Here is a 115,343-nt window from a genome sequence, read left to right as displayed (position 1 = left end):
GGTCATCTTCCCTATGGCTGCTTTTATCTCTTCTTTTGAGGGTACTCTCGGTGAATGTATGTCATATACTCCAGGTCCTGCTTCCGTGCGGAAATCGTTCGCTTTCAGTACATCCAGTATCGTCAGATCCGAACGCGATGCTTCAAATGTGATGACGTCCGCATCCATGTCGTCTATCTCCTTGATGATGTCCGCAAACTCGCTGTAACACATATGTGTATGTATCTGCGTCTCGGGCTTCACTCCGCTGTGTACATACCTGAACGCAGGTATCGCCCAGTTCAGATAGTCCTCTCTCCAGTCCGCACGCCTCAGCGGCAGCTTCTCCCTTAACGCTGCTTCGTCGACCTGTATGATGCTGATGCCGTTCGCTTCAAGATCAAGTACTTCTTCTCTGATAGCAAGCGCTATCTGGAACGCACTCTCTTTCAGCGTGATGTCCTCCCTCGGGAATGACCAGTTCAGTATGGTGACAGGTCCCGTCAGCATTCCCTTCATCGGCTTGTCCGTCAGACTCTGTGCATACTTTGACCACCTTACCGTCATCGGCTTCGCACGGGAAATGTCTCCCCAGATCACAGGCGGCTTTACACAGCGCGTGCCGTAAGACTGTACCCATGCTTTCTCCGTGAAGATGTAGCCGTCAAGACACTCGCCGAAATACTCCACCATGTCGTTGCGCTCGAACTCGCCGTGTACAAGTACGTCGAGCCCTATCTCTTCCTGTAACGCCACACACTCCGCGATCTTCTTCTCGATGAAAGCCTCGTAATCCTTCTCGCTCAGCTCCCTCTTGCGGAACGCCGAACGGTTCGCCTTTACGTCGGCAGTCTGCGGGAACGAGCCTATCGTCGTGGTCGGGAAAAGCGGCAGCCCGAAACGCGCCTTCTGTATCTTCTCACGCTCCGCAAACTCGGGCAGACGAACGAAATCGCTCTCGGTCAGCGCCGCTACCTTGTCCCTTACAGCACTGTTCGCGGCTATCCTCTGACCGCTGTGGAGCGCGGCGTTGCGGCTGTAGGCTTCCGTCGAGGTGGGGTCGTCGGACGCGAGTATCTTTTTAAGCTCGGCAAGCTCGGTCAGCTTCTCCTTCGCGTAGGCGAAATGCTCCTTCACACTGTCGGGCAGCTTCTTCTCGTTTTCGAGGGTGCAGGGAACGTGCAGCAGCGAGCAGGAAGTGTTCAGCACGATGTCCGCCGCATACTTTTTCAGTTCGAGAACGGTGTTTACGGTGACGGCGTAGTTGTTCCTCCAGATGTTCTTGCCGTTGACCACTCCCGCGAACAGTACCTTGTCCTTCGGGAAACCGTGGGCGCGGACGAGTTCGAGCGACTTCTTGCCCTCGACGAAGTCAAGACCGATGCCGTCAAGGTCCAGTCCGCACAGCTCGGTGTAGCAGTCGCGCACGTCGCCGAAATAGGTCTGTACCAGTACCTTTACGCCGCCCTTCGCCGCGAGTATCTTCTTGTAGAGGGAGACAAAGAGCGCGGTATCCTCGGCGGTCATATCGGTGACGAGAGAGGGCTCGTCTATCTGCACCCACTCCGCGCCCAGCTCCCCGAACCTGCGGAGCAGTGCAGCGTAGGCTTCGGCAGCCGCATCTGCCACATCGGCGGCAGTCTTTCTGCCCGTGAATCTCGCCAGCTTGAGGAAGGTGTACACGCCGATGACCACGGGACGGGTCCTGACGCCGTTGTCAAGAGCCTCGCTGAAAAGGTCAAAGGGTCTTGTGCCGCTGAGGCGTATCTCGGTGCTGTCCTCTATCTCGGGGACGATGTAGTGATAGTTGGTATTGAACCATTTTTTCATGGCGAGAGCCTTAACGTCGCCGTTTTCGTCCTGATGACCTCTCGCGGCGGCGAAGTATGTGTCAAGCTCCGAAAGTCCGAGGGCGGTGTACCTTTCGGGAACAGCGTTCAGCAGGAAAGCCGTGTCCAGCACCCCGTCGTAGAACGAGAAATCCCCCGACGGGATAAAGTCGAGACCGCTGTTTTTCTGCAATCCAAGGTTGTAGTTACGTATCATTTTAGCGGTCGTCTGCAAGTCTGCGGCAGAGAGCGCATTCTTGAAATAACGCTCGCTGGCAAATTTGAGCTCACGAAGCTCGCCTATTCTCGGATAACCGATGATCGATGTTTTCATTTCCTATTCCTCCAGTATGTTTAGTTGGTATTATCATTATAACATACTTCTCGGAAATGTGTTAATACTAATTTTTCATGCGCCGTCATAGCTAAAAGCTATGTCAGGATCGCGGAACAGGTCGGAAATGTACTGCCGTTTGCCCGTAAAGTGCTGATCCTGCTTTACTTTTGCTGATTTTTGTGGTATAATGGGGTCGAAAAGTGTTTCTGTTTCTATATATCCATCAATATAAAGGAGAACATATGATACAAGATATTTCACCAAGCAGACTTGATAACAGTTTCAGACCCGTCACACCCGAACCCGACGACTTCATCCTGCACTTCGACCCCGAAGGCAGACTTCTCACCTGCGGAACAGGTCAGGAACTCACTTTCCCAAGCTGTGCCGCCGACCCTTCCGCCATCTACCTCTTCTCGGTCGATGAACAGCGCTACTTCCTCTCGCGCATGACCGCCCCCGAAGCCCCCGAAGGCGCATCCTACCGCACCGTCCGCGAACTCCGCGATAATTTCAGCGGCAAGGAGCTCTACGCCGCCTTCACCGCCTTCCACCTGTGGAAATGGTACTCCGACAACCGCTTCTGCGGAAAATGCGGCGCGGAACTTGTCCCCGACAGCTCCGAGCGTGCCCTCGCCTGTCCTCTCTGCGGCGGAAAGATATATCCGCGCATCAACCCTGCCGTCATCGTCGGGGTCACCAACGGCGACAGGATACTCATCACCCGCTACCGACGCGGCTACGCCCACAACGCCCTCGTGGCAGGCTTCACCGAGATAGGCGAGACCCTCGAACAGACCGTCGAGCGCGAGGTCATGGAAGAAACGGGCGTGAGGGTGAAAAACATCCGCTACTATAAGTCTCAGCCCTGGGGCATGGCTCAGGATATCCTGGTGGGATTTTTCTGCGACGCTGACGGCGGCGAGATACACATGGACGAAAACGAGCTGAAATACGCCGAATGGGTCTGCCGCCCCGACATCGTCCTACAGCCCTACGACCTCAGTCTCACCAACGAAATGATGAAAGTCTTTCGCGACGGGCTGATCTGATAACCACACTTTACCATTATCTGCACAGACAGCGGAAGTCCTTACGGGGGACTTCCGCTTTTTTGCGTGCGTGAAATTTTAATCTTCGGTTAATGTTCGGCGATTGTACGGTTAAGGATGCGCCGCTGGGGAACTTTCGACGAAGTTGACGCTATGACAGTCCCCGAGGTGTTCGGGCTGATAAGAGATACCGCCGCTTCCGACGAGGAGTACGAAGCCGGAAGTGCGCAGTACCTCATCAGAAACGTCTACGATCAGGCGATGGAGTTTGACGGTAATGCGCAGGTCTTTTCCGAGATACTCGCTCGGTGCGGCGATATAGACCGCGCGGAAAACATCCGCGAACTCATGGCGCTCTGGAAGGAGCTCTACCGTTCCTACGGCGCGGAGATGCCCTTCGTGCCCCTCGTGAGACAGGACTATTTCAAGGCAGGTAAGTACGCGCTGATGATAGAACAGAGCCGCGGGATGTGCGGCAGCGCGTACGAGGACATCGCCGACAGCGACGACGCCTGCATCAGCATGAAAAACTACATCAGGGATATGCTCATGGCGATGGGCGACGGCAAGGACATCGCCGACAGCAGGGCTTCCGACGCGGTGCGGCTCGCACTGGAGACAGCCCACGCCACCGATTTTTCGGCAGGCAAGGCGGCGAACCCCCTTCGCGGCCTTCGACTTCGTCAGCGAGGATGAGCTGAACGGCATCTTCTCAAACCTCGGCGAGAACGTGATAAAGCTGTTCTTCGGGCTGGACGGGAACCCATACGGCGGCTGGTACGTCAAAGACAGGGGACAGCTCGAAAAGATAAACGAACTGCTCACCGATGACAACCTCGCACAGTGGAAGACCATCCTCACCGCCGAGCTGGTGACTTCACAGATAGATTTTCTCAGCACCGAGTCGGACAGCCTTTCGGCTTACGGCAGCAGCGACGAAAAGGAATACGCCGTCTGCATGAAGATAGCCTCGAAGCTGTTCTATGACGAGCTCAGCGACCTCTACACCGAGAAGTACTACACCCCCGAGACCGACAGCGCCGTCAGGGAAATGTGCGATACTCTCAGGGACAGCTACCGTGAGCTCATCGGTTCGGCTGACTGGCTGACCGAGGACGGACGCGCGGCGCTGCTCAGAAAGCTCGAAAATATGCAGTTCATCCTTCCTCATACCACCGCCGTGAACGACCCTTCCCGTGCGGCTCTCATCAGGGAAAGCTACCCGAAAACGCTCCGCGCCATCCGCGAACGCGCCTACGACGACAACGCGAAGAACATCGGCGCGGCGTTCGATATGACCCGACCGGGTCTGGCAGCCTATGAAGTCAACGCCCGCTAAAACCCCAACAATACCGTGATGGTCACGGCGGCGATAATGCACGCCCCCTTCTTCGACCCGAACGCCGATATTGGAACGAACCTCGGCGGTCTGGGCAGCGTGATAGGCCACGAGATGGGTCACGGCTTCGACACGACCTGCATGGACTACAACGAAAACGGCGAGTACGACCCCGACTGGCTCTGCGAAGCCGACCGAAAGGCGTTTGCAGAGCGTGCCGAAAAGACTCAGAAGTATTATTCAGGCTACACCGTCCTCGACATCTACCACGTTGACGGCGTAAAGACGAGCGGCGAGAATTTCGCGGACCTGGGTTCGCTGGAGTGCCTTGTGAACATCCTGAAGGACGACAGCGTTCAGCTGAAAAAAAGCTTTGAGAATTACGCGCTGGTCATGTCCGAGATGATGACAGACAGCTCCGCGATAGAAGCTATCAGCACCGATGAACACAGCCCCGATAAGGTCAGGGTCAACGCCCTGATGTCGAGCTGCGACAAGTTCTATGAGCTGTACGGCGTGAAAGAGGGGGACGGTATGTACCGCGCCCCCGAGGAAAGGGTAAGCAGGTGGTAAAATGAGCCTTATAATAAAACACACACTCGAAAGTATGCGCGCCCACAAGATGCGGACATTCCTGCTGCTGTTCTGTGTCAGCGTATGCAGTCTGGCGGCGATGCTCTGCTTCGATATGTCGGGTTCGCTGGAGAACTCGATAAAGGCGCAGACTGCGGGTTCTGTGGGCAGTGCGGACATCATCGTCAGCGCCGCCTACGACCTTGACGACGGCTTCGCAGAGGGCATCCCCGAAAGCACCGTACTGAAGATAGGCACGGGCTCCACCGTTTTCACGCGGCACATCGAGGGCACCTATGATATGCTCACTCAGAAAACGTGCAGCATCAGCGGCGTGGACATCGAAAGCGCAAAGCAGATGGGCGTCCTGCCGAAGGAGACGGAGATAGGCGCAAGACAGGCGGCGGTCAGCAGGGACTTCGCTGAGGAGTTCGGCTACAGCGTCGGCGACACGATAACATTGTACAGCGACAAGAAACAGCCGATGGACTTCACTGTGTGTGCGCTCTGCGGCGACTCGTCGGGGCTGTTCAGCTCGGGCGACACGATAGTCATCAGCCGCGAGTCCATGTCGGAGCTTTACGGCGGCAGAGCAGTCGGCACAAGGCTCGCCTACATCGACCTTGCGGACGACAGCAAGACCGACAGCGCGGTCAGCACACTCGAAGCTAATTCCCCCGCTGTGAACGTCCGCGCGGTGTTCGATAACGAACAGACCAGGTCGATGATAGAGAACATCACCCGCATATTCACCCTGCTGTTCGCGGTGTGCCTGCTGCTGGTTGTGTTCGTGACGGTATCGGCTTCCCAGAGGATGATAACCGAGAAGATGCCCGTCATCGGCACCTTCCGCAGTCTCGGCATCCCGTCAAGGCTGACCTACACCGCCCTGCTGGGTGAGAACATCGCCTACGGACTGCTGGGCTCGGTGATAGGCATCGGGATATACGCGGCAGTGAGACCCGCTATCTACCGCTCACAGACAGGCTCTGCGGAAAACGCAGGCAGCATGAGCATCGGCGCGGTGGCAGGAGTGGTCATCTTCTGCGTGCTGCTCGAATGCCTCTGCCCGATAAAGGAGATACTCGCGGCGGTAAAGACTTCCATCCGCGACATCATCTTCTCCAACAAGGACACAAGCTACAGGCACGGCAGGGTATCCACGGCAGCAGGCATCATCCTTGCGCTGACCGCCGCCGTGACCGCCTTCTTTTCAAAGAACTTCTTCGCAGGTCTGATATGCTTTGTCAGCACGGCAGTGGGAGCGGCGCTTCTGTTCCCCTACTTCCTGCGATTCGTGTCGGGACTGCTCATGAAGGCATTTGACAGGAGCGGCAGACCCGTCGCAAGGCTCGCGGCTGTGGAGGTACGCGAGAAGAAAAGCACGGTGGGCAGCTCGGTGCTCTGCTTCACGGCGGCTGCGGTCTGCATCGTCGTGTACAGCTTCGCTTCGTCCTTCAGCAGCTTCTACTCTCACGAGAAAAACTCCGCCGACCTGAACGTTACCCTCAGCGGCAGCGCCGAAAAAGAATACTTCTCCTACATCGGCGACATCGAGGGCGTGAGCAAGGTGGAATACTCCTACTTCTGCAACGACACCCTCGAAATAAACGGAAAAACGGCAGACTTCGTACCGATATACGGCTGGAAAGAGGGCGGCTACGAGCTTTTCGGCGGCGTTGCGAACATCCCCGACGACCTCTCTGACGGCGAGCTGATGCTCGGAAGCGGACTTGCCCGCAAGCTCGGTCTGAGCGCAGGCGATACCGCCGAGATGACCTTCAGGACAGAGGGCTTCATGCCCGTGACAAAGACCCTGACGGTCAGAGGTACAGACCTCAGCGACTACGAGAACACCGTCGGCACCACCGTCGTCATCTCGGAGGGGCTCTACAAAGAGATTTACGGCGACACCCCCATGAACATCTTCATCAGCTGCTCCGACCCCGAAGAGGTCAGAACGGTGATAAAGACTCACTCGGCTGACATGGTCACCGATGTGCAGACCCGTGACGAATACAGCGAATCGGTACGTCAGGACAGCGCGTCCATCATGGTCATCATCGACGCGATAATCGCGCTGGCACTCGGCGTGACATTCATCGGCGTGGTCAGCAACTGCCTTATCGGCTTCGAGGGAAGAAAGCGCGAGTGCGCGGTGCTGATGTCAACATCCCTCACCCGCGAAAAGCTGTCGGCAATGTTCTTCATCGAGAGCGCGATAGCTTCGGGAGCGGCACTGTTAGCCGCCGTACCGCTCCATGTCTTTATGTACCGTATCTTCACGAACGTCCTTGACGGACTCATGATCTCGACACCCGTACACATCAGCGCCATTGGCTGTGCGGTACTTACGATACTCATGTGGGCGGTGTTCACCCTTTCGGCAGCGTTCCCTGTGAAGGCGCTGAAAAAGATGAACATAGCGGCTCAGCTCAAATACGAATAACGGAGGAATTATCCATGAACAGTCTGATAGAAGTAACGAACGTAAGCAAGACATTCGGCAAGGGCGGCGCCGCCGCGAAAGTCCTTGACAACGTATCCCTCGAAGTAAAGCAGGGCGAATTCGTATCGCTGATGGGCGCTTCGGGCAGCGGCAAGTCAACTCTTCTGTACCTCATCGGCGGACTCGACAGAGATTTCGAGGGCAGCATAAAAGTTTGCAGCAAGGACATCACCAAGCTGAAAGAGCGCGAGCTTTCAAAGCTGCGGCTTGAGACCATAGGCTTCATCTTTCAGTTCTACAATCTTGTGCAGAATCTGAGCGTCGAGGACAACATCCTTCTGCCCGAGCTGTCGAAGGGCAGGAGCCGTGCCGAGCTGAAAAAAGACCTTGACGAGATACTTGAGATAACGGGGCTTTCGGACAAGCGCAAGTCGATGCCGAACGAGCTTTCGGGCGGTCAGCAGCAGAGGACGGCGATAGCGAGGGCGGTGATAGCGTCGCCGCAGCTGATACTTGCGGACGAAGCCACGGGAAATCTCGATTCGGTGTCGGGTTCGGAGATAATGGATCTGTTTTCGAGGATAAATAAAGAGAAGAACATCACGATCCTGCAAGTTACGCATTCGGAGGAGTGTGCCGCATACGGTACGCGCACGATAAGACTGGCAAACGGACAGATAAAATAACACACAAACGCGGATAGCCATAAAGAAGTTCTGCCCCCGAGCGTTGAAAGTCGCTCAGGGGCAGAACGTTTATTCGCTGCCAAGATAACAGAATTTGTCCTCGGGCGGACGGCTCAATGCCCTCGCATTCTCATTTGACAAAAACTAAAGTTTGTGTAGCTCGGGGGCATCAAAAGTGCAGATAGACGCTATTTTATCTCATGACAGCCCCGAGCCGCACAAACTTTAGTCTCTTACAAACTTATGTGCGAGGGCATTGGTGCAGGGGTCACTGCCCCTGCAAGTTACGATTTATCTTAATAATGATCCTATCCCAAAAACCTGACTCTGTCAGATCAAACGTTAAGAGCCTTCTATACCGCGCTCCGCAGCTGTATCTGTTCCCTCAAAATCTCTTGACGAACAGCCTGAATTCATCATCCATAAACGCCGCAAGCGGCCCTCTTGACGTGTACCTCCACGGCGAGATCTCTTCGCCTGCAAAGTCGAGCCGAATGTCTTCGGGCTCCGAAAGACTTCCGCCGATAATCCGCTCTCTCGCAAACAGCCCGTGCATCCGATAGCCTTTGTCAAAAATAACGCTCTGCCCGTCGGACGGCAGGATGAACATACACGAACCGTCTATATCGGGCTGATATACCTTCTCACTTTTCAGGTCGGTGCAGATAAGCTCGAAATCCGTGTAGTAGTAATACCAGAGCTTCTCCGCATCGTCGATGTTCACGGCATAGCAGTCGCAGATGTTGCTGTCCGCTTCCCATTCGACGCTGCCGTCCCTGCCCCACACGACAAGTCCGCTCGCACCGAGCGGCTCGACCCAGCCGTAGTTGCCGAAAACGCCTTCGTCAAAATAGCTTGTGATGATCCTGCCGTCCGAAAGCACGATGACGTCGCTTATGCCGTCGCCCAGACAATACTGCCTGATGATGTTCCCGCGCTCACCGAACACTGCCGCATTGTTCTCGCCTGCGCCGTTCCTGAAATAACACCTCGAAGCAACGAGCAGCAGTCCGTCGCCTGCGGGCTGGACAAAGTGATAGTTCATCTCCTGCGTGCCGAGATCGCAGAAATGCTCCCCGACAACGGTCTCACTGTCCCAGTCGATGTCCAGCGTGATGACGCAGAACCTGCTGTCCGACTTTGTCGGCACGAACATACCGTTTATCCGCTGAGGTATCTTTTCGTTGAACAGAAAATACAGCCGCCTGTCAGCTCCTATCTGCATATTCACATACGCATCCCGTCCGCAGCCGTACCTGTTAAATATTTCTCCTAAGTCTATGGATTTTGAAAACAAACTCATATGATCTGTCCTTTCCGATACGACGAGTTTGGGCTGTGGTTACACTATGACAGCACCGCGCCGCAGATATGATATCATTATAACACATTATGAACTTCGGGTCAATGTTTTACAAGTGTGTGAGCAGAAAAATTCGTTCCTGCAATAGGCTGCTGTTTGTGAGAACAAAGTGAGCAGACCGTTCAAAGTGCTTGACTTCTATACAAAAAAATGATATAATTAATACGTGTGATATTTTTCATTTTTTGTTTAAAAAGCGCTGTTTTTGGGAGAGTTATTATGAAAGAACTAAAAAACAAACTTCTGCCGATCGGAGTATTTGCAGCATCGTTCTTGCTGATATGGATCTTTTCAGCCTTCGACGCGGAAGCTTTCCTGATAGATGATAACCGAACACAATGGATCTATGTGATCGACAGAGCCTACGGCGATCTCTTCAGGACAGGTAAGATGCCTGTCTATGATTTTTTTCAATTGAAGGGATTCAAAGTGGCTGACCCCGGCTACTACAGCATCATGAATCCGCTCATGCTTGTTTCGTATGCAGTCACGCATTTTACACCGCTCAGTCTGTCTACGCTTACGTTCTATAGCTTTATTATGTACAGCTTCGGAAATATGGTCTTTTTCAAGCTGTGTCAGCTGCTGGGACGCAATGTCGGCGAATGTACCATGTTTACCGCCGCATATTCGGTAATGACGGTGTGCTTCGGTGTGAGCTACTGGTATTACAGCTTCAATAATTACCTGTTCATTCCGCTTCTGATATATGTACTTTTGAAAACGAAAGGGAAACGAACGGAATATTTCGGCTGCGGGATAGTGCTGGCTTTTGAACTGCTCTGCGGAAATGTGCAGTTTACCTGCTACCACTATATGCTCTATGGCATCATCAGCTTGCTGATGATCGTATTTAAAAACCGTCGGCAGATCGGCGTCTTTTTTTCAAATATCATTGTTGCGGGAGTTCTCTCGGCACCGTTTCTGATTATGATGCTGAGAGTATCAGGCTCCTTTTACAATGATGAATTTCTTAGCGGAGCGTCACCTGTATTAGAAATGGTCATAGGTTCTTTTCTTCCTACAGGTATCCTGAGCTATTTTGGAATCAATCTGCCGTTTGAAGGCGATATTCACGGCAGAGAAGATCAGACCTGGCTGTTTAACGGCGGCTTTTCAGCCTTCTGGCTTTCCGTGCTGATAAGTGCGGTAATTTGGTACGATAAAAACAGACCCTCGGATCAGGGCAAGGACAAAAGCCGCGGCTCGGTGAAAAAATCGAATGCCGAGTTCATTTCGAGAGTGAAGAAAGCATATCACAGTATCTGCGCCGATCCGAAAAAACAGCTGGTCGCTGAACTGGCAGTCAGTCTGTTGTTCTTCACCTCTTTTGCAAACGGCGATATCGTTGCGCATATTTTGTCCGTTATGCCTGTGATAAAGGGCTTTAGATTTCTCTTTAAGGTGATCCTGATCGTGGGTCCTGTCTTCGCAATACTGACCGTTGCGTCCGTACCGCTTATAAATGAAAAATTCCTTCGCCGTGCCAGACTCGTGTGCTGTGTATTTATTGCTATCGGTGCGGTAAATGTGTTTTTTGCAAACATTGTGGTCAAGGATTATTTTACCAGTGAAGGAAGTATTGCTTACACCGAGGAAAAAGAATATGGACAGCAGTTCATTGACAAAATAAACTGGGATACAGGTCTTTACCGCTACGCTACTTATATGCAGTACAGTTCGATTACACCCGAGACATACCTTTCTCACAGCGGCTTTATCAGAAATTTTGCGACTTCCATCGGAGCGTATTCGTTGTCTGCCTATGAGATCGCAGCCGATCCCGAACATCTTGAACAGATCGATATGCTGTATAATAAGGATGCTTATGCTACCAGAATGATAAATGCCGGAGATATGGCTTATCTGCTCAGCGGAACAAGACATAATCAGGAAGAGTTTGCAGAGTCGCTGAAAAACAACGCTGTAAAATATCTGATTATCCAGAAGGCTTTCGAGGTCACTGAAGATCTAACGGATTATGCCACTTCCGATGTCGTCGAGGCGCTCGGAGGGGTCGATGGGATAAGCGTTGCCGAAGTGATATCCGTTAACGATTATTTCGATGCGATCGTGCTTGACGGAGTTGACAGTCTCTGTACAGACGGAGAAAATGCAGCAGAGCTGTCCTGCATCAGAATGGACACCCTGAGCTTTGCAGCAGAGGAGGGCAGGGATTATACGCTTTCTTTTGCGTATAATAAAGGTCTCACTGCTTATCTTGATGACGAGAGCCAGCCTCTTGAGGTCACGGGAAATGATTTCGGAAACACCGTTATCAGCATCCCGCAGGGAAAAAGCGGAACTGTATATTTGACGTATAAGGATAGCTTATGCATGATAGGCTTTGTATTTGAGGGCGTTATTACAGTATTATTTGTTGCCCTTTGCATAATGCTTGTTCCCGAAAGGAACAAGAAAAATTAATCCCGTTTTGTCAGGCAGAAAAATAATAAGAACGATGATTTTGAAAGGACGTGAGTGAAGTGCAGATAATTATTCCAATGACAGGATACGGCTCACGATTTGTTGCAGCAGGCTATCCCGACCTGAAGCCTCTTATTCCTGTTCATGGCATACCGATAATCGAATGGATAGTTAGAGGTATGTATAAGGGAGAGGACGATTTTCTGTTTGTATGCAGAAAAGAACATCTTGAAACGATCAGCAAGCTCGGACCGACACTCCGCAGGATAGCTCCGAAGGGCAGGATATTCGCCATAGATGACTGGATAAAAAAAGGCCCTGTGTATGATGTTTTGCGGGCGGCAGACGAAATAAAGGATGACGAACCGTGCATCGTTAATTACTGCGATTTTTATCAGGAGTGGGATCACTCGGATTTTGTCAGAAAGGCTCTGGAGCGCGGCTGTGAGGGAGCTGTTCCCTGCTACAGCGGCTTTCACCCGAATCTGCTTCCGCAGAAGAATCTGTACGCTTCCTGCCGTGTGGATGATGAAGAAAACCTGATCGAGATACGCGAAAAATATTCCTTTGAGAAGGATAAGACCAGGGCGAGACATTCCCCCGGTGTTTACTATTTCAAGAATGGCGCACTGTTAAAGACTTATTTTGAAAGACAGGTCAGAGAAGGCACAGAGATCAACGGTGAGCATTATGCAAGCCTGCCGTATAATTTCATGGTAGAGGACGGACTTAAAGTCTGGTGCCCGATAAATGTCAGGTATTTTTGTCAATGGGGCACACCTGAGGATATGCAGGAATATTTATTTTGGTCTGAGCTGACAAGGAGATATGATAAATGAACATTTTGATGCCAATGGCAGGCGCGGGCAAGCGTTTCGCCGATGCGGGTTATCCGCAGCTTAAACCGCTGATACCTACGACAGAACGCCGCGATGGGAAAAAATATCCGATGGTAGTCTGTGCGATGCACGATGTTGAAGAATGCGGTACAGGTGATGACAGACAGATATTTGTTATCCGTACAGATTATAAAAAGGATATCCAGCCTATTATCCGGCAGTATTACCCGAGATCGCAGATCATCGGCGTGGATCATCTTACAGAGGGTCAGGCGTGTACCTGCCTGCTTGCCAGGGATCTTATCGACAACGATCAGCCGCTTTTTATCGCAGGCTGTGATAACGGCATGATGATCGACCGCGAAAAGTTCATCGCTGCTTCATCACAGGCCGAGGTGCTTGTGTTCACCTATCGTCATAATGAAGCTGTTCTTGAGAATCCTAAGGCATACGGCTGGGTCCGCACTGACGGCGATTCGGATATTGCCGTGGGAGTATCGGTAAAGCAGCCCATTTCTGACGATCCTGTAAACGATCATGCGATAGCCGCGTCGTTCTGGTTTAAGCGCGGAAGTGATTTCGTCAGATTTGCCGAAAAGATGATCGCCGCAAATGACCGCATAAACAATGAGTTTTACGTTGACAAGGTCATTGGCTGGTGTATCGAAGGTGGGCTCGACACAAGAGTATTTGAACTTGACCGCTATATTGGATGGGGGACTCCTGCTGATTATGAAGGCTACGAAAGGACACTCGCTTACTGGCGGGGATTCACGCACAGCAGCGCATTTTTGCCTGAAGCTGAGTGACATACTTCAATATGAAAAAAAGATCATATACATAGCTGCCGCTGCCGCACTGCTGCTGAAGCTGATAGTTATGGGTATTTTTTCATCGGATTACCAGAATCAGATGTTTGAACCGTTTGTACGGACATTTCTGGAAAATCATTTTAAAAATCCATATGATCTTTATTATTCACAGGGTAAGGAGATAAATTTCCCATATCCTCCCGTGATGCTCGTAATAATGTCTGTCAGCGAGGGACTATGCCTGCTTCTGCCCGATCTGCCGCTTTTTTTGCATAATATAATTTTCAAGCTTCCTTTGTTTGTTATGGACTGCATAGTTTTTGCATATTTTTGCAAAAGCTTTCCGGACAGCAAGCTGAAAGTAACGGTGCTCTATTTTTTGTCTCCGCTGATATTATATGCAACATATATACACAGTCAGCTGGATATAGTTCCGATGACCTTTCTGTTCCTTTCGCTGATATATATGACAAACAGCAATTCGAGTAGGAATTTTTATCTGTCTGCACTGTTTCTGTCGCTTTCGCTGTTATGTAAGTTCCATATTGCGGCTATCCTGCCGCTGATAGTTCTTTATCTCAGCAAGCACCGCGGAAAGTACACGGCTCTGTTCTTTACTTTGCTTGTTATCGCGATGACCGCACTGGGTATCCTGCCGTTTTACTGCGACGGATTTGTAAACGGAGTCGTGTTCAATGCCGCTCAATCAACAGTTTTTTCACTGTATCTGTCATATGGCGAGCTGAAATTCTATGCATCGATAGCTGCTGTCCTGCTGATATACCTTTATGCGATGAATATGAACTTCATCAACAGCGACCTGCTTCTGGGACTCGGCGGACTGACCTTTTCTATCTTTCTTGTATTATGTATTCCGATGCCGGGATGGTATATGTGGGTGATACTGTTTATTGCGGATTTTGTGATACGTTCCAACGGATATCAGCACTCCTACCTTTGCTACTTCATGCTCCAGGCACTTTATCTGGTATATTTCATCTTTTTCCACCATACCGCCAACGGCGCAGTAGATTTCTATTTCTTTACAACAGACTGCTCGTTTATCAAATCAGAAAGCTCCCAGCTCATAAATATATCTTTTACGATGCTGAGCGCAACTGTGCTGTACATGGGCTTCCTGATGCACAAATTCTGCGTTGCGGGAAACAGTTTTTATCATTTCCATGATGCTTCCTTTGTGATAGGCATCTGCGGCGACAGCGGAACGGGAAAAAGCACGCTTCTGAAGCATATAAGCAGTATGTTCAGCAGTAACAGCCTTCTTCAGATAGAGGGCGACGGCGACCACAAATGGGAGCGCGGTGACAGCAACTGGCAGAACTATACACACCTTGATCCGCAGGCAAACTACTTGTACCGTCAGGCAATGGATATAAAACGCCTGAAAAACGGAGAGGCGGTCAAGCGGGTTGACTACGACCACGATACGGGACATTTCACCAGACTGAAAACTTTCCGCCCCTGCCGCTTTATCTCGATATGCGGACTGCATATCTTCTATTTGTCGCAGCTGAGAAATATAGTGGATCTGAAGATATATACCGAGGCTGACGAGGAACTGCGCATCTTCTGGAAAATGAACAGGGATACCGACTCACGCGGCTATACCCGTGAGGATATATTGTCGCAGATACAATCGCGCTATAAGGATGCTGAAAGATATATCTATCCGCAGAAAGAATTTGCCGATATTATCTTTCATTATTTTCTCGATGATGAAGAAACCGGTTCCGTCGGTATGAGGATGATAATAAACACTCAGATAGATCTTGACAGGTTTATCGAGGTCCTTAACGGTGCGGGTGCGGCTTTTTCCTATGATTATTCAAAGGATTTCCGCTACCGTATAATCGAATACCGCCCGTCATTGAACAAAGGACTTCGGTCCGCTGATTTCGGAAAGCTTTTTAGTCAGATCTTTGAGCGCGGTTATGATATTATCAGTGAGGAGTTCTTTGCCGAAAGCCCCTCTGACGGTATCCAGAAGCTTATACTTATACAGGCGATCTATTCAAAGTTGAGGGAAGGATCATGATAAAAGCAGCTTTTTTTGATATTGACGATACACTTTATGCGTATCATCCCTGTGACAATGCGGCTGTGCTGCAAATGCATCGGGTATTTATGAATCTTACGGGACGGAAATGTACGAAAGATCAGTTTGATAAGATGCTTTCCGACGCAAAAAAATATGTCAAGGAAAACACTGCGAATACAGCTGCCTGCCACAACAGGATGCTGTATGCCCAGCGGCTGTGCGAGATCGGAGGCTGCTTCAGTGCCGAGAACGTTCTGGCTCTTTACAATGCGTACTGGGATACATTTTTAGGTGAAATGCAGCTTTATGAAAATGTGGCTGAGGTCTTTTCAATGTTGAAAAGCGCAGGTATCCGCATTGGTTTTTGTACAGATCTGACAGCACATATTCAGATGCGCAAACTTGTCAGGCTCGGAATTTCGGATATTGCCGATGCGGTCGTCACCAGTGAGGAAAGCGGCATAGAAAAGCCTGCACCCCGCTCCTTTCAGCTGCTGCTCGGCAAGCTCGGAGTGGAGCCCGAACAGGTGGTCATGATAGGCGACGATCATAAAAAGGACATCGTCGGCGCAGCTGCTTTAGGCATGAAAACGATCATGTTCGGGGGCAGCGGCGGCGACACGCTGCACGCAGCAGATTTTTATGAGCTTGAAGCGATCTTCAGGGAGATGATAGAGTGAAAAACAAGATCAGGCTAAAGGAACTGCTTCGGTTCCTGGTCGGCGGTGGCTCGGCAGTCTTAGTTGATTTTCTGAGCTATCATCTTCTGATGTATCTGGGGCTGTCCGCTGATATATCTAAGGCGGTGTCATATGTTCTGGGTGCAGCGGTGGGCTTTGTGATAAACAAGCTCTGGACTTTTGAAAGCAAGCACTTTCATTCGCTTGAGATCGTGAAATACATACTGCTGTATGCAGTGTCTGCTTTTATTAATACCATGATAAATCATCTCGTTCTGTGGCTGACAGATATAAGCATCCTTGCATTTCTGGCAGCTACAGGTACAAGCACGGTCATAAATTTTATCGGACAGAAATTCTTTGTGTTTACTAAGAAGGGAGATACTGAATAATGCTTTTTTCTATCGTTGTTCCCTGTTATAATGAAAAGGAAAATATACCACTGCTGCTCGAACGTTTTTCAGACTGTATCGGGACCCGCAGAAATATCGAGCTGGTTATAGTGGATAACGGCTCGACCGACGGAAGCGGCAAGCTGATCGACGAACTTCTGGTCGGATACCCGTTTGCGGTCAAGGTCACCGTTCCTGTCAATAAGGGTTACGGCTACGGGATACTGAGCGGACTTAATGCGGCAAAAGGCGATTTTCTTGGCTGGACTCACGCCGATCTGCAAACAGACCCCGCAGATGTTATCAGGGCAGCAGCTATTATCGCCAAAAACGGGTATGACAAGAATATCTACGTTAAAGGCAACCGTAAGGGAAGACCTGCTGCTGATGTATTTTTCACTTTCGGTATGAGCGTTCTTGAAATGCTCCTCACCAACGAATGGCTTGAGGATATAAATGCACAGCCAAATATGTTCAGCAGGAGCTTCTTTGAACAGTGGGCGGAGCCGCCTTATGATTTTTCGCTGGATCTTTACGCCTATTACATGGCAAGGAAGAAGCGGCTTCGGATGATAAAATTCCCCGTTCGTTTCCCCGAACGCATTCACGGTGAGTCGAAGTGGAACATAAATGCTTCGGCAAAGATCAAATTCATCAAGAGAACGATCGATTACAGTATCAGGCTGACAAAGAAAGGCGTGAAATAAAATGAGATATATTTGTCATCGGATAAATGAGTCCTCCGCTCTGAAGGATATATCAGAGGAACTCGGAGCGGAAATAGATCTCAGAGACGATCTGAACGGGCGTATCTATCTGGAGCATGACCCGTTCAAAGGCGGAGAGGATCTTGAAGAATATCTTCGTTCCTATCATCATGGTCTGCTTATCCTGAATATCAAAAGCGAGCGCATCGAGTGGAAGGCGCTCGAACTGGTGAAAAAAGCAGGCGTCAAGGATTATTTTTTCCTTGACAGCACCTTCCCGATGATAGCTCTGCTGGCGCAGAACGGCATATCGGATATCGCTTTGCGCTTTTCGGAATATGAGGGTATCGACACTATACGGAACATGGCGGGAAAAGTCAGGTGGATCTGGGCTGACTGCTTTACAAAATGTGCTCTTACCGCTGAGAACTTTGCCGAGTTTAAAAAGCTCGGGTATAATGTCTGCATCGTTTCGCCCGAGCTTCAGGGAAGACCCGAGGATATTGAGTCGGATGCAAAATATTTGCAGGAACAAAACATTATCCCCGATGCGATCTGTACTAAGAGCTATAATATACCCATCTGGCAAAAATACTTCGGATAAAGGAGAACGGTTATGGAAAATTACCGCGGCAAAGCCGCAGAACTGTCATATATCTCAAAGCTGGTCGGACAGGATGAGCTTTATGTTCAGGCAGGGGGAGGAAACACGTCCGTAAAGCTTGACGACAAGCTGATGCTTGTTAAAGCCTCGGGATTTCAGCTCACAGAAGTCACGGAAACGAGCGGATATTCTGTTGCGGACTACAGCATTATTGCAGAACATATGGCTTCGGGGACCCTTGATGACAGAAGGGAACAGGAGATACTTGCCGCGTCTCTTGCTGACGGGCTTCGCCCTTCGATCGAGACTTTCCTGCACTCGATAACACGTACCTATACCATCCATACGCACCCTCTCGGCGTAACGATATATGCGTCGAAGAAAAACGGCATGGAAGAATTGAAACAGATGTTCCCGCAAAGCCTGACGGTCGGATATGCCACCCCTGGCGTGCGTCTGGCGCGGCTGTGCTATGACGCTGTCAGCAGTTCGCCCGATGCGCAGGTGATCTTTCTTGCCAATCACGGGCTGATCGTCAGTGCTGACACTGCCGAGGAAGCGCTCAGCCTTCACCGCGAGATAACAAAGAAAATAGACAGCTCGTTAGGTCTTGACACAATGGCAGCTGATACGGGAGAAGCCGTTTTCCGTGCGCTGCAGGGTCTTCAGAGGGGCTGTATCGCATACAGGGTCGAAACCAAAGCGGTATGCGAGATCTTGAAAAAACGATCCGCGGCATGGCGTTACGCTTTTTCACCCGATTGCGTGGTCTACTGCGGCAACGGTCTTGCAGAACTGGAGACCGACTATGCGAACGAATTCCGCATCCACCGCGAAAAATACGGTGAGATCAAGGCGGTTATTGCAAACGGCTATTGTTTCGCTGTTGCGGAAAATGTTAAAAAGGCGCGTGACATCGCCTGTATGCTTGATTTCACGGCAAGGCTTGCCCTGTCGGGAGCGGAACTTACAGAGCTGACACAGCAGGAAAAAAACTTTCTGTTAAACTGGGATTCCGAAAAATACCGTGCTTCAATGAAATGATAAGCCTCGGAAAACCGAATCGAGCCGCCCTCTTTTCGTAAGAGAGCGGCTCGATGTCATTCCGAAAAATCACGGTCGATGTTAATGTAGAAAGTATACTCGGGAAAACGCTCTGAAAGAGCGCCGCGGATGCTTTCGGCGAGCTGTGTCTTGTTCGGCTCGGAGTAGTCGAACATCAGGTCGAAGGAACAGTGCTTCGAGGTGCTGTCGGCGTAGAAGCCGTGCAGCTGGGTTATCTGCGGATACTTGGCGGTCTCTTCGCGGACGGCGTTGTTTATCTCGATGGACTCCTCGTCGGAGTTGTTGGCGGCGTAAACGCCTATCGTCAGCAGCACGCCCGTTTCGGCGTAGATGTCGGGAACGATGCGGCGGGTCAGCGCGTCCAGCTCACGGACGGTCATGTTGTCGCAGAGTTCGAGGTGTACCGAACCGAAGGATTCGGCAGGGCCGTAGCTGTGCAGGATGAGGTCATAGGCTCCGCGCACTTCCTCGTAGGAGCAGAGCCTCTGCTTTATGAGGTCGGTGAGTTCGGCGTCGGCACGGACGCCGATGATGCTGTCGAAAGTCTCGCGTATCATCTCGTAGCCTGCCTTCAGGATGAACAGCGAGATGATGACGCCGAGCCATCCCTCAAGGTTCAGTCCGCACGCCATATTTATCAGGGCGGAGATGAGGGTCGCGCCCGTGATGACCGCGTCGCCGAGAGCGTCCGCGCCCGATGCTTTGAGGGTGGTCGAGCTGAGTTTGCGGCTTTTTGAAATGTAGAACCTTCCGAGGAATATCTTTGTGATAACGGCGGCGGCGATGACGGCTGCCGAGACCGCCGTGAATTTCGGCTCGACAGGCCTGATTATCTTCACGACCGATTCCTTTAAAGAAACGAGACCTGCGGTGATGACCACGATGGACACTATCGCCGAGGTGATGTACTCGACCCTGCCGTGTCCGTAGGGGTGTTCACGGTCTGCGCCGCGGCCTGCGAGCTTTGTGCCGACTATCGTGATGACCGAGGACAGCACATCGCTGAGGTTGTTGACGGCGTCGAGAAGAACGGCTGTCGAACGCGCCGCAAGACCTACTGCGGTTTTGAATGACGCGAGTGCGACGTTCACGCACACGCCGATGATGCTGACCTTCACTATTTCTTTTGTGCGGTCCATATGTTCACGTCCTCTTTCGGTCAGTTTTGCCAAATTAGATTGAGTAAAATACATTATATCACTCTTTTAAAATTTTGTCAAGTTATTTGTTTCGATACAGCGGAAAAATACCATATTTTGTGGTCGGGAGCGCAAAAAACGGCAGATGTCGTCAGATTGCAAGAAAACTGCACAAAAAACTTGGAGAAAAATTGTGCAGTATTACAAGCTGAAAATTTCATGAAAACTATGGAAATTTGGAAACTAATATGTTATAATTTATATGTGACAGTGTGCCCGAAAATGTTCGGGCAGGTGGCGTGCGGCTTGTGCGCTCATCTTTAAGTATGTCAAAAATTTATATTGGAGGAATTACCAATGGCAAAGAAGTATTGTTATCTGTTCAAAGAGGGTAACGCTACCATGAGAGAGCTTCTCGGCGGTAAGGGTGCTAACCTCGCTGAGATGACCAACATCGGTCTCCCTGTTCCTCAGGGCTTCACCATCACTACCGAGGCTTGCACTCAGTACTATGAGGACGGCGGCATCAGCGACGAGATCCTTGCAGAGATCAACGAGTACATCGTAAAGATGGAGGAGATCACCGGCAAGAAGTTCGGCGATAAGGAGAATCCGCTTCTCGTTTCCGTTCGTTCGGGTGCCCGCGCTTCCATGCCCGGCATGATGGACACCATTCTTAACCTCGGTCTGAACGAGACTGTTGTTGAGACCATCGCTGCTAAGTCCGGCAACGCAAGATGGGCTTATGACTGCTACAGAAGATTTATCCAGATGTACTCCGACGTTGTTATGGAAGTCGGCAAGAAGTACTTTGAAGAGCTTATCGACAAGATGAAGGCTGACAGAGGCGTTAAGCAGGACGTTGAGCTGAACGCTGACGACCTCAAGGAGCTCGCTAACCAGTTCAAGGCTGAGTACAAGGCTAAGATCGGCGCAGACTTCCCCGAGGATCCTAAGGAGCAGCTCGTTGGCGCTATCAAGGCTGTATTCAGAAGCTGGGACAACCCGAGAGCTAACGTTTACAGACGTGACAACGACATCCCGTTCAGCTGGGGCACCGCTGTAAACGTACAGGCTATGGCATTCGGCAACATGGGTGACGACTGCGGTACCGGCGTTGCATTCACCAGAGACCCTGCTACCGGCGAGAAGAAGCTCATGGGCGAGTTCCTCAAGAACGCTCAGGGCGAGGACGTTGTTGCAGGCGTTCGTACTCCTATGCCTATCACTCAGATGGAGCAGGAGTTCCCCGAGGCTTACGCAGAGTTCGTAAAGGTTTGCGACATCCTCGAGAGCCACTATCACGATATGCAGGATATGGAGTTCACTGTTGAGAACAAGAAGCTGTTCATGCTCCAGTGCAGAAACGGTAAGAGAACCGCTCAGGCTGCTCTCAAGATCGCTTGCGACCTCGTTGACGAGGGTATGAAGAGCGAGGAAGAGGCAGTTGCAATGATCGATCCTCGTAACCTCGACACTCTGCTCCACCCGCAGTTCGACGCTAAGGCACTCAAGGCTGCTACCCCTGTTGGTAAGGGTCTGGGCGCTTCCCCCGGAGCTGCTTGCGGTAAGATCGTATTCACCGCTGACGACGCTGAGGCTTGGAACGCTAAGGGCGAGAAGGTAGTTCTCGTTCGTCTTGAGACCTCTCCTGAGGACATCACCGGTATGAAGGCTGCTCAGGGTATCCTGACTGTCCGCGGCGGTATGACCTCTCACGCTGCTGTTGTTGCCCGTGGTATGGGTACCTGCTGCGTATCCGGCTGCTCCGACATCAACATGGACGAAGCTAACAAGAAGTTCACTCTCTCCGGCAAGGAGTATCACGAGGGCGACTACCTCTCGATCGATGGTTCCACCGGTAACATCTATGACGGCATCATCCCGACCGTTGACGCTCAGATCGCAGGCGAGTTCGGCAGGATCATGGCTTGGGCTGACAAGTACAGAAAGCTCAAGGTAAGAACCAACGCTGATACTCCTGCTGACGCTAAGAAGGCAAGAGAGCTCGGCGCTGAGGGTATCGGTCTTTGCAGAACCGAGCATATGTTCTTCGAGCCCTCCAGAATCGCAGCATTCAGAGAGATGATCTGCGCTGATACCGTTGAAGAGAGAGAAGCTGCACTCGCTAAGATCGAGCCGATGCAGCAGGGCGACTTCGAGGCTCTGTACGAGGCTCTCGAGGGCAATCCTGTAACCATCAGATTCCTCGATCCGCCTCTCCACGAGTTCGTTCCGACCGAAGAGGACGACATCAAGGCACTGGCTGACGCACAGGGCAAGAGCGTTGCTGACATCAAGGCTATCATCGCTTCCCTCCACGAGTTCAACCCGATGATGGGTCACCGTGGCTGCCGTCTGACTGTAACCTATCCTGAGATCGCTAAGATGCAGACTAAGGCTGTTATCAAGGCTGCTATCAACGTTAAGAAGGCTCACCCCGACTGGAACGTTAAGCCCGAGATCATGATCCCGCTGGTAGGCGAGGTCAAGGAGTTCAAGTTCGTTAAGAAGATCGTTGTTGAGACCGCTGACGCTGTTATCGCTGAGGCCGGTTCCGATCTGACTTACGAAGTTGGTACCATGATCGAGATCCCGAGAGCTGCTCTGACTGCTGACGAGATCGCTAAGGAAGCTGACTTCTTCTGCTTCGGTACTAACGACCTGACTCAGATGACCTTCGGCTTCTCGAGAGACGACGCCGGCAAGTTCCTTGGAGCTTACTACGACAGCAAGATCTACGAGAACGATCCGTTCGCTAAGCTTGACACCACCGGTGTTGGCAAGCTGATGAAGATGGCTATCGACCTCGGCAAGCCTGTAAACAACGCTCTCCACTGCGGTATCTGCGGTGAGCACGGCGGCGACCCGACATCCGTTGAGTTCTGCCACAAGATCGGTCTGGATTATGTATCCTGCTCGCCGTTCAGAGTGCCGATCGCAAGACTGGCTGCTGCTCAGGCTGCAATCAACGAAGGAAAGTAATTCACGACTATCTCAAAATCGGCGATTTTACGCTGTTTCAGGGCGATGCAGAGAAGTACTTCAAAGCTAAGTCCGAGAAGCGTGAATTCCATAATTGGCGTGACATCCGTGTAAACGTGTATGTCTGAGCTGATAGAATAGTTAATAATAAGGCTCTCACAGTTCATCGGCTGTGAGAGCCTTTTTTGTTTACGAAAAAAATACAAGACAGCCTTAGGCTGCCTTGAGTATTTCTAAGCGTGAAAGATGTTATTATTGAAATGACAACAAAATATAAATAATATTAGCTATCACTCTTAGAATCTAATAAGGATTCCTTTTTCTTTTCAATTTTATCCGCTATTGTATCTGCTACATCGGAAATAAAATCAAGATAACATTTATTATTCCATTCTTCGTTTTCTTTGTCAGTTTGATATTCTTGAATTAATAAAGGAATAATTTCTAAAAATACCAATAGATTTAATTTTGCTTTCATCTCATCAGGTTCGTCGTTATCAAAATCGCCTATATACGATAAAAGATCCACGTCTAAAACATCACGCCTAATACTAACATCGATTTTAGTGTGACTTCCATAGCTTAATTCTATTGAGACTTTATTTAATTGCCTGCTTTCCAAGAAAAAAGACAATGCACTTATAACGTTAATTACTGATTCGCCAGAAGCGGATAACTTGGTTTGACTATCTTCTGTATCACCTTGAAAAGCTTTTATTGCATTAATGCATAATTCATCTTCGTTAACATCAATGGCGTTATTCGTATAATATATTCTATTTACTAACCACAAAAAGAAATCACTGTTAAGATTAAATGTAGTATTATCTAATTCATTTTTTCCGCTATATGAAAGCATTTTTCGCAAAACTATTTTCGCATCAGATTTCTTGTTGATGATATAATTTACACCTATACCTGTTGTATATACTACAATAAATCCAGATTGAGGTACATTATTCTCTTCTGAACCAGTATTGGATACTTTGTCATATGAGAAACTTATAAGATTATATTCTACATCTGTTTTTAGAAATGAAGCCGTCAAATTTTCTTGAAAACATTTTTCTATTCTCCAATTTCTTCTTGATATACCATTACCGTTATCATCATCAGAAATCTCGTCAGTTAGTAAAGAAATTGCTTCGTTAATGTTAGATGTTTTATTATCTTTCCATTTTGTGGTTGACACATATTTCACCTTATTTCTATTATTGCTTTATTAGAGGTAAACTCAGTAAAAACTTTGTTTTTATTCAATTCACAACATAATTCGGATTTGACTTGAACGTCTTGATTTTTGATAAGCATTATGTCCAAACTGATTTTTGTATTAATTGCAGCTTGAGCATTAAACATTTTGTCTATGTAAGCAACAAAATTTCCATTGGAATCAATTCCTGCGACATTACTTGGGTTGGATAATTGCATAGTGTAAAACGGTGATGCAGAACTTATAATCCTCAGTTCTTTGCATTTGCTCTGATAAGCTGATACACTAATATCAACTTTAATTCTTTCTGGATTTGTACCATTAATCCTTAAAGTTGGAGTATTCATAATACTGGGATTTTCTTTTCCCCGGTAAAAAACAACTTCTATTCTTTGTTTTTTTATTTTTGTTTCAAAAAAGTTTGCTATACAATTTAGCACTATCTCTGATGAAGCAAAATAAACAGAAATACCAACATCATTTGCTATGTCCGGATCAGAAATAAGCTTTTCAAAGATATTATAAGTATAAAAAAGCTTTATTCCGACAAATGCACTCAAAAACGGCATTAAAATCTTTAATAGTTTAGATAAGAATCTCAGAGTATTTGAAATCATCCGAATACCCCTCGCTCTACCATTGGCTTAATTATACTATCAACAATATTATGAGCTTCTTCATTAACTATAACAATACCATTTGATTGTATTTTTATATCAACATGTATTGTTTCTATTTTACCTTTAAAAGAAATCCTACTGATATCGATAGAAGAATCATCTGATAGAAACTCAAGTCGCTCACACAATAAGCAGATGTAAGCTGGATTCTTTTGAATTGATTGAATAAATTGACTCATTTCCTCGGCGAGTTCTTCATCATCTTCATTGAATTCTATTTTGTACACCTGCATTCCATAGCGAGTTGATAGTTCTTTTAACAAAGATATGATCAAAGATGTAGAAATAATTACTTGCCGATACCCTTGATCAAATTGATTTTTCAAAAAAGAATAGTACTCAGAGGTCTCGTCATAAAAAATGGTTTCAATCTTATTGCTTTTACTAAAAAACTTAAACTTTTTGTTCTTCATGCTTACACCTCCTCATCTTTAATTATAGCATAGAAAACAATAAAAATCAATATAGATTGTCTATTTTGAGCACAAATACAAACTATATTTTCATCTAATTTACTATTACTGAATCTATTGTATACGTTTTATGAATCTGTGAGCGTAGTAAGATATGCCGCTTGATAGCATGAATGAAATACTGTGCTATACCAATAAAGAACTCACTGCAATCGCCCATATTGATAAGATTGATTTTTATTGTTCTGTTGTTGATATCATTAAAGATATATCTGAAATGAGATATAAACTCGGTAACTTTTTCTTCAATCAGCCTCGGAACAAAGCGCCAGTTACCACGATACTTCTTATTTTCCACAGAAGCATAGTATTTCCACTCCAGAGAATTCTGTTGATCAGATACTTTAAATATAGCTTTTTTCTTTTTGATGTACGGAAGTAAATTTAAGGAGTTTAAGACCAGGTGGTACGAATCCAACATCAGCAAGATACTAAAGAACCCGTTCTACGCTGGCATACTGGAGTATCACAAGCAGTTCACACCCGACTTTCTTGAGCAGAAGAAGATCAACAATTTCGGTGAGATAGATCGTCTGCGAGTTGATGGCAGACACGAACCTATCGTTACGCTGGAGGAATTCAACAGGGTGCAAGAGATCATGGAAAGCAAGATACTGAAAAATCCTGCCAACAAGACAGGACGCAAGGAAAATGGCAAGAAGCCCGTTTCGGACGTATGGTGCAGGCTTCTGGTATGCTCCTGCGGATGCACATTCAACCGCAAGGTATGGCACACCACATCAAAGGGTACGCAGTACGGGTATATGTGCTAGCCCTCGCATTTTCGTTTTGAGATAATCACAAGATATATCCGCCGCCGTTTGCAGAAGCGGCGCCTTTTTCTTCTCTACCAATTATACATGAAATCATTCCGGCTTTCAAGTACATAAGTCAAAAATCCGATTTTATAACTCATATCAAAATACACAAATGCCTTCGGAACAAAATGACGATTTCGTTCCTGTTTTTCTTTTGTTCAGAACCTGTTTCAGCAGTTACATAAAATAAAAAAGACATCGCCGCCCTGCTCCGCACAGACGGCATTTTTAATTTCCCCAAGCAGAAAAATTGTATAAAATAACATTTTTCGCGCAAACTATTCCTGCAAAAGAATTTTTTCGGAGGTAAGCGAAATGAAAGCAACAGGAATAGTAAGACGCATAGACGACCTCGGCAGGGTAGTCATCCCGAAGGAGATCCGCCGCACCATGAGGATCCGCGAGGGCGACCCCTTAGAGATCTACACAGGCCCCGACGGCGAAGTAGTTTTCAAAAAATACAGCGCCATGGGCGAGCTGGAAAACGCCGCGGAAGCCGCCGAGGTCATCTGCAAGCTGGGCGGAGCGTCGGCGGTGATATTCGACCGCGACCATGTGGTGGCGGCGGCGGGCTCCCATAAGCGCGAGTACCGCGAACGCCGCATCTCGGCGGCGCTGGAGGAACTCCTCGAAAGCCGCGACAGCTTCAGGAGCACCGCGGGCAAACGCCTCAGACCTATCGAGGGCGTTGACGACCCCGCACTCGCCGTGACGCCGATAATCACGGCAGGTGATGTGGCAGGCGCGGTGGCGTTCGTGTCGGATGAGGAGGGCAGGGAAGCCACCGAGAACCACGTAATGCTCGCAAAAGCCGCCGCCATGTTCCTCAGCCGTCAGATCGAGTCCTGAGCCCTGCCGAGTTATGGAAAATTTCCCATTTATCCTCACACCGAACGGACAAGTTCGGTAAAATCGCTGAAATTCAAAAAAAGCCGTTTCACCGCTTGACAAATCCCGCCGATGGGTGTATAATACGATTGTAAGCAGCAAAGGCGCTGCGGACCGAACATCAAGTCCGCAGTGCCTTTTTTAGATTTACAGCTCCGTATCACTCGGAACGACGGCGTTTTGCAGGATATGAAGGCTGCGAACAAGCATACTTTACAGGAGGAATTGGTATGAATATCCCCGAGATCTTCGGAACAGACGTGTTTAATGAGACGGTCATGCAGCAGAGACTCCCTAAGTCGGTCTACAAGGCTCTTAAAAAGACTATCGAGTCGGGCAAGCCCCTCGATATTGAGGTGGCAAATGTTGTGGCTGCGGCTATGAAGGAGTGGGCAGTTGAAAAGGGCTGCACTCACTATACTCACTGGTTCCAGCCGATGACAGGTATCACCGCCGAGAAGCACGACAGCTTCATCACCCCTGTGGGCGACGGCAAGGTCATCATGGAGTTTTCAGGTAAGGAGCTCGTTAAGGGCGAGCCTGATGCGTCCTCGTTCCCCTCGGGCGGACTGAGAGCAACTTTTGAGGCAAGAGGCTACACCGCATGGGATCCTACCTCCTACGCATTTATAAAAGGTACATCCCTCTGCATCCCGACTGCTTTCTGCTCCTACACGGGCGAGGCACTCGATAAGAAGACTCCGCTTCTGAGATCTATGGAGGCTCTCGACAAGTCCTCCGTAAGACTTCTGAAACTCTTCGGTATGGATGACGTTACAAGAGTTACCGCAAACGTAGGCCCCGAGCAGGAATACTTCCTCGTAGACCGCGAGATGTACTCCCACAGAAAAGACCTCATCCTCGCAGGCAGAACCCTCTTCGGCGCTCCCGCACCCAAGGGTCAGGAACTTGAGGATCACTACTTCGGTACTATCAAGACCAGAGTAAACGGCTATATGGCTGACCTCGACGAACAGCTCTGGAGACTCGGCATCTGCGCTAAGACCAAGCATAACGAGGTGGCTCCCGCTCAGCACGAGCTGGCTCCTATCTACAATACAACAAACATCGCTACCGACCACAACCAGCTGACTATGGAGCTGATGAAGCGCACCGCAAGAAAGCACGGCTTCAAGTGCCTGCTCCACGAAAAGCCTTTCGAGGGCGTCAATGGTTCGGGTAAGCACAACAACTGGTCGGTATCCACCGATACCGGCGTTAACCTCCTCGACCCCGGCAAGACCCCTGCCGAGAACGCAGTGTTCCTGACCTACCTTGTAGCAGTTATCAAGGCTGTTAATGACTATCAGGATCTGCTCAGAGCGTCCGTGGCTACCGCAGGCAACGACCACAGACTCGGCGCTAACGAGGCACCTCCCGCTATCATCTCCATCTTCCTCGGCGACGAGCTCAATGAGATAATCGAGGCTCTTGCAGAAGGCCACAAGCCCGAAAAGCACGGCAAGACCACTATGGAGATCGGCGTAGACGTTCTGCCTTCCTTCCCGAAGGATACTACCGACAGAAACCGCACCTCGCCGTTCGCTTTCACAGGCAACAAGTTCGAGTTCCGCAGCCCGGGTTCGAGACTCAGCTGCGCAGGTCCTATGACCATCATGAACACCATCGTTGCAGAAGTCCTCGACCAGTTCTATGAGAAGCTCAAGGACGCTTCCGACTTCCGCAGCACACTCGATGCCCTCATCAAGGAGACTATCGTAGAGAACAAGCGCATCATCTTCAACGGCAACGGCTACTCCGATGAGTGGGTGGCAGAGGCTGAGAAGAGAGGTCTGCTGAACCTGCGCTCCACTCCCGATGCTATCCCCGTATACCTGCTCGATAAGAACGTTGAAGTTCTCTCGAAGCACGGCGTATACTCGAAGGTAGAGCTTGAGTCCCGCGTTGAGATCCTCCTCGACGAGTACTGCAAGACTATCAATATCGAAGCTAAGACCATGATCGATATGGCTAAGAAGGATATCCTTCCCGCTGTAATGAGCTATGTGAAGGATCTCAGCGATACCGCTGCTACCGCAGGCGCACTCGGCGCTGACCTGACCGTTGAGAAGGAACTTGTAACAAAACTGTCCGCATACGCTGCACAGACTTACAAGGCTCTCGGCGAACTCGAAGAGGCTGAGGAAAAGGTGGCTAAGCTCACCGATACCGAAGAAACAGCTAAGTTCTTCCACGAGGTAGTCCTCGAAAAGATGGCGGCTCTCCGTAAGCCTGCCGATGAGATGGAAGCTCTCTGCGGCGAAAAGTACTGGCCGTACCCGACCTACGAGCAGCTCCTGTTCTACGTAAAGTAAAAACCTAAACCACGCACAATGGGGTGCGCCGAGCAGCCGTCCAACGGTCTCCTCGACGCACCCTTTCGCGTTTTTGACCACTTCATGAGTGCGGGGATCTCTTGGGGGAGACCACCGCCTTAGCTTCGCACGGCAAAAAAAGGGTCTTCCCCCAAACCCCCTCACTAAAACTTTTAATACTTTTTGGCTTTTGGGTGATTCTTCCTGACTTTGTAGAGGTAGGAAAGATTGTAGTTCTTCTGTTATATAGCCTGACCTTGCCAAAAAGACGTTCAATAGAGCGTTACGCGCCATTTGAGCGTATTCATCAGATGACATCTCTTGAAATGTCAAGGGACTACCTTCCCGACCACAACAATCGAACAACATATTAAAAGTCTTTGGAATGGGGGCCGCCTTAGCTTCGCACGGCAAGGGGAGAACCTTTCTTCAAGCCGTGCGAAGCTAAGGCGGGTTTCCCCCAGTCGCTCCCCCGAAGAACAAACAAACGACTTCATCAAAATCCCACAATACAGAAAGTCTCCCTGTTGGTGCAACAGCCGCAGGGGGGCTTTTTTGTGATAAAATCCCGCGGGCGGACATATACTTGTTCGAGGTGATTTTTATGAAGAAATTTGATGTGACCACGCTGTTCATCTTTATTGCGGGGTGCGAGCTTGTGGGGGCGTTGTCGGCTCTGACGGCAGGCGGGGGATTCGGGGTGGTGTATGCCGCGCTGACGAAGCCGCCGTTCACGCCGCCGCCGATGGTGTTCCCTGTGGTGTGGGCGATACTGTACGCGCTGATGGGAGCGGCCGCGTACATCGTGTACCTGTCCGACCACGCGCTGAGGAAAAGAGCGCTGACGACGTTCGGGGTACAGCTTTTCGTGAACTTTCTGTATTCGCCTGTGTTTTTCGGCGCAGGTTCGGTGATAGGTGGATTGGCGGTATCGGCGGCGCTGATGGCGGCAGTGGGGTACACGGTGTACCTGTTTGCGAAGGTAAGGCGACCTGCGGCGCTGTTGACGGCGCCGTATCTGATATGGACGGCGTTTGCGCTGTACCTGTCCGCAGGCATAGCGTATCTGAACCTTTGACAAACCCGAAAGAATGTGCTATAATAAAAAGAAACAACCGTCCCGTGTTCGCCGGGGATTAAAAAGTTTAGGAGGGGGTCTGGGGGGTGACCCTTTTCAAAGGGTCCCCCCAGCCGCCGGAGGCACGCAAGAAAGGTCGCTCTGAAATGTAAGCGAACAAACGTCCCCCCTATAAATATAAAATCGGCAAATCCCAAAACACCCGTCCCAAAAGGCGCGTCATGATGTTCCATCACAATCTATCAAGAACAACAGATTTGCCGATTTTATTTCGAGAGAGAGCGAAGCGATTCGAGCGAACTCACATCCCCACGCCCACAACAAAAACAACCCCGAAAGAGGTGAGTGCATCTGAAAAAAATAGTCCTTATCTTCCTGAAAATATTCATCAGTTCGACTGCGCTGACCTCGCTGACGCTGTTCATCGGCGACCGATTCGGCGGGATATTCTGGAAAGGTTCGCTGCCGCCGCTGATATACCTCGCATTCGTGACCATCTCGGGCGCGATATTTCTTGAACTCGGCAGAGTGCCGCGACTGAATACGCGGCGCATCGCCGAACTGCTCAGTACCGAAGGCTACTGCCCCGAGGTCTACGCCTTGCTCGCCGACTGGAACGCGAAGTGCGAAAAGCGCGGATGCGGCGAACTATCCCGGCTCGTGACAGCACAGTTCCTCATCGACGGCGGACATTTCAAAGAAGGCTTCGGCACGCTCGGAAAGCTCGATTTTGAAGCCCTCGACAGACGGCAGAAGCAGGTCTACATGAACACTTACCTCTACGGAGCTGTGATGCTCGGCGATAAGCCCGAAGCCGACAGGATCTTTGCTTCTGGCGAAAAATGGCTGACCACAGTGACGGACAAGCACCTCGCAGCGTCGGTCAAGCACACGCTCGCGTCGTATGAGTATATGTGCGGAAACAAAGTCCGCGCCGAAGAACTTTTCATGCAGTCCATCGGCTGCACGACAGCCCGTGACGTTCTCTGCGAAGACTGGCTCGGTCTCGCAGCCTGCTACCTCGACAGCGGCCGAAAAGAACAGGCACGGATGGCAGTAAAGACCGCTGCCGAAAAATCCGTCACCACCGTTCAGGACGAACGCGTCAAAAGAGCCAAACACCTCGTCGAACAAGCCTACAACATAGCTTAGGTTGTGTTGCTGACGGGCGGTTTTTCTTGGGGGAGACCCTTTTGAAAAAGGGTCTTCCCCCAACCCCCCTCACTAAAACTTTTAATACTTTTTGGCAAGAGGTGTAATGCTGATAAAGATAGTTTTGGTCGGGAAGATAGTGGTTCTCTTGTGAAATGGCGAGCCCCTTGCCAAAAAGACGTTCAATGGTGATTCTTTCATCATTGGGCGTTATTTTTTTTGTCTCTCTTGAAACGTCGAGAGCCTATTTTGCCCTTCACATCCATCTGAAGACATATTAAAAGTCTTTGGAATGGGGGCCGCCTTAGCTTCGCACGGCAAGGGGAGAACCTTTCTTCAGAAAGGTTTCCCCCAGTTGACACGCTCTATCGTTTCAAAATAGAGTACAGCCTTTTAAGGACGCCCTCGCCTGCGATGCCGTTTTCTGCGTAGCCCCACTTGGCGAGCAGGGCGTTTGTTGCTTTGAGGGTGCCTTCGCCGAAGGTGTTGTTTTCATCGACAGCCGCGCTGACGACGCCTGCCTCGTCCGCGAGTTTCAGCATCAGCTTGTAGGCGAGCACGCCCTCGCTCCTGTCGCCCTTCCTGAAACCGACGTTGTCCAGCACGGGCTTTCCGTCCGCCTTGAAGCCGTTCAGTCCCTTCGCCCTGATGAGCTTCGGGTAGTCCACGTAGCAAATATCCGTGTCCACGTTTCCGCTGATGCCGCTGACCTTCCCCGACGAACTGTTCTGCCACATCCCGACGTCCCCCGACCAGTTGAGCCTGCCGCCGTACTCCGCGAGCCACAAGGCGTACCTCGACGCGACCTTTTCGGTCAGCATGGTCTGTGCAGGACTGCGGCTGATGTAGATGCCTGCGAACCAGCCCTGCTTTTCCATCGCCGAACAAAATGTCTCGCACATCGCGCTGACCGTCGCCTTGTCCACCAGCGATTTTCCCTCTACATCAAAGTAGATGGGGTACTCGAACTTCTTCCCCCTGAGCACTTCCGCACAGGCGGCGGCTTCGCGCTTCGCGTCGGCGGCGTTGACCGCGTAGCTGAACCAGTACGCCCCGACAGGTATCCCCAGCCGCCTGCATTCGGCGTAATTGCGCTCGAAACTCTTGTCCTTCTGACTCGGATACCTGCCGTAGCCTGCCCGAAGGATGATGAAATCGACCTTCCCTTTCAGCTTCGCGAAATCGGGCGAACCCTGATAAGCCGAAATGTCGATGCCCCTTTTATCTGCCATTCCCGTCCTCCTTCCTGTCGCCTGCCTGCGTCCCGAAATAGAACGCCATGACAGTCGTGTAAATGGTCATGAATTCCGTTCCGCTGATGACGCCCCTGTACGCCAGTCCGCAGAACGCCGCGGTGAGCGTCAGCGTCACCGCCGACTTGACCCTGATGAACCTCGTGAGTGCTTCTTTCATTTCCCGACCTCGCTTTCGATAACGTCCAGCCTGCGTGAAGCGTTCTCCATGCGGTGCTCCATCACCGCCATCCGCTCCACCACGCTGTTGTGCTTCTCCACCTTCCGCTCCAGCTGTTCGATGCGGTAGGACATGAGCCGAATGCCCCCGAACGTCCCGAAGAACGTCCCCGCCAGCGACAGCAGAGCGACCATTACCTCGCTCGGCATCACGCTCTCACCTCAAGCAGCTGCACACTTCCGAGATACAGCGTGATATTTCCGCCCGTGCCGTCCACAAAGTACAGCGTGTTCTCCCTCGGCGTGAGTTCGGCGTACTGCTCGTCGGTCACCCGAAGAAAACTCAGCGAGGACAGCCTGCCCTCTATCGCCGTGAGCCGAGTTCTGTACTGCCCGAAATCGTTTGTCGAAGCCGCCGCCTCGTCCCCCGCAGGAGAAGCCGCGATGATAAGTCTCGCAGGAACGGTGGAAATGAGCGTCCCGTTCCCGTCGTAGAGCATGAATTCCGCCCTGCCCTCGCCTGCGGTGTTCAGGCTCTGAGCCGTCAGCGGATAGACCGCGCCGCCCGTTTCAAGGACGCCGGGTGTGATGGTGATAGTGCCGTCGGGCTTCTTCACGCGTATCTCAGTCGAAGCCGCGTCAGTCAGGTCAAAAGCCTTTCCGCCCGAACGGAACCTCACCCTCACATACCTGCCCGAATCGCCCTGCTTCGCGCAAATGTCCGCAGGCACCGAACGGCAGGAAAGATCGGCATTGATTACAGCCGTATGTTCCATAGTATGAGATCACTCCTTCTTATGTTAATGTCTGCCTCAAAGAAAACGGATGAAAGATAAGAGATAAGTTCGTTTACTGCCGCCTGCCGCCCTTACGGAAGCGTATCTTGACTCTCTGTCGTACATCGACCCGTAAAGCCCGACCGCCTGCAAGTGAAACGATTTCCCCTCTCTGCACTTTCTATCATACTCCGCCCACACGAAAAATCAATAGACATACCGCACGAATTTTAACTCCGCAAAATTCACCCCATCATACAAAAAAAGCCGCTTTCGGGAAACAACCCTCCCGAAAGCGGCACATACTCATATAAAAACCACCCGTGATATCCCCAAAAAGCGCCGAACCGCCCATAGCAAATATCACAAAAGCCTGTTTTTGATCCTTATTTCTGTTTCTCAGCGAACGATGAAAAACTTGTCGTTGTCGAAGTCCACGGTAACGGTGCTGTCCATGCCCACCTCGCCTGCGAGTATGCTGTGAGCGATCATCGTTTCGATGTGGCGCTGTATGAAACGTCTGAGAGGTCTTGCGCCGAATGCTGGGTCGAAGCCCTTGTCGATGATGGCGGTCATCGCTCTGTCGGTGACCTCGACGTTGATGCGCTTGTCCTCAAGACGCTTGTCGAGCGCTTCGAGCATCAGCTTTACGATGCCCGTTATCTCCCTCTTCATCAGCGGCTTGTAGTAAACTATCTCGTCGAGCCTGTTCAGGAACTCGGGTCTGAAACTGCGCTTCAGCAGCCCTTCGACCTCGCTCTTCGCGCTCTCCGCGATGGTGCCGTCCTCCTGAATGCCCTCCAGCAGCGACTGCGAACCGAGGTTCGAGGTCAGGATGATGATGGTGTTCTTGAAGTCCACCGTCCGCCCCTGCGAGTCGGTGATGCGCCCGTCGTCAAGCACCTGCAACAGGATGTTGAACACATCGGGATGCGCCTTCTCCACCTCGTCGAGAAGCACTACCGAGTAGGGTCTGCGGCGAACCGCTTCGGTCAGCTGACCGCCCTCCTCGTAGCCCACGTATCCCGGAGGCGCTCCGATCAGTCTGCTCACGCTGAACTTCTCCATGTACTCCGACATATCTATGCGCACCATGTTGCGCTCGTCGTCGAACAGCGCCTGAGCCAGCGCCTTCGCCAGCTCCGTCTTGCCGACGCCCGTAGGTCCGAGGAAGAGGAACGAGCCGATGGGCTGGTTCGGGTTCGCGATGCCTGCCCTCGAACGCCAGATCGCTTCGGTGACCTTCTGCACCGCTTCGTCCTGCCCGATGACCCTCTTGTGGAGCGTCTCGCCGAGGGTCAGCAGCTTCTCGCGCTCGCCCTCCATCAGTTTCGAGACAGGTATGCCCGTCCACCTGCCGACGATGCGTGCGATCTCCTCGTCGGTGACGCGGTCGCGGAGCAGGGTGTTGCTGCCCGAGCTTTCCTCGGCGGCTTTCTCCTTCTCCTCCAGCTGTGATTTCAGCTCGGGGAGCCTGCCGTATTTCAGCTCGGCGAGCTTTTCAAGGTCGTACTCACGCTCCGCCTTTTCGATCTCGGCGTTGCAGGCCTCGATGTCCTCACGCAGCTTCTGAACGCCCGTGATAGCGCTCTTTTCGTTCTCCCACTTCGCCTTCATGCTGTTGAACCTGTCGCGGAGTTCCGCCAGTTCCTTCTGTACCGATTCGAGCTGTTCTTCCGCCAGCTTGTCGGTCTCCTTTTTGAGGGCGGCTTCCTCGATCTCGTGGCGCATGATCTCGCGCCTTACTTCATCCAGCTCGGTCGGCATCGAATCCATCTCGGTGCGGATGAGTGCGCAGGCTTCGTCGATGAGGTCGATGGCCTTGTCGGGCAGGAAACGGTCGGTGATATACCTGTCGGACAGCTGAGCCGCCGCGATGAGCGCCGCGTCCTGAATCTTCACGCCGTGGAACACCTCGTAGCGCTCCTTCAGACCACGCAGTATCGCGATGGTGTCCTCAACGTCGGGCTCCGCAACGAGCACCGTCTGGAAACGTCTTTCGAGCGCGGCGTCCTTCTCGATATACTCTCTGTACTCGTTGAGGGTGGTCGCACCGATGCAGTGCAGTTCGCCCCTTGCGAGCATCGGTTTCAGCAGGTTGCCCGCGTCCATAGCGCCGTCGGTCTTGCCTGCACCGACGATGGTGTGCAGCTCATCGATGAAGAGGATGATGCGTCCGTCGCTCTTCTTGACCTCCTGCAATACGGCTTTGAGCCTTTCCTCGAACTCGCCGCGGTACTTCGCGCCTGCGATGAGCGCACCCATATCCAGCGAGAACACCTGTCTGTCTTTCAGATTTTCGGGCACGTCGCCCTTGACTATACGCTGTGCAAGACCCTCGACTACGGCTGTCTTGCCGACGCCGGGCTCGCCTATCAGCACGGGGTTGTTCTTTGTCTTACGCGAGAGGATGCGGATGACGTTTCTTATCTCGCTGTCACGCCCGATAACGGGGTCGAGCTTGCCTGCGCGGGCAGTCTCCACCAGATCCTGACCGTACTTTTTCAGCACGTTATATGTGTCCTCGGGATCCTGCGAAGTCACCTGCTGATTTCCGCGCAGAGTTTTCAGCGAGGTCAGCACCTTCTCCTTCGTGATGCCGAACACCTTGAATATCTCTGTCACAGCGCTGTTCGGGGCTTCGAGCATACCCAGCAGGATGTGCTCCACCGAAACGTAGCTGTCCTGCATCCTGTCAGCGACTGTCTCTGCTTCCGCAAGAGCGCGGTTCAGCTCGCTCGAAATGTAGATATTGTCCTGCGAAGCCGAAGTCTGCACCCTCGGCAGTTTCGCAACAGCCGCATCCGCCGCGTTCGCAACGCCTGTCGGGTCGGCGCCCAGTGCGCGGAATATCTCGGGCACGAAGCCGTCCTCCTGCGAAGTCAGCGCTTCAAGCAGGTGTTCCTGATCGACGGTCTGGTTCGAGTATCTCGCCGCAACGGTCTGAGCGGCTTGCAGAGCGTCCTTTGATTTGTTTGTCAGCTTGTTCACATTCATAGTTCTCTCTCCTTTTCGGGTGGTCTCTTTTTGTTTATGTTATTTCCGATGTATCATTTTGAGATGTCTGCTCTAAAGCAGCTGTTTTCTGTTGCTCAGGTATGCCGTGTATATCTGCTTTGCCTGATGCTTCGCCAGTTCGGTGTTGTCGGCGTTCTCGAACCACAGCGACAGCCCTCTGTCCAGCGCCCCGATGTATGCCGTTATCGCGTCGGCGATCTCGCGGTTGCTGAGTTCGCCCTCGCCGCTCTCGTAAAAATCCCTTGCATATCCGTTCTGTATCAGCTCACATGGGAAACCGCCCTCGAAAAACTCGCCCAGCGCCGCCCTTTCCAGCCTGCTCCAGTACTCGAAAAAACCCATGCACAGCGCCGTGAGCTCCTCGCTTCGTGTGCGTATCCCTGCTCTCAGCCGCCCGACGCATCCCGAAAAGCTCCGCGTCAGCTCCACCGAGTATTTCATCGTCGGCTTGTACTTGAACCTCAGCGCACGCTTCACCGCCAGCACCGAGTCGGAAGTCTGCGGCGACATCAGGAACGCCGACCCCAGCGCCTGCTCCACCAGCCCGAATATCTCGTGCATACGCATCTCGGGGGTGATGCAGTTGACCCGCTCCGCAAGGATGCGGTCGATGAGCTTTGAACGGTTCGTACCCAGCCGATATGCAAGGTCGTCGATCTCCTGCACGACCTCGTCGCTGAGAACGATACTGTAAACGCTTTTTCCCATTCCTGTCCGCTCCTTTCGTCCTGTACTTTCTCTTTATATAAAATTATAGCACAAACTAATAATTTGTCAAGCGGTTTATATAAATCAGAATGCACATTTTACAGTTGGTACAAATAACACCCTAAAAAACAGACTTGTAATTGTGATAATCAACAAAACCACATCCCGCGCCCGAACGCGAAACAAGGAGCTGTCGCCGAAGTCGGCAGCAGCCCCTTGTCTGGTCTGGTTATGAAAAAAGGTAATTTACTTGATAGTCACGATGACAGCTCTCTTAGCTAAGTTGGAGATATCCCATTCTCCGCCGATCTTTGCAACTACTGCGACCTTGTAAGTACCTGCGGGTATCTTGGTCTTGGTGAAAGTAGTTATCGAAGCGGATACCTGAGTCAGTATCTTCCACTTGCCTGCGCTGTAGTAGCCTACAACGTATGCCTGTGCGTTCGGAACGGCAGTCCAGTTGAGTCTCAGGGCGTTCTTGGCGGTCTGATATGTTACCTTGGGGTAGTTTGAAGACTCGGTGCTGTGGAGCGTTGCAGCTGTGAGAGCATCGTTGTTCTCGTCGATGGCAACAGCTTCCCACTGAGCCTTTGTGCCTGTGAAGTAAACGTCAGTGAGTGCGGGGTCGTAGCTGAAAGCGTTCTTTCCGATGGAAGTAACGGTCTTCGGGATGGAGATCTTTGTGAGGGACTTGCAGCCGTAGAATGCGAAGTCCTCGATAGTCTCAACGCCCTCGGGGATGGTGATCTCTGTAATGGGGCAGAAGATGAAGAGACCTTTTCCGATGGTCTTGATATTCTTTGGGAGGTTCACGCTTGTGAGCTTGATGCAGTTGGTGAATGCGTTAGCGCCGATCTCGGTGATATTTTCGGAGAGCTTAACGGATTCGAGAGCCTTGCAGTTAGCGAAAGCGTTCTCGCCTACGGAAGTAACGGTATCGGGGAGAATGATCTTCGGCAGCTTCTCGCAGTTGGAGAATGCAGCCTTTCCGATAGTGGTGGTACCGTTCTGGATGTATACCTTGTCGAGGGTCTTGCAGCCGCTGAAGGCGCTTTCGGAGATGACCTCAACGTTTGCGGGTATAACGACAGCGAGGAGTGCGGAGCAGTTGTTGAATGCTTTCTTGCCGATGGTGGTAACAGACTCGGGGATATTTGCCTTAGTCATGCTTGTGCAGCCCTGGAAAGCGAAGCCTTCGATAGTGGTAAGGCTTTCGGGAAGGGTCACGGACGGAAGGCTGGTGCAGAACTCGAAAGTACCTTCCTTGATAGCGGTGAGGTTCTTCGAGATGACAGCAGCAGTGAGGGATTCGCATCTTGCGAATGCGCCGCGGCCGAGTGTAACAACGCTGTCGGGGATGATAACTCTTTTAAGAGAAGTACACTTGCAGAACGCGAATTCGCCGATCTCTGTAGTGGTGTTGGAGATGTCTACCTCGGTGAGTTCGGTGCAGAGCAGGAATGCGTTAGCGCCGATGGTCTTTATGGTATCGGGCATAACGACCTTGGTAACGGTCTGGTTTGTAGCGAAAGCCTTATCGCCGATGCTGGTAACGGTCTTTCCGTTGATATCGGACGGGATGGTAACATCGCCGCCGTTGCCGTTGTACTTAGTGATCTCGACAGTGTCATCTTCGAGCAATGTGTAGCTGAAATCGCCGAAGTTCTCATCTGCGCTTGCGGTGATAGCGGTGTCTGCGAAGACTGTTCCGTTCACTGCGGTAGCAGGAAGGTATGCTGCTGCGCTGAGAACTGCGAGTGCGCCTGCGAGAGTTCTTTTCATGATCTTGTTTGCCATTTTCTTTTGCTCCTTTTACTTGTATATTTCCGAGGCTGAGTAAACGTTTACTTCGCCTCTGCGAGTATATTATAGCACAAGATTTATGAACTTTCAATATATTTATTTGTGAAATTTTGATTTAATTTATATGCTTTTTACAACATATATTATTCTGTTTAACACATATATGATCCGATAGGTTTCGGGGGCATTGGAACCTATATGGAAAAAGTCATAGTGATATGGTAAAGTGATGATGTGAATTTTTTGAGGGCGAGGTGCATATCGGCTGTGTGCGGGGGTGCGGAAGCGGACGGACTTCGTCCTGCGCTTCGTTTTTTCGTGCATAAATAATACCGCCCCGAGTGTTTCCTCGGGACGGTATACGGCGGATGGGACATCATTTTCTGGTGTCCTTGTAAAATCTTATCTTGTTCTGGTCACAGTCAGCCTTCGCTTCGATGAATACCTGTCTGTAACTCCTGTGCTTCTCCGCGTCAAACGTTGCAACTCCCTTCGATACCGAAAGCCGATTGTCCGTCTGATGCTCACTGTTGTACTGGTCTATCGCCTTGTCGAACTTCTCAAAGTACTTCTCCATGTCGTACCAGTTCGCCTTCTCAAGAAGCACGATGAACTCGTCGCCCGTGATGTGGTAGATGTTGCTCTTGCCGAAAACGTTTCGCAGTATCTTCGCACACTCGTACATCAGGCGCTCGCCCGCTTCGTAGCCGTAGTGGGTGTATATCCTCTTGATGCCGTTGATGTCAAAGAACGCCACCGAGAAATCCGCCTTGTCCGTCGTGATGCTCGTGTCCAGCGTGAGTATCGCCTTTCGGTAAGCCGCCTTGTTGTTCACGCCCGTGGTCTCGTCCGTGTAGACTTCGCGGTTGATGTAGTCGAGGTACTTTTTCAGCTTCTTGTAGACCGACTCGATGTTGTCGCTCAGCTCCTCGTACTCGTTGCCGGGGAGTTTTTTCTGATCCTCGCCTGACGCGAGCGTTCTGAGAAGCTCGCTCTCGCCCTTGGGCAGCATATCGAGCTTCTTGATGGAGCTCTGCATGATGATGCTGTCAAGCCTCTGAGTCTCGCGGTCGAGTTCTTTCAGGTTCACCAGAACTTCGTAGAATCTCCTTCGGTTCTGGGACATGATGATGAAGGACAGCACGATACCGAGAGTCATAGCCACCATGGTGAGGATTATCGCAACAGCCTTGTTCGAGCTGACGGTCTTGTCCAGACGGTCGGCGTTAAAGTCAACGCCGATTATCCCTGCGACCCGACCTTTCGAGTCGAACACGGGGCTGTACGCCGAGTAGAAGCGTCCCCAGTCATCCGAGTGGGGGGTCTTTTCCACGTCGGCTCTGCCGCCCGCGGCGCTCCTTAGTGCGTCGGTGATGGTAATTTCCTCACCGAAATCGGCAGGGTCTTCCATATCGGGGTCGATGACGAAGATGTACTTGTCTTCCGACTCACGTCTGATGCAGTAGATGTAGGAAAGGTTGATGTTTGTCTGGAATTTACGCAGTTCTGAGAGCAAAGCCTCATATTCGGGCGAGCCAACATCTGCGTTGGTCATTTCCGCGATGGTGTCGCCGTCTATCATCGAAGCGGCGGTGTTTGAGATGTCGAGCATATGCAGTTCTATCTGCTGTCTGAGGGTCTTTCTCGACATGGTAACGAGGGTGACGCTGGTCACGACGTTGGTCAGAAGCAGAAGTATGAGTGCCAGTACGAAATTTCGTTTGCTGGTCTTTACCCTTTTCTCGGAATTATTCATGGGCTGCACCTCCGTTTTATCAGCATTTTTAGCGGATGTGTGGTTAATAAAATATTACCGAATCTTAAATTATCTATATTATATCACAAAACAAGTCATATGTCAAGGTAAATTTTGTAACTAATGCAAACTTTACACACAAAATCCGACTACTTTTTTTGTGCAGTCGGACTAATAACAAATGTCAATCTTTATTTGTTTCCCCTATTGATTTCTTCCCGAAGATGTGGTAATATAGAATCAAGCCAAAAAACAGACCAGAGGAGGTTACTATGGAGAATTTCAACTTTTACAGCCCCACGGAATTCGTGTTCGGAAAGGGCAGGGCAGCCGAAACGGGCAGCTACGTGAAGAAGTACGGCGGAAGTAAGGTGCTCATCCACTTCGGCGGCGGCTCGGCGGTCAGGTCGGGTCTGCTGGACACGGTCAGGGCGTCCCTTGAGGAGAGCGGCATCGAGTACCGCGAGCTGGGCGGCGTTCAGCCGAACCCCCGCGACACGCTTGTTTATAAGGGTATCGAGCTGGTACGCGCCGAGAAGATAGACTTCATACTGGCGGTGGGCGGCGGTTCGGTCATCGACTCCGCGAAGGCGATAGCCATCGGCGTTCCCTACGACGGCGATTTCTGGGATCTGTACAGCGGAAAGCACCCCGAGAAGGCTCTGCCCGTCGCGACCGTTCTGACCATTGCCGCCGCAGGAAGCGAAGGCTCGGGCAACTCGGTCATCACGAAGGAGGACGGCAAGCTCAAGCGCGGCACGGGTTCCGACCTGCTCCGTCCGAGGTTCTCGGTGATGGATCCTGCGCTTACGCAGTCACTGCCTGCGTACCAGACCGCCTGCGGTGCGACCGACATAATGGCGCACGTTTTCGAGAGGTACTTCACCAACACCCGTGAGGTCGAGATCACCGACCGTCTCTGCGAAGCGGTGCTCTGCACGATGGTGAGGGAAGTTCCCCGCGTCATCGCTGACCCCGACAATTACGAGGCTCGCGCAAACATAATGTGGGCAGGCACTGTCGCGCACAATAATGTGGTGGGCGTCGGCAGGGAGCAGGACTGGAACAGCCACGGCATCGAGCACGAGCTTTCCGCCCTATACGACTGTGCTCACGGCGCAGGTCTTGCGGTCATCATGCCCGCGTGGATGGAGTTCGTCTACAAGCACGACGTTATGCGCTTCTGCCAGATGGCGACGAGGGTGTTCGGCTGTGCGATGAACTTCGATGACCCTGAAAGCACCGCCCTTGCAGGCATCCGCGCGTTCAGGCGTTTCCTGCACGACATCGGTATGCCGATCAATTTCGCCGAGCTGGGCGCCGACCCAAAGGACATCCCTGCCCTCGTGGAGAAGTTCGGCATCGGCGACGGCAGAACAGGCGGCTTCGTCAAACTCTCCGCCGCTGACGTTACCGAGATCTACAAGATCGCTGCTGCGGCTGTTTGTGAGTGAGAGCATTAACCGGGGAAACCCTTTTGATATTGGTGTTGTCTGGATGTGTGGGGGACATTTGGCTCTCGCCATTTATTGAGAGAGGAAATATTAAAGGCACTTCTGTGTGGAACAGGAGTGCCTTTGGTTTTTATATCAGTTTGGTGCCTTGGTTGTCGATGTGGAGTTCTTTGACCTGCCAGCCGCTGAGGCCTGCGTTTTCGAGGGAGAAGCGCATTTTGCCTGCAAAGTAGGTATTGTTTTCGTCAACTATCGCCATCGCGGTGGGACCTGCGCCCGAGATATAAGCGGCGTAAGCGCCGTGAGTATAAGCTATATCGAACACCTCGCGGCAGTTAGGGATAAGTTCCATGCGGTAAGGCTGATGGAGGCGGTCGTGAACAGCGGTGCGGAGGTTCTCGAACTTACCTGTAAGGAGGGAAGCGGAGAAGAGGGCAGCGCGGGAGAGGTTATAGACAGCGTCGCGGTGGGGGACTTCTTTCGGGAGGCAAGCTCTTGCGTCCTCAGTTTTAAGTTCAAAATCGGGTATCATAGCGACGAATTTAAGTTTTGTGAAGACCTCCTGTTTTACCCAATGAACTTTTCTGCCGTCGAATACAGCGGTCACGATACCGCCGAGGAGAGCGGGGGCAGTATTATCGGGGTGACCCTCAATCTGAGCGGCGAGGTCAACGAGGTCATCGGTAGTGAGAGGGGAACCGAGGAGGGTATTAGCGCCGACGAGGCCTGCGACGATGCAAGCGGAGGAGGAGCCGAGGCCTCTTGCCATAGGGATGGAGTTAGTCTGGCGGAGGTAGAGGCCTTTCAAGGATTTTCCGCACACCTCGAAGAGGTCTTTAGCGGATACATAGATCAAGTTATGTTCATCGGTAGGGATCTGAACGTCATCTGCGGAAGCGATATCGAGAGTATCGGACTCATCCATTTCGACGTAGTTATAGTAATCGAGAGCGAGACCGAGGGCATCGAAGCCTGCGCCGAGGTTTGCGCTTGTAGCAGGTATCTGAATTTTAATCATGGTCATCTATCCTTTGACATATAAATTTCTTCGGGGCGATATTCCAAGGATAATTATAGCATAGCTAAAGGGATATTTTAATAATGGAACGTGAAATAATTAAGAACAATACTTATGGCGAAAACAATTGTGGATATACATCAAACGTCCCGTGTTCGCCAGGGTCTAAAAAAGTTTAGGAGGGGTCTGGGGAGACCCTTTTCAAAGGGTCCCCCAGCAGGGGCTCGGGGACGGCGTCCCCGCCAAGGGAATGTGGCTTTGAAGCCAAAGCGCACCAACATCCCCTACAAACATAAAATCGGCAAATCCCGAAAACCCGTTCCGAAAGGCTCCAAAAGAAAAGCCCACTCCAACAAATCAAGAACACACCGATTTGCCGATTTTATTTTCGCGAGAGAGCGTAAGCGATTCGAGTGAAACACCCCCCTCGCGCCGAAGGTGCGACAAGGCAAGAGGGGGGGCAATATCAAAAGCATCCTTCGGTATGGCTGTGTTTGTGCATGGTCTGTAGAAATCGCTGGCGCGATTTTGGGGGCTTTGCCAAAAGTCGCTTCGCTCTTTTGGCAAAATAAAATCGGCATTTCACGCTTCGAGAGGTTGTTTGAGCTACACTTTCATGCGGAGTTCTTTTCCTCGATTTTCGGGAAATGCCGATTTTATATTTGGTGGGGGGATGATGGCTCTCTTTCGGGTCAAAGCCATGTTCCCTTGGCGGGGACTCTGTCCCCGAGCCCCTGCTGGGGGAGCCTTTGTAGCCGTGCGCAGCTAAGGCGGGGGTCTCCCTCCCTCCTAAACTTTTTAGTCTCTGGCGAGGACGGGACGGTGTGCGTTTTTGGGTTCTTAACGACTTCTTTAGCGCTCTGTCGTGAAGGGTGCGAGGGGGATGCCGTTCTTTCCGAACAGGCTTACTTCTATCCAGTTATACCAGTCATATCGTACATACTTCGGGGTCTTCACTTTCTCCGAATGTACGATTATATTACTGCCGTTTATCTCGGCTTCCGCTTCCGTGAATTCTTTATCATCTCCCGCGATCTCAAATCCGATAACCTTCTCGGTCTTGACTTCAAATCCACTCTCCGCATGGTCGAAACTCAACTTCGCATTTTCTCCCTCAAATACTACACTCCTGAACATCGGGCCGAATGCGTCTACATCCATGCCGTATACCAGCTTCTCCGCCTGTAAACACAGCCTCTCGCCGACAGGTACCTTGTCCACGGGATGGATGTTGTTGAACTCGCCGCAGTCGCTGATGACCGCGATGCCCGTGTTCTTTACCGTCCTGAATGCCTTCATCTGCGCCTCGCGTATCTTGCACCAGTGACGATGGTCGGGGTCGGCTTCGTATTTGAACATCGGCAGCTGTACCATGATGAACGGCAGCTCGTCGTCGCCCCATATCTCCCTCCAGCGTGCGATAAGCGCGGTGAAGAGCTTGTAGTAGCTGTCGGGCTTGTGGTCGTCGCTCTCGCCCTGATAGTAGAGGAATCCGCGCAGGGTGTAGGGGCATACTCGCATTATCATCGTCTCGTAAAGTCCGCAGGGTCGGTACTCGTTTTTGCAGCCCATCGGCCCCGGATACTCGTTCTTGCCGATGAGTACGGCCAGCTCGTCCCAGGTGATGCCCGGCTTCTCCGCATAGTAGACTGAAGCCTTCTCGTTCCACTGACGCATACGCTCGGCATAGGCGTCGTACTCGGCTATCTGCTGCTCGACGCTCTTGCCCTCTATCGCCTTGTCGTAGTCCTCAAGGTAGGAAACGGTCTGCTTAGAGTCGGCGAGTGTCTCGCGGTCTACCCACGCCGATGCCGAAGTGCCGCCCCAGTTGCAGCCCACGAGTCCGACGGTCACGCCCAGCTCCTTCGCCAGCTTTCTCGCGAAGAAGAAGCCGACTGCGCTCCACGCCTTCGACGACTCGCTGCCTGCCTCGCTCCATGCGGAGTTGCGCTCGGCCTCGTAGAAATCCTCGTCGATGATGCCGCGCTTGTTGGTGTAGTAGAAGCGCACGTTGCAGTCGGGGGTCAGGTCCTTGAGGACTTCGCTGCCGCCCTTGCAGTTGCGGAGTTCAAGCTCCATATTCGACTGACCGCCGCAGAGCCACACCTCGCCCAGCATGACATTCGTGAAGGTCTTGCTCTCGCTGCCACAGGAAACGGTGAGTTCGTAAGGGCCGCCTGCGGGCATCGGGGGCAGTGAAAGCGACCATTTGCCGCCGTGAGCCGTGCCTTCGCCGCGGGAACCGTTTATTTCGGCGGTGATGACTGCGCCGTCATCGGCTTCGCCCCAGACGGTGATACATTTTTCTCTTTGCAGCACCATATTGCTGCTGAAAATGCTTGCGATAGTAAACATAATAAAAACTCCTTTGTATTGAAATTGTCATGATAAATGCAGATTCACACGGCAGCCGTGCGGATCTCGGGGATGAAGTATGTATCCTCGATGCGGCGGCGTTCGGAGATGCTGAGCCGCACCTGCCGCTGTTCCTTTTCGGTGCCGCTGAGCTTCCAACGGGGGATGAAAAAGCCGATGCGCTCGTCGATGACAGGCGGCTCGGAAGGCTGACCGACGAAGTCGTCCTCGTCATCGAAAAAGTCGGACTCGTCCTCTTCCGCTTCGGGCTCGAAGCCCTCGACGGCGTTCTCCGCGAACCAATCCAGCACCAGCTCTATGTCCTCGTCGAGCTGTCTGATGTCCTCATCGGAAAAGCCGTGCGCCATTTTTTCGCCGCGGTACTGTTCGGCGGCGTTTCGGTACTGATAGTACAGACTCCACACGTAGAACGGGTCGTGGAACATCCCCCAGGTGTCGAGGTGCGGATTGCCGCCGCTCCGCGCCTGCCGTATGTAGCGCAGGGTCAGTATCATCATATTCTCGGTGAAGCAGTAGGGGACGGACCTGTCGCAGCTGCGTTTCAGCCCGAGGATGTTCAGTATCTCGTCGCCGCGGTCATCGTCCGTATCGAACTCGTCCCAGAACAGCTTGTCCAGCGCAAGATACTCCTTTTCGAGGTCGGCGTAGGTGTAGGTGGTGACGGGGGTCGTCCTGTAGTCAACGGCGCTCATCTTTTTATGCCCAGCTCGGTGAAGCACTGTTCGAGGGTGTAGGCTTTTTCGTCCCCTTCGGCGGCTTTTTTGACCTCGAACTGCATCACGAGCCGTGTCAGCTCGTCGGGGTAGCGCTGTTCGGTCAGCTCTTTCGGCAGCTCCGAAAAACAGCCTGCACGCCTGTAGATGTCCGCCCTCACGACCGCGTCAAGTGCGCTCTCACAGGGCATTTCTTCCGCAAGACGGACACAGCGCAGACGGCACTTCTTCGCGTTCGCGCTGTCATTCTTGTCGTCGAATGCCCACGCCGCACGCAGAAACGACGCAAACGCCGTCGCCTTGTCGCCCTCGCGCAAGACCGTCATGCCGAAACGGTAGTAGTCCGCACCGATCCCGACGGGCAGCTGGTTGCCCTCACAGCTGCGGTACTCTTCCGATCCGACAAACTCCCTCGGGATGCTTCGGTCACGCGGCCCGAAGGAAAATCCGCACTCGGGACAGCGGAATATCTGACGGTACATCTCCGAACGCATCGGCTCGGGCGGCCGCTGGTCAAGGTCGAACCAGTCCCCCGCCTGCTTCGAGCTCTCGGGCAGCGCCGCCGTAAACACCTTACCGCAGCACCCGCACTTCCGCACTCTTATCTCCTGCTCCATATCTCATACCTCACGTTCTGTTCATGAGTGCGGGGCTTGGCTGGGGGAAACCCTTTTAAAAAAGGGTTCTCCCCCAGACCCCCTTCCTAAAACTTTTAATACTTTTTGGCAAGGGGTGTTGTTCTTCCTTACTTTGAGTTGATAGGAAAGTTTGTGGTTCTTTTTTTCAATAGTCAGCCCCTTGCCAAAAAGACGCTCATGAGTGCGTAACGTATCATTTGCGGAATTTTGACAGATGGTCACTTTTGAAGCGGAGAGAGAGTCTATCTTCCCGACCACAACTAACAAACGACATATTAAAAGTCTTTGGAATGGGGGCCGCCTTAGCTACGCACGGCAAGGGGAGAACCTTTCTTCAGAAAGGTTTCCCCCAGCGAAGACCCGCACTTTTTAATGGTCATCAATTATTATAGCATGATTTTACGAAAAAACCAACAAGAAATCGTAATGTTTTCGTTGTGACAGTTTACAAATATGAGGGCGGGGATTTGGTGCGGTTGCACAATTTGGTCGGGGTTGGGGGGATGGGACGTTTTGTTCATGATAAGTTCATAGAAAATTGGCGCGGCTTTAATTGAAAAAAGTCGGGATGTCTGTTATAATAATGTAAGCAGGCTGACAATCAGCCTTGTGACAGTTACCATGCTGACAAACCGAAAGGACGGTGGTATTGTGGAGAAGAAAAACCCCGATATGAGCGCCGCTCATGAGGAGTTCAAGGAGCAGCACGTAGGTGCGGAGGTCAAGCAGATATCGAACCTGATACACCGCAGGCTTCTCTCGAAGCAGAGCTCTGAGGAGGACACTGTGGCAGGGTCGGGCGGCTGGATACTCGGGTATCTCGACAGGCACAGCGACTGCGACGTATTCCAGCGCGACCTTGAGGAAAAGTTCTGTATGCGCCGTGCGACAGTATCGAAGATGATACAGCTGATGGAGCAGAAGGGCTGGATAGAGCGCAGGTCTGTGGCGCATGATGCGAGGCTCAAAAAGCTGATACTCACCGAGAAGGGAAGAGCGAGAAACCGCGAGCTTATCGCGGAGTTCGATCAGCTTGAGGAGGAGATGACTGCGGACATACCGCAGGAAAAGCTCGACACGTTTTTCGAGGTGTGCAGGATGCTGCGCAAAAAACTGTATGAATTGGAGGAAAGGGAAGAATGATAAAAAAATTCGCTTCCTGTATCAGGGAGTACAAGCGTGATACGATACTCACGCCGCTTTTTGTAATGCTTGAGGTCATACTTGAGTGTATCATCCCGCTGATGAGCGCGAAGCTCGTCAACGCTCTGGAAAAGGGCACGGATATGGGTATGGTCGTCAAGTACGGTATCGTGATGCTCGTGATGGCGTTCGCGTCGCTGGGATGCGGTGCGCTGTCGGGCTACTATTGTGCGAGGGCTTCCTGCGGATTCGCAAAGAACCTGCGCCACGACCTTTTTTATAAGGTACAGGACTTCTCGTTTGCGAACATCGACAAGTTCTCGACCTCGTCGCTGGTGACACGACTCACCACCGACGTCACCAACATCCAGAACGCATTCATGATGATAATCCGCGTGGCGGTAAGATGTCCGTTCATGCTGATATTCGCGCTGGCGATGGCGACCTACATGGCGCCTTCGCTGTCGGTGGTGTACCTGATGGTACTGCCGCTTCTGGTCATCGGAATGATAATCATGACCGCGAAGGCTCTGCCGCTGTTCAACCGCCTGTTCAAGAAGTACGACGCCCTCAACGAGAGCGTGCAGGAGAACGTCAGCGGTATCCGCGTGGTAAAGGCTTTCGTGCGCGAGAGATACGAGATCGAGAGGTTCAACAAGGCTTCGCAGGATCTGAAGGGCGACTTCACGGGGGCTGAGAAGATACTTGCGTTCAACGCCCCGCTGATGCAGTTCTGCATCCATCTGACAATGCTGGGCATCGGCTACCTCGGCGCAAAGCAGATAGTCGGCTCTGGCGGTACAAAGCTCAACGTCGGCAATATGCAGTCGATGATAACCTACAGTATGCAGATACTCATGAGCCTGATGTTCATATCCATGATATTCGTTATGGTGACCATGTCGATAGCGTCCGCAAAGCGTGTTGCGGAAGTCCTCGACGACGAGAGCACCATCAAGAATCCCGACGACCCCGTTATGGAAGTCAGGGACGGAAGCATCGACTTCAACAACGTCAAGTTCGCATACTCTGCGGAAGCGGACAAGAACGTGCTGGAAAACATCGACCTGCACATCAAGTCGGGTCAGACCATCGGCGTCATCGGCGGTACGGGAAGCTCAAAGTCCTCGCTGATACAGCTGATACCGCGTCTTTACGACGTTACGGGCGGCGAGCTGCTGGTCGGCGGCGTGGATGTGAGAAACTACGACCTGAACACACTCCGCGGCGAGGTCTCGGTGGTGCTCCAGAAGAACGTTCTGTTCTCGGGCACTGTCAAGGAGAACCTGCGCTGGGGCGACGAGAACGCCACCGATGAGGACATCGAGCGCGTATGCAAGCTCGCACAGGCGGATGAATTCATACAGCGCTTCCCCGACAAGTACGACACCCACATCGAGCAGGGCGGTACGAATGTTTCGGGCGGTCAGAAGCAGAGACTCTGTATCGCGAGAGCACTGCTCGGAAAGCCGAAGATACTCATTCTCGACGACTCCACAAGCGCTGTGGATACCAAGACCGACGCGCTGATAAGAAAGGCGTTCGCGGAGGAGATACCCGATACCACGAAGATAATCATAGCACAGCGCATTTCCTCGGTACAGGATGCAGACCAGATAATCGTGCTGGAGGGCGGACATATCAACGCTGTCGGCACTCACGAGCAGCTGCTCGAAACGAACGAGATATACAAAGAGGTCTACACCTCTCAGAACAAGCAGAATGAGGAGGTGAGCTGACCATGCCGAGACAGCCTTATGTTAAAGACCCGAACGCTCCGAAGCCCCAGATGGGCAGGATACTCGGAGACCTGTTCAAAAACTACAAGGGCAGGATGGTACTTGTTATCGTCTGCCTGATATTCACGTCGCTGGCAGGCACGGCGGCTTCGGTGTTCATCAAGAACATCGTCTCGGTCATCGAGAAGTCTCTGGAGCTGATAAAGGACGGCTCTACCTACGAGGAAGCGCTGAAAGCCTGTATGCATGACCTTGCGCCTGTTTTCGCGGCGATGATAGCCATTTATGTGCTGGGCATCGCGGCTTCGCTGACACAGCAGCTGAACATGGCAGTCATTACTCAGGGTCACCTTGCGAAGATGCGCGAGAAGATGTTCCGTCACATGGAACGCCTGCCGATACGCTACTTCGACCAGCATCCCCACGGCGACATCATGAGCCACTACACCAACGACATCGACACCCTGCGTCAGCTCATCTCGCAGGCGCTTCCCCAGGCGATAACCGCAGGTCTTACCCTTGTGGTGCTGTTCATCGTCATGCTCTACTACAGCCTGTGGATGACGCTTCTGGTATGCGTGGGCGTATGTGTGATGTTCATGGTGACAAAGAAGGTTGGCGGAAACTCCGCGAAGTACTTCATCAGACAGCAGAAGGCGCTGGGCAAGACCGAGGGCTACATCGAAGAGATGATAGAGGGACAGAAGGTCGTGAAGGTCTTCTGCCACGAGGATAAGAGCAAGGCGGAGTTCGACGCCATCAACGGCGACCTCTTCAAGGACGCGAACGAAGCCAACAAGTACGCGAACATCCTCATGCCTATCATGGGCAACATCGGAAACATCATGTACATACTCATGTCCTTTGTGGGCGGTGTCCTCATCACCCTGAAGGTGCCGAACGTTTCGCTCTCGGGCGGCGCTCTCGACATCGCGGTGGTCGTTACCTTCCTCGGCATGACGAGACAGTTCTGCAACAACATCTCGCAGGTGTCCCAGCAGATAAACGCCGTTGCGATGGCGATGGCGGGCGCTACACGTATCTACAGCCTGCTGGACGAAAAGCCCGAGGCGGATGACGGTTATGTTACCCTTGTCAATGCGAAGTTCGGTGCTTCGGGCGAGCTGGAAGAGTGTGAGGAGCGCACGGGCATCTGGGCGTGGAAGCATCCGCATCAGGACGGCACCACCACTCTAACGAAGGTGGAGGGCAAGGTCGAGCTGAACGAAGTGGATTTCGGCTACGTTCCCGAGAAGATAGTGCTTCACGAGGTCTCCATCTACGCGAACCCCGGCGAGAAGATAGCGTTCGTTGGTGCAACGGGCGCAGGCAAGACCACCATCACGAACCTTATCAACCGTTTCTACGACATCGCAGACGGAAAGATACGCTACGACGGCATCAACATCAACAAGATAAAGAAGGACGACCTTCGCCGTTCGCTCGGTATCGTTTTGCAGGATGTCAACCTGTTCACGGGTACGGTTATGGACAACATCCGTTACGGCAATCTTGAAGCTACCGATGAAGAGTGCATCGCCGCCGCAAGGCTTGCGAACGCCCACGACTTCATCACACGTCTGCCCGAGGGCTACAACACGATGCTGACGGGCAACGGCGCGAATCTTTCGCAGGGTCAGAGACAGCTCATCTCGATAGCGCGTGCGGCAGTTGCAGACCCGCCCGTAATGATACTCGACGAGGCGACCAGCTCTATCGACACCCGTACAGAGGCGCTGGTCCAGCGCGGTATGGACGGTCTGATGTACGGCAGAACGGTATTCGTTATCGCTCACAGACTGTCAACGGTGCAGAATTCCGACGTCATCATGGTGCTCGAACAGGGCAGCATAATCGAACGCGGAAGCCACAAGAAACTTATCGAAGAAAAGGGCAAGTACTACCAGCTCTACACAGGCGCATTCGAGCTTGAATAACATGACCCCCGTAAGTGACGGAACACTTACGGGGGTTATTATTGTCATTGTGTCTTGTTACGACGACGGGTCCATCAGGAAGTTCTTCTTGAAGTTTTCCAGATCCCTGTCGCGGCGGTAGACGGTCATTGCGTAGTAGACCTTCTTGTTCGCGTAGCCCGACGAGCGGACACGGGGGTTGAATTCCCAGAGCGCCCATTTGGTCTCTGCCTTGGGCTCGGAGAAGTGGTCTATCATCCAGAGGGTGTACTTGTTGAAGTAGGGCTCGACGTACTCCTCGTAGCAGTCCTTGTCGCACATGATGACGCACCGTCTGCCGTACTCTTCCTCTATCCGTCCGAGGAAGGCTTCGAGCTCGTCGCGGACTTTCTCGCTGTCCTTCATGTGGAGCTTGTAGACGCCGTATCTTGTCAGCTTCACCATCGGGCGGAGCTTGCCGTCGAGACTGCCGAGACTGTCGATGAAGTTCTCCGCCTGTTTTTTGCCGTCGCGGGAGAAGTCGAACTCGTGATAGTAGCCCGAGAGCAGTTTGGTCTTGTTTGCGCCTTTGCGGTTTTTCGAGTACTGTTCATCCACGTAGCCCGTGCCCTTTGTGGCGCGGATGTATACGAAGCTGATGGTCTGGGTGCTCATTATCTCCCAGTCCACGTCGCCAAGGTCGGAGTCGATGACCGCGCCCCTCACGGGGTAGTCGCGCTTTCTCGGCTCGTTGAACCATATCTGTCCTCTGAAGTAGAGGAACGCGATGTTTATGAGTATCACGACGATACCCAGTATCAGCACCGTGATGTAGAGTTTTCTCAGCTTCGGGTGCTTCTTTTTTTTGCGGCGGACGGGTGCCTGCTGTTCCTCTTCGGGGAAGTAGGGATCCTGTTCGGGCAGCTGTCCGAAGCCTTCCTGCGGACGCGGACGGGGGACGGGCTGTTCCGATACCGCGCCGTCGGGGCGGCGTTTTCTCGGGCGCACGGTCTGCGGCGGAACTTCCGTCTGAGGGGGAGTGCGCCGTTTTTTTGCAGGTCTGCGCGAGTCTCCCGTACCCGAAGGCACAGTCCTTGCCGTGACCACATCGCGCTTTGTCTCCGAACGTTCGGCAGGCGCTTTGTAGGGTACTCTCTGACCCGTCTGAGGGTCAAAGACGTACCTTACATTTTTCTGTTCGCTGTTTTTTCTTTTCTCTTTTCCTTTCATTCCCTTTGCTCCGTACCGAAGCCTTACCTGTTCAGCGGCGGCTGTTCACCGTCGCCCCATTCCTCGGAATGAGCGATAAGCTCGGCAAAATTATAGCTGTCAAGCTGTTCTCTCACCGACTTCGTTATCTCGCCGAAGGCACGCTGATAACAGCAGATGCCGTCGGCACCTCTTCCGCAGTCGCAGTCGGGCGAGAGACACCTTGAGAAATAATATGTTCCTTCGATAGCTTCTATGACCATCCTGAGGGTTATCTCCTCGGGTTCTTTGTTGAGCTGATAGCCGCCCTGACTGCCCTTGTAGGATCTGACGAGGTCGGATGCCACGAGCTTGCGGAGTATTTTCAGGGCGAAACGCAGTGTCACGCAGGTGCGCTCCGACAGCGTGCCTGCGTCAACTCTGCCTCTGTCCAGGCTGAGTGCCGATACTATCCTTACTGCGTAATCGGCTTCAAGAGTGATATACATAATTGATGTTCCTTTCGGGATAGGCTGAAAAAAATTATAAGAGGTAATCCTTTACCTTGCTCGACCTGTTGGGGTGGCGGAGTTTTCTGAGAGCCTTTGCTTCTATCTGTCTGATCCTCTCACGGGTGACGTTGAACTGCTGACCTACTTCCTCAAGGGTGCGCGATCTGCCGTCGATGAGTCCGAAACGAAGTCTCAGCACCATTTCCTCACGCTCGGTAAGGGTCGAGAGTACCTGATTGATCTGGTCTTTCAGAGCCGCCTGCGAAGCCGCTTCCTGCGGTGCGAGCGCGTCCTCGTCGGGGATGAAGTCGCCAAGGTGGCTGTCTTCCTCTTCGCCGATAGGTGTCTCCAGCGAAACGGGATCCTGTGCTATGCGCATGATCTCACGTACACGCTCGACAGGCATATCAAGATAGGTCGCGATTTCCTCGGGCGAGGGGTCGTGGCCGTTCTGGTGCAGAAGCTGGCTCGATGCCTTCTTGACCTTGGTGATGGTCTCCACCATGTGGACGGGGATGCGGATGGTCCTTGCCTGATCCGCGATGGCTCTGGTGATAGCCTGACGGATCCACCATGTGGCGTAGGTCGAGAACTTGAAGCCCTTGGTGTAGTCGTACTTCTCGACAGCCTTGAGCAGACCCATGTTGCCCTCCTGGATCAGGTCGAGGAAACTCATGCCTCTGCCGACATACTTCTTCGCGATGGAGACAACGAGTCGAAGGTTCGCTTCGGTAAGTCTGTTTCTCGCTTTCGCCGCTTCGGCTTCGTTTCCGCCCGACATTTTCTCGGAGATCTGTATCTCCTCCTCGGCGGTCAGCAGCGGAACTCTGCCTATCTCCTTGAGGTAGATCTTTACAGGGTCGTCGATGGCGATGCCGTCGGTGGAAAGCCCGATGTCAATGTCCTCGGGCGACATCTCGTCCTCGGGATTGATGAGCATCAGCTGGTCGTCGTCGGGCATGATGTCGTCGATTATCTCGATGTGGAACTGCTCGCAGCTCTCGTAGAACTGGTCGATCTGCTCAACATCGTAGTCGAGCTTCTCAAGCGCATCGTTGATCTCCTTGGTGGTCAGCTTTCCCTTTGCCTTGCCCTGCTCAAGCAGGTTCTCCATTATGTTTTTCTTGTCCATATCGATTTTCCTCTCCTAAATTTTTTTACATTATACTTTATCATTGGGTGCTTTTTCTTGGTGCGGGTCTTCCCCAAAACCCCCTCACTAAAACTTTTAATACTTTTTGGCTTGCGGTGCTTCTTTACTGATTTGTGTTGGTCGGGAATATTGTGGTTCTTCTACTATATAGCACGTCCCTTGCCAAAAAGACGGTCGATGGTGGTTTACGCATCATTTGCGGAATTTGTCAGATGGTCACTCTTGAAGCGGTGATAGTCTATTTTATCAAACACAACTATCGTCCGGCATATTAAAAGTCTTTGGAAGGGGGGGATTCCGGCTGTGCGAAGCTAAGACCCGCACTCTCCTCACTGTCCGAACATAGCGCGGAGTTCGTCGTCGCTGGTTTCGGACGCGGTTTTTCTGGGTTTGTTGCTGAGGAGTTTTTCGGCGCTGTCGCCTGCGACCTCAGCGGTTATGCCTTCTTCGCGGACGCGTTCGGTCATGCTGAGTATCTTGCCGATTTCCACGGGGGTGAAAATTTCGTTCATCGCCGTCAGCGACCAGTCGCCGCCCTCTTTCATCCGTTCGGTGATAAATTCATACACGCGGCGGTTGAACTGAGTGACGAAGCGGTCGGGGGTCAGCTCGGACAGCTGAGGTAGAAAGTCGGGGTTGCTGTAGAGATAAGCGATAACTATCTCCTCGGCGTCCGACAAGCCGTAGTGGGTGTACCGTTCGGTGTTGACCTTGTCGCGGCGGTACTCGAACTTCAATTCCTCCTGCCGCTGCTGTTTTTTCCGCGACCTGCTGCGGCGGCCGAGTTCTATGTTTATCTCGCTCATGACCGAGTTGAATTCTATACCGAGTTCTTCGGCGAGTTTGTGGGCGTGGAATTCCCTTTCGGCGGGGGAGGACAGGTCGGCAAGGATGCCGATGGCGGAGTTCTTGTAAGCCACCCATCCCGATTCCGAGGCGATGTCCTGAGCCGCCTTCGCCTTTGCGAGTCGGAAGCTCACCGCGCCGTCAGCGCCGTCTATCAGCACTCTGAACGCCGCCGCCCCGAATTTCCTCACGTACTCGTCGGGGTCTTTCGCGCCCTTCATCTTGATGACGGTGGTTTTGAGCCCTGCCTGACCGAGTATGTCGATAGCGCGGTCGGCGGCCTTCTGTCCTGCCTCGTCCGAGTCGTAGCAGATGACGACCTCCTGAGCGTAGGTCTGCATCAGCTTTGCCTGTTCGGGGGTCAGCGCTGTTCCGCAGCTCGCCACCGCGTTCTGAAATCCTGCCTGATAAAGCGAGATAACGTCGAGGTTGCCCTCGCAGAGCAGCAGCTTGTGCTCCTTGACCGCGGTGTTCTTCGCAAAGTTCAGCGAGAACAGGAATTTCTTTTTGTTGTATATCGGGCTGTCCGCGGAGTTCACATACTTTCGCGGGTCGTCCGAGAGCGTTCGTCCGCCGAAGCCGAGGATGTTGCCCGTCAGGTCGATGAAGGGGAACATTGCGCGGTCAACGAAGAAATCGAACGTGTTTTTGGTGTTGTTCTTCGAGCGCGAGATCAGCCTCGCGTCGATAAGCTCGTCCTCGGAATAGCCGAGGGACATCATATGGTTTTTCAGCGCCGTCCAGCTTTTGGGCGCGAAGCCCATGCCGTATTTCTTCACCGTCTCGGGGGTGAGCCCTCTCGTGACGTGAAGGTAATGCAGGCAGCGTTCGCCCTCTTTGGTCTTCAGTTGGCTGTAGAAAAACTTCGCGGCCTGACGGTTCATCTCGTAGAGCCGTTTTCGGCGTTCGGTGTTGAACCGCTGTTTGCCGTTGTAGTCGTCGGCGGGCATCTCCATATTGGCGCGTTCGGCGAGCAGCTTTACGGCGTCGTAGTAGCCGAGGTTGTCGTACTGCATGACGAAGGTGATGACATCGCCGCCGATGTTGCAGCCGAAGCACTTGAAGAACCCTCTGTCGGGATGAACGTGCAGCGAAGGGTTGTTATCGGGGTGAAAAGGGCAGACACAGACGTAGTCGTTTCCCGACCTTTTCAGGCTGACTCTTTCGCCCACGACATCAGCGATAGGGTTGTTGGATTTCAGTCTGTCGATGAATTCTTCGGGGAAAGCCATGCCCGTAACACCTCTGATCTATCTGAGATTCCATGCCGCAGGGACGTATATGTCAACGTAGCGGTCGATGGCGTATTTGTCGCTCATTCCTGCTATGTAGTCGCAGACCGCGGTCTCTCTGCCGTACTCGTCCGCCAGCGTCCTGTAGAGGTCGGGCATACGCGACGGGTCGGCGAAGTAGTAGCTGTACAGCCCCTCGATGATGCCGAGTATCTTTGCTTCCTCGGCCTTGCAGGTGGGGTTGCGGTAGACGTTCTCGAACATGAATTCCCGAAGCTCGCAGTAAGCCCTGTCGATGTCGGGGGAAAGTTCCATGCGCTTCACGCCGTTGGACACGAGGTCGGCGACGAGGGTGGTGATGCGTTCCGACTTCGAGTGGCCGAGCACGTCGGTGATGCTGTCGGGTATCTGTTTTTCGCTGAGTATCCCTGCCCTGATGGCGTCGTCGATGTCGTGGTTAAGGTACGCGATGACGTCGGCGTAGCGCACAACGTAGCCTTCTTTCGTCTCGGCTATCATGTTGGTGTGGCGCAGGATGCCGTCGCGGACTTCGTATGTAAGGTTCAGACCCTTGCCCTCATTCTCGATAAGGCTGACCACGCGGACGCCCTGTTCGTAGTGCTTGAAACCGCCCGGTTTTATCCTGTCGAGGGCGCGTTCGCCAGCGTGTCCGAAGGGTGTGTGTCCGAGGTCGTGACCCATGGCGATAGCTTCGGTCAGGTCTTCGTTGAGCCGCATAGCGCGAGCGATGGTGCGTGCTATCTGACCGACCTCAAGGGTGTGGGTCAGGCGCGTGCGGTAGTGGTCGCCCTCGGGCGAGAGGAACACCTGAGTTTTTAGCTTCAGCCGTCGGAAGGAATTGCAGTGGATGATCTTATCGCGGTCGCGCTGGAATTCCGTGCGCAGATCGCACGGGGCGGTCGGATGATCTCTTCCCTTTGTCTCGGACGAAAGGCAGGCATCCTCACACAGGAGCTGCTTTTCAAACTGTTCATAGGACTCTCTTGGAAGCATACCAACACCTCCTGAAAAAAGCGTGTCTATATTATTATACAAATTCCGAGCCGAATTACCCTTTTTTTATTTTTGTAAAATATGTATTTTTGTATATCTGCACAAATCCTATGCGAAATTTTCGAACAGGTCTGTGGTTTCTGACATATCTATCTTGCCGTTTGCGGCGTTCGTGACCTTTTCCCTGAAAGCCGCGATGCTGTCGGCGCGGACTATCACCGAAAGGCTGACCGCGTCGGCGAAGTCTTCCGAGAGGGTCTTTGCGCCGAGTTCGGGCAGCAGGCGTGAAAGTCTGCCGTAGAGGTTGTAATCGCAGCGGATGTCGAAGCGTGAGCAGCGGCACATATCCATGATATCGGCAGCTGCCACGGCGTTCTTGCAGGCGCCCGAGTAAGCCCTCGCGAGACCGCCCGTACCGAGCAGTATACCGCCGAAGTATCGGGTCACGACCACGCAGACGTCGGTCAGACCGTTGCCTCTGAGCACTTCGAGGACGGGCACTCCGCCCGTGCCCTGGGGTTCGCCGTCGTCGCTGTAGCGACTGATATTGCCCTCACGCAGGATGTAGGCGTAGACGTTATGCCGCGCCTTTCTGTTAGCCGACTTGACGGCGTTGATGTGTTCTATCGCCTGTTCCTCGTCGGTGACAGGCACCAGCGAAGCGATGAACCTTGATCTCTTTTCCTCCAGCTCCCCCTCGCAGGCGGAGCGTATCGTCCGATAATCATCCATCTTACAATATTACACCTCCAGGGTGATAATTTGACAAAAATCGTGTCAAAACCGCATGAAAAATCAGATGAGAAATAAGGTGTCGGCTTCACCGACGGAACTTATCATTCATCTGTTATTATCTATAAAAAAAGGGCGGCATATACTGCCGCCTTTTGTTATCAGTCGAGCTTGAATCTCTTCTTGAATCTGTCAACGCGTCCGCCGGTATCAACAAGCTTCTGCTTACCGGTGTAGAACGGATGGCACTTGGAGCAAATTTCCACCTTGATATCCTTCTTGGTCGAACGGGTCTTGATAACGTTGCCGCAAGCACAGGTAATGGTGGTCTCCTCGTATACGGGATGGATTCCTTCCTTCACTTTAACTCCTCCTTCCGAAACATATTATTCCTCATAGAAGCCCATCAGAGTAATGTTCGGACAGTAGTTCTATGGTAAGATCGTTATAAATGTCCATTGAGACTTAAATATTATATCACATCGCCATGCCCCTGTCAAGAGGGGGCTACAAATGTTCATACTTTTTTTACGGGTTGAAGTACTTGTACACGGTCTTTGACAGCTCGGCGATGTCGCTGTCGCAGTTGTAGGCGGAGCCTAAGGACTCGACCATGACCACGAGGATGTAGTCGCCGCCGTCCGAGTAGACGATAGCCGCGTCGTGGCAGTAGTCGTCGGTCTCGCCCGTTTTGTTTGCGCACACGACGCCCTTGGGCAGACCCTTCGGTATCTTGGTGAGGGTCTTCTGCTTTTTGAGCAGTTTGAGTATCCACGCCGAGCTTTCCTCCGAAACGCAGGTGCCGTTGTAGACGGTCTCAAGGAAATGTCCCGTGTCCTGCACGCTGGTCATGTTGTCTTCGAGACCCGTGCGGCGCACCTGATACGCCCAGTCGTTGGAGAGTTCGTGGGTCTGCTGGGTCTCCCAGTAGTCGTGCTTGACGCACCATTCGGAGATATAGCCGTTGGGGAGCAGTTCAACCAGCGCGTCGAAGGCGTAGTTGTCGCTGTACATTATCATATTCTTCTCGTCTTCGCGGACTTCTTCCTGAGTGAGGTTGCCGCCCTCGACCGCCTGCTGTATCGCGCCGATGCAGTAGAGTTTGATGAGGGAAGCGGCGTACATCTCGCGGTCGTTGATGACCAGTTCTTTGCCTGTGCCGAGGTGTTTCACGTACACCGACCAGGTGCCGTCGAAAACGGCTATCTTATCGCGGAGCTCGTCGTTCAGGGGTTCGAGGTTCTTTGAGGGGTCGGTCTCCTCGGGCACGCTGACCGTCTCCTCCGTTACCGAGCTTGTCTCCGGAGCCGTCGTGACGATGATCGGGCGTGATTCATGTTCCCGCTGTACCCTGTGCCTGAACTGACGTGCTATACTCACCATGACCGCCACCAGAACGCCTGATATCACGACGAACACCGCGATCAGCACGATCGTCTCGACCTTCTTTATATCATTCCTGCGTTTCATAGCCGTCACTCCGTTTCCGGCATCACAAGCCGCTGAACAGCCGCCAGCGAGGAATTGTCATACCGTCTGTCGCCGGTCACGTCGCTGATGACCTCCAGGAAGTCCGGCAGCCTTACCTCCTGCCCGATATCGTCAAGCTCGATCTCCAGCACTGCAAGCTCGCTGCTGAACGAATAGATATCCAGCTCGAAGGTCTGTCCGTCATACACGAACACATACCTGCTCTTGACTATCGGCATTCTGTCCGGCGAAGTCTCTGCAAGAAGCGTCAGGTACTCCTCCTCGTCTATCTCGCGTTCGATCTCGATGCGTTCCCCGAAAGCCACGTCAGTCTTTTCGGTATAGGTATACACCCATCCCGACTCCCTTGTACCGCGTTTTCTGACGCGGCGTTTAGCGCCGTTTTCGGGGACGGACAGGTAAGTCTGCACGATGTCGGTGCGCACCGCCCCGTCTATAGCGGAAAGTTCGCTCCCGGACGGGCGGGCGATGATATATTTGCGTTCTATCTCTCTTGGCTGTCCGCTCATTTCTCGTCCTCCGCGCCGTCATCCGAACCCGAAGTCAGCACGTTCACGCCGTAAGTAAGGGTGAGCAGGCTGTCGCCGAGGTGTACGTTTTCCACGATGATATCGTCATATCCGATGGAGAGGTCATAGTGTGAGAAGTTCCAGAACGCCTTTACGCCGAGGCTCACGAGGGTATCTGCGATGCCCTGTGTAGCGGCCTTCGGGATGCAGAGCACTGCAACGGCGGGGTTTTTTTTGCGGCAGTAATCCGCAAGTTCGCTGATATGGCGCACGCTGAGGTCGCCGACGGGAGTCCCTGCGAGTTTTTCGTTGCTGTCGAATATTGCAGTCAGGCGGCAGCCACGGGTATCGAAGTTGATGTGGGTAGCTATTGCCCTGCCGAGGTTGCCTGCGCCGATGAGGATAGTATTGAAGCAGCGGTCAACGCCGAGTATCTTGCCTATCTCCTCGCGAAGTTCTTCGACATGGTAGCCGTAGCCCTGCTGACCGAAGCCGCCGAAGCAGTTCAGGTCCTGCCGTATCTGGGAAGCGGTCAGGCGCATCCTCTGCGAGAGTTCGCGTGAAGAAATCCTGTCCACGCCCTGATTTTTCAGTTCTCCCAAAAATCTGTAATATCTCGGCAGTCTCTTGATGACCGATGCCGAGATGGAACCGTTTTTAGACATTGATAGACCTCCTCGAAAATTAGTTCACACCTTCTGACAAAATCTTTTGCCGCTTTTGTGAAATAATTGTCAATATCTATTATACAACCAAATATCCGATTTGTCAACATTTGCGATTGTTTTCGACAAATTTATTATTGGGGTAACAATTTGAAAAAATTGTGCCGAAAGGTATTGACATTTGTCATTTAATAGTTTATAATATATTCAAGGATATGAAACAGCTCGTTCTTCGCATCGGCAGCGGAGCATCGGGCATCCTCGGCATCGGGCAGCACGGCGGCTGCCGAATGTGCCATGCGGTCTTTTCTTTTGACCGCGGTCGTATGACACTCTATAGAATTAAGGGATATGTGCCTGTGCGTGTTATCGTGCAGGCACAACTGCTTTTTGTTCGTTTTTTTCGCGGGCGGAAATGCAAAAAACAGAGGTATCGGGTGGGGTACCTCTGTTTTTGTTTTGCTTTTTTGTGTTTGTGTGGGGATTTGGAATCGCTGACGCGATCTTGGGTGTTTCACTCGAATCGCTGCGCTCTCTCGCGAAAATAAAATCGGCAAATCGGTGTGTTCTTGATTTGGTGGAGTGGGCTTTTCTTTTGCTGCCTTTCGGGATGTTTTCTTTGGGATTTGCCGATTTTATATGTGGAATGTTCATTTGGCGCTCTTACGGGTCAAAGCCTTATTCCCTTGGCGGGGACGCCGTCCCCGAGCCCCTGCTGGGGGAGCCTTTGTAGCCGTGCGCAGCTAAGGCGGGGGTCTCCCTCCCTCCTAAACTTTTTAGTCTCTGGCGTGTACGGGACGGATGTGCTATCTTGACAGGAACTCTGCAAGGCTGTCTTTTGCCCACATCCCATGTCGGAATCCGTAATCATATAAATGCAGCAGCTTGCCGGGGTCGGACTCCGTCCGCGAACATAACAGCTCCTTCTTCGGATAGAAAATGAACGCCTTTCCTTCCTGCCTTAACTTCTCCAGCTCGGCTGTGTCCTCATTGTACCTCTCCGAACGCGTTATCATCTGATGACAGAACTTCGGATATGCCCTGAATGCTTTCAGTATGAACTTCAGCGTCGGCTCGGGCGACTTCCTGAATCCACGCTCACGCGTCAGTATCACGATCAGCTTGTCACAGCCCTCGGACAGCGCGTGACGGAACGGTATCGAATCCGCGATGCCGCCGTCCATGTACTTCCTGCCGTCTATCTCGATGGGCGGAAACAGCAGCGGCAGCGCACAGGTCGCCCTCAGATGCGTGAACGTCCTGTCGTCGCGGGGGATGTCGGGGTAGACCGCTTCGCCTGTTTCGAGGTCGGTCATGACCGCGACGCACTTGCCCTTGTACTTCGCGAACGCTTCAAAATCGAACGGCAGAAGCTCGTTCGGGACTTTGCTGTAAACGTAGTCGAGGTTGTAGAAACTGCGGTTGTCGGGTCGCACGAGATGTTTCACGCCCGAGTACTGCGGAGTCGGCATATAGTCGGTGACGAGGGTGCGGTTGCGCCCCTGCTGACCCGAGCAGTAGGACACGCCGAAAGCCGCTCCCGCGCTGACCCCGTAGAACATATCCGACACGAAGCCCTGTTCGAGCAGCGCGTCCATGACACCTGCCGAATAAGCGGTACGGCTCGCGCCGCCCTCGGCTACGATCACTGTTTTTGACATATCGGTCTCTTCTTTCTTTTTTGTTTTTTAGTCGGAGATGATGTTTAGTATCTCGTTGACCGCTTCCTCGGCGGTGTAGTATGCAGGCTGTTTCCCGTCGAAGAAGCCGTCATCCACCAGCTTTATCGCCGCATCGACTCCGCGCTTGTTGTACACCGAGAAGTCTTTGAGCATACGTCCGAGCTTGTCGCGGTCGGTGTTGAAGAGAAGTTCTCTCATGGTTTGCAGACCGCGCTGGATGTCGCCGAGCAGTTCGCCGTGCCAGACCACCTGCACGTTTTTGTTCTTGAGGAAATCGTTGGCGGTCAGCAGGTCTATCGCGCCGCCGAAGTCGTCGCGTGCGGCTATCTCGACCTTGCGGATGCCGCCCATAACGAGCGTTCCCATGCACATGACGCAGGGTTCGAGACCCGAGTAGAGGGTATAGTTCCACTTGTTCGGGTAGCAGTCGATGTCGAGATTTCTGACAGCCTCGGTCTCGGCGTGAGCGGTCTTGGGGTTCGGGATATGCGATTCGCCCGTCATATTCCGAGCCTCGGAAATGATCCCGCCGTTTTCATCAGTGATAACGGCAGCGATGGCCTTGCTTCCCATGCATAGGGATTCCCATTCGAGCTCAAAGATCCTTTGCCACTGTGTAGGCAGTTCATTGTACAGCATAAGTACACCTCCGAATAATAGATTTCAGATACTAAGGCAATACCGCACGGCGATCGGCTTGCGTCTTTGAACGTCACCTGCTTGCATTATTGCCAAAGTTCTCCCTGACTTGCGAAAAAAGCCGCAGCTCCGCCGTTTGTCCGAGAGCGGCGGAGTGCCGCTGATAAATTATTTGACAAATATATTATATCAAATATTCAAACCATTGTCAACACTTGTACAAAGATCCGCAGATTTTTTCATTAAATATGTTCAATTGAAATAAACCCGAAAATCCTTTATAATAGTATATAGGGATACCCGAAAAAACATCGAGAAGCGATGCCTTTTTCCGATATCTTACGTTTCTCATCTCTTATCCGATTTCAAGTCCGTTTTCCGAAATACAGAAAAATCTGACAGGATCAGACAGGGAGTGATGCTACTTGAAAAATTCCGCAACCTATAAGGCTACCGATAAGATCGCGGGTTTTGACTGCCGCCCGGGTATCTATACCCTCAACGGCGCTTCCGCGATGCTCCACGCAGTAAACTTTACCATCCACTCGGCTAACGCGACAGGCTGTTCCGTTGTGCTTTTCCGCCGCGGAGAGGCTGACCCCTTCGCGGTCGTGCCTATCCCCGACAGCTACCGCATCGGCGACACCTGGTCGATAATGATATACGGACTCGATATTTACGAGATAGAATACTGCTACCGCTTCAAGGGTGAGTATAACCCCGAAAAAGGCTTGCTTTTCAACGAGGATACGAATATCCTTGACCCGTATGCGAGAGCTGTTACGGGTCAGAGCGTATGGGGGGCGAGGTCGGGACGGAGATACGGCTATCACGCCCGCGTCGTCAACGACAGCTTCGACTGGGGCACCTTCGAGAAAAAGGAGATACCCTTCAGCGACCTTGTGATATATGAGCTGCACGTCCGCGGATTCACTCAGCATAAGTCCTCGGGAGTGGCGAACCCCGGGACCTTCGACGGCGTTATCGAGAAGATACCTTACCTCAAAAAGCTCGGCGTCAACGCCATCGAGCTGATGCCGATATTCGAGTTCGACGAGCTTTACGAGGAGCGTCAGCATGAGGGCAGTCTGCTGATGAATTACTGGGGGTATAATACGACCTGCTTCTTCGCGCCGAATACCGCTTACGCTTCCGCGGTCGAGTACAACCACGAGGGCGACGAGCTCAAACGGCTCATCAAGACCTGCAACGAGAACGGTCTGCTGGTGTTCCTCGACGTGGTGTTCAACCACACTTCCGAGGGAAACGAGGACGGCACGATATTCTCCTTCAAGGGGCTCGACAACAACGTTTACTATATGCTCACCCCCGAGGGGAAGTATTTCAATTTCAGCGGATGCGGCAACACCATGAACTGCAACCACCCCATCGTTCAGCAGTTCATCATCGAGTGCCTGAGATACTGGGTCATCGAGTACCGCGTGGACGGGTTCAGGTTTGACCTTGCTTCGATACTCGGCAGGCGAGAGGACGGTACGCCCCTCGAAAATCCTCCGCTGTTGAAGACCATCGCGTATGACCCTATCCTCAGCGGAACGAAGCTCATCGCGGAGGCTTGGGACGCGGGCGGTCTGTATCAGGTGGGCAGTTTCCCCTCGTGGAACAGGTGGGCTGAGTGGAACGGACGTTTCCGCGACGACCTGCGCTGTTTCCTCAAGGGCGACCACAACATGGCGTGGGCGGCTGTTCAGCGGATACTGGGTTCGACTGACCTGTATCCCCCCGACCTGAGAGGACAGGACGCTTCGGTGAATTTCCTGACCTGCCACGACGGGTTCACCATGTACGACCTCTACAGCTACAACACCAAGCACAACGAGGAGAACGGCTGGAAGAACACCGACGGCGACAACAGCAACACCAGCTGGAACTGCGGAGTCGAGGGCGAGACGAAAGACCCTCAGATAAACGGTCTGAGGATGCGCATGATAAAGAACGCGTTCACCGCGCTGCTATGCAGCAGGGGAGCGGTCATGTTCTATGCGGGAGACGAGTTCTGCAACACGCAGTACGGCAACAACAACGCCTACTGTCAGGACAACGAGGTATCGTGGCTGGACTGGACGAGGCTGAAAAAATACCGCGAGATACACGATTTCGTGCAGGACATGATAGCCTACCGCAAGAAGCACGAGGTCATAAGGCACAGCACGGAGAAATCGGGGCTGGGGTTCCCCGATGTGAGCATACACAACACACGCGCATGGAACGATTCGTTCCGCGACGACGACCATGTTATAGGCATAATGTTTGCGGGCAGGGACAAGCGCGGCTGTGAGGACGCGGTGTTTATCGCGTTCAATGCCTACTGGGAGGAATGTCCGACCGAGCTTCCGTGGCTGCCCGAGGGGTATGGCTGGAATGTGGATTTCTACACCAATGCGCCGTATAAGCGCGGAACGAATTTCAATGAGATGATACATCGCGACGGCAGCACGCTGCGGCTTGCGCCGAGAAGCGCAGTAGCAGTTTCGATAGTGAAGTTGTAAAAAACGCACCAACGTCCCGTACACGCCAGAGTCTAAAAAAGTTTAGGAGGGAGGGAGACCCCCGCCTTAGCTGCGCACGGCTACAAAGGCTCCCCCAGCAGGGGCTCGGGGACGGCGTCCCCGCCCAGGGAATGTGGCTTTGACCCGTAAGAGAGCCAAATGAACATCCCACATATAAAATCGGCAAATCCCGAAAAAACGTCCCGAAAGGCTCTGAAAGAGAAGCCAACTCCAACAAATCAAGAACACACGATTTGCCGATTTTATTTTCGCGAGAGAGCGAAGCGATTCGAGTGAAACACCCCAGATCGCGTCAGCGATCAACAAAACCCGCACAAACCCACCAAGAAACCGAAAGGAAGAAAATGAACATTAAGAAACGAATATTCCCCATCCTGTTCGCAGCTGTGATGTTATCAGGCTGCGCAGGCTCGGATAACGCGGACGGCGAGAGCACGTCAGCCGCGGACAAGCCCGCCGAAACGGTCTCGGCTGCGGAAACGACACCTGAGGACAGCTCGTCCGAACCCGAGGTGCTCGTTCCGAAGGAGCATACCTACGACCCCGAAAAACCGCTCATCGCGCTGACCTTCGACGACGGCCCGAATACCACCTGCACGCCGCAGGTGCTTGACCTGCTGGAGAAAAACGACGCGGTCGGAACCTTCTTCCTCATCGGGCAGAATATCAACGATGATAACGCGGAGGTGGTGAAGAGGGCGTACCTCATGGGCTGTGAGATCGCCGATCATTCATATACGCACGAGTACTTCACCAAGATGACACCCGATCAGATGAAGGAAGAGATCTCAAAGACCGAGGAGCTGATAACGGGCATCATCGGCAAGGGCTCGACTTTTTTCAGACCGCCGTATATCGCGGTGAATATGGATATGTATGAGAATATCGACCTCTGCTTCATCTCGGGCTACGGCTGCAACGACTGGGACAGCGCGGTGACGGTGCAGGAGCGTATCGACAAGACCCTTGAGCAGGCTTGCGACGGCGCGATAATCCTGCTGCACGACCAGCCGCAGAACTTCGCGACGGTCGAGGCGCTGGAGACAATAATCCCGTCCCTCGCCGAGCAGGGCTATGAGTTTGTGACCGTGTCGGAGCTGTTCGAGGCGAAGGGCATCGACCCTGCCGACGAGCTGTGGGGGCGCTACCGCACCTTCTCCGTGGTCGAAAAACGCGAGGAATAATGCAAAAAAATCAAGGACGTTCCCGATGACGGAAACGTCCTTTTTTCAGTTGTCATTATAGATCTTCTTAATTGCCGAAGCTTGCTGCCAGTGCCCCGAGGTGTTTTTTTATGTCCGAGTAGCCGTTCTGACCGTAGCGGTCGGCGAGTATCTCCTCGGCTGTGCTGTTGATGATATTGAGCAGCTGCATGGCTTTTTCAGTGAGTCTGATATTCACGATGCGGTGATTCTGTTCGTTCTGGAACCTGTCGATATATCCGAGGTTCACGAGCTGAGTCACGGCGCGAGTAGCCTGTTCGTTGCTTGTGTCGATCTTTCTTGCAAGTTGCGACATACTGAGCGTAGCCATATCCGACATCGTTATCAGGATTATCTGCTGAGTTCTTGTGACCTTGGTGGTCTGTTTGTCGAATGCCTCATACATCGCTCTTCTGAGAACGGGATAGATCGTAAACAGGCACGCCTGTGCGTCTGCTTTGTGATCGTTCAAGACATCTCCCCCTTTCAAAAAAATCTCCCCATAATGCGAACAGCTGCCCGAAAGCAGCTGTCAGCAGTGTATATCGGGTCATCATCAATAATATAATTATAACCCGATTTACTTTTTTTGTCAATAGTTTTTGTGGCTATTATTTACACAATCTCTGTTTTTTGGTAATTTTTTAGATTATTCAATGGTATACCTTGGATAAATTGTTGAAAAAAGTTTATCCAAGTCTGTATGCCTTGACGCCCTTCATGCAGCTGTGTATCTGTTCGGTGAATTCCGCGGGCTTTACGGGGTCTTTCGAGGTCAGCCAGCGTATCATCGAGCAGATGACTGCGTCAGAGAAGAACTCCGCCGCGAACTCCGACTCCTTTTCGTTGCCGAAGTATTGTTTGAGGTATTCGAGCAGAATCGCCTCAAGGATGTCGTGGAAGTAGTCCTTGAAGGAGTTCTGCCCCTCGATCTGGAGTGCCTTTCGGTAGAAGCGTTTGTTATCGTAGAAGTAGCCGCAGACGTCGGTCAGGTGCTGCCAGCCGTTATCCTCGGGGCGGTAGTTGAGCGCCTGCACGAACTCGGTATAGAATATCCAGTTGACGAGGTCGTACTTATCGCGGAAGTGGTAGTAAAAGCTCTTGCGGTTCATACCGCAGGTCTCGCATATATCGCCTACGCTTATCTTTGCGAACTGTTTGTGTTCCATCAGGGTCTTCAGTCCGTCCGCGAGTGCTTTTTTTGTTGTGTTTGAGTCTGCCATTACTGTTCACTTCCTTGTTCTTGTTTTGCGATTGTGTTTTTTGTGGGGGATGTTTGTGTTATTTTTTGTTTCCCATTATTATGCCGCGGCCGTTTGTCGAGATATAGACTCTTCCGAAGGTCTTGGGGTCGCCTGCGATGAAGTTGTTTACGTTGCCCCATTTCTGCGTGTCATCGTTTATCCTCGTCCATGTCACGCACTTATCGGTGGACATATACACGCCTTTTCCCTCACCGTTGGCTTCGCCCAGCATATAGAAGGTCATGTAGTCCGCACCGTCCGCCGCTTTTCCCATGCCGAGCGCCTGACAGTCGTTGATGTTCTCCGAAGCACGCGTCAGCTGTCCGCCGTCATCCGCGTCGAGATAGTACACGCCGCCTGTTCCGACCGTTATCCACAGGTCGCCCTCGGTGTCGGGCGCCGCCATGTAGGTGAAGTTCGCTACCAGCATCTCCGCGGCTATCTCCCACGTCTTTCCGCTGTCCGCGGTCACGTAGAACTTGCCGTCGTGAACAGCGTAGAAACGGTCGGGATTCACCTTGTCGGTCTCTATCTGACAGCCGCCTGGAAGGTCGGGCTTCTCCCATGTCTTGCCGAAGTCGTGGGTCAGCCACACGTTTGAACCCGAGATGCCCGGCTGCCACAGTATCGTCTTGCCGTCCGCGCTCAGCTTCACCGTGCCGCCCGTCTTTTTCAGCTTGTAGTTCTTGTCGTCGGGGAGCGATTCGACTGCCTGCCAGCTTGCCGTGCCGTCGGTCGAGTACCAGATGGTGCCGTTGTCGTCGTCGGTCGCACGGACGACGTAGTTGTAGTCGAGCGCCGCGCAGTCGAGCGAGGTGGACTTGAAGTCGCCGAAATGCTCCTTCGGGGCCTTGTTCACGTCGTCGTGACGGAAGCCGTAGAGGTCGCCGAGGATGCTGTAAAGCTCGGGGGCGTTCTCATCGTTCTGATTCGGCGAAACGAACTGGAAGATCGCCGTTTCCTCAACGCCCTTTGCCGCCACGGAGATGTTCACGGGCTCGTCCTTGCACTTGGTGAGGTTGTCGGTCTTGAAGAGGGTCGCGCCCGTGCCGTACATTATCTCGTCGGGGTCGAAGGGGTTTATCGCGACGCCCGTCATCCACCAGCCCGGTTTGAGCTGACCCTGCCAGTCGAGCCATTCGCTCTCGCTGATGTCGAGGGTGTAGTTCTTCTTCGTGGACTCGGTATCCCAGATGCCCGTCCAGCTGCTGCCGCCGTCGAAGGAAGTAAACACATTGTCCACAACCGCCCACAGGTCAAGAGTGGTAACGACGATCATGTTCGGGTCGTTGGGGTTGACCGAAAGACCGCTGTAGCCGCAGGTGTAGCCGTAGTCGGGGGTTATCTCCGTCCATGTTCCGTCGGCGATGCTGTACTTCTGCACCGAGCCGCGGGTCACCTGATTGGGCCCCGCCTTGTCGCCGAAGGTGCAGTAGAGATACCCGTCCGAGCTTATCTCGCCCTGGATAGGCTTCATACCCTTGTTGGCTTTGAGGCGCTCGTAGTAGGGGTTCTCGACCTCAGTCCAGCTCTCGCCGCCGTCGTCCGAGCGCATGATGACGTTGCCGTCGTCGCGCCTTGCCACGCCTGCGAAGATGGTCTTGCAGCGTTCGCCCTTGCTGCCCGAGGACTTGTCGAAGGCGATCCATGTCACGCCGATATTGTAGCCTTCCTCAGTGTAACCGCCCTTGGTCGGGAAGGAGCCGACCTCGTTCCAGGTCTTGCCGTAGTCCTCCGAGCGGAACAGACCGTCCGCGCGGGAACCGTAGTAGATGACGCTGTTATCACAGGGGTCTACCTGCAAGCGTTCGCCGCAGCCGCGTCCGACCTCGTTGCCACCCATGCGGAATTCGGTATCGACCTTGACCCAGTTCTTGCCGTAGTCCTCGGAAAGCAGCATCGCGCCCTCGGCGGAAGTGTAGGTGCCTGCCGCGAGATAGACTCTGTTGGGCTCGACGGGGTCGGTGGCGATAGACTCGATACCCATGAGGTTCCAGTCGTCGCCGCCGATGAAGTCGGTGATGCAGACCCACTCGCCCTTTTCCTTGTCAAGACGGTAAGCGCCGCCTATGTCGGTACGCAGGTACGCGAGGCCTTCTTCGGTGGGGTTATAGATGATATTCGGGATGAAGCCGCCGCCGACTATCTGGACGTTGCCCCAGTCCCAGCCCGTGTCTTTCGGCTGAGCGTTGTAGTAAGCGGTATTTACGGTATCGGCGGAGCTTTCGGAGCCGCCGCTGCCGCCCTCCTTATCCTTCTTGCCGCAGCCGCTGAGAGCCGAAACGGTCAGCAGAGCCGCGCACCCGATAGCGATGATATTCTTACATTTCATATATTTCTCCTGAAAAATAACATAATATCCATTGTGAAAAAATCAAATCTGCATTCTGAGCTGTCCCTCACGTCAGATCGCCGCATAGCCTCATAGCCGCTCGCAGCTTATATGCAGGGACGCTGTTCTTCGACCATCGTTCAAGACACGGAACAAAAACAAGCTCCGTGCCTGCCGCAGTCGGATACATGGACAGCCTGAACGTCGCATTATCACGAAAAGACGCCGAGCACACCGCATACATCACGCCGCCGCGCTCTCTGAGTCTGATATAAAAATCCCGCTTTTCGTCACAGTAGTTGTTCAGCATTGTACGGCAGGTGCTTTCGCTGTACGGCAGGACTGCACGGACGGTGCAGGCTTCAACTGACCGTCGGTGCATGACGACTGCCACGATCACCAGCCCCAGTATTGTCAGAAGATCAAACAGCATTTCAAATCCTTACAAAATGCAGTATCTTGGACTGATAATCTCCCCACAGACCGCCGATATTCACACCGCACTGCATCAGAGCCGCGCCCGACAGCTTCAAGTCGGGGGTGCTCTCCTCATAGTAGTACGCATCGGGGTCGAGACCCTTGAGCTTGATGCGGCGGCTTCTCTCGTTCGGACGGGAAAGCACCTGCACGAACTCGAACAGCGCCTCACTCTTGTCCTTCGCCACGAACATCCACGCGTCCCAGAGATTGTCGGCGAACATATTGCCGATGCGGTAGTGGTCGCCAGTGCGGACAAGGGTGTTGTACTTGTTGAACTCGGCTATCTGTGCGGGGATGGCGTCGCGGTCAGACTGCGGGATGCGGGTCACGTCGAGCTCGTAGCCGAAGGTGCCTACCATCGCCACATGACCGCGGGTGGTGAAGGGGGTGCTCCTGCCGACCGTGTGGTTCGGGCAGTCGGAAACGTGCGCACCCATCGCCGAGCAGGGGTAGCACATACTCGTGCCGTACTGTATCTTCAGGCGCTCGATCGCGTCGGTGTCGTCCGAGCACCAGATCTGCGGCGAGTAGTAGAGCATACCCGCGTCGAACCTCGCGCCGCCGCCCGAGCAGTTCTCCAGCAGGATGTGGGGATAGTCGGTGGTCAGCCTGTCCATCAGGTCATACACACCGAGGACATACCTGTGCCACAGCTCGCGCTGACGGTCGGCAGGCAGGGCGCCCGACGCGACTTCGGTCAGCTGACGGTTCATGTCCCACTTGATGTACTCGATGTTCGCGCTGTCGAGTATCTTTCGCATCATGCCGTAGACGTAGTCGCGGACGTCCTTGCGCGAATAGTCGAGCACGTACTGCTCGCGGCAGAGGGTCAGCGGTCTGCCCTTGACCTGTATCGCCCAGTCGGGGTGAGCGCGGTAGAGCTCCGAGTCGGGGGAGACCATCTCGGGCTCGAACCAGATGCCGAACTTCATGCCGAGAGCGTTCACCTTGTCAACCAGTGCTTTCAGACCGCCTTCGAGCTTCTTCTCGTACACGAACCAGTCGCCGAGAGAGCTGTTGTCCGAGTCGCGGTGACCGAACCAGCCGTCGTCCATAACGAGCATCTCGATACCCAGCTTGGACGCTTCCTCGGCTATCTGCACCAGCTTTTCGGCGGTGAAGTTGAAGTAGGTCGCCTCCCAGTTGTTGATGAGGATGGGGCGGCGCTTGTCGCGGTACTCGCCGCGGATGAGGTGCTGTCTGTACAGGTCGTGGAAGGTGCGGCTCATCTTGCCGAGACCCTCGTCCGAGTAGACCATGACCGCTTCGGGGGCGGTGAACACGTCGTTCGGTTCGAGCGTCCAGCTGAAATCGTTGGAGTTGATGCCCATGAGGACGCGGGTCTTTTTGTGCTGAGTGACCTCGGCTTCGGCAACGAAATTGCCCGAGTACACGAAGTTGAAGCCGTAGACCTCACCGCTGTCCTCGTCGGCATTGTGACGGCAGAGCGCGATGAACGGGTTGTTCTGGTGGCTGGATTCGCCGCGCATCGAGTCGATGAGCTGTTTGCCGTGGTGCAGGCGGCAGCGCTCAGGGGCACGCTCGCGAGCCCACGAGCCGTTGAGGGTCATCATGTCGAATTTTTCGTCGTCGAGCTCTACTACTGTCGAGTAAACGCGTGTGAGCTTCACGCTGTCCGAGCCGACGTTCTTCACCGTCGCCGAGCGCGTGATGACGTCGAGCTTTTCAAAGGCGGTGTAGATGAGGGTCACTTCGAGACCCGCAGGCTTGTCCTCCATCACTATCTCAAGGGTCTGACAGTCCGAGGTGTCGTTCGCGAAAGTTGCGGGGAGACCTTCGAGCTTCGGCTTGCCGTTGTAGATGCGGTGGGACTTGTAGCGCAGGTCGCAGGTGGAAGCGCCGTTCTTGTCGAGGATGGCGAACGCGTGCTCGCGGTAGTCGCCGATCCCGTAGCAGGGGTACTCGAAGGGGAGCGTGTCCATGTAGACTGCGCGGTCGCGGTCGTTCGTTTCGGGTGTGAACGGGTTCTCGTCGAGACGGAGCAGATAGTTAAGGCTCTCGTCGGGGACGTTTTTGCCGTAATAAACGTGGGCGAGATAGCCGCCGGGTGCCACAGCAAGCATATAGCAGCTGTCGTTTGCAGTGAGCTTGAAGCTCATTTCCTTTTCGTTAAATAAGATCGCCATAAAGTTATACCTCCGTGTGAGCCGAAAACAGGGCTCGCATATTCACTTTAATTATATCATATCACGGTGCTTATTTCAAGTGATATTTTGGTGAAAACACGCTTGAAACCGTTTTCGCGGCGCATTTTTTTGCCGTGAATTTGCACAAACATTTCACCCCGCCCATGCGAAAATTCTACAACCCCCGGTCTCCAAATCCTGCGCTTTTTATGATATAATTATATCATGAAACCGTTGGAAACCCGCCTTAGCTTAGATGGATGTGTTCTGTAGGGCGGTGGCTTGCTCACGCCGCTCGCTATGTCTGACCTGACAAATGCGGCGTGACCCACCGACGAACGTCATTTTGGCAAGGAGCAAACTATATAACAGAAGAATTACGACCTCCCCGACCCGCACTCACCCCGTAGAAGCAGGCAAAGAGGGAAAATATCAGATGGCAAGGAGATAAGTATGGCTGAGAGAAAAAAGTACCTTGAGATAGGCAAGATAACTTCGATAGTTGGTTTGAAGGGTGAAGTCAGGGTGTATCCGATGTGTGATTCGCCCGAGCTGCTCTGTGAGTTCGGGACGTTGTACTGGAAGAGCGGCACGCCCGTCACCGTTGAGAAAGCGCGTGTTCAGAAGAACATGGCGGTTCTGAAGCTGGAGGGTGTTGACACGCCCGAGGCCGCCCAGAAGCTCCGCAACCATGTCCTTTACATGGACAGGGATGATGTTGAGCTGGAGGAGGGGAGCTGGTTCATCGCCGACCTTATCGGGCTGGAAGTCCGCGACGCGAAAACGGGCGAAGTCTACGGCACGCTTTCCGACGTCACCGAAACGGGTGCGAACGATGTTTACCACATAAAGACGCCCGACGGCAGGACGCTGCTTGCCCCTGCCATCCCCGACGTTGTTGACAGCATCGACCTTGACGGCGGCGTGATGCTCATCACACCTCTCGACGGTCTGTTCGATATCTGAGGTGGGAGTATGAGATTTGATATTGCGACCCTGTTCCCCGACTTTGTCGAGAGCGCACTGAACGAAAGCGTTATCGGGCGTGCGAGGCGGAGCGGTCTTTTCGAGGCATACTGCCACAACATCCGCGACTACACCACCAACAAGCACCGCCGCGTCGATGACACTCCCTACAGCGAGTGCAAGGGTATGCTGATGCAGGCGCAGCCGATATACGACTGTTACAAGGCGGTGGCAGGGGAGCGCAGACCCCATGTCATCTATATGTCACCGCAGGGCAGGACGCTGACCCAGAAGCGTGCGATAGAGCTTTCAAAGATGAGCGACATTTTCATCCTCTGCGGTCACTACGAGGGTGTTGACCAGAGGGTGCTTGACCGCATCGTGGACGAGGAGATATCCATCGGCGACTATGTGCTGACGGGCGGCGAGCTGCCTGCGCTGGTGCTCATCGACTGTGTGGCGAGGATGCTCGACGGCGTGCTCGACCGTCCCGACTGTTACGAGGACGAGAGCCATTTCAACGGTCTGCTGGAGTATCCGCAGTACACCCGTCCCGAGGTCTGGGAGGGCGAAGCGGTTCCGCCGATACTGCTTTCGGGGCATCATGCGAATATTGCAAAATGGCGCCGTGAGCAGGCACTTCTGACGACTTTACGAAAGCGTCCCGAGCTTCTCGAAAATGCCGAACTTTCGGAGAAGGATTTGGAGATACTGCACAACCAGTGTGAAAAAAGTTTGAAAGAAAATGTATGATTAATAAATGAAATATTCGAGTTGTGAATTTTCATTGGACGGTTTAACAAAAAATCATAATTATATTATGGAGTTTGCACAATACGATTCCCCCCTCAAATAATCGAATTTGTCAAAACAACAGAATTTTTTTCAAATTGACGGCTTTGGTCAATTTTCGTGTTGACGAAACGGAAACTGTGCGCTATAATATTATTAGAGCAAAGGGTACAAAATGATGTACAGTGCTTTACGCCGCTTTCTCAGCGCGGCAGAAGTCAATTCAAGAATCATGAATGGAGAGGTTATTTATGTTCGTTAAAGATGTAGTAGTTCAGAATCAGGTCGGTCTGCACGCACGTCCCGCAACTTTCTTCATCCAGAAGGCTAACGAGTTCAAGTCTTCCATCTGGATCGAGAAGGAGGACAGAAGAGTCAATGCTAAGAGCTTACTTGGTATTCTCTCGCTCGGTATCGTAGGCGGTACTACCATCAGGATCATCGCTGACGGTGCTGATGAGCAGGCAGCTGTTGAGGGTCTCGTTGATCTCGTTGACAGCGGTTTCTCTGAGGAAGCAAGATAAGCCGAACCTAATATCGTGATATATCGGAAGAGCTGTGCTTTACTGCACGGCTCTTTTTTTGTCGTTTGTGGGGTGTTTGACGCGGATTGCTTTCGCTCTCGCGCCAAAAATAAAATCGGCAAATCTGTCTGTTTCCGTTCAATTGTCTTTGCCGCTGTCGGGGCGGGTTTTTGAACGGGATTTCGGGATTTGCCGATTTTATGTTTATTGGGTTATTTTGTGCGCTTGGATAACGGGTGTGATCTTTCTTCGTTTGCGATTTTTATTCGCCTGCGGCGAATTTTGGAGCTCTGCTCCAAACCTCGCAAGGGTACAGCCCCCTTGACCCACTGAGTCTCCGGCGTGCCCGCTTCGTTTTGCGTTACAGGTGCTGGGCGGTGTAGAGGTGGTAATAATCGCCCTTTCTTGCCATCAGTTCTTCATGGGTGCCGCTTTCGGTTATGCCGCGGTTGTCTATGTACATGATGCGGTCACAGTTCTTTATCGTTGACAGCCGATGCGCTATGATGAATGACGTTCTGCCTTTCAGCAGTTCGTTCAGTCCCTTTTGCAGCATCCTCTCCGTCCTTGCGTCGATGGATGATGTCGCTTCGTCAAGTACCAGTATCTTCGGGTCGGAGAGCAGCGTCCTCGCAAAGGAAATGAGCTGCTTCTGTCCGCCCGACAGCTTTGAACCGCGCTCGTTGACCTCGGTGTCGTAGCCGTTCTCCATCTCGCTGATGAACTCGTCGGCACACACGGTCTTTGATGCGGCGATTATCTCCTCGTCGGTGGCGTCCAGACGTCCGTAGCGGATGTTGTCGGCGATAGTCCCCGAGAAGATGAAGCTGTCCTGCAGCATGATGCCCATCTGCGAGCGCAGCGAATGGAGCGTCACCTCGCTGATGTCCTGTCCGTCAATGGTTATCCTGCCGCCGTTCAGGTCGTAGAAGCGAGAGATGAGCGACACGATGGTGGATTTGCCTGCCCCCGTCGGGCCTACCAGCGCAACGCTCTCGCCCGCCTTCACGTCGAAGCTGACCTTTTCGAGGACGGTCTTGCTCTCGTCGTAGGCGAAGGTCACATCGCGGAAGCTGACGCTGCCCTTTATCTCGGGCATCACGGCGGCGTTCTGCTTGTCGGTGATGGTCACGGGTTCGTCCAGCGTCTCGAAGATGCGTTCGAGATAGGCGATGTTGTTGATGAAGTTGTTGAAGATGTTCGAGAGGTTCATTATCGGCTGCCAGAACTGCGATGCGTAGGATGTCATGGCGGCGATGGTGCCGAGGGTCACGGTGGCAGGGGAGAGCACCAGCAGTCCCACGAAGAATATCGCGGCACGCACCAGCGTCGAGATGACGTCGGTGGAAGGCCACACAAGGTTCGAGAAGGCGACCGCCCTCATCCAGCTCTTGCGGTACTTGTCGGACAGTCTGTCGAAGATGCCCTCGTTCTCTTCCTCGCGGGTGAACACCTGCGTTATCCTCGCGCCCACGATGGATTCCTGCAAGTAGGCATTGAGGTTCGAGCTTTTGTTGGAAACGTCCTGCCATGCGCGGCGCTGATATTTCTTGATGCTGAACATGACCAGCGCGAACAGCGGCAAACCGCTCAGCACGACGAGCGTCAGGCGCACATCGACTATCAGCATGAACACCAGTATGAACAGCAGGTTCAGCATTTCGAGGATGACGTTTATGATGCCGTTTGACAGCATATCCGAGACCGAGTTGACGTAGTTGACCACGCGGATGAGTATTTTTCCCGCGGGGCGGTCGTCGTAGTACTGGAAGGGGAGTTTTTGCAGGTGTGCGAACAGGTCGCTTCGGATGTCGAATATCATGTCCTGTCCGACCACGGTCATGATGCGTCCGCGGATGTTCGACAGCACGATGGAGACTGCCGAAGCGAGTATCACCAGCAGACCCAGAAGGAACAGCTCACCCGTTTTCTTCTGGGGGATGGTGTTGTCGAGGGCGTATCGGGTTATGATGGGGGTCAGCAGACCCGAAAGTGCCGCGAGGATGCTCAGCGACAGTGCGAGGAACATCTTTCCGCGGTATTTTTTCATGTAGACGAAGGAGCGTTTCAGGTGACGGAAGTCGAAGGGAGTTTCAAGCATTTCGTCAACGTCGTAGCGGTTGCGTGCCATTTACTCGTCCCCCTTTCCGAAGCCCTCGTTTTGCAGGGTGAACACGTCGTAGTAGTAGCCTTTTTTCGCGAGGAGCTCCTCGTGGGTGCCCGACTCGATTATCTTTCCGCCGCCGAGGATGATTATCTTGTCGGCGTCCTTTGTGGAGGAGATTCGCTGTGCGATGATTATCTTTGTGCAGGGGAAATCGAGGTCGCGGAGGCTCTGCTGGATGTGCGCCTCGGTCTCCATATCGACTGCGGAGGTGGTGTCGTCGAGGATGAGTATGGAGGGGCGTATCGCCAGCGCTCTCGCGAGGGAGATACGCTGTTTCTGACCGCCCGACAGACCCACGCCGCGTTCGCCGATGAGGGTCTCGTAGCCGTCAGCCATCGAGGAAACGAAGCCGTCGGCGGCGGCGAGCTTTGCGTACTTCTTCACGTCCTCTTCGGGCATGGAGGAGTTGCCGAAGGCGATATTGCCGTCGATGGTGTCCGAGTAGAGGAGCACGTCCTGAGTAGCCATGCCGATGTTATGCCGAAGCTGTCTGAGCTTGCGGAAGCGGACGTTCACGCCGTCCACCAGCACCTCGCCCTCGTCCGCGTCGCAGAAACGGGGGATGAGGTTCACAAGGGTGGTCTTGCCCGAGCCTGTCTCGCCCATGATGGCGACAGTTTCGCCAGGTTCGGCGGTGAAGCTGATATTTTCGAGGACGGTCTTGTTGCCGTACCTGAAGGTGACGTTCCTGAACTCGACCCTGCCTTTGAGCCTGTCGGTGCAGTCGATGGCGTCGGCGCGGTCGAGGATGCGGGGCTGAGCGTAGTATATTTCGATTATCTTCATCGCGGAAGCCATGAAGCGCTGAAGGTCGTTGACGTACATACCGAGCTGGCGCATGGGGTTGGATACCGCCCATATCAGACCCGACATAGCGATATATTCACCGGGGGTCATCTGTTCGCCGATGATGAAGGCGCCGCCGCCAAGGAGCATTATGACCGTCAGCATCCCCGCGAAGGTCTCCATTAGGGGCGAGAAGCGGAGCCATATCAGCGAGCCGTTCTTGTTGGCGGTGGAGAAATCGCTGTTTGCCTGACGGAACTTTTCGATCTCGAAGTCCTCTCTTGCGAAGGCCTTCACCACGCGGTTGCCCGAGATATTTTCCTGAGCGTCGGTATTCATCTTCGAGAGTTTTTCTCTGAGCTCGACGAACACGGGTCTTGCGACCTTGCGGAAGCGTTTGGTGACGATGAAGATGCAGGGGGTCACGGCAAGGAGCATGAGTGCCAGTTTCCAGCTGATGGTGAAGAAGAAGACCATCGCGGCGGTGAACAGTGACAGCGATTCGACGATGCCCTTGAACACCCATGACACGGTATGTCTGACCATATCGAGGTCGCCCGTCAGGCGGGTCATGAGGTCGCCTGTGCGGTGCTTGTCGTAGAAGTCCATATCCTGAGTCTCGATCTTTCTGAACAGGTGAGTCCTCATGCGGTATATCATCCCCTGCGAGGACACTTCGTAGGTCATATTGCAGGCGTACTGGAACACGACTCTGAGAAGTGTGAAGCCTATCATTAGTATCAGCATAGTCACGAGACCGTCCCTGTCGTTTGCGAGATTCTCGGCGGCGTGTTCGCCCGTGAGGTAGTCATCGACTATCTTCGAGCCGAAGTAAGGTGTCGTGAGATAGAGCGCGTTGCACCCGAGCGAGAGCACGAGCGCGGTGATATAGACCGCTCTGTAGCCTTTAAGGTTGTGCCACAGCCATTGAAGCTGGAACATTTGCATTCCCTCCCTTGTTGCCATTTGTGATGTTTGTCGTTTTTTGATGACTTTTGTTATTATAGTCCCTGTGCAAACAAATGTCAAGCGTTATACAAGATTTTTCTTATCGTCAAAACGACGGTTTTTCACGTATTTTTGTCGCCGTTGTGCGCGTTTATACTAAAATATTAAGATACTTGAACTAATCTGACAACACAATAAATATTAAACGATTTCGTTTCCGGGAGGTTCTGGGAGGGGTGTTTGTGCTTTTTTTTTGCGAGGGCTTGCTCTCGCGCACTTCGTGTGTGCGGACATTAAAAACGGAGATGACTTCTCCTTTTGAGAGGTCATCTCCGTTTGTTGCTTTTTGCCGCAGAAACTTATTTGAATGGGGCTGCCTTGTCTCTGGCGAGGACGCTTCAATGTGCGTTTATTCTTCTTCAAATTTTGCTTCTATCGGTTCTTTGTTTTCTTCGGACTTCTTTGGCGTCGCAGGCGCTTCTTTCGCTTCAAACCAGAATGTCGAACCCTTGCCTTCCTCACTCTGCACACCAAACGCAAATCCGTGCTTTTTCAGTATCTCCTGACATATCGACAGTCCCAATCCCGTACCTACCGTCTCACGCTTCACCTTTCCGCCGCGGTAATAGCGGTCGAAAACTTCCGACAGCTTGTCCTTCGGGATGCCCTGACCGTTGTCCTCGACTTCGATGCGCACGATGTTCGGCTTGTTTATCTGCCGAACTTTGATGTGCTTCTCCTCGCCGCTGTAGTTGATGGCGTTGTTGATGAAGTTGTACAGCACCTGCCCCAGTTTTTCGTAGTCGGCGCGGATGAAACGGTCGTCGTCGGGAATGAAGCTGATGTCGTAGCCGTCTTTTTCTATCATGAGGGTGTAGCGCTTCAGAACGTCTTCCATCTGCTCGTGGACGGAGTAGTTTGAAAGGGTCAGTTCCATCGCGCCGCTCTCCAGCTTCGACAGTTCGAGTATCGAATTGACGAGGTTCGAGAGCCTGTCCGCCTCGTCGATGATTATCTGGCAGTGTTTTTCGCGCTTTTCGGGGTTGTTGCCCGACAGGTCGCGTATCATCTCGGCGTATGCCTTGACCATCGTCAGCGGTGTGCGCAGGTCGTGGGAGATGTTTGCGATTAGTTCTTTTTTCAGGTCGGTGACCTTCTTGACCTCGCCCCTCGCCATGTCCAGCACGCCCGAGAGCTCTTCTATCTCGCGGTAGCCCTCGGCTTTGAACTCAACGTCGTAGTCGCCGCCGCCGAATTTCTTCGCGGTCTCGGTAAGGTCTTCGATAGGCATCGAGATACGCCGCGAGATGAGCACGGTGATGATGAACGCCAGCTCGAAAAGTATAACCGAGATGTAGATGAGCTGTTCGCGGATGATGCTGACCGTCGAGTCGATAGGCTCGATGGGGGCTTCCGCATAGAGGTAGTACACGTTATCGTCCGACTCGAAGCGCGAGCAGTAGAATATCTCATCCAGCCCGAAGTCGTCCGACTCGACTATCTTGGTGATACTGCCCGTCTCGCTGTCCTCCACCTGCTGTCTGAGCTGGTAGAGTGTCTTGCCGAAGTTCTGGCTCTTGTCCTTGCTGAAAAACGAGTAGTTGCCCATGTTGTTTTCGAGCACGAGGTCTTCGCCGTTCGGGTCGGTGATGAGTATGAACATATTCTGGTTGAAGGTCAGTTTCCTTGCGTAGTCCTCGATATTCTCGGTGCGGAAACGCTGGATGAGACTTTCAGCCGATGCGGTAACTTCGCGTATCTTCGCGGCTCTGTAGTATTTCGGCAGAAAGAAGTACTGAAACAGCCACAGCAGCACGAGGATGCAGAGCACCAGCACCATGAAGTACAGCCACACGTAGTGTTTGAGCGGCTGTTTACTGCGGTTTTTGCGGGCTTTCCGCGGTATTGTTTTCATCGCATCAAGGGATCTTCTCGAACTTGTAGCCCATTCCGCGGAGCGTTACGATAAGACTGCGGTACGGACCTAAGCTGTTGCGGAGCATCTTGATGTGGGTGTCCACGGTGCGGTCGTCGCCGTAGAAATCGAAGCCCCATACTTCTTCGAGCAGTTTCTCTCTCGAAAGCGCTATGTTCATATTCCGCACGAGGTAGAAGAGCAGGTCGTACTCCTTCGGGGTCATCTGTGCCTTCTTGCCGTCGATGGTGACCTCGCGGGCGGTGAAGTTGATGACAAGACCCTGATAGGTGATGACATCCTCGGTCTTCTTCGTGCCCGAAGCGCGGTTCATGACAGCGCGGATGCGTGCCATCAGTTCCTTCGGTGAGAAGGGCTTGGTAACGTAATCGTCAACGCCTATCTCGAAGCCGAACAGCTTGTCGTACTCCTCGCCCCTTGCGGAAAGCATGATGACGGGGATGTCCTTGAGCTTCTTTATCTCCTTGCAGGCGGAGTAACCGTCGAGTCTCGGCATCATGACGTCCATAACTATGATGTCGAAGTTATCCTTTCTGACAGCCTCGACCGCCTCCATGCCGTCGGCAGCCTCCGTCACCTCAAACTCTGAGAATTCGGCGTATTCGCGTATGATAGCGCGGATGCGCTCTTCGTCGTCAACAACTAATATCTTTGGCATACAGCATACCTCCGTTTTATGCGTCTGTAAATTTATTCAGACGATATTTACCGCTATATATTACCATATTAATATGTATATTATGTGAAAATATATAAAAAAATTAGGCAAAACTGCACAATACGACCCCCACTTTGACGGTGCGTTTGTAAAATAAACAAAGTTTTTTGTACGAATTTATCAAAAGTGTATATTGAAATTTGGGCGTTTTTATGGTATAATCATTTCGGAGAAGGAATGTGAAAATGAACAAGAGAGCGGGGAATAACAAAAGATGAGAAATCCTTTTATCGAGAGACTTATCTTCAGGCTCAACAGCTTTCTGATGAGGCACGGATATTCACTCAGACTCGATTCAAACGACAATTACAGAAATAACTACAACAACGGATATAATAACGGATACAACAACGGCTTCGGCACTAACAACAACGGATTTAACAACTCCTCGGGCGGATTCGGTACGGGACAGGGCAGCCCTTCGGGCGCAGGTGCGCAGAACGTTTCGGGCTCCTCGCAGTACAACCGCCGCAGCGCCACACAGACCTCCCAGAGGAACGGCTACGCTTTTTCGGCGGACACCTACTTCCGCAGGAACGTCACCACGTATGACGACTACTTCCGCGCCATGAACGTGCGGCTGAGAGACACCGTCTACTTCTGCCGTATCGCAGGGTACAGCGAAGAGGTGGATGAATTCCTCAGAAGATACTGCTCGGCAGCCGAGAAGTGCGGCAAGGTCATCGAGGGCAGACTGCCCCCCGTGGACGCCGCCACCAAACGCGAGTTCGAGCTGAAACTCGGCTACGGTTTCGTGAGGGAAGCGCGGTTCATAGCGCAGGCGCTCACGAAATGGATACCATACATGGACGTGCGGCAGAGAAGTTCGCTGTCGGGGGCTATCTTCGATACGCTGAATTACCTGATCTCGCAGGGGATGAGCGACAACGCCGCGAAGAACTGCTACGTGCGCTATATGTGCATGATAAAGCAGAGCTTTGAGGACGTCTGCGGAAAGCTCGGCGCGGTGGAAGTGCCGAAGATACTCTACGACGGCAGTATCACCATCCACGACCTCATGCTGCTGAACATCATGTCGAAGGCGGGCTGCGATGTCCTGCTCGTGGAGTACGGCGGCGATGACATCTACCTCAACGCCGACCCCGAATCGGAATTTTCCGAGCTGCTGCTGGTCCCCGGGATGGTGAAGTTCCCGAGAGGGTACGGCATGGAGGATATGCGCCGCAAGCCCGAAAAAGACCGCGTCGCGGAAAAGAAACGCAGCCGCAGACAGCGCCCCGACATAAACGAAGAACCTGTCGCCTGCACCAACGCATGGATAGTCGGCTACGAGCTTGACGATATGCTCAAACCCGCGGCTCAGCGAGGGAGCGACGAAAGACTGTTCTACAACATCTTCATGAGAGTCATGGGCGTGTGGGACAGGGCAGGCTATATGAACGAGCTGTACCTTACACGGCTCGACCTCATCAGCCGCGATATACAGCCCGTTATCTGCGAATACGGCATCCCGCTGCCCGATAACAGCGAGATAGGCGAGCTTGAACCAAAGTCCTACAGCGACCCCAACAGCCTGTACATGGATATGTGCGAAAAGCTCAGGTACAAGGACGACCCTGGTCTGCAAAAGCTCATGGTATCCGGCTTCATGCAGCTGATGTATGAGGTCTCGGAAGAGGTAAGCGACCTTCACAAACTCACCGATCTGGCGGTATATATGCTCTGCTGGTTCATCAGATGGCAGGACACCCTGCTCGCTCCCTGGAGCTGGGGAGAGTGCGGCTGCTTCATGCTGCTGGGCGGATGCAAAACAAAGGCGGAAGAGCTGTTCGTGCGGTTCATCGCACGGCTGCCGATAGATGTTGTGATACTCTGCCCCGACAGGGAGCACGACACCTGCTGCCTCACCGACAAGAACCTCTACGAACAGAATAATTCCGAGAGCTTCCGCGTGGAGAAGTACCCCGAGGACGCTTCGCAGGTGAACCTCGGCACGGCTGCGTTCTACGCAGAGCGCGACCTTGACAAGACCCTCTACGACGGCACGGGATTCTACCGCAATAAACAGTACGAAAAAGCAAATGCGCTCGTTCTCAAGACCATGTACGAAGAGATACGTCTTCTGTGGAGGAACGAGCTGAAATACCGCCCGAATTTCTCGACCGTGGGGGATACGGTGAATATACCTACCGTCTTCGCAAAGATATCGGGCGTGAAGAACGGCGACGAGGACGCATACTGGGACAGCATCGCGGAACTCATTACCGAGGACACCATGCTTGTCACCGCGCCGCCGCTGGTAAATTCCGCGAACCTGCGCGGTTCGTGGGCGAACGACCCCGACTTCATCAGGGACGGCAGGCTGCGCCGCGACCTTATCACGTCGCATCCGCAGTTCAAGTACGGCTACATCCGCGAGGAGATGCTTGAGCATATGCTGGATAAGCTCCAGCTGCTTCTCGACAGCCGCATGATAAGGGGCACGTTCACGGAGGGGGCGGAGCAGATGATAGTTGCCGTCTGCCTCAACCTCGACGAATATATCATCCGCAAGCTGCAGAGCTTCGACTTCACAAAGACAAACCCGAAGCTCATATATATACACACGGGCAAGCAGTTCATACCCATCGAGGACGCGGTGATAGCCGCATACCTCAGCGTGCTGGGCTGCGATGTGGCTGTGTTCGTTCCGACAGGATATCAGAGCATGGAAAAGCATTTCAACGGCGATATAATGGAGGAACACCAGATCGGAACGTACCTTTACGATCTTAGGGTACCCGACCTGCGGAAACAGGCAGCAAAAAGATCGGGATCACGATTCAGCTTTTTTAAGAAAGGAAAATGAACATGGGACTGGATTTTTCAAAGTCCGCTGCGGCGGCACAGGAGGCTGCTGCGGCAGCAGAGGCTAAGGTCGTAGACGCGGCAGTCGCGGACGCACCCGAGCAGCAGAGTTTTGACATAGTTGAAGCAAGAGAAGAGATGAACACCAAGCTTGTGAACTCGCCCGAAGTTGACGCGCTCGTGAGCACCGTGGACATCAATGATATGAGCACCATCGTGGGATTCGGCGCAGGCGCTGCCGAGGAGATCTCGAAGGTGGCGGATACCGTGCTGAAAAGCACCAACATGAAGCAGATCGACGAGAGCGCGAAGCTGATGGAGATACTGGCAGGCATCATGCAGCAGTTCGACATCGACGAGATCAGAGAGGAGCCCTCGAAGCTGAGAAAGCTGTTCGGCAAGCCGAAGGATCCGCTGGATAAGGTGCTGATGAAGTACCACACCATGGGCGGCGCTGTGGACGAGATCTACGTTCAGCTCAAACAGTACGAGGAGGAGATCAAGCAGTCCAACAGAAAGCTCGCTCTGCTCTTCGACGCGAACGTGGGCTACTATCAGGAGCTGGTGAAGTACATCCTCGCAGGCGAGCAGGCCTGCAAGGAGCTTGAAGAGTATATCAAGAAGCGCGAAGCCGACCTCGCCGCAACAGGCGACAACTCCATTCATTTCGAGCTCCAGAACCTCAATCAGGCGCTCATGATGATGGAACAGCGCACTCAGGACCTGAGAACTGCCGAGAGCATCGCTATGCAGTCGGTGCCGATGCTCAAGACTATGGAGTTCTCGAACTACAACCTCGTGAGAAAGATCAGCTCGGCGTTCATCATCACGCTGCCTGTGTTCAAGCAGGCTCTCGCACAGGCTATCCTTCTGAAGCGTCAGAAGATACAGGCCGAGTCGATGGCGGCACTCGACGCCAAGACCAACGAGCTGCTCATCAAGAACGCCCAGAACACCGTTGACCAGTCGAAGATGACCGCAAGACTCGCTTCGGGCAGCTCCATCTCGGTGGATACCCTCGAAACTACCTGGAAGACCATCATGGACGGCATTGAGGAGACCAAGCAGATCGAGCAGGACGCACGCAAGCAGCGCATCGAGGACAAGCAGCGCCTCGAAGCTATCAAGGACGATTTCAGAAAGCGCTACGCTACGATAGACAAGCCGAATCAGTAAAAACATAATTCAGGTGTAGGGTGAGGGCTCGGCTCTCACCCTACACGAATGATAACGGTTAAGGAGCAGAGAATGGACATAAAGCGTACAGCCGAAAAGGCGGCTGACGGTGTTAAGAAGGCAGGAAAGACCGCCTTTGAAAAAGGAAAGTCGGTCAGGGAGAAGATAAGCGAGCAGACGAAGTTCCGCACCAGTGAGATAATCGACGAGCGGATACTTCTGATGATGCTGGACGACCTGTACAGAAAGGCGCTGACGGGCATCCCGAAGGCGCACAGCGGCAGCGTGGACGAGCTCGCGTCGGTGTATATGCGGCGCTATCCCACCGACTCGAAGGCGGCGAGGTCGCTCATCACCGCGCAGATAGCAAAGTGCGGCGCGTCGGGCTTCCTGACGGGACTGGGCGGCTTCATCACCATGCCCGTGACGATGCCTGCGAATATTTCGAGCCTGATGTATATGCAGATACGCATGGCGGCGGCGGTCGCGAAGATAGGCGGCTTCGATATCTCCACCGAGGAGACGAAGGCGCTGGTCTACGTCTGCCTGACGGGTAAGGACGCGCCGAAGATACTCGCGAAGATACACACCGAGACCGCACAGAAGTTCACGGCACAGGCGGCGGACGTCATCCCAAACAAGGTGCTGGGCTCGATGGGGCACAAGATGGATTTCCGCTTCATCGCAAAGTTCATACTGAAAAATATGGTGAAGTCCATCAACGCCGTCCCGATAGCAGGCGGCGTGTTCGGCGGAGCGATGGACGTGGCTTCCACCAAGACCATCGGCGACAATGCCTACGACCTGTTCATCCTGCGCGAACTCCCCGTTGTTCACGAGGAAGAGAAACAGCCTGAACAATAATAGACTGCGGGTTTTACTGGGGGAAACCCGCCTTAGCTTCGCACGGCTTGAAGAAAGGTTCTCACCTTGCCGTGCGTAGCTAAGGCGGCCCCCATTCCAAAGACATTTAATATGTTGTTCGATTGTTGTGGTCGGGAAGGTAGTCCCTTGACATTTCAAGAGATGACATCTGATGAATACGCTCAAATGGCGCGTAACGCTCTATCGAACGTCTTTTTGGCAAGGGGCAAGCTATTTTGGAAAAGAGCGCCAAACTTCCCGACCTGTACAAACTAAGGAAGAAGCACCACAAGCCAAAAAGTATTAAAAGTTTTAGTGAGGGGGTTTGGGGGAAGACCCTTTTTCAAAAGGGTCTCCCCCAAGAAAAACCGCACTCACCCCCGTAAAAAGGAAACCGTCAGACGGCGATTGCTGTCTGACGGTTTTTTCATATGCAGTTGTTTACGTCTATTTTGGAGAAGAGTTCGCCGACTTTTTCGCGGACGACGAGTTCGGTCAGCATATCGCGGTCGCCGGGCGACAGGTTCACGATGACGCTGTGTTTTCCGTGGAAGTACCTGACGAAGCCTGCCGCGGGGTAAACGATGAGCGAAGTGCCTGCGATGATGAGCATATCCGCCTCGCTGATGGCTTTCACGGCGTTGTTTATATCAGAGTCGTTGAGGGACTCCTCGTAGAGCACCACATCGGGCTTGATGATGCCGCCGCACTCGCACCTCGGCACGCTCTTGCCGCCGTCGAGGACAGCTTCGAGGCCGTATGCCTTATGGCACTTCATGCAGAAGTTGCGCAGCACCGAGCCGTGCAGCTCGATGACGTTCTTGCTGCCTGCGCTCTGATGCAGACCGTCGATGTTCTGGGTGATGACCGTCAGCTTCTTGCCGACGCCCTCAAACGCCGCTTCAAGCTCGGCGAGCTTTTTGTGGGCGGCATTCGGCTCCGCATCCTTGTAGATGAGTTTTCGGCAGTAGAAATCGTAGAACATTTCGGGATCTCTGTCGAAGAAACTGCGGCTGATTATCATTTCGGGCGAAAGATTGCCGTACTTCTCCGAGTAGATGCCGTTAGCCGAGCGGAAATCGGGGATGCCGCTCTCGGTCGAAACGCCAGCGCCGCCGAAAAACACGACCTTGCTGCTCTCTCTCAGCATTTCTTCCAGCTGTTTTTCGGGCGGATTATTCTTGTTGTAGTTATCAAGCTCCGATTTGCCCGGCTTCGGAAAAACTGACATAAAATATCACCTCGTCAAAAAGTATCAGCCCTTCTTAGGAAATTTCTTGTATCCAGGATGTCTGCCCGTGATGCCGTAATTCGGGCGCAGGCTTATGAGCTTGTCGATGTCCTCGCGACGGATGTCCACCGCGCCGCCCAGCAGTCTTGCGATAAGGCTGATGTGCGCCTGCTGTTCGAGGGTCTCCATGCGGAAGTAGGCGGTCATAAGGTCGCATCCCACCGACAGCGCACCGTGGTTCTCCAGCAGGAAAACGTCATGCTCCTGCAAGTAGGGCGCGACCGCGTCGCAGACCTCATAGGTGGAGGGGGTGCCGTAGGGCGTCAGCGGGACTGCGCCGATGGTCAGCACCGACTCTATCATGCAGTAGTCGTCAAGGCTCATGTGTGCGCAGGCGAAGCCCGTCGCGAAAGGCGGATGGGCGTGGATGACGGCGTTCACGTCGGGGCGGTCGGCGTAGCATCTCATGTGGAGCTTCGCTTCCGAGGAGGGCTTCCAGTCGTCGGCGGGCGCTTCGATGATGTTGAACTCCCCGTCGATGAGCCCGATGTGAGCGGGCGTGATGTCGTGCTTTGAGATGCCCGTGCGTGTCGCGAGGAAAAGACCCTCGCCGACCTTCACGGTCACGTTGCCGTCATTTGCGGCAACCCAGCCTTTGTCCCACATCCTGTGACAGACATCGGCTATCTGTTCTTTAATATCTTCGTACATATATCAGGTCTCTGCTGTGAATTTTCTGAAACGCTTGTAAGCCTCGTTCCATGCGTCGGCGTTCTTCGGCTCGAACACTTTCGGCTCGATGGAATCGCGGATGATCTGTCTTGCTTCGTCCAGGTCGGTGATGTCTCTCTTTGCGATGAACTGTATCGCCGCGTTGCCGTAAGCGGTCGCTTCAACGGGGCCGACCACCACTCTGATGCCGCAGGCATCTGCCGCCGCCTGCGCGAGGGTCTCGTCCTTCGCGCCGCCGCCGACCATGTAGAGGTTTTTGAACTTCTTGCCCGTAACGTCCTGTATCTCTTCGATGACCTCGCGGTACTTGAACGCAAGGCTCTCGTAGATGCAGCGCACGACCTCGCCTATGCTCTCGGGCAGGGGCTGACCCGTGAACTCGCAGAACTCGCGGATATGTTCGGGGATATTTCCTGCCGCCGAGAATTCGGGGGCGGAGGGGTCAACGAAGCTCCTGAAGGGCTCGGCGTCCTTAGCCAGCTCTTCCAGCTCCGCGAAGCTGTATTCCTGACCCTCGCGTATCCACTGACGGCGGCTCTCCTGGATGAGCCACAGTCCCACGATGTTCTTGAGCAGGGTAGTCCTGCCCTCAAAGCCCGTTTCGTTCGAGAGGTTCAGTTCAAGGGTCTTTTCGTTTATCAGCGGACCGTCCAGCTCGGTACCGAGCAGGCACCATGTACCGCAGTCGAGGAACAGGAAGTCCTTCTCCTCGGCAGGTACGGCGGCTACCGCGCACTGAGTATCGTGACCGCATCCTGCGATGATGTCGGTGCGCTCAACGCCCAGCTCATGTGCGATGTCCGGCAGCAGCTTTCCGATGACCGTTCCGCTGGGGACGATGCCCGGAAGAGCGGGGGAGTCGAGCTGTATGTCCTCGATTATCTCCCACGACCACTGCTTCGTGCGTGCGTCGAGCATCTGGGAAGTGGACGCGATGGAAGGCTCGGTCCTGTCCTCTCCGCTGAGGAAGTAGTTGAACAGGTCGGGCATGAACAGAAGTTCCTTAGCGGCTTCCACATGGCTGTCGTGATTGAGCTGCAAAGCTTCGAGCTGGAAAAGGGTGTTCTTTTCCATTATCTCGATGCCCGTTATCTCGTAAAGTCTTTCACGCGCTATCTCTGTGCGGATCGCGTAGTCTACCATGCCCGTTGTGCGCTTGTCGCGGAAGTGGACGGGGTTGCCCTGAAGCACGCCGTCGCGGTCGAGCAGCGCAAAGTCAACGCCCCACGTATCTATGGATAAGCTCTGTATATCGTAGGGTTTTGCTTTGAGCAGGCAGTTTTTGATGTGGTGGAAAAGCCTGAGGACATCCCAGTAGGTAGTACCCATGAGAGAAACAGGCGTGTTGTTGAAGCGTTCGATCTCTTCGAGTGAAATTTTGCCGCCGTCAAGCTCGGCAATGAGACCTCTTCCTGTTGAAGCACCAAGATCAATAGCGAGAACTCTTTTTGTCATAGTTAACAACTCCCTTGTTGATTCAATGTAGGTTCGGGCATTACCGTGCAGAGACCTGCGCGGTGCTGCCTTTATGTTACGGGCGGAGCCGCGCCTTGAAAAAGCGCAGCTGCCCGGTCAGCGTCATGTTTATCGGCGCACGGGGTACGGCAAAGGGAGCGTGAAAAAAAGTTCCGTCCTTATGTCTATCCCTCGTACCCGAGATATTCCTCATCTGCCATGAAATAATAGTAAGTCCCGTCCTCGATGACCGCGTCCGTGATGTACCACTGTTTTCCTCCGCCGTTGAAGTAGTAAACGGTGACAGACCCGTCCGAACCGTCCTGACGGGTGTGTCCACCGATCTTGTACAGATCCTCGAAATTCGTCTGATAGTTCCACACGTACTCCATCTCGAAGCCCGTGTAGCCTTCGAGTGCGGCTTTGAGCTCTTCGAGCTTGTCCCTGTCGAACTTCTCGAAGGTCATGTTCTCGAACTTGAAGGTGCCGAGAAGATGATAGTCGGAGCCGATGAAGGGTATCTCGCAGTTCGAGTATCTGCTGCGCCTGTCCGCGCTTTTTATCAGCTGACCGAGTTTCACGGCTGCATCCTCGCAGACTTTCGGGTCGGCGGTGTCGATGGTGATCTCCGCAAGTCCGGTATACGGGTTTTCCTCCCATTCTATGTTCATGCCGTATTCTTCGGCGAGAGCGTCGGTCTCGGCTTTTACGGAACCGACCACCCATTTGCAGTATTCCGTGTCGTAGTTGCTGCTCGTTCTCTCATGATAATAGAACGTTGTGCCGTCCATACCCATGCTGACAGCGCAGCTTGTGACATAGAAGCTGAACCCGCATTCCATGTCGCGGAACTCATACTTGTGCTCTCCGTCCGACTCGTAACTGCTGATGAGCTCACACTCGCAGTAGTTATCCTCGGCGTACTTTTTGCACTGTTTTGCGTCGCTGAGCTTCACGTCATCGGCGGAAAGACTGCACGATGTGAGCAGCGCACACAGCGAGATAACGAACAATACAGCGGTTATGATCTTTTTTAACATAGCGGCACGACCTTTCGTTTTGGTATAGTTTAATTATACCGAACGCGGTGCCGTTTGTAAAGATAACGTATGTCATTTTGTGGGATGACAAATGTAATTATTTACCTGACAAGTAGAAACATATCCTTAATATATTATACAATATTTAAAAGGAAATGTCAATAACTTTTCGATTTTTACTTTAAATCTGCCGATTTTCGTTGGAAGTTTCGGTTTTATGTGCGAGTTGTCAAAAATATTTTCCGATTGGCTAAAATCTTGTGATGTTATATAAGATTATTAGTGTTGACATTTGACGGGTTTTGTGATAAAATAGCTATGAGTATTGTAAATGGGGTTTGCCGAAGGATGTCGGCATCGAATGGGTAAAAAATGATATGTATAACAATATGAAAGCGGCGGTGCTGCTGCTTTCGGCAGTTCTGCTCTCGGGCTGCGGCGGAAAAGAGATACCGCCTTCCGAGACTGAGCGCGTAACATTCACCACGACTGCCGAAACTGCCGCTCCCGAACTCGCGGAAGTGCCCGATATGCACTCCCCCGTGATAACGCTGCCCGATGAAGAAGAACCTGTGACCGAGACTGTCACCACCACCGTCACCGAAGCGCCGAAAGAGCCTGTGGGCATCAAGGAAGAGCTCCTGTCGGGGCACCGCTTCTCGGTTTCGGATTTCCCGAAACAGGTCTACTCAAACAAGAAGCTGAAAAAAGCTTTCTCGGATATCGACGCGATCTGCGGCGAGTACGGCTACAGCATCAGCTTCGTGTACAAGAACGTGATAACGGGCGCCGCCTGCGCTTACAACGAGAACAGGTACTACGGCTGCTGTTCCACCATAAAAGTTCCGTTCTGCAAGAGCCTGCTGGCGAAGGGCATCGACCTCGACGAGAAGGTGACCATCAACGACCTCTGGATACCCCTCGCGGGGACGGTGGCGGAGTCGGGCTACGGCAGTCAATTTACCGCAAGAGAGCTGATAAAGCTGGCGGTCACCGAGTCGGACAACTCGGCTTACCTGAACCTTGTCAACAAGTACGGGTTCTATGATTTCAACGACATGAACAATGAGCTTGGGGTCGGGTATTACCTCGGCTACGGCTACATCTTCAACGAATGTACAGCCGCCGACCTGCTCAAGGAGTATGAGGATGTTTTCTGGTACGCCAACGACACCAAGCGCGGCGACTGGCTGATACGCCTTATGCAGCAGACCGAGCATGAGACGCAGATAACCGCTCAGCTCTCGGACAAATACCCTGTCTCCCACAAGTACGGCTCGGACTGGGATCAGATGTGCTACCACGACTGCGCGATCTGCTACGCCGACCTGCCTTTCGTGCTGGTCATCATGACCGAACAGATCCCCGAGACCCATGAGAGCGACGAGGTCTTCCACAGGCTCGCCGAACAGTTCGACATTATCAACGAACAGCTCGTTTCCGAAGAATGAGAGGAAGAACGCTATGAAAGAGTACTTAGGCATAAAAACAAAAATCGGGAACAAGGTCGATGTTGTGCTTCTGTTCATATTCGGTCTGTTCGTGGTGGCGAGCATCATCGTTCTGTCCGACAGCATAAAGGCTCACAAGAGCGTTTCGGATATTTTATCGTCTGTGTTTCTGATGGCGCTGTTCGTGTGGGGCTTTTACGCCGCGGCGCGCCGTATTTCCCTGCGCTGGAAGGCTGAGTCTATCGCGGATCTTTTCTACAACTATCCCAACATCGAGATCTCAGAGGACATCGTGCGCACCGAGCTGAACATAAAACAGCCCATGAAGAAGCTGCAAAAGATGCAGACCCGGAAGTATCTCAATAACATAAACTACGACCCCGTGAACAGGAAGTTCCATGCGTACTACAAACAGCAGGTCCCCGAAGAAGCGGTGCTCCACAGCGTGAAGTGCCCCAACTGCGGCGGCGAATGCAGGGTGCGGCTCGGGATCCCCGCGGTATGTCAGTTCTGCGATCATGAGTTCACGGCTGATACCGCCAACGGATGATGCGGTCAATATAAGACAAACGCCAAGGCAAAATGTAATATATTTGGAGGTTAAAACATGAGTGGATTCAAAGCATACGCCGTACATATGGGCGCGGCTAAGTGCGCGGTCGATCTCGGCGACGGCTCTGAAAGAGGCGAGTACGTCAATCAGGATTACATCCTGCATAAGCTGGGCAGACCCCACCGCGGCATCAGCCTGATGTACTGCTATTACCCCCTGGACAAGGAATTTCCCCAGAGGATATCCGAGGCCTGCAAGGACATGGAAGTTTCCTTCGCCTGGGATTACCCCTACGATGACTATTTCACCTACAAGGGCGGTCTGAACGGCAATACCGACGGCGAACCCTTCACCTGTATGCGCGACGTCCGCCGTCACGGTCAGGAAGTCATCCTCACCCTCACCATCGACCCGAACGTTTCCGATGAGCACCTTATCGCCATCGCCAACGACCTGAAGACCTTCGGACGTATGCAGCTGAGGATAAACCACGAGGCTACGGGCAACTGGTTCAGCTTCACCAAGCGTGCAAGCTATCAGGAGATAGCGGATTTCTACTGCCGCTTCAACAAGATACTCAAGGAGCACGCTCCAAACGTTTCCACCATCCTCTGCGCAGGCGGCATAGACGACGCCAAGGGCGAGATAGAGATGGAAAAAGAGTTCACTCAGGCGTTCAAGGACACCGACATCTGGAGCGTTGACAAGTACTTCGCACTCCACTGGGGCTGGCCTTACGACGTTGCCGAGCGCAACTGCGGCGGCGGCACTCCTTCAGAGACTACCCACGGCCGCGACAATATCAAGAATATCTACGACTGGACAAAGCGCACCTGCAAGCGCCTCACAGAGATCAACGGCGGCGTGAAGAAGCCGATGGTCATGAGCGAGTTCAACGCCGACGGCGACGTTACGGGCCCTTACGAACAGGCTGACATGGTCAGGGAGTACTGCGATATGCTCAAGGCTGACCCCGACGAGGGCTGGTTCAACGGCTTCTCCATGTATCAGTTCCGCGACCGCGGCAGACTTGGTCTTGAGATCGAGGATCCCAACTACTCCGACTGCGGTATCGAACAGCCGCTCATGGGCGTGTACAAGCAGATAATCCACGACGACTTCTTCAAGCCCTCCATGACCCGCGGCGGGGAATTGCAGTTCCCCGTTCAGCTGAGATGGGGCGGTTCCGAGGACGCCGAGGGTATCGAGATACCTCTCCACTTCGACAAGAACCCCCACTTCTGTGAGGTCACTTTCGACGACGACTCCAACCTCATGATGGAGATAAACGGCAAGTGGTTCTATAAGTCCCCCAAGGCTAAGACCATCGACCTTATGAGCGCCTTCTTCGAGAAGCCTCTTGAGGGCGAGGCTGACCTGACCCTCAGGATATTCGCACCCCCTGCATCGGGCGAGAACGATCTCACCGCTCCCGACGGAATGTTCAACAGCTACGCCACCATCGCAAAGCTGCCCGATATCCGCATCCGCTTCGAGCCTGTAGAGAAGGCACGCTGAGCTTATTCGCTCTGACGCGGAAACGACAAAACCGTTTGCGGCACAACTTTTACCGAAAAGCAAACAGTACAATACGGCTTGTCCTCTGTCTGGTAAGCACAGAGGGCAAGCATATTTACCACTGTGACGTTTTAACGGTTAAAATCATCAAAGTCACCCATTTAAACCAAATTTTATACAGAAAAGGATGTAAGAGAAATGAAAAACATGGAATTCATCAGAAAGCTGCCTATCCCCAAGGAGATCAAGGAACAGTTCCCCCTCTCCGACGACATCAAGGAGATCAAGGAAAAGCGCGACGCTGAGATCGCGGCAGTATTCGAGGGCAAGTCGGACAAGTTCCTGCTGATAATCGGACCCTGCTCGGCTGACCGCGAGGACGCTGTTCTTGACTACACCACCCGTCTCGCTGGACTTCAGGAGAAGGTAAAGGACAAGATCATCATCATCCCCCGCATCTACACCAACAAGCCCCGTACCACAGGTGCAGGCTACAAGGGCATGGTACATCAGCCCGACCCCGAGAAGCAGGAGGATATGCTCGCAGGTCTTATCGCGATCAGAGAACTGCACCAGAAGGCTATCAAGGAAACAGGTCTGACCTGCGCCGATGAGATGCTCTACCCCGAGAATCACCGTTACGTGAACGACCTTCTGTCCTACGTTGCTATCGGTGCGCGTTCGGTAGAGGATCAGCAGCACAGACTGACCGCCAGCGGTATCTCCATCCCCGTCGGCATGAAGAACCCCACAGGCGGCGACTACAGCGTTATGTTCAACTCCGTGACAGCGGCACAGTCGCAGCACACTTTCCTCTACAGAGGCTGGGAAGTTCGCACTAAGGGCAACCCCCTCGCACACGTTATCCTCCGCGGCTATGTCAACAAGCAGGGTCACTCCCTTCCGAACTACCACTACGAGGATCTTATCACTGTTTACGATATGTATCAGAAACACTCCGACCTCGCAAATCCCGCTGTCGTTGTTGACTGCAACCACGCAAACTCGGGCAAGAAGTACGAACAGCAGATCCGCATCGCAAAGGAAGTCCTCCACAGCTGCCGCCACTCCAACGAGATCGCAGGCATGGTCAAGGGCCTCATGATCGAAAGCTATATCGAAGACGGCGCACAGAAGATCGGCGAAGGCGTATACGGCAAGTCGATCACCGACCCCTGCCTCGGCTGGGCTAAGTCCGAGAAACTCGTCCTCGAGCTCGCTGACCTGCTCTGATGCTTTTTCTGTAGTTTGTACGGGGCAGGGAAATTTCCTACCCGTCAGAAAGACATCATCCCTTGAAGCGGTGATAGCCTATCTTCCCGACCACGGCCAACAGACGACATATTAAAAGTCTTTGGAATGGGGGCCGCCTTAGCTGCGCACGGCAAGGGGAGAACCTTTCATCTGGCCGTGCAAAGCTAAGGCGGGTTTTCCACAGTGAATCCCGCAGTTAATTCCCTGTACATAACAAACAGTCCGAAAGCGGCAAGCGTCGCTTTCGGACTGTTTTTAGTTTTCGGCTTTGTACATACCTGCTTTTTCGAGCATTTCGGGGAGGTCGAAGGCGGAGATGCCGTCTTCCTCGACGCTTGCGCAGACTGCGGGGTTTTCCTCGGAGATAACGTCCCAGGGGGTGACCAGGTCAGTGACGGGGGAAGCGCCGAGGTCTTTGAGCAGTTTTTCGGTCTTTTTCAGCCGACCGCCGTCGGGCGAGTAGATGCTCATGACCTTGTACCGCTGAACGTATATCTCGTCGCCGCTTTCGTTTCCGCCGAAGCCGAACCTGCACAGGCCGTCGTTTATCAGCATCTGACCGTACTCGGTGATAAGCGTGCTGATGACGGGGGCGGTGCAGTTGTCGAGATAGTACAGTTCAAACTCGTCGTCGCTGCCGCTTACGGGCAGTTCGAGAAAGAAGAATATCGGCTCGGGGATAAGCCCTGTAAATCCGCGGATGAATTTTTCGAGCAGTTCGGCGGACAGCACTGCCGACAGACAGCCCTCATCCCCGTGCGAATATGTGTTTTTCAGTGCCGAGGTATCCTCGACAGATATGCCCTCGGGCATGAGAAAGGTTTCAGACACCGTTTTTTTCACCTCAGTTTGCTTGGATAAACGATTCGATATACGGATAAACAAGGAATATACCTATATAAATTATCATCGCGACATTTACGAACACTGTGGAGGTGCGTTTTCCTGCCGACAGCGCGTACTGCTGATTTTTCGATATGCTTTCGGAGAGGTCGTTGATGAACACCAGCATCACATAGAAGCCGATTATCATCATGAGTATCGCCGCCCCGAGGTAAATGTTCGAGAAGTCCTTGTTCATGGCTGTGCCGAAGTCGTTTATCGAAGCGATGACGTTGTTGCAGATGTGTATTATCAGCGTCGGGATAAGGCTGTCACAGCTTACCGCCACCGCCGCGAACAGCATACCGCCGATGAAGGTCGGCACTGTCTGGGAGAGGTTGCCGTGCATGACGCCGAAGAACAGCGCCGATACGAACACCGCAAGTCCCTTTCCGTAGGGGGACAGCAGTCTCAGAATGACGCCGCGGTAGATGAACTCTTCCGCGAAAGGACCTGCGACACAGACGTACAGGAACTGCATCGTCAGTCCGAGGGTGGTGGGGGTCTTTATCGTAAAGTCGGCTTTCGGGACGTTCACGCCGCCCGACGAGAGCATATCGACTATCAGCGCCGCGAAAACGCTGACTATCAGATTGACCGTGATACAGGACGGTGCCCATTTGAAGCCCTCGGCGACGTTTTTCTTCGATGGTCGGAACCACGAGACAAGGTCGGCTTTCAGCAAAAACTGTCCTGTGATGAACACCACGAGGGTCGAAAGCAGTACCGTGAACAGCATCGCACTCATGCGGAATGCCGTCCCCGCGATGAGGTCGGCGTAGTCGGATTTCAGCTTCTCCACCGCCACTTGCAGGCTGATGGTGGGCGACTTGCTGACCACGCTGTACACGATGATGTAGAATATCCTCGCCGAGACAAGGTTCATTATATTATATAGTATAAGCAGGAGCGCCGCCTTGGTAGCGCTCTTTGAAAGCGCCTTCTTTTCGTTTCGCATCGCCTGCTGTTTCTGCGCCCAGTACTCGTTCGGAGAAAGGAACTGCCGCTGCGGCGAAGGCTGCGGCTGCTGTCGGGGCGTCATCGGCGGCGGAAAATTATTACCGTACATTTTTCACACTCCGTCAGAGAAGATTCTTGACCGCATCGTAGATCCTGCCTGCGATCTCGGGCTTGTTCATCGAATAGAGATGGATGCCGTCAACGTCGTTCGCGATGAGGTCAACTATCTGGTCGATAGCGTAGGCAATACAGGCGTCGCGGAGAGCGGTAGGGTCGTTTTCGTAGCGGTTGAGCAGTCTTGCGAGCTTTTTCGGTATGGAAGCGCCGCACATGGACACCATGCGCAGGATGCCGGCCTTTGTGGTGACGGGCATGATGCCTGCCTCGATAGGGCTGCGGATGCCTGCTATCTGGGTCTTTTCGCGGAACTCGTAGAAGTCCTCGTTATCGAAGAACAGCTGTGACATGAAGTGTTCCGCGCCGCACTGTTCCTTTTCCTTCATGCGAAGGATGTCGTCCACCGCGCTGACTGCCGCAGGGTGAGTCTCGGGGTAGCAGGCAGCCGACACGCTTATCTCGGGGGCGTGTTCCTTTAAATATGTGATTAGCTCGGAAGCGTAGTGGAAATCGTCCTTCGGGGGGACTCTGTCGCTGTAGTCGCCGCGCAGAGCGAGCACGTTTGTCACCCCTGCCTCACGGAAGAGGGCGATAGCGCGGTCGATGTCCTCACGGGTGTTGTTGACGCAGGTGAGGTGAGCGATGGGCAGTATGCCGAACTTTTCCCTGATAGCGCGGCAGATGTCCACGGTGGAAGTGTCGGCAGGGTTGCCGCCCGCGCCGTAGGTACAGCTTATGAAGTCGGGCTTAGTGTCCGACAGACCTTCGAGGGTCGAATATATCTCGCTGACGGGATCGGTCTTTTTCGGGGGGAAAACTTCCATGGAAAAGACGGTCCTGCCTTCGGTAAAGATCTCTTTCATTTGCATATATATCACTATCCTTATTATAGTATATCACAGTTAGACACTATAATTATAACATATCTTCGGAAAAAATACAAACGCCTATATGTACCGTGTGTAAACAAATTATAGAATTTGTGTTATATCCCTTGCAATTTGCGGATTATAGTGTATAATAAAAATATAGTTAGCACTCGACCGTCAAGAGTGCTAAGATCCTTCAAGGCAAAAGAGGTAGTAATAATGGAAACAAAACAGTTTAAAGCCGAGTCGAAGCGTCTGCTCGATATGATGATAAACTCCATCTATACGCACAAGGAGATATTCCTGCGTGAGATAATCTCCAACGCGAGCGATGCCATCGACAAGCTCTATTTCAAATCGCTGACCGATACTTCGGTGGGCATGAACAAGGATGATTTTCTTATCCGCATAAGCACCAACAAGGACGACCGCACCCTGACCGTTTCGGATAACGGTATCGGCATGACCGCCGACGACCTGGAAAACAACCTCGGCACCATCGCGTCCAGCGGTTCGCTGGCGTTCAAGACCGAGAACGAGCTCGGCGAGGATGTTGACATCATCGGTCAGTTCGGCGTCGGCTTCTATTCGACCTTCATGGTGGCAAAGTCCGTTACCGTCATCACCAAGGCTTACGGAAGCGACAAGGCTTACAAGTGGCAGTCGGACGGCGTTGACGGCTACACCGTTGAGGAGACCGACAAGGATACCGTCGGCACCGAGGTCATCCTCACCCTCAAGGACGATACCGACGACGAGAAGTACTCCGACTATCTCGAACAGTACCGCATCCAGTCGCTGGTAAAGAAGTACTCCGACTACATCCGCTTCCCGATAAAGATGATGTGCGAGTCGCCCAAGTACAGCGAGGGCAAGGAAGAGCCCGACATCGTAATCGAGGACGAGACACTCAACTCCCAGACACCTATCTGGAAGAAGAACAAGTCCGAGCTCAGCGACGACGACTACAACAGGTTCTATCAGGAGAAGTTCATGGACTATACTCCGCCTGTTATGCACATCCACTCCAAGACCGAGGGTATCGCGACCTATGACGCTCTGCTGTACATCCCCGGACGCGCTCCCTTCGACTACTACTCCAAGGACTACGAGAAGGGTCTCCAGCTGTACTCCAGCGGCGTAATGATAATGGACAAGTGCGCAGACCTGCTCCCCGATTATTTCAGCTTCGTCAAGGGTCTTGTGGACAGCGAAGACCTGTCCCTCAACATCTCCCGTGAGATGCTCCAGCACGACAGACAGCTGAAGGTCATCGCTAAGAATATCGAGAAGACCGTGAAGAACGAGCTGACCAAGCTGCTCAAGAACGACCGCGAGAAGTACGAGAAGTTCTATGATGTGTTCGGTCTCCAGTTCAAGTTCGGCATCTACCAGAGCTACGGCACGGCTATCGACGCTTTGCAGGATCTGCTGATGTTCCCCTCGTCCTTCGACGACAAGGGCAAGGTAACGCTCGCAGAGTACGTTGAACGCATGAAGGAAGGTCAGGAGAACATCTACTACGCCTGCGGCGAGAGCCGTGAGAAGATAGAGCTCCTGCCTGTATTTGAAAAGGTAAGAGATAAGGGCTACGAAGTTCTGTACTTCACTCAGGATGTTGATGAGTTCGCTATCAGGGTAATGATGAAGTATAAGGACAAGCCTTTCAGATCTATCACCGACGCCGACCTCGACTTCGATACCGAGGAAGAGAAGGAAGAGGCAAAGAAGACTGCCGAAGAGAATAAGGATATGTTCGCCTTCATGACCGACGCTCTTGAGGGCAAGGTCAAGGAAGTCCGCCTTTCCAAGCGTCTCAAGAGCCACCCCGTATGCCTCACCAGTGAGGGTCAGGTGACTATCGAGATGGAGAAGGTGCTCAACTCCATGCCCCAGAACGACAACAACCGCGTCAAGGCAGAAAAGTGCCTGGAGCTCAACGCTTCGCACCCCGTGTTCGCAAAGCTCAAAGCGCTGTTTGAAGCCGACGACCAGGATAAGCTCGCCGACTACACCAAGCTGCTTTACTCGCAGGCTCTGCTCATCGAGGGTCTGACGGTGGAGAACCCCGTAGAGTTTGCAGACCTCATCTGCGGACTTATGGTATGATGAAATCCTGCTCTGTTTTGTGCAGTATCGCACAAGACAGAGCTTTTTTTTCGTGCGAAAAAGCACGTTATACGGTCATTGACTTATCGTTTTTGATGTGTTATAATAATATAAGATTATATTTTTGATATATAATGCAGGAAAATTACAGGGGTGAGTTTATGTCAATAAACAAGGAACTTAACTACAGGGAGTTCATGCAGAGGGAGAACGGGCTGCTGCATTCGCCGTATCAGAAAGAACTCGAATTCTATTCGGCAGTCAGCGCGGGCGACCTCGACAGGGTAATGGAACTCTACACACCGCTGGCGGTGGAGGGCTACGGCAAGCTGTCAGCCGACCCCATACGCAATATAAAATACCACCTCGTTATAACCATAGCGCTGATAGCACGCTTCTGCATCGAAGCGGGTATGCCGATGGAGACCGCATACACCATCAGCGATATCTTCATCAACAGGCTTGATGTCAGCACCACCGAAAAACAGCTCTCGGATATCCACCGCGAGACCTTCATCGAGTACACAAAGCGTATGCGCATGGTGAATTCGGGCGAGGCTTACTCGAAGCACGTCCTCACCTGTCTTGACCTCATATACAATAATATATATAATGGTGTGCGCGTTCAGGAACTCGCCGATGAACTGGGGCTGACTCCGCAGTACCTCTCGAAACTGTTCCGCAAGGAAGTCGGCATGACCATCACAGAGTACGTGATGTCAAGGCGAATACAGGCGGCGGAGAATATGCTGAAATTCTCGGAATACACCCCCGTGGACATCGGTAACTACCTGAATTTCAGCTCCCACAGCCATTTCATCTCCTGCTTCCGCAAGCACACGGGTATGACCCCGAAGCAGTACCGCGAGAATTACTTCCGCATGACATGGCAGTCCCCCGACAGCGGCAAGAAGGATGAATAGTGCGACAATTTTTGCAAAATGGGTAAAAGAAACTCACAAACGTCTTGCACATTTGGTGATAATGTGATATAATCAATTCGGACAGAGGTCAAAGTCTCTGCCCGAATTTTTTATCTATGGAGTGTAACAGTTATGGATAACAACAGACCGTATACGCTGTTCTGCGATACCACCTGCGACCTGCCCGAAGAAAGGCTCGCACAGATGGACTGCAAGCTGCTCCCTCTCAGCTTTGAGGTGGACGGCGAGACATTTACCACAGATACCATCACAATGAAAGAATTCTACACCCGTATGCGAAACGACGCACGCACCAAGACCTCGCAGATACCAGTCGGCGTCTATGAGAAGGCGTTCGAGGAGGAGCTGCAAAAGGGCAGGGACGTGCTGTACCTTGCGTTCTCGTCGGGACTGAGCGGCAGCTACGCGAGCTCGTTGATCGTGCGCGACGAGCTGAAAGACAAGTACCCCGACCGTAAGATAATCGTAGTGGATTCGCTGGCGGCATCGTCGGGGGAGGGTCTGCTGCTGATATACGCCGAGAAGAAGAAGCGCGAGGGCTATTCCATTGAGAAGCTCGCGGAGTACATCGAGGAGATAAGGCCGCATATCTGCCATGTTTTCACGGTAGACGACCTGAAATATCTGTTCCGCGGTGGAAGGGTTTCGCGCGGAGCGGCGATAGCGGGCACGATGCTGGGCATCAAGCCGCTGCTGAACGTTGATGACGAGGGTCATCTGATACCGCAGGGGAAAGTCCGCGGCAGGAAGGCGTCGATAAAGGCGCTGGGAGAGATGATAAAGGAGCGAGCAGGCGTCAATCCGAATCCGATAGTGACCATGAGTCATGGAGATTGTATAGATGATGCGCTTGCGGCCGAGAATATGATGAAGGAGATATTCGGCAGGGACACTGAAGTAGTGATAGCGTATACAGGCCCTGTAATAGGTGCCCATTCGGGTCCCGGAACGCTGGCGCTGTTTTTCTACGGAGACAAGAGATAATTACCGCCTAAACAAACGTCCCGTGTACGCCAGAGACAAAAAGTTTAGGAGGGAGGGAGACCCCCGCCTTAGCTACGCACGGCAACAAAGGCTCCCGAAACAGTGGCTCAGGAACAGAGTCTCCGTCCCTTACACGCCAGAGTCTCAAAAAGTTTAGGAGGAGGGAGACCCCCGCCTTAGCTGCGCACGGCTACAAAGGCTCCCCCAGCAGGGGCTCGGGGACGGCGTCCCCGTCCAGGGAATAAGGCTTTGAAGCCAAAGCGCACCAACATCCCATACAAACATAAAATCGGCAAATCCCGAAAAAACGTCCCGAAAGGCGCGGAATGAGAAACTAAAATCAACCTATCAAGAACAAACGATTTGCCGATTTTATTTTCGCGAGAGAGCGAAGCGATTCGAGTGAAACACCCCAAAAATCGCGCAAGCGATTTTCCCCAGACCTAAACCCACAATAATAACCCCCACAGAACCCGTGAGAAAGAAAAAATCTCACGGGTCCTTTACATTTCGGAAAATATTTTTGGACACTTTTACAAATGTGTCCAAAAATGCATTGACAATATATAATACGTGAATTATAATATAGTTACTTTAAATATATTATAGTGTGTAACATAATACATTATAATATAAAATCAAATGTAAAGGAGAGAGAGTCATGATCAAGGAAGAATGGAGATCGATTTTCAAGAATCCGCTGATGATCATGGTACTGACGGCAATAATCGCCATACCAACGATCTACTCCGGACTGTTCCTCGCATCGATGTGGGACCCCTACGGCAACCTGGATAAGCTGCCTGTGGCAGTCGTCAATGAAGATCAGCCTTATGATTACGAAGGCAAAAAGATCGACGTCGGCGACCAGCTGGTCACGAAGCTGAAGGAAAACAAGGCTTTGCAGTTCAACTTCGTCAACGCGGAACAGGCTCAGGACGGACTTGAAAACGGTACCTACTACATGGTAGTCACCATACCGAAGGACTTCTCGAAGAACGCTTCGACACTTCTTGAGGATGAACCCAAGAAGATGGAGCTGAAATACGAGACGAACCCCGGCAGGAACTACGTGGCAAGCAAACTCAGCGACACCGCACTTTCAAAGATCCAGACCAGCGTTTCGGAGGAGATAACAAAGACCTACTCCGAGACAGTGTTCGATGAACTTTCGGGAATAGGCGATTCGCTGAATGAGGCGTCAGACGGTACGGGTCAGCTCGAAAGCGGTATCGACCAGATAGCTGAGGGCAACAACACTATCACCGAGAACCTCAAGACCCTTGCGGAAAAGTCCGTGGTATTCGTTGACGGTACCAAGACACTTAAAGAGGGTATCAGTGATTACACCGACGGCGCAGCTCAGATAAATGAGGGCGCGAAAAAGCTCAACGACGGCGTGAACAGCTTGCAGTCCCAGTCGGGCGACGGCGTTTCACAGCTCAAGGACGGCAGCGGAAAACTCGCTGAGGGCGTAAAGACCTACACCGACGGCGTGAATACCGCAGCTGAGGGCGCGGCTGCCCTTAACTCGAACAACGAAGCACTCAACAACGGCGCGGCACAGCTGGCGGACGGCACTCAGCAGCTCACAGAAGCGGCAGGCGAAGGCGTTTCGCAGCTGACTGACGGCTCGAAGCAGCTCAAAGACGGCGTTTCGGCTTACACCAACGGCGTTTCTCAGGCGGCTGACGGCGCAAAACAGCTCACAGAAAATAACAAGGCTCTCAACGAGGGCGCGGCACAGCTCGCAAACGGCTCCAAGGAGCTGGGCGAAAAAGCGGGCGAGGGTGCAAAACAGCTCAAAGACGGCTCCGCTTCCCTTAAAGACGGCGTGACCGCTTACGCTGACGGCGTTTCGATGGCGGCTGACGGCGCAAAGAAGCTCGACTCCAACAGCGCGACACTTAACAGCGGCGCGGCTCAGGTGGCAGGCGGCGCACAGCAGCTCTCGGGCGGCTCCTACACACTGCTCGGCGGTCTGAACACCCTTTCGAGCACACTCAAAGCAAGCCTTTCGGCTGACAAGACAGCACAGCTCGCACAGCTCACTACAGGCTGCGATACCCTTCACAGCGGCATCACCGAGCTGAACACCGCAGTCTCCGCACTGGAGATACCCGACCTCAGCACCGCTGCGGCAGGCATCACAGGTCCTGCGGCGAACATCGGCGCTGACGCTCAGTCGGCAGGTGCGGCTCTCAGCGGTATGAGCGGAAGCCTCGGCAGCGCTCAGACCTATATGCAGCAGCTGGCTGCGGCAAACCCCGCACTCATGAACGACCCCAGTTATCTCGCTCTCGCAAATGAGCTCCATAACATCGGCGGCTACGCTCAGACAGCAGGCAGCTCGGTATCCGACATCGGAACTCAGCTGACCACCATGCAGACAGCAGCTTCGGGACTCTCCTCGCTGAACTCCGCGGCGGCAAGCCTTGAAACACTCAAGACCAGCGTCGCAGCGATAAGCGCAGGCGCAGACGCGGTTCTGCCCGGCTCGAAGATGGCTATCAACAACCTCAAGGGCGGACTCATAAACGTTCAGGCAGCTCTTGACGGACAGATAATCCCCGGTATGTATACCCTTAACAGCGGTCTCTATGACCTCTCCACAGGCGCTCAGAGCTTAGGCTCGGGCACAACCAGCTACACCAAGGGCGTCAGCGACCTGAAGGGCGGACTTGAACAGATCGACGCGAACAGCGCGGCGCTCAAAGAAGGCGCAAAGCAGCTGGACAACGGCGTTGCACAGCTCGGTACGGCTCTCGGCGAGGGCTCGGCACAGCTGTCCGCAGGCGCTGAACAGCTCCGCGACGGCGTTGCGGCTTACACCGAAGGCGCATCCGCACTCAGCGCAGGCCTCGATACCCTTAACGAGAACTCCGCGGCACTCAACGAAGGCGCATTCAAGCTCGACGCTGGCATCGGTACTCTTGCCGACGCACTCGGTTCGGGTGCGGGACAGCTCAATGAGGGCGCACAGGCGCTCCGCGCAGGCATCCTCTCCTACACCGACGGCGCATCGCAGCTCGGCAGCGGACTTGCAACACTCAAGACCAATTCACCCGCACTTGTAAAGGGCGCGAACGACCTCAACGGCGGCATCGGCACCCTCAACACCTCGCTGGCGAGCGGTACTGCTCAGCTTGCAGAGGGCACAGCACAGCTCTTCAGCGGCACACAGACTCTGACCGCCAACAACGAAAAGCTCAATCAGGGAGCTGCCGACCTGCTGGACGGCGCGGAGAAGATCTCCGACGGCGCTTCGCAGCTCGCAGACGGCAGCGAACAGCTCGGCGAAGGCCTGACAAAGGCTCACGACGGCGCTGACACCCTCACCACCGCTCTTTCCGACGGTGCAAAGGCAATAAACGACGTTCACACCACACAGGCTACCTACGATATGTTCTCGGCACCTGTTTCCACATCCAAGACAGAGCTCACACACGTTTCCGATAACGGTCACGGCATGGCACCTTACATGATGTCGGTAGGTCTCTGGGTAGGTACTCTTGCATTCTGCATCATGTATCCTCTCACCGAGGCTCACAGCAAGATCAAGAACGGTGTTGCATGGTGGGCTTCCAAGGCTTCCGTACTTCACCTGCTCACTCAGCTGATGGCAGCGATAATGCTCCTCGTGCTCCACAAGGCGTGCGGCTTCACACCCGTAAGCTGGGGCAAGACCATTGTAGTCGCCTGCCTTGCATCCCTCGCATTCATGTCGATACAGTACTTCATGAACGTTGCGATGGGTAAGGTCGGCTCCTTCCTCATGCTGATATTCATGGTACTCCAGCTCGCAGGCTCGGCAGGCACCTACCCTGTTGAGATCTCGGGCAAATTCGTTAGCAGCATCCACGCATACGTTCCGTTCACCTACACCGTAGACGCGTTCAGAAACGCTATCTCGGGCAACGGAAGCATCGTTCCCTGCTGCATCGTAATGGCAGGCATCCTCGTAGTATTCTCGCTGCTGACGATGAACCTCTTCATCATCAGAGCTAAGAAGATCGAAAACAATCAGACCACTCTCTATGACGTGATCGAAGCACACGGACTTGCCTGATAGGTCATCCCAAACGAGGTCGGGAAAACCCGGCCTCGTTTTTTTTGAAAAAAGACTTGACAATTAATGTTGAAATGTGTTATAATATATATAGTTTGAATCAGAAATTAACGAAATTCACCATATTGAAGGAGAACAGCACGGTTTTCGGCTTTTTCCTCCGGTAACGGTGGCAACTCTGACTGAGGTGAAATGTAATGATCACAGAAAATTATCTTTCCTGCCTGTGCAAATCATATTACGACCTGAAATATTCGCTGTTCAAGGTGATAGAGCATATGTGCAAGGAGGAGGGGCTGACCGTCCTCCAGACTATGATGCTGTTCCTTATCCGCTCTGAGGGAAGCCTTTCGGTGGGAGACCTGAGCAATTACTTCAATATCACTCACTCCAACGCTTCCACTCTCTGCAAAAAGCTTGAGCGCGACGGTCTTCTCTGCCGCACCCGCTCGAAGAAGGATGAGCGCAGCGTGCTTATCTCGGTGACAGACCACGGCTGCGAGATGATAGACCGTATGCTTGAACGCGGCAAGGGCTTCGCAGCAGCCCTCGACGACGTTCCCCAGAACAAGCTCGACGCTATCGTCCAGACTATCGACGAAGCGACCGAGATGCTCAAAAAAATGTCTTCCGACTGAACCCACAGCCGCAGGAATCACGTCCTGCGGCTTTTTTTCGCAATTATCAGCAAGTGCCGTATTGACATTTGGAGATTTATAGTTTATAATTAAAAAAGTAAACTATTTTTCTTGATCCCCTTTTCTTGGGTGCTGCCTGCGGGTTTTACTGGGGGAAACCTTTCTGAAGAAAGGTTCTCCCCTTGCCGTGCGAAGCTAAGGCGGCCCACATTCCAAAGACTTTTAATATGTTGTTCGTTTGTTGTGGTTGGAAAGATAGACTATCACCGCTTCAAGAGTGACCGTCTGATAAATACCGCAAATGAAGCGTTACGCTCTCATGTACGTCTTTTTGGCAAGGTCAAGCTATCTAAGAGTAGAACTACAAACTTCCCGACCTCTACAAAGTAAGGAAGAACCGCCCAAAAGCCAAAAAGTATTAAAAGTTTTAGTGAGGGGGTTTGGGGGAGACCCTTTTTCAAAAGGGTCTCCCCCAATAACTCTCAAAGTCTGATCTATGTAGAAAGGGAGTTTTTTAAAGGAGGAAATATATGTCCTGTAGTGAGATCTACTATTTGTCAACATTTGCGGCTTCGCTGGTGCTGACGATGATATATATGTTCATATGGCACAAGCATTTTGATGTGCATATCACGCTCATTTTCGTGATGGTGCCCATCACCAATCTGGGATTTTACCTTCTGTCCGAGACACAGTCGCTTGAAGCGGCGGTGCTTGCCAACAAGGTCTGCTATATCGGAGGGTGTTATCAGATACTGATAATCATGCTGACCGTGTTCAGCCTGTGCAGGATCAAACTGCCGAAGCTGGTGCGGATGGGGCTGTATCTGCTGACCTCGTTCACGTATCTGGCGTCACTGACCGCGGGCAAAAACGCCAGCTTCTACAAAAACATCGGTTTTGTCAGAGAGGACGGGACTTCTTACCTTATTAAAGAGTACGGACCTCTGCACGACGTCTTCTACATCATGATATTCGTCTACTTCGCTCTGAGCGTGGCGGCGATCGTCTACTGCTTCTTCAAGAAGACCCAGGTCTCGAACCAGCTTCTCCTGCTGATGTTCCTGCCCGAAGTCATCTGCATAGTGGCTTTCTTCGGCGGAAGAAAGGTCATCACGGTTATCGAGCTGGTGCCTGTGGCTTACGTTTTCGCACAGTTCGTCTACCTCGTCATCGTCTACAGGATGATGCTCTACGATATAACCGACTCGGGCATCGACTCCCTGGTGCAGGCTGACAATACGGGCTTCATCTCCTTCGACTTCTCCCTCAACTACCTCGGAAGCAACGAGACCGCAAGACGTCTTCTCCCCGACCTCGAAAAGGTGACCGTCGATAAGCCCGTCAAGGGCAACGCGAACCTTGAAAAGACCGTGCTCTCATGGCTCACCGACTTTATCGCCGACGATAGCAAGGACAGGGTCTACTACGAGACGGGCGACAAGACCTACCTTGTGGATATAAACTACCTCTACGACGGCAAAAGACGCAGGGGCTACCAGCTGTTCCTCAACGACGACACCCAGAACCGCAAGTACGTGGCTCTTATCGAACACTATAACGACGACCTTGAAAAGCAGGTCAGCGAGAAGACCGCGAACCTCGTTTCGATGCACAACAACCTCATCATGAGCATGGCGACCATGGTCGAAAGCCGCGACAACTCCACGGGCGGTCACATCAAGCGCACCAGCGAGGGCGTCCGCATCCTTGTGGAAGAGATACGCAAGGGCGATACCTTCGAGCTGTCGGATGAGTTCTGTGAGGACATCATCAAGGCCGCGCCTATGCACGACCTCGGAAAGATAGCCGTTGACGACGCTATCCTCCGCAAGCCCGGACGCTTCGAGCCCTGGGAGTTCGAGAAGATGAAGGCTCACGCCGCCGAGGGTGCGCGCATCGTTCATGAGGTGCTCAAAGACACCGACGACTACACCTTCCACATCATCGCCGAGAACGTGGCGCACTACCACCACGAACGCTGGGACGGCTCGGGCTACCCCGAGGGTCTGAAGGGCGACCGGATACCCCTCGAAGCGCGCATCATGGCGATAGCCGACGTTTACGACGCCCTCGTCAGCAAGCGCGTCTACAAGGAGAGTATGTCCTTTGAAAAGGCGGACCGCATCATCATGGAGGGCATGGGGACGCAGTTCGACAAGCGCCTTGAACCCTACTATGTGGCGGCACGCCCGAATCTTGAAGCCTATTACTCCTCGCTGTCAGAGGGCTGACGGCAAAAACACCGCCGCACTTGCGCACCGTTTTGTGAATAATCATTATTGACTTTGCGTGAAATAGGTGCTATAATAGAACTTGACTTCGGTGAATCGTCGGCAGGCTGAACTTGCAAAAATCGCTGTCGGGACCTTCGCCGCAAAAAGGAGTAAGTTTAAGATGAGAAGTTTTTCAAAGTCGCATAAGCTCGACTATGTGTGTTATGACATAAGAGGTCCTGTAATGGATGCCGCCAATGAGATGGAGGCTCAGGGGGAGCGCATATTGAAGCTCAATATCGGAAACCCTGCAAAGTTCGGTTTCTCCGCCCCCGATTTCATTCTGGAGACCATGGCTGATTCGCTCACCGCTTCGATGGGCTACAGCGATTCAAAGGGCATCCCCGAGGCGCTGGAGGCCATAAAGCGCTACAACGAGTACAAGGGCATCACGGGCGTTACCGTGAAGGACATCTACACGGGCAACGGCGTTTCCGAGCTCATCACCATGTCCATGCAGGGTCTGCTGGATTCGGGCGACGAGGTGCTCGTGCCTGCCCCCGACTATCCGCTCTGGACGGCTTCGGTGACACTTGCGGGCGGTACTGCGGTACACTACATCTGCGACGAAAGTTCCGACTGGAACCCCGATATTGCCGACATCAGAAAGAAGATAACCCCGAACACCAAGGCTATCGTCATCATCAACCCGAACAACCCCACGGGCGCGGTCTACTCGAAGGATCTGTTGCAGCAGATAGCCGATGTGGCGAAGGAGAACGGTCTGATGATATTCTCCGATGAGATATACGACAGACTGCTGATGGACGACGTTGAGCACGTTTCGATAGCGTCCATCGCCGACCCCGAGGTGTTCTGCGTGACCTTCGGCGGACTGTCGAAGTCCCACATGACGGCGGGCTACCGCTGCGGCTGGATGACCCTTTCGGGCAACAAGCAGGCGGCGAAGGGCTACATCGAGGGCATCAATATGCTCTCCTCCATGAGACTTTGCTCGAACGTGCCTGCACAGCATATGATACCGAAGGCGCTCGACCCGTCCTCCTTCGGCTGGAAGGATCCGCTGCTGCTGCCCGGCGGACGCATCTACGAACAGCGCGAGTTCATCACGAAGGCGCTGAACGAGATCGACGGCATCACCGCGGTAAAGCCGAAAGCGGCGTTCTACATCTTCCCGAAGATAGACATCGGGAAGTTCGGCATCACCAACGACGAGAAGTTCGTGCTGGATTTCCTGCATGAGAAGAAGATACTGCTGGTGGCAGGCGGCGGTTTCCACTGGGAGACGCCCGACCATTTCAGGATTGTGTACCTGCCCGACCTGAAAACGCTGAGCGAGTCGATGGACGGACTGAGCGAATTTTTAAAAACATACAGACAGTAAAAGAGAGACCGCAGATGACCTGCGGTCTTTTTTTGCGTTGACGGGGAGCATATGCTGACAAAACGACTTGTGTATGTTTGTAGAATATTCACAAAAAAGCTGTTAAAATAATAAATTATTAAGAAATCACTTGAAATATTGAACCTACTGTGATATAATTGTTAACATGAGGGAAAACATTACCAAACGGTAATAGTTTTCTAACAAGTACAGCTAAAGAAGTGCAGAGCGCTTCAAAAAAAATCTGAATAAGGAGGAATTCTTATGAAACGATCTTGGAAAAGAGTAACAGCAGGTATCATGGCACTGTCGATGGTGACAGGCTCGGTGCCTTTTGAGCCTATCTCGCAGGCGGTAACGAGTTGGACGGCTATCATGGCGAGTGCTGATAGCTCGCTTCAAACTGCAACATTTGATGCAAATGCGGAAACTAAGAAAAGCGGCACAACAACTGATGGTGATGTTTCAATAACTTTTAGCGGTCGATATAATAGTAGTATTTGGGGATCCTGGCTTTATAAATTGGGCAACGGTGAAGGTACGATCAATCTATCCGCTACAAATGAAAAGAAGATCAAAGATGTTACTGTATATCTGAGTGGACAATCAGATTCACTTAGTACTAATCCGGAAAGTCTCAAAGCAAATAATACAGTGGGAACATATAACGCTGAGGGACAAGTATTATCATTCACAAATGTAAACAGCAATGATGTAAACCTGATTTCTCCACATGAGTACTACCTTGTAAAAAAGATCGTGGTCACTTATGAAGCGGTATCGACCAAAACCGCCCTCACCACCGAAAACACGACCGTCACAATGGCGACCAACTCCGCTGACGTTGCATCGGTAGTTGTCGGCGAGACCACGCTTTCTGCGACCACAGACTACACCGTTTCCTACAAGCAGGGCGAGACCGACCTCGAATCAGCACCCACCGAACCCGGCACTTACACCGCTGTTATCACGGGTACGGGTGATTATGAGGGCAGTGTGGAAAAGGCGTTTGAGATAAAGGCAGTTACCTATGATATTACGGCAGTCAAATCATACGGTCAGACTGTAAACACAGATTTCGGTTCGGTAAGAACAAGCGCATCGGGCGACAATTATGTTTATTACGCCACGGCTAAAAATGGATATGAATTCTTAAACTGGACATACATCGTGGACGGAATCGAAAAGACCAGTACAAATTCTCCGCTCGCTATAAACTATAATTATGCCGCACCGACAGCTCATTTTGTCAAAGCGAGTACCAAAACCACCCTCACCGCCGAAAACACCACCGTCACAATGGCGACCAACAGCGCTGACGTTGAATCGGTAGTTGTCGGCGAGACCACGCTGACGACTAACGACTACACCGTTACCTATCAGGATTCTCAGGTCGGTACAATCGAAAAGCCCACCGAACCCGGCACTTACACCGCTGTTATCACGGGTACGGGTAATTATGACGGCAGTGTGACGAAGGAGTTTACTATACCAACGGTCGTCACAACTATCGAACAGCTTAAAGCAGCCGTTGATGAAGGCGGAACAGGCGGCTTGATTAAGCTTGGCGCAGATATCACTTCCACTTCAAAAGTGGATTTCGAAACAGCATCGACACTTGATCTCAACGGACACCATCTTACCTTAAAATATTTAAACAGTTATACCGATTTAGTAATTCAGGATTCTGCCGAGAACGGAACGCTGACACTAACTGATAACGGCTATGTAATTGGCGTATATGGTAGCAACTCAGTGACTATTGAAAGCGGTGCGATCGAGTTTGCAAGTATAGGGGCAGAGGGCATTAATATTTTTGATGATGGTTTTGTAACCATCAACGGCGGCACGGTCACGAGCGCAGGATATTCGATCCGTAGAAACAAAGGCACTGTAACGATCAACGGCGGCACCATTACAGGTGGATTCTATAGTGATGGAAGTACTAATGACACTCTGTCCATCACCGGCGGTACGTTCAGCTTTGATGTGACGAGCCTTGTTGCTGAGGGCGTTCCGGTCGAGCATATCGGCGATGTCTGGGCTGTCGGGGATTCTATTGCGGAGAACACAAAGGTCGTCACAACTATCGATGAGCTTAAAGCAGCCGTTGCAGCAGGCGGCTTGATTAAGCTTGGCGAAGATATCATCAGTTCCAATTCAAAAGTGGATTTCAAAAAAGCATCGACACTTGATCTCAACGGACACAATCTTACCTTAAAATATTTAACCGCTCGTGCCGACTTAGTAATTAAGGATTCTGTCGGGAACGGAAAGCTGACAATACCTGGTGGCGGCTATGCAATTTTAGTATGTGGGGACATCTCAGTGACTATTGAAAGCGGTGCGATCGAGTTTACAGATACATGGTCATACGGCTTTAAAATAGATACCAATGATGGTTCCGTAACCATCAACGGCGGCACGATCACGAGCGCAGGATATTCGATCAGTAGAAATAAAGGCGCTGTAACTATCACCGGCGGCAGCATTACAGGTGGATTCGATGATGAATTTGCTAATGACACTCTGTCCATCACCGGCGGTACGTTCAGCTTTGATGTGACGAGCCTTTTGACTGATGGCTATACAGCAACAAAGGACGGAGATCTTTGGGTCGTAGGGCAGCAGACCAAAACCTCCATCGAAAACGCCACCGTCACAATGGCGACCAACAGCGCTGACGTTGCATCGGTAGTTGTCGGCGAGACCACCCTGATCGAAGGCACAGATTACTCTGTTGCTTACAAGCAGGGCGAGACCGACCTCGACGAGGCACCCACCGAAGTAGGCGATTACACCGCTGTCATCACTGGTCTTGACAACTACCAGGGAACCGTTACGAAGGACTTCTCCATCAAGACCGAGATCGACGACGCTGTTATCACTCTGGGCGAGAACTCCTCTGAGGTCAAGACCGTAGTCCTCGGCGAGACCGAACTGACCGAAGATACCGACTACACCGTTTCCTACGAAGAGGACGGCGAAGAACTCGAAGAAGCTCCGACCGCACCCGGTTCTTACACTGTTATTATCACAGGTACGGGCGGCTATATCGGCACCGCGACCGAAGACTTCGTTATCAAGCCCGACGTCAAGGACGCAGATATCACTCTGGCTGCGAACTCTCCCGACGTTGATTCTGTAGAATACGACGGCGACGAAGTTCCCGATACAGAATACATCATCAGCTATAAGAACCTCGACGGCGATACCATCAGCAAGCCTCAGGTAGGCGGCACTTACGTGG

General features: G+C 52.8%; 92 protein-coding genes (1 of these 92 running past the window's edge). 45 read left to right on the top strand and 47 right to left on the bottom strand.

The window, feature by feature from the left end; translation table 11 throughout:
- A protein-coding gene (gene metE, locus BT142_RS00465) for a 5-methyltetrahydropteroyltriglutamate--homocysteine S-methyltransferase (RefSeq protein WP_072416239.1) crosses the window boundary here: on the bottom strand, nt 1-2,142 show its 5' portion. Its footprint begins 132 nt before the window's first position; only the first 2,142 of its 2,274 coding nucleotides appear in the window; its start codon is at nt 2,140-2,142; its stop codon lies beyond the left edge, outside the window.
- A gap of 245 nt (nt 2,143-2,387) precedes the next feature.
- On the opposite strand from metE, the gene nudC reads away from it, so the two are divergent.
- The 6 genes from nudC to BT142_RS00435 all read left to right on the top strand — a co-directional run bounded on the left by nudC (nt 2,388) and on the right by BT142_RS00435 (nt 8,244).
- On the top strand, nt 2,388-3,197 hold the full coding sequence (gene nudC, locus BT142_RS00460) for an NAD(+) diphosphatase (protein WP_072416238.1): 810 nt from the start codon (nt 2,388-2,390) through the stop codon (nt 3,195-3,197).
- Between the two features lie 117 nt (nt 3,198-3,314).
- Nucleotides 3,315-3,893: a hypothetical protein gene (locus BT142_RS18605; RefSeq protein ID WP_072416237.1), complete on the top strand. Its 579-nt coding sequence runs from the start codon at nt 3,315-3,317 to the stop codon at nt 3,891-3,893.
- Nucleotides 3,894-3,927: 34 nt separating this feature from the next.
- Complete coding sequence (locus BT142_RS00450; protein ID WP_072416236.1) at nt 3,928-4,536, top strand: gluzincin family metallopeptidase; 609 nt, start codon at nt 3,928-3,930, stop codon at nt 4,534-4,536.
- 18 nt (nt 4,537-4,554) lie between these two features.
- Nucleotides 4,555-5,109, top strand: coding sequence for a M13-type metalloendopeptidase (locus BT142_RS00445; RefSeq protein WP_072416235.1), 555 nt, complete (start codon nt 4,555-4,557; stop codon nt 5,107-5,109).
- Between the two features lies 1 nt (nt 5,110).
- Nucleotides 5,111-7,558, top strand: a complete 2,448-nt coding sequence (locus BT142_RS00440) for an ABC transporter permease (RefSeq protein ID WP_072416234.1) — start codon at nt 5,111-5,113, stop codon at nt 7,556-7,558.
- A 14-nt stretch (nt 7,559-7,572) separates the two neighbouring features.
- Complete coding sequence (locus BT142_RS00435) at nt 7,573-8,244, top strand: ABC transporter ATP-binding protein (RefSeq protein WP_072416233.1); 672 nt, start codon at nt 7,573-7,575, stop codon at nt 8,242-8,244.
- Nucleotides 8,245-8,629: 385 nt separating this feature from the next.
- On the opposite strand, the gene BT142_RS00430 is transcribed toward BT142_RS00435, so the two are convergent.
- The gene (locus BT142_RS00430; protein ID WP_139275787.1) at nt 8,630-9,547 is read right to left on the bottom strand and encodes a hypothetical protein; all 918 of its coding nucleotides are present in this window, start codon (nt 9,545-9,547) and stop codon (nt 8,630-8,632) included.
- A gap of 279 nt (nt 9,548-9,826) precedes the next feature.
- Between BT142_RS00430 and BT142_RS00425 the strand changes: the two genes are divergently transcribed.
- The 9 genes from BT142_RS00425 (at nt 9,827) to BT142_RS00385 (ending at nt 19,171) form a co-directional block, all read left to right on the top strand.
- Nucleotides 9,827-12,034, top strand: coding sequence for a hypothetical protein (locus BT142_RS00425; protein ID WP_072416231.1), 2,208 nt, complete (start codon nt 9,827-9,829; stop codon nt 12,032-12,034).
- 77 nt (nt 12,035-12,111) lie between these two features.
- Nucleotides 12,112-12,873: an NTP transferase domain-containing protein gene (locus BT142_RS00420; RefSeq protein WP_242940019.1), complete on the top strand. Its 762-nt coding sequence runs from the start codon at nt 12,112-12,114 to the stop codon at nt 12,871-12,873.
- Nucleotides 12,870-13,682, top strand: a complete 813-nt coding sequence (locus BT142_RS00415) for a glycosyltransferase family protein (RefSeq protein ID WP_072416229.1) — start codon at nt 12,870-12,872, stop codon at nt 13,680-13,682. Before BT142_RS00420 ends, BT142_RS00415 begins: the two co-directional genes overlap by 4 nt.
- Before the next feature lie 439 nt (nt 13,683-14,121).
- On the top strand, nt 14,122-15,741 hold the full coding sequence (locus BT142_RS00410) for a uridine kinase (protein ID WP_175444869.1): 1,620 nt from the start codon (nt 14,122-14,124) through the stop codon (nt 15,739-15,741).
- On the top strand, nt 15,738-16,424 hold the full coding sequence (locus BT142_RS00405) for an HAD family hydrolase (RefSeq protein ID WP_072416228.1): 687 nt from the start codon (nt 15,738-15,740) through the stop codon (nt 16,422-16,424). Before BT142_RS00410 ends, BT142_RS00405 begins: the two co-directional genes overlap by 4 nt.
- Entirely contained in the window at nt 16,421-16,816 is a 396-nt protein-coding gene (locus tag BT142_RS00400; protein ID WP_072416227.1) for a GtrA family protein, read from the top strand. The genes BT142_RS00405 and BT142_RS00400 overlap by 4 nt, the downstream gene beginning before the upstream one ends.
- Nucleotides 16,816-17,523 carry a glycosyltransferase family 2 protein gene (locus BT142_RS00395; protein ID WP_072416226.1) on the top strand — a complete coding sequence of 236 codons (708 nt, stop codon included), beginning with the start codon at nt 16,816-16,818 and terminating at the stop codon, nt 17,521-17,523. Before BT142_RS00400 ends, BT142_RS00395 begins: the two co-directional genes overlap by 1 nt.
- A 1-nt stretch (nt 17,524) precedes the next feature.
- Complete coding sequence (locus BT142_RS00390) at nt 17,525-18,127, top strand: PI-PLC domain-containing protein (protein WP_072416225.1); 603 nt, start codon at nt 17,525-17,527, stop codon at nt 18,125-18,127.
- A 12-nt stretch (nt 18,128-18,139) separates the two neighbouring features.
- On the top strand, nt 18,140-19,171 hold the full coding sequence (locus BT142_RS00385; RefSeq protein WP_072416224.1) for a class II aldolase/adducin family protein: 1,032 nt from the start codon (nt 18,140-18,142) through the stop codon (nt 19,169-19,171).
- A 56-nt stretch (nt 19,172-19,227) separates the two neighbouring features.
- On the opposite strand, the gene BT142_RS00380 is transcribed toward BT142_RS00385, so the two are convergent.
- Nucleotides 19,228-20,331: a cation diffusion facilitator family transporter gene (locus BT142_RS00380; protein ID WP_072416223.1), complete on the bottom strand. Its 1,104-nt coding sequence runs from the start codon at nt 20,329-20,331 to the stop codon at nt 19,228-19,230.
- 357 nt (nt 20,332-20,688) lie between these two features.
- Here BT142_RS00380 and ppdK point away from each other — a divergent pair, with 357 nt between their 5' ends.
- Nucleotides 20,689-23,316 carry a pyruvate, phosphate dikinase gene (gene ppdK, locus BT142_RS00375; RefSeq protein ID WP_072416222.1) on the top strand — a complete coding sequence of 876 codons (2,628 nt, stop codon included), beginning with the start codon at nt 20,689-20,691 and terminating at the stop codon, nt 23,314-23,316.
- 283 nt (nt 23,317-23,599) lie between these two features.
- On the opposite strand, the gene BT142_RS00370 is transcribed toward ppdK, so the two are convergent.
- The 3 genes from BT142_RS00370 to BT142_RS00360 are packed head-to-tail and all read right to left on the bottom strand — an operon-like array spanning nt 23,600 to nt 25,622.
- The gene (locus BT142_RS00370) at nt 23,600-24,508 is read right to left on the bottom strand and encodes a hypothetical protein (protein ID WP_072416221.1); all 909 of its coding nucleotides are present in this window, start codon (nt 24,506-24,508) and stop codon (nt 23,600-23,602) included.
- Between the two features lie 5 nt (nt 24,509-24,513).
- Nucleotides 24,514-25,146, bottom strand: a complete 633-nt coding sequence (locus tag BT142_RS00365) for a hypothetical protein (RefSeq protein ID WP_072416220.1) — start codon at nt 25,144-25,146, stop codon at nt 24,514-24,516.
- Nucleotides 25,143-25,622 (bottom strand): hypothetical protein, encoded by a 480-nt coding sequence (locus tag BT142_RS00360; RefSeq protein ID WP_072416219.1) that lies wholly within the window; start codon nt 25,620-25,622, stop codon nt 25,143-25,145. The genes BT142_RS00365 and BT142_RS00360 overlap by 4 nt, the downstream gene beginning before the upstream one ends.
- Nucleotides 25,623-26,050: 428 nt before the next feature.
- Here BT142_RS00360 and BT142_RS00350 point away from each other — a divergent pair, with 428 nt between their 5' ends.
- The 5 genes from BT142_RS00350 (at nt 26,051) to BT142_RS00330 (ending at nt 31,933) form a co-directional block, all read left to right on the top strand.
- Nucleotides 26,051-26,455 carry a recombinase family protein gene (locus BT142_RS00350; RefSeq protein WP_242871894.1) on the top strand — a complete coding sequence of 135 codons (405 nt, stop codon included), beginning with the start codon at nt 26,051-26,053 and terminating at the stop codon, nt 26,453-26,455.
- A 360-nt stretch (nt 26,456-26,815) separates the two neighbouring features.
- Complete coding sequence (locus BT142_RS00345; RefSeq protein ID WP_072416217.1) at nt 26,816-27,349, top strand: stage V sporulation T C-terminal domain-containing protein; 534 nt, start codon at nt 26,816-26,818, stop codon at nt 27,347-27,349.
- Between the two features lie 269 nt (nt 27,350-27,618).
- Nucleotides 27,619-29,703 carry a glutamine synthetase III family protein gene (locus BT142_RS00340; RefSeq protein ID WP_072416216.1) on the top strand — a complete coding sequence of 695 codons (2,085 nt, stop codon included), beginning with the start codon at nt 27,619-27,621 and terminating at the stop codon, nt 29,701-29,703.
- Between the two features lie 604 nt (nt 29,704-30,307).
- The gene (locus BT142_RS00335; protein ID WP_072416215.1) at nt 30,308-30,781 is read left to right on the top strand and encodes a TspO/MBR family protein; all 474 of its coding nucleotides are present in this window, start codon (nt 30,308-30,310) and stop codon (nt 30,779-30,781) included.
- Between the two features lie 345 nt (nt 30,782-31,126).
- Nucleotides 31,127-31,933: a hypothetical protein gene (locus tag BT142_RS00330; RefSeq protein ID WP_072416214.1), complete on the top strand. Its 807-nt coding sequence runs from the start codon at nt 31,127-31,129 to the stop codon at nt 31,931-31,933.
- Nucleotides 31,934-32,298: 365 nt separating this feature from the next.
- Here BT142_RS00330 and BT142_RS00325 read toward each other — a convergent pair whose 3' ends face one another.
- From BT142_RS00325 to BT142_RS00290, 8 genes are all read right to left on the bottom strand, one after another.
- Nucleotides 32,299-33,165: a glycoside hydrolase family 25 protein gene (locus tag BT142_RS00325; RefSeq protein ID WP_072416213.1), complete on the bottom strand. Its 867-nt coding sequence runs from the start codon at nt 33,163-33,165 to the stop codon at nt 32,299-32,301.
- Entirely contained in the window at nt 33,155-33,346 is a 192-nt protein-coding gene (locus tag BT142_RS00320) for a hypothetical protein (RefSeq protein ID WP_072416212.1), read from the bottom strand. Before BT142_RS00320 ends, BT142_RS00325 begins: the two co-directional genes overlap by 11 nt.
- Nucleotides 33,343-33,555 (bottom strand): hypothetical protein, encoded by a 213-nt coding sequence (locus BT142_RS00315; RefSeq protein ID WP_072416211.1) that lies wholly within the window; start codon nt 33,553-33,555, stop codon nt 33,343-33,345. Before BT142_RS00315 ends, BT142_RS00320 begins: the two co-directional genes overlap by 4 nt.
- Nucleotides 33,555-34,121, bottom strand: a complete 567-nt coding sequence (locus BT142_RS00310; RefSeq protein WP_072416210.1) for a BppU family phage baseplate upper protein — start codon at nt 34,119-34,121, stop codon at nt 33,555-33,557. The genes BT142_RS00315 and BT142_RS00310 overlap by 1 nt, the downstream gene beginning before the upstream one ends.
- Before the next feature lie 399 nt (nt 34,122-34,520).
- Entirely contained in the window at nt 34,521-37,118 is a 2,598-nt protein-coding gene (gene clpB, locus BT142_RS00305) for an ATP-dependent chaperone ClpB (protein ID WP_072416209.1), read from the bottom strand.
- A gap of 72 nt (nt 37,119-37,190) precedes the next feature.
- The gene (locus tag BT142_RS00300; protein ID WP_072416208.1) at nt 37,191-37,847 is read right to left on the bottom strand and encodes a hypothetical protein; all 657 of its coding nucleotides are present in this window, start codon (nt 37,845-37,847) and stop codon (nt 37,191-37,193) included.
- A gap of 246 nt (nt 37,848-38,093) precedes the next feature.
- On the bottom strand, nt 38,094-39,644 hold the full coding sequence (locus BT142_RS00295; protein ID WP_072416207.1) for a leucine-rich repeat domain-containing protein: 1,551 nt from the start codon (nt 39,642-39,644) through the stop codon (nt 38,094-38,096).
- A 382-nt stretch (nt 39,645-40,026) separates the two neighbouring features.
- On the bottom strand, nt 40,027-41,406 hold the full coding sequence (locus BT142_RS00290) for a sensor domain-containing diguanylate cyclase (RefSeq protein ID WP_072416206.1): 1,380 nt from the start codon (nt 41,404-41,406) through the stop codon (nt 40,027-40,029).
- Nucleotides 41,407-41,678: 272 nt separating this feature from the next.
- Here BT142_RS00290 and BT142_RS00285 point away from each other — a divergent pair, with 272 nt between their 5' ends.
- Nucleotides 41,679-42,860, top strand: a complete 1,182-nt coding sequence (locus tag BT142_RS00285; RefSeq protein WP_072416205.1) for an iron-containing alcohol dehydrogenase — start codon at nt 41,679-41,681, stop codon at nt 42,858-42,860.
- A 130-nt stretch (nt 42,861-42,990) separates the two neighbouring features.
- On the opposite strand, the gene thrB is transcribed toward BT142_RS00285, so the two are convergent.
- From thrB to BT142_RS00265, 4 genes are all read right to left on the bottom strand, one after another.
- Complete coding sequence (gene thrB / locus BT142_RS00280; RefSeq protein WP_072416204.1) at nt 42,991-43,878, bottom strand: homoserine kinase; 888 nt, start codon at nt 43,876-43,878, stop codon at nt 42,991-42,993.
- An 852-nt stretch (nt 43,879-44,730) separates the two neighbouring features.
- Nucleotides 44,731-46,233: a sialate O-acetylesterase gene (locus tag BT142_RS00275; protein WP_072416203.1), complete on the bottom strand. Its 1,503-nt coding sequence runs from the start codon at nt 46,231-46,233 to the stop codon at nt 44,731-44,733.
- 44 nt (nt 46,234-46,277) lie between these two features.
- Nucleotides 46,278-46,946, bottom strand: coding sequence for a hypothetical protein (locus BT142_RS00270; RefSeq protein ID WP_072416202.1), 669 nt, complete (start codon nt 46,944-46,946; stop codon nt 46,278-46,280).
- The gene (locus BT142_RS00265; protein ID WP_072416201.1) at nt 46,943-47,584 is read right to left on the bottom strand and encodes a hypothetical protein; all 642 of its coding nucleotides are present in this window, start codon (nt 47,582-47,584) and stop codon (nt 46,943-46,945) included. The genes BT142_RS00270 and BT142_RS00265 overlap by 4 nt, the downstream gene beginning before the upstream one ends.
- A gap of 672 nt (nt 47,585-48,256) precedes the next feature.
- On the opposite strand from BT142_RS00265, the gene BT142_RS00260 reads away from it, so the two are divergent.
- From BT142_RS00260 to BT142_RS00250, 3 genes are read left to right on the top strand one after another with little or no spacing between them, the layout of a single operon-like run.
- The gene (locus tag BT142_RS00260; RefSeq protein ID WP_072416200.1) at nt 48,257-48,748 is read left to right on the top strand and encodes a MarR family winged helix-turn-helix transcriptional regulator; all 492 of its coding nucleotides are present in this window, start codon (nt 48,257-48,259) and stop codon (nt 48,746-48,748) included.
- Nucleotides 48,745-50,487, top strand: a complete 1,743-nt coding sequence (locus tag BT142_RS00255; RefSeq protein ID WP_072416199.1) for an ABC transporter ATP-binding protein — start codon at nt 48,745-48,747, stop codon at nt 50,485-50,487. Before BT142_RS00260 ends, BT142_RS00255 begins: the two co-directional genes overlap by 4 nt.
- Before the next feature lie 2 nt (nt 50,488-50,489).
- Complete coding sequence (locus tag BT142_RS00250; RefSeq protein WP_072416198.1) at nt 50,490-52,424, top strand: ABC transporter ATP-binding protein; 1,935 nt, start codon at nt 50,490-50,492, stop codon at nt 52,422-52,424.
- A gap of 57 nt (nt 52,425-52,481) precedes the next feature.
- Here the strand turns inward: BT142_RS00250 and BT142_RS00245 are convergent, their stop codons facing one another.
- From BT142_RS00245 to BT142_RS00185, 13 genes are all read right to left on the bottom strand, one after another.
- The gene (locus BT142_RS00245) at nt 52,482-53,612 is read right to left on the bottom strand and encodes a glycoside hydrolase family 25 protein (protein WP_072416197.1); all 1,131 of its coding nucleotides are present in this window, start codon (nt 53,610-53,612) and stop codon (nt 52,482-52,484) included.
- Between the two features lie 23 nt (nt 53,613-53,635).
- Nucleotides 53,636-54,079 carry an RrF2 family transcriptional regulator gene (locus BT142_RS00240; protein WP_072416196.1) on the bottom strand — a complete coding sequence of 148 codons (444 nt, stop codon included), beginning with the start codon at nt 54,077-54,079 and terminating at the stop codon, nt 53,636-53,638.
- 34 nt (nt 54,080-54,113) lie between these two features.
- Nucleotides 54,114-55,214: an RNA polymerase sigma factor RpoD gene (gene rpoD, locus BT142_RS00235; protein WP_072416195.1), complete on the bottom strand. Its 1,101-nt coding sequence runs from the start codon at nt 55,212-55,214 to the stop codon at nt 54,114-54,116.
- Nucleotides 55,215-55,564: 350 nt separating this feature from the next.
- Nucleotides 55,565-57,313, bottom strand: a complete 1,749-nt coding sequence (gene dnaG / locus BT142_RS00230; RefSeq protein WP_072416194.1) for a DNA primase — start codon at nt 57,311-57,313, stop codon at nt 55,565-55,567.
- An 18-nt stretch (nt 57,314-57,331) separates the two neighbouring features.
- Nucleotides 57,332-58,327: a deoxyguanosinetriphosphate triphosphohydrolase gene (locus BT142_RS00225; protein ID WP_072416193.1), complete on the bottom strand. Its 996-nt coding sequence runs from the start codon at nt 58,325-58,327 to the stop codon at nt 57,332-57,334.
- 108 nt (nt 58,328-58,435) lie between these two features.
- Nucleotides 58,436-59,059: an IMPACT family protein gene (locus BT142_RS00220; RefSeq protein ID WP_072416192.1), complete on the bottom strand. Its 624-nt coding sequence runs from the start codon at nt 59,057-59,059 to the stop codon at nt 58,436-58,438.
- 161 nt (nt 59,060-59,220) lie between these two features.
- Complete coding sequence (gene rpmE, locus BT142_RS00215; RefSeq protein WP_072416191.1) at nt 59,221-59,421, bottom strand: 50S ribosomal protein L31; 201 nt, start codon at nt 59,419-59,421, stop codon at nt 59,221-59,223.
- A 166-nt stretch (nt 59,422-59,587) separates the two neighbouring features.
- Entirely contained in the window at nt 59,588-60,529 is a 942-nt protein-coding gene (locus BT142_RS00210; protein WP_072416190.1) for a serine hydrolase, read from the bottom strand.
- 5 nt (nt 60,530-60,534) lie between these two features.
- Entirely contained in the window at nt 60,535-61,059 is a 525-nt protein-coding gene (locus tag BT142_RS00205) for a CYTH domain-containing protein (RefSeq protein ID WP_072416189.1), read from the bottom strand.
- Nucleotides 61,056-61,724, bottom strand: a complete 669-nt coding sequence (locus BT142_RS00200; protein WP_072416188.1) for a redox-sensing transcriptional repressor Rex — start codon at nt 61,722-61,724, stop codon at nt 61,056-61,058. Before BT142_RS00200 ends, BT142_RS00205 begins: the two co-directional genes overlap by 4 nt.
- A 366-nt stretch (nt 61,725-62,090) precedes the next feature.
- Nucleotides 62,091-62,378, bottom strand: coding sequence for a hypothetical protein (locus tag BT142_RS18600; protein WP_139182159.1), 288 nt, complete (start codon nt 62,376-62,378; stop codon nt 62,091-62,093).
- A gap of 152 nt (nt 62,379-62,530) precedes the next feature.
- Entirely contained in the window at nt 62,531-63,385 is an 855-nt protein-coding gene (locus tag BT142_RS00190; RefSeq protein WP_072416186.1) for a patatin-like phospholipase family protein, read from the bottom strand.
- A gap of 27 nt (nt 63,386-63,412) precedes the next feature.
- Nucleotides 63,413-64,045 (bottom strand): nucleoside deaminase, encoded by a 633-nt coding sequence (locus tag BT142_RS00185; protein ID WP_072416185.1) that lies wholly within the window; start codon nt 64,043-64,045, stop codon nt 63,413-63,415.
- A 425-nt stretch (nt 64,046-64,470) separates the two neighbouring features.
- On the opposite strand from BT142_RS00185, the gene BT142_RS00180 reads away from it, so the two are divergent.
- Together BT142_RS00180 and BT142_RS00175 are read left to right on the top strand one after the other, a co-directional pair.
- Nucleotides 64,471-66,555 (top strand): glycogen debranching protein, encoded by a 2,085-nt coding sequence (locus BT142_RS00180; protein WP_072416184.1) that lies wholly within the window; start codon nt 64,471-64,473, stop codon nt 66,553-66,555.
- Between the two features lie 365 nt (nt 66,556-66,920).
- Nucleotides 66,921-67,760: a polysaccharide deacetylase family protein gene (locus BT142_RS00175; protein WP_092983028.1), complete on the top strand. Its 840-nt coding sequence runs from the start codon at nt 66,921-66,923 to the stop codon at nt 67,758-67,760.
- 67 nt (nt 67,761-67,827) lie between these two features.
- On the opposite strand, the gene BT142_RS00170 is transcribed toward BT142_RS00175, so the two are convergent.
- The 5 genes from BT142_RS00170 to BT142_RS00150 all read right to left on the bottom strand — a co-directional run bounded on the left by BT142_RS00170 (nt 67,828) and on the right by BT142_RS00150 (nt 73,981).
- Nucleotides 67,828-68,250: a MarR family winged helix-turn-helix transcriptional regulator gene (locus BT142_RS00170; protein WP_072416183.1), complete on the bottom strand. Its 423-nt coding sequence runs from the start codon at nt 68,248-68,250 to the stop codon at nt 67,828-67,830.
- 217 nt (nt 68,251-68,467) lie between these two features.
- On the bottom strand, nt 68,468-69,001 hold the full coding sequence (gene dhaS, locus BT142_RS00165) for a dihydroxyacetone kinase transcriptional activator DhaS (RefSeq protein WP_072416182.1): 534 nt from the start codon (nt 68,999-69,001) through the stop codon (nt 68,468-68,470).
- Nucleotides 69,002-69,059: 58 nt separating this feature from the next.
- On the bottom strand, nt 69,060-71,354 hold the full coding sequence (locus tag BT142_RS00160) for a cellulose-binding protein (RefSeq protein WP_072416181.1): 2,295 nt from the start codon (nt 71,352-71,354) through the stop codon (nt 69,060-69,062).
- A 67-nt stretch (nt 71,355-71,421) separates the two neighbouring features.
- Nucleotides 71,422-71,787, bottom strand: coding sequence for a hypothetical protein (locus BT142_RS00155; RefSeq protein WP_072416180.1), 366 nt, complete (start codon nt 71,785-71,787; stop codon nt 71,422-71,424).
- A gap of 1 nt (nt 71,788) precedes the next feature.
- On the bottom strand, nt 71,789-73,981 hold the full coding sequence (locus tag BT142_RS00150; protein ID WP_072416179.1) for an alpha-galactosidase: 2,193 nt from the start codon (nt 73,979-73,981) through the stop codon (nt 71,789-71,791).
- Nucleotides 73,982-74,434: 453 nt separating this feature from the next.
- Here BT142_RS00150 and rimM point away from each other — a divergent pair, with 453 nt between their 5' ends.
- The 3 genes from rimM (at nt 74,435) to BT142_RS00135 (ending at nt 76,263) form a co-directional block, all read left to right on the top strand.
- Entirely contained in the window at nt 74,435-74,947 is a 513-nt protein-coding gene (gene rimM, locus BT142_RS00145; protein ID WP_072416178.1) for a ribosome maturation factor RimM, read from the top strand.
- A gap of 9 nt (nt 74,948-74,956) precedes the next feature.
- Nucleotides 74,957-75,700: a tRNA (guanosine(37)-N1)-methyltransferase TrmD gene (gene trmD, locus BT142_RS00140; RefSeq protein ID WP_072416177.1), complete on the top strand. Its 744-nt coding sequence runs from the start codon at nt 74,957-74,959 to the stop codon at nt 75,698-75,700.
- Nucleotides 75,701-75,990: 290 nt separating this feature from the next.
- Entirely contained in the window at nt 75,991-76,263 is a 273-nt protein-coding gene (locus tag BT142_RS00135) for an HPr family phosphocarrier protein (RefSeq protein ID WP_072416176.1), read from the top strand.
- A gap of 361 nt (nt 76,264-76,624) precedes the next feature.
- Here BT142_RS00135 and BT142_RS00130 read toward each other — a convergent pair whose 3' ends face one another.
- The 4 genes from BT142_RS00130 to BT142_RS00115 form a co-directional block, all read right to left on the bottom strand.
- A complete protein-coding gene (locus BT142_RS00130; protein ID WP_072416175.1) occupies nt 76,625-78,394 on the bottom strand; it encodes an ABC transporter ATP-binding protein in 1,770 nt (589 codons plus the stop codon).
- Nucleotides 78,395-80,158: an ABC transporter ATP-binding protein gene (locus BT142_RS00125; RefSeq protein ID WP_072416174.1), complete on the bottom strand. Its 1,764-nt coding sequence runs from the start codon at nt 80,156-80,158 to the stop codon at nt 78,395-78,397.
- A gap of 415 nt (nt 80,159-80,573) precedes the next feature.
- On the bottom strand, nt 80,574-82,079 hold the full coding sequence (locus BT142_RS00120; protein ID WP_072416173.1) for a sensor histidine kinase: 1,506 nt from the start codon (nt 82,077-82,079) through the stop codon (nt 80,574-80,576).
- A 4-nt stretch (nt 82,080-82,083) separates the two neighbouring features.
- A complete protein-coding gene (locus BT142_RS00115; protein WP_072416172.1) occupies nt 82,084-82,758 on the bottom strand; it encodes a response regulator transcription factor in 675 nt (224 codons plus the stop codon).
- 274 nt (nt 82,759-83,032) lie between these two features.
- Between BT142_RS00115 and BT142_RS00110 the strand changes: the two genes are divergently transcribed.
- Genes BT142_RS00110 through BT142_RS00100 form a run of 3 tightly spaced genes read left to right on the top strand, consistent with a single transcriptional unit; the run spans nt 83,033 to nt 87,666 of the window.
- On the top strand, nt 83,033-85,627 hold the full coding sequence (locus BT142_RS00110) for a YceG family protein (protein WP_084659245.1): 2,595 nt from the start codon (nt 83,033-83,035) through the stop codon (nt 85,625-85,627).
- 2 nt (nt 85,628-85,629) lie between these two features.
- Nucleotides 85,630-86,802 (top strand): toxic anion resistance protein, encoded by a 1,173-nt coding sequence (locus BT142_RS00105; RefSeq protein ID WP_072416171.1) that lies wholly within the window; start codon nt 85,630-85,632, stop codon nt 86,800-86,802.
- Between the two features lie 48 nt (nt 86,803-86,850).
- Complete coding sequence (locus tag BT142_RS00100) at nt 86,851-87,666, top strand: EcsC family protein (protein WP_084659244.1); 816 nt, start codon at nt 86,851-86,853, stop codon at nt 87,664-87,666.
- Between the two features lie 427 nt (nt 87,667-88,093).
- Here BT142_RS00100 and BT142_RS00095 read toward each other — a convergent pair whose 3' ends face one another.
- From BT142_RS00095 to BT142_RS00080, 4 genes are all read right to left on the bottom strand, one after another.
- Nucleotides 88,094-88,897 (bottom strand): NAD-dependent protein deacylase, encoded by an 804-nt coding sequence (locus BT142_RS00095; protein WP_084659243.1) that lies wholly within the window; start codon nt 88,895-88,897, stop codon nt 88,094-88,096.
- Between the two features lie 24 nt (nt 88,898-88,921).
- Nucleotides 88,922-89,608, bottom strand: coding sequence for a class II aldolase/adducin family protein (locus tag BT142_RS00090; protein ID WP_072416169.1), 687 nt, complete (start codon nt 89,606-89,608; stop codon nt 88,922-88,924).
- A gap of 3 nt (nt 89,609-89,611) precedes the next feature.
- Nucleotides 89,612-91,084: a rhamnulokinase gene (locus BT142_RS00085; RefSeq protein WP_072416168.1), complete on the bottom strand. Its 1,473-nt coding sequence runs from the start codon at nt 91,082-91,084 to the stop codon at nt 89,612-89,614.
- A 185-nt stretch (nt 91,085-91,269) separates the two neighbouring features.
- Entirely contained in the window at nt 91,270-92,124 is an 855-nt protein-coding gene (locus BT142_RS00080; RefSeq protein WP_072416167.1) for a hypothetical protein, read from the bottom strand.
- Between the two features lie 377 nt (nt 92,125-92,501).
- Here BT142_RS00080 and BT142_RS00075 point away from each other — a divergent pair, with 377 nt between their 5' ends.
- The 4 genes from BT142_RS00075 (at nt 92,502) to BT142_RS00060 (ending at nt 96,879) form a co-directional block, all read left to right on the top strand.
- Entirely contained in the window at nt 92,502-93,575 is a 1,074-nt protein-coding gene (locus tag BT142_RS00075; protein WP_072416479.1) for a serine hydrolase, read from the top strand.
- 13 nt (nt 93,576-93,588) lie between these two features.
- On the top strand, nt 93,589-94,125 hold the full coding sequence (locus BT142_RS00070) for a hypothetical protein (protein WP_072416166.1): 537 nt from the start codon (nt 93,589-93,591) through the stop codon (nt 94,123-94,125).
- Nucleotides 94,126-94,182: 57 nt separating this feature from the next.
- Nucleotides 94,183-95,646, top strand: coding sequence for a hypothetical protein (locus BT142_RS00065; protein WP_072416165.1), 1,464 nt, complete (start codon nt 94,183-94,185; stop codon nt 95,644-95,646).
- A 207-nt stretch (nt 95,647-95,853) separates the two neighbouring features.
- On the top strand, nt 95,854-96,879 hold the full coding sequence (locus tag BT142_RS00060; protein ID WP_072416478.1) for a 3-deoxy-7-phosphoheptulonate synthase: 1,026 nt from the start codon (nt 95,854-95,856) through the stop codon (nt 96,877-96,879).
- 276 nt (nt 96,880-97,155) lie between these two features.
- Here BT142_RS00060 and BT142_RS00055 read toward each other — a convergent pair whose 3' ends face one another.
- Genes BT142_RS00055 through metF form a run of 3 tightly spaced genes read right to left on the bottom strand, consistent with a single transcriptional unit; the run spans nt 97,156 to nt 99,722 of the window.
- A complete protein-coding gene (locus BT142_RS00055; RefSeq protein WP_072416164.1) occupies nt 97,156-97,731 on the bottom strand; it encodes a hypothetical protein in 576 nt (191 codons plus the stop codon).
- A gap of 13 nt (nt 97,732-97,744) precedes the next feature.
- Complete coding sequence (locus BT142_RS00050; RefSeq protein ID WP_072416163.1) at nt 97,745-98,851, bottom strand: CPBP family intramembrane glutamic endopeptidase; 1,107 nt, start codon at nt 98,849-98,851, stop codon at nt 97,745-97,747.
- A gap of 13 nt (nt 98,852-98,864) precedes the next feature.
- Entirely contained in the window at nt 98,865-99,722 is an 858-nt protein-coding gene (metF, locus tag BT142_RS00045) for a methylenetetrahydrofolate reductase [NAD(P)H] (RefSeq protein WP_347497564.1), read from the bottom strand.
- Nucleotides 99,723-99,947: 225 nt separating this feature from the next.
- On the opposite strand from metF, the gene htpG reads away from it, so the two are divergent.
- The 8 genes from htpG to BT142_RS00005 all read left to right on the top strand — a co-directional run.
- On the top strand, nt 99,948-101,837 hold the full coding sequence (gene htpG / locus BT142_RS00040) for a molecular chaperone HtpG (protein ID WP_072416161.1): 1,890 nt from the start codon (nt 99,948-99,950) through the stop codon (nt 101,835-101,837).
- A gap of 161 nt (nt 101,838-101,998) precedes the next feature.
- On the top strand, nt 101,999-102,760 hold the full coding sequence (locus BT142_RS00035; protein WP_072416160.1) for a helix-turn-helix domain-containing protein: 762 nt from the start codon (nt 101,999-102,001) through the stop codon (nt 102,758-102,760).
- Nucleotides 102,761-102,892: 132 nt separating this feature from the next.
- The gene (locus tag BT142_RS00030; RefSeq protein WP_072416159.1) at nt 102,893-103,765 is read left to right on the top strand and encodes a DegV family protein; all 873 of its coding nucleotides are present in this window, start codon (nt 102,893-102,895) and stop codon (nt 103,763-103,765) included.
- 661 nt (nt 103,766-104,426) lie between these two features.
- A complete protein-coding gene (locus BT142_RS00025; RefSeq protein WP_072416158.1) occupies nt 104,427-107,834 on the top strand; it encodes a YhgE/Pip domain-containing protein in 3,408 nt (1,135 codons plus the stop codon).
- Nucleotides 107,835-108,031: 197 nt separating this feature from the next.
- On the top strand, nt 108,032-108,472 hold the full coding sequence (locus tag BT142_RS00020; RefSeq protein ID WP_072416157.1) for a MarR family winged helix-turn-helix transcriptional regulator: 441 nt from the start codon (nt 108,032-108,034) through the stop codon (nt 108,470-108,472).
- Between the two features lie 530 nt (nt 108,473-109,002).
- Nucleotides 109,003-110,706 (top strand): HD domain-containing phosphohydrolase, encoded by a 1,704-nt coding sequence (locus BT142_RS00015; protein WP_072416156.1) that lies wholly within the window; start codon nt 109,003-109,005, stop codon nt 110,704-110,706.
- A gap of 163 nt (nt 110,707-110,869) precedes the next feature.
- Nucleotides 110,870-112,093 (top strand): pyridoxal phosphate-dependent aminotransferase, encoded by a 1,224-nt coding sequence (locus tag BT142_RS00010; RefSeq protein WP_072416155.1) that lies wholly within the window; start codon nt 110,870-110,872, stop codon nt 112,091-112,093.
- 654 nt (nt 112,094-112,747) lie between these two features.
- Nucleotides 112,748-115,343 (top strand): autotransporter outer membrane beta-barrel domain-containing protein (locus BT142_RS00005; RefSeq protein ID WP_207647516.1); only part of this gene is annotated, 2,596 nt, incomplete at its 3' end.

It is taken from the genome of Ruminococcus sp. YE71 (assembly GCF_900119155.1).
Classification (GTDB): domain Bacteria; phylum Bacillota; class Clostridia; order Oscillospirales; family Ruminococcaceae; genus YE71.
The sequence above is the reverse complement of the archived record's forward strand: the minus strand, read 5'-3'. Positions and strand labels throughout refer to the sequence as shown.

Excerpts from the sequence above, each read along its gene's own strand:
- BT142_RS00015 (WP_072416156.1), top strand. The coding sequence starts at position 109,003 with ATGTCCTGTAGTGAGATCTACTATTTGTCAACATTTGCGGCTTCGCTG.
- BT142_RS00255 (WP_072416199.1), top strand. The coding sequence starts at position 48,745 with ATGATAAAAAAATTCGCTTCCTGTATCAGGGAGTACAAGCGTGATACG.
- BT142_RS18605 (WP_072416237.1), top strand. The coding sequence starts at position 3,315 with ATGCGCCGCTGGGGAACTTTCGACGAAGTTGACGCTATGACAGTCCCC.
- BT142_RS00025 (WP_072416158.1), top strand. The coding sequence starts at position 104,427 with ATGATCAAGGAAGAATGGAGATCGATTTTCAAGAATCCGCTGATGATC.
- BT142_RS00225 (WP_072416193.1), bottom strand. The coding sequence starts at position 58,327 with ATGCTTCCAAGAGAGTCCTATGAACAGTTTGAAAAGCAGCTCCTGTGT.
- BT142_RS00345 (WP_072416217.1), top strand. The coding sequence starts at position 26,816 with ATGAAAGCAACAGGAATAGTAAGACGCATAGACGACCTCGGCAGGGTA.
- BT142_RS00205 (WP_072416189.1), bottom strand. The coding sequence starts at position 61,059 with ATGAGCGGACAGCCAAGAGAGATAGAACGCAAATATATCATCGCCCGC.
- BT142_RS00220 (WP_072416192.1), bottom strand. The coding sequence starts at position 59,059 with ATGGATGATTATCGGACGATACGCTCCGCCTGCGAGGGGGAGCTGGAG.
- rpoD (WP_072416195.1), bottom strand. The coding sequence starts at position 55,214 with ATGGACAAGAAAAACATAATGGAGAACCTGCTTGAGCAGGGCAAGGCA.
- BT142_RS00435 (WP_072416233.1), top strand. The coding sequence starts at position 7,573 with ATGAACAGTCTGATAGAAGTAACGAACGTAAGCAAGACATTCGGCAAG.
- BT142_RS00310 (WP_072416210.1), bottom strand. The coding sequence starts at position 34,121 with ATGGAACATACGGCTGTAATCAATGCCGATCTTTCCTGCCGTTCGGTG.
- BT142_RS00150 (WP_072416179.1), bottom strand. The coding sequence starts at position 73,981 with ATGGCGATCTTATTTAACGAAAAGGAAATGAGCTTCAAGCTCACTGCA.
- BT142_RS00095 (WP_084659243.1), bottom strand. The coding sequence starts at position 88,897 with ATGTCAGTTTTTCCGAAGCCGGGCAAATCGGAGCTTGATAACTACAAC.
- BT142_RS00080 (WP_072416167.1), bottom strand. The coding sequence starts at position 92,124 with ATGTTAAAAAAGATCATAACCGCTGTATTGTTCGTTATCTCGCTGTGT.
- rimM (WP_072416178.1), top strand. The coding sequence starts at position 74,435 with ATGGCTGAGAGAAAAAAGTACCTTGAGATAGGCAAGATAACTTCGATA.
- BT142_RS18600 (WP_139182159.1), bottom strand. The coding sequence starts at position 62,378 with ATGAACATTCCACATATAAAATCGGCAAATCCCAAAGAAAACATCCCG.
- BT142_RS00360 (WP_072416219.1), bottom strand. The coding sequence starts at position 25,622 with ATGAAGAACAAAAAGTTTAAGTTTTTTAGTAAAAGCAATAAGATTGAA.
- BT142_RS00415 (WP_072416229.1), top strand. The coding sequence starts at position 12,870 with ATGAACATTTTGATGCCAATGGCAGGCGCGGGCAAGCGTTTCGCCGAT.
- BT142_RS00175 (WP_092983028.1), top strand. The coding sequence starts at position 66,921 with ATGAACATTAAGAAACGAATATTCCCCATCCTGTTCGCAGCTGTGATG.
- BT142_RS00090 (WP_072416169.1), bottom strand. The coding sequence starts at position 89,608 with ATGTACGAAGATATTAAAGAACAGATAGCCGATGTCTGTCACAGGATG.
- BT142_RS00115 (WP_072416172.1), bottom strand. The coding sequence starts at position 82,758 with ATGCCAAAGATATTAGTTGTTGACGACGAAGAGCGCATCCGCGCTATC.
- metF (WP_347497564.1), bottom strand. The coding sequence starts at position 99,722 with ATGAAAGAGATCTTTACCGAAGGCAGGACCGTCTTTTCCATGGAAGTT.
- BT142_RS00050 (WP_072416163.1), bottom strand. The coding sequence starts at position 98,851 with ATGTACGGTAATAATTTTCCGCCGCCGATGACGCCCCGACAGCAGCCG.
- BT142_RS00395 (WP_072416226.1), top strand. The coding sequence starts at position 16,816 with ATGCTTTTTTCTATCGTTGTTCCCTGTTATAATGAAAAGGAAAATATA.
- BT142_RS00410 (WP_175444869.1), top strand. The coding sequence starts at position 14,122 with ATGACCTTTCTGTTCCTTTCGCTGATATATATGACAAACAGCAATTCG.
- BT142_RS00190 (WP_072416186.1), bottom strand. The coding sequence starts at position 63,385 with ATGTCAAAAACAGTGATCGTAGCCGAGGGCGGCGCGAGCCGTACCGCT.
- BT142_RS00210 (WP_072416190.1), bottom strand. The coding sequence starts at position 60,529 with ATGAAACGCAGGAATGATATAAAGAAGGTCGAGACGATCGTGCTGATC.
- BT142_RS00340 (WP_072416216.1), top strand. The coding sequence starts at position 27,619 with ATGAATATCCCCGAGATCTTCGGAACAGACGTGTTTAATGAGACGGTC.
- BT142_RS00275 (WP_072416203.1), bottom strand. The coding sequence starts at position 46,233 with ATGTTTACTATCGCAAGCATTTTCAGCAGCAATATGGTGCTGCAAAGA.
- BT142_RS00125 (WP_072416174.1), bottom strand. The coding sequence starts at position 80,158 with ATGTTCCAGCTTCAATGGCTGTGGCACAACCTTAAAGGCTACAGAGCG.
- BT142_RS00160 (WP_072416181.1), bottom strand. The coding sequence starts at position 71,354 with ATGAAATGTAAGAATATCATCGCTATCGGGTGCGCGGCTCTGCTGACC.
- BT142_RS00440 (WP_072416234.1), top strand. The coding sequence starts at position 5,111 with ATGAGCCTTATAATAAAACACACACTCGAAAGTATGCGCGCCCACAAG.
- ppdK (WP_072416222.1), top strand. The coding sequence starts at position 20,689 with ATGGCAAAGAAGTATTGTTATCTGTTCAAAGAGGGTAACGCTACCATG.
- BT142_RS00060 (WP_072416478.1), top strand. The coding sequence starts at position 95,854 with ATGGAATTCATCAGAAAGCTGCCTATCCCCAAGGAGATCAAGGAACAG.
- BT142_RS00265 (WP_072416201.1), bottom strand. The coding sequence starts at position 47,584 with ATGGAGCAGGAGATAAGAGTGCGGAAGTGCGGGTGCTGCGGTAAGGTG.
- BT142_RS00405 (WP_072416228.1), top strand. The coding sequence starts at position 15,738 with ATGATAAAAGCAGCTTTTTTTGATATTGACGATACACTTTATGCGTAT.
- BT142_RS00295 (WP_072416207.1), bottom strand. The coding sequence starts at position 39,644 with ATGGCAAACAAGATCATGAAAAGAACTCTCGCAGGCGCACTCGCAGTT.
- BT142_RS00290 (WP_072416206.1), bottom strand. The coding sequence starts at position 41,406 with ATGAATAATTCCGAGAAAAGGGTAAAGACCAGCAAACGAAATTTCGTA.
- BT142_RS00350 (WP_242871894.1), top strand. The coding sequence starts at position 26,051 with ATGTACGGAAGTAAATTTAAGGAGTTTAAGACCAGGTGGTACGAATCC.
- BT142_RS00425 (WP_072416231.1), top strand. The coding sequence starts at position 9,827 with ATGAAAGAACTAAAAAACAAACTTCTGCCGATCGGAGTATTTGCAGCA.
- BT142_RS00085 (WP_072416168.1), bottom strand. The coding sequence starts at position 91,084 with ATGACAAAAAGAGTTCTCGCTATTGATCTTGGTGCTTCAACAGGAAGA.
- BT142_RS00075 (WP_072416479.1), top strand. The coding sequence starts at position 92,502 with ATGTATAACAATATGAAAGCGGCGGTGCTGCTGCTTTCGGCAGTTCTG.
- BT142_RS00135 (WP_072416176.1), top strand. The coding sequence starts at position 75,991 with ATGTTCGTTAAAGATGTAGTAGTTCAGAATCAGGTCGGTCTGCACGCA.
- htpG (WP_072416161.1), top strand. The coding sequence starts at position 99,948 with ATGGAAACAAAACAGTTTAAAGCCGAGTCGAAGCGTCTGCTCGATATG.
- BT142_RS00185 (WP_072416185.1), bottom strand. The coding sequence starts at position 64,045 with ATGCTGTACAATGAACTGCCTACACAGTGGCAAAGGATCTTTGAGCTC.
- nudC (WP_072416238.1), top strand. The coding sequence starts at position 2,388 with ATGATACAAGATATTTCACCAAGCAGACTTGATAACAGTTTCAGACCC.
- BT142_RS00200 (WP_072416188.1), bottom strand. The coding sequence starts at position 61,724 with ATGTCTAAAAACGGTTCCATCTCGGCATCGGTCATCAAGAGACTGCCG.
- BT142_RS00250 (WP_072416198.1), top strand. The coding sequence starts at position 50,490 with ATGCCGAGACAGCCTTATGTTAAAGACCCGAACGCTCCGAAGCCCCAG.
- BT142_RS00065 (WP_072416165.1), top strand. The coding sequence starts at position 94,183 with ATGAGTGGATTCAAAGCATACGCCGTACATATGGGCGCGGCTAAGTGC.
- BT142_RS00320 (WP_072416212.1), bottom strand. The coding sequence starts at position 33,346 with ATGAAAGAAGCACTCACGAGGTTCATCAGGGTCAAGTCGGCGGTGACG.
- BT142_RS00300 (WP_072416208.1), bottom strand. The coding sequence starts at position 37,847 with ATGGGAAAAAGCGTTTACAGTATCGTTCTCAGCGACGAGGTCGTGCAG.
- BT142_RS00130 (WP_072416175.1), bottom strand. The coding sequence starts at position 78,394 with ATGGCACGCAACCGCTACGACGTTGACGAAATGCTTGAAACTCCCTTC.
- BT142_RS00240 (WP_072416196.1), bottom strand. The coding sequence starts at position 54,079 with ATGTATATCACTCTTGAAGCCGATTACGCAGTAAGGATAGTATCGGCA.
- BT142_RS00070 (WP_072416166.1), top strand. The coding sequence starts at position 93,589 with ATGAAAGAGTACTTAGGCATAAAAACAAAAATCGGGAACAAGGTCGAT.
- BT142_RS00390 (WP_072416225.1), top strand. The coding sequence starts at position 17,525 with ATGAGATATATTTGTCATCGGATAAATGAGTCCTCCGCTCTGAAGGAT.
- BT142_RS00105 (WP_072416171.1), top strand. The coding sequence starts at position 85,630 with ATGGGACTGGATTTTTCAAAGTCCGCTGCGGCGGCACAGGAGGCTGCT.
- BT142_RS00420 (WP_242940019.1), top strand. The coding sequence starts at position 12,112 with ATGACAGGATACGGCTCACGATTTGTTGCAGCAGGCTATCCCGACCTG.
- BT142_RS00155 (WP_072416180.1), bottom strand. The coding sequence starts at position 71,787 with ATGCTGTTTGATCTTCTGACAATACTGGGGCTGGTGATCGTGGCAGTC.
- BT142_RS00285 (WP_072416205.1), top strand. The coding sequence starts at position 41,679 with ATGGAGAATTTCAACTTTTACAGCCCCACGGAATTCGTGTTCGGAAAG.
- BT142_RS00335 (WP_072416215.1), top strand. The coding sequence starts at position 30,308 with ATGAAGAAATTTGATGTGACCACGCTGTTCATCTTTATTGCGGGGTGC.
- BT142_RS00325 (WP_072416213.1), bottom strand. The coding sequence starts at position 33,165 with ATGGCAGATAAAAGGGGCATCGACATTTCGGCTTATCAGGGTTCGCCC.
- BT142_RS00010 (WP_072416155.1), top strand. The coding sequence starts at position 110,870 with ATGAGAAGTTTTTCAAAGTCGCATAAGCTCGACTATGTGTGTTATGAC.
- BT142_RS00020 (WP_072416157.1), top strand. The coding sequence starts at position 108,032 with ATGATCACAGAAAATTATCTTTCCTGCCTGTGCAAATCATATTACGAC.
- trmD (WP_072416177.1), top strand. The coding sequence starts at position 74,957 with ATGAGATTTGATATTGCGACCCTGTTCCCCGACTTTGTCGAGAGCGCA.
- BT142_RS00035 (WP_072416160.1), top strand. The coding sequence starts at position 101,999 with ATGTCAATAAACAAGGAACTTAACTACAGGGAGTTCATGCAGAGGGAG.
- BT142_RS00445 (WP_072416235.1), top strand. The coding sequence starts at position 4,555 with ATGGTCACGGCGGCGATAATGCACGCCCCCTTCTTCGACCCGAACGCC.
- BT142_RS00380 (WP_072416223.1), bottom strand. The coding sequence starts at position 20,331 with ATGGACCGCACAAAAGAAATAGTGAAGGTCAGCATCATCGGCGTGTGC.
- thrB (WP_072416204.1), bottom strand. The coding sequence starts at position 43,878 with ATGATTAAAATTCAGATACCTGCTACAAGCGCAAACCTCGGCGCAGGC.
- BT142_RS00430 (WP_139275787.1), bottom strand. The coding sequence starts at position 9,547 with ATGAGTTTGTTTTCAAAATCCATAGACTTAGGAGAAATATTTAACAGG.
- dhaS (WP_072416182.1), bottom strand. The coding sequence starts at position 69,001 with ATGGCAGACTCAAACACAACAAAAAAAGCACTCGCGGACGGACTGAAG.
- BT142_RS00365 (WP_072416220.1), bottom strand. The coding sequence starts at position 25,146 with ATGATTTCAAATACTCTGAGATTCTTATCTAAACTATTAAAGATTTTA.
- BT142_RS00120 (WP_072416173.1), bottom strand. The coding sequence starts at position 82,079 with ATGAAAACAATACCGCGGAAAGCCCGCAAAAACCGCAGTAAACAGCCG.
- BT142_RS00315 (WP_072416211.1), bottom strand. The coding sequence starts at position 33,555 with ATGCCGAGCGAGGTAATGGTCGCTCTGCTGTCGCTGGCGGGGACGTTC.
- clpB (WP_072416209.1), bottom strand. The coding sequence starts at position 37,118 with ATGAATGTGAACAAGCTGACAAACAAATCAAAGGACGCTCTGCAAGCC.
- BT142_RS00245 (WP_072416197.1), bottom strand. The coding sequence starts at position 53,612 with ATGAAAGGAAAAGAGAAAAGAAAAAACAGCGAACAGAAAAATGTAAGG.
- BT142_RS00110 (WP_084659245.1), top strand. The coding sequence starts at position 83,033 with ATGAGAAATCCTTTTATCGAGAGACTTATCTTCAGGCTCAACAGCTTT.
- dnaG (WP_072416194.1), bottom strand. The coding sequence starts at position 57,313 with ATGGCTTTCCCCGAAGAATTCATCGACAGACTGAAATCCAACAACCCT.
- BT142_RS00270 (WP_072416202.1), bottom strand. The coding sequence starts at position 46,946 with ATGAGCGCCGTTGACTACAGGACGACCCCCGTCACCACCTACACCTAC.
- BT142_RS00030 (WP_072416159.1), top strand. The coding sequence starts at position 102,893 with ATGGATAACAACAGACCGTATACGCTGTTCTGCGATACCACCTGCGAC.
- BT142_RS00100 (WP_084659244.1), top strand. The coding sequence starts at position 86,851 with ATGATAACGGTTAAGGAGCAGAGAATGGACATAAAGCGTACAGCCGAA.
- BT142_RS00385 (WP_072416224.1), top strand. The coding sequence starts at position 18,140 with ATGGAAAATTACCGCGGCAAAGCCGCAGAACTGTCATATATCTCAAAG.